The organism is Pseudomonas sp. BE134 (assembly GCF_031456105.1).
Classification (GTDB): Bacteria; Pseudomonadota; Gammaproteobacteria; order Pseudomonadales; family Pseudomonadaceae; genus Aquipseudomonas.
On the sequence record NZ_JAVDUA010000018.1, the window covers coordinates 1 to 114,301 of the forward strand.

The 114,301-nt window shown below is 58.1% G+C and carries 106 protein-coding genes and 1 tRNA gene (1 of these 107 cut by a window edge); 70 read left to right on the forward strand and 37 right to left on the reverse strand.

Annotation, left to right across the window (positions count from 1 at the left end):
- Positions 1 to 325 precede the first annotated feature (325 nt).
- From J2Y56_RS16035 to cyoE, 6 genes are all read left to right on the forward strand, one after another.
- Positions 326 to 835 (forward strand): disulfide bond formation protein B, encoded by a 510-nt coding sequence (locus tag J2Y56_RS16035; protein ID WP_033049633.1) that lies wholly within the window; start codon positions 326 to 328, stop codon positions 833 to 835.
- Between the two features lie 828 nt (positions 836 to 1,663).
- Entirely contained in the window at positions 1,664 to 2,608 is a 945-nt protein-coding gene (gene cyoA / locus J2Y56_RS16040; protein WP_007948220.1) for a ubiquinol oxidase subunit II, read from the forward strand.
- Positions 2,609 to 2,611: 3 nt separating this feature from the next.
- Positions 2,612 to 4,642, forward strand: coding sequence for a cytochrome o ubiquinol oxidase subunit I (cyoB, locus tag J2Y56_RS16045; protein WP_150782418.1), 2,031 nt, complete (start codon positions 2,612 to 2,614; stop codon positions 4,640 to 4,642).
- Between the two features lie 3 nt (positions 4,643 to 4,645).
- Positions 4,646 to 5,272, forward strand: a complete 627-nt coding sequence (locus tag J2Y56_RS16050; RefSeq protein ID WP_310336508.1) for a cytochrome o ubiquinol oxidase subunit III — start codon at positions 4,646 to 4,648, stop codon at positions 5,270 to 5,272.
- Entirely contained in the window at positions 5,273 to 5,608 is a 336-nt protein-coding gene (gene cyoD, locus J2Y56_RS16055; RefSeq protein WP_007948216.1) for a cytochrome o ubiquinol oxidase subunit IV, read from the forward strand.
- A gap of 11 nt (positions 5,609 to 5,619) precedes the next feature.
- A complete protein-coding gene (gene cyoE / locus J2Y56_RS16060; protein ID WP_007948214.1) occupies positions 5,620 to 6,507 on the forward strand; it encodes a heme o synthase in 888 nt (295 codons plus the stop codon).
- A 195-nt stretch (positions 6,508 to 6,702) separates the two neighbouring features.
- Here cyoE and J2Y56_RS16065 read toward each other — a convergent pair whose 3' ends face one another.
- On the reverse strand, positions 6,703 to 8,112 hold the full coding sequence (locus tag J2Y56_RS16065) for a PLP-dependent aminotransferase family protein (RefSeq protein WP_007948213.1): 1,410 nt from the start codon (positions 8,110 to 8,112) through the stop codon (positions 6,703 to 6,705).
- A 122-nt stretch (positions 8,113 to 8,234) separates the two neighbouring features.
- Between J2Y56_RS16065 and J2Y56_RS16070 the strand changes: the two genes are divergently transcribed.
- Positions 8,235 to 8,720 (forward strand): RidA family protein, encoded by a 486-nt coding sequence (locus tag J2Y56_RS16070; protein ID WP_007948211.1) that lies wholly within the window; start codon positions 8,235 to 8,237, stop codon positions 8,718 to 8,720.
- Between the two features lie 65 nt (positions 8,721 to 8,785).
- Here the strand turns inward: J2Y56_RS16070 and J2Y56_RS16075 are convergent, their stop codons facing one another.
- From J2Y56_RS16075 to J2Y56_RS16085, 3 genes are all read right to left on the reverse strand, one after another.
- Positions 8,786 to 9,490, reverse strand: coding sequence for a hypothetical protein (locus J2Y56_RS16075; RefSeq protein ID WP_310336504.1), 705 nt, complete (start codon positions 9,488 to 9,490; stop codon positions 8,786 to 8,788).
- A gap of 165 nt (positions 9,491 to 9,655) precedes the next feature.
- Positions 9,656 to 10,669 carry a diguanylate cyclase gene (locus tag J2Y56_RS16080; RefSeq protein ID WP_310336503.1) on the reverse strand — a complete coding sequence of 338 codons (1,014 nt, stop codon included), beginning with the start codon at positions 10,667 to 10,669 and terminating at the stop codon, positions 9,656 to 9,658.
- Between the two features lie 74 nt (positions 10,670 to 10,743).
- On the reverse strand, positions 10,744 to 11,649 hold the full coding sequence (locus J2Y56_RS16085; RefSeq protein WP_310351321.1) for a LysR family transcriptional regulator: 906 nt from the start codon (positions 11,647 to 11,649) through the stop codon (positions 10,744 to 10,746).
- A 102-nt stretch (positions 11,650 to 11,751) separates the two neighbouring features.
- On the opposite strand from J2Y56_RS16085, the gene J2Y56_RS16090 reads away from it, so the two are divergent.
- The gene (locus J2Y56_RS16090) at positions 11,752 to 12,927 is read left to right on the forward strand and encodes an aspartate aminotransferase family protein (RefSeq protein WP_310351324.1); all 1,176 of its coding nucleotides are present in this window, start codon (positions 11,752 to 11,754) and stop codon (positions 12,925 to 12,927) included.
- A 201-nt stretch (positions 12,928 to 13,128) separates the two neighbouring features.
- Here J2Y56_RS16090 and J2Y56_RS16095 read toward each other — a convergent pair whose 3' ends face one another.
- The 6 genes from J2Y56_RS16095 to J2Y56_RS16120 all read right to left on the reverse strand — a co-directional run bounded on the left by J2Y56_RS16095 (position 13,129) and on the right by J2Y56_RS16120 (position 20,790).
- Positions 13,129 to 13,635 (reverse strand): adenylate kinase, encoded by a 507-nt coding sequence (locus J2Y56_RS16095; RefSeq protein ID WP_310351327.1) that lies wholly within the window; start codon positions 13,633 to 13,635, stop codon positions 13,129 to 13,131.
- A gap of 14 nt (positions 13,636 to 13,649) precedes the next feature.
- Positions 13,650 to 15,572, reverse strand: coding sequence for an alkaline phosphatase D family protein (locus tag J2Y56_RS16100; RefSeq protein ID WP_007948203.1), 1,923 nt, complete (start codon positions 15,570 to 15,572; stop codon positions 13,650 to 13,652).
- Positions 15,573 to 15,687: 115 nt separating this feature from the next.
- Entirely contained in the window at positions 15,688 to 15,909 is a 222-nt protein-coding gene (locus J2Y56_RS16105; protein ID WP_310351329.1) for a formate dehydrogenase subunit delta, read from the reverse strand.
- Positions 15,906 to 18,788, reverse strand: coding sequence for a formate dehydrogenase subunit alpha (gene fdhF, locus J2Y56_RS16110; protein WP_310351332.1), 2,883 nt, complete (start codon positions 18,786 to 18,788; stop codon positions 15,906 to 15,908). The genes J2Y56_RS16105 and fdhF overlap by 4 nt, the downstream gene beginning before the upstream one ends.
- Complete coding sequence (locus tag J2Y56_RS16115) at positions 18,785 to 20,317, reverse strand: NADH-ubiquinone oxidoreductase-F iron-sulfur binding region domain-containing protein (RefSeq protein WP_310351334.1); 1,533 nt, start codon at positions 20,315 to 20,317, stop codon at positions 18,785 to 18,787. Before J2Y56_RS16115 ends, fdhF begins: the two co-directional genes overlap by 4 nt.
- On the reverse strand, positions 20,314 to 20,790 hold the full coding sequence (locus tag J2Y56_RS16120; protein WP_310336494.1) for a formate dehydrogenase subunit gamma: 477 nt from the start codon (positions 20,788 to 20,790) through the stop codon (positions 20,314 to 20,316). Before J2Y56_RS16120 ends, J2Y56_RS16115 begins: the two co-directional genes overlap by 4 nt.
- 330 nt (positions 20,791 to 21,120) lie before the next feature.
- Between J2Y56_RS16120 and J2Y56_RS16125 the strand changes: the two genes are divergently transcribed.
- A complete protein-coding gene (locus J2Y56_RS16125) occupies positions 21,121 to 21,489 on the forward strand; it encodes a PH domain-containing protein (RefSeq protein ID WP_310336493.1) in 369 nt (122 codons plus the stop codon).
- A gap of 204 nt (positions 21,490 to 21,693) precedes the next feature.
- On the opposite strand, the gene J2Y56_RS16130 is transcribed toward J2Y56_RS16125, so the two are convergent.
- The 5 genes from J2Y56_RS16130 to J2Y56_RS16150 form a co-directional block, all read right to left on the reverse strand.
- The gene (locus tag J2Y56_RS16130) at positions 21,694 to 21,924 is read right to left on the reverse strand and encodes a hypothetical protein (RefSeq protein WP_310351336.1); all 231 of its coding nucleotides are present in this window, start codon (positions 21,922 to 21,924) and stop codon (positions 21,694 to 21,696) included.
- 20 nt (positions 21,925 to 21,944) lie between these two features.
- A complete protein-coding gene (locus J2Y56_RS16135; protein WP_310351454.1) occupies positions 21,945 to 22,181 on the reverse strand; it encodes a colicin E3/pyocin S6 family cytotoxin in 237 nt (78 codons plus the stop codon).
- Positions 22,182 to 22,336: 155 nt separating this feature from the next.
- Positions 22,337 to 22,576: a pyocin S6 family toxin immunity protein gene (locus J2Y56_RS16140; protein WP_310351339.1), complete on the reverse strand. Its 240-nt coding sequence runs from the start codon at positions 22,574 to 22,576 to the stop codon at positions 22,337 to 22,339.
- A 15-nt stretch (positions 22,577 to 22,591) separates the two neighbouring features.
- Complete coding sequence (locus tag J2Y56_RS16145; RefSeq protein ID WP_310351342.1) at positions 22,592 to 23,716, reverse strand: S-type pyocin domain-containing protein; 1,125 nt, start codon at positions 23,714 to 23,716, stop codon at positions 22,592 to 22,594.
- 269 nt (positions 23,717 to 23,985) lie between these two features.
- Positions 23,986 to 24,300, reverse strand: coding sequence for a DUF3077 domain-containing protein (locus J2Y56_RS16150; protein ID WP_310351344.1), 315 nt, complete (start codon positions 24,298 to 24,300; stop codon positions 23,986 to 23,988).
- A 728-nt stretch (positions 24,301 to 25,028) separates the two neighbouring features.
- Here J2Y56_RS16150 and J2Y56_RS16155 point away from each other — a divergent pair.
- On the forward strand, positions 25,029 to 26,165 hold the full coding sequence (locus tag J2Y56_RS16155) for an ImmA/IrrE family metallo-endopeptidase (protein ID WP_310351346.1): 1,137 nt from the start codon (positions 25,029 to 25,031) through the stop codon (positions 26,163 to 26,165).
- Positions 26,162 to 26,659, forward strand: coding sequence for a DUF4411 family protein (locus tag J2Y56_RS16160; RefSeq protein ID WP_310351350.1), 498 nt, complete (start codon positions 26,162 to 26,164; stop codon positions 26,657 to 26,659). Before J2Y56_RS16155 ends, J2Y56_RS16160 begins: the two co-directional genes overlap by 4 nt.
- Positions 26,660 to 26,795: 136 nt before the next feature.
- On the opposite strand, the gene J2Y56_RS16165 is transcribed toward J2Y56_RS16160, so the two are convergent.
- The 3 genes from J2Y56_RS16165 to J2Y56_RS16175 form a co-directional block, all read right to left on the reverse strand.
- Positions 26,796 to 27,182 carry a DUF3916 domain-containing protein gene (locus J2Y56_RS16165; protein ID WP_405046862.1) on the reverse strand — a complete coding sequence of 129 codons (387 nt, stop codon included), beginning with the start codon at positions 27,180 to 27,182 and terminating at the stop codon, positions 26,796 to 26,798.
- A 145-nt stretch (positions 27,183 to 27,327) separates the two neighbouring features.
- Entirely contained in the window at positions 27,328 to 27,657 is a 330-nt protein-coding gene (locus J2Y56_RS16170) for a hypothetical protein (protein WP_310351353.1), read from the reverse strand.
- Between the two features lie 149 nt (positions 27,658 to 27,806).
- Positions 27,807 to 27,891, reverse strand: a tRNA-Leu gene (locus J2Y56_RS16175).
- Between the two features lie 107 nt (positions 27,892 to 27,998).
- Between J2Y56_RS16175 and queA the strand changes: the two genes are divergently transcribed.
- The 6 genes from queA to J2Y56_RS16205 all read left to right on the forward strand — a co-directional run bounded on the left by queA (position 27,999) and on the right by J2Y56_RS16205 (position 34,084).
- Positions 27,999 to 29,048, forward strand: coding sequence for a tRNA preQ1(34) S-adenosylmethionine ribosyltransferase-isomerase QueA (queA, locus tag J2Y56_RS16180; protein WP_310351355.1), 1,050 nt, complete (start codon positions 27,999 to 28,001; stop codon positions 29,046 to 29,048).
- 14 nt (positions 29,049 to 29,062) lie between these two features.
- A complete protein-coding gene (gene tgt, locus J2Y56_RS16185; protein ID WP_223512204.1) occupies positions 29,063 to 30,178 on the forward strand; it encodes a tRNA guanosine(34) transglycosylase Tgt in 1,116 nt (371 codons plus the stop codon).
- Positions 30,179 to 30,221: 43 nt separating this feature from the next.
- Complete coding sequence (gene yajC / locus J2Y56_RS16190; RefSeq protein ID WP_007916913.1) at positions 30,222 to 30,560, forward strand: preprotein translocase subunit YajC; 339 nt, start codon at positions 30,222 to 30,224, stop codon at positions 30,558 to 30,560.
- Between the two features lie 64 nt (positions 30,561 to 30,624).
- Positions 30,625 to 32,493: a protein translocase subunit SecD gene (secD, locus tag J2Y56_RS16195; RefSeq protein ID WP_310351360.1), complete on the forward strand. Its 1,869-nt coding sequence runs from the start codon at positions 30,625 to 30,627 to the stop codon at positions 32,491 to 32,493.
- 9 nt (positions 32,494 to 32,502) lie between these two features.
- A complete protein-coding gene (gene secF / locus J2Y56_RS16200) occupies positions 32,503 to 33,417 on the forward strand; it encodes a protein translocase subunit SecF (protein WP_007948184.1) in 915 nt (304 codons plus the stop codon).
- A gap of 118 nt (positions 33,418 to 33,535) precedes the next feature.
- Positions 33,536 to 34,084 (forward strand): glycine zipper 2TM domain-containing protein, encoded by a 549-nt coding sequence (locus tag J2Y56_RS16205; protein ID WP_150782446.1) that lies wholly within the window; start codon positions 33,536 to 33,538, stop codon positions 34,082 to 34,084.
- Between the two features lie 251 nt (positions 34,085 to 34,335).
- Here the strand turns inward: J2Y56_RS16205 and suhB are convergent, their stop codons facing one another.
- Positions 34,336 to 35,154 (reverse strand): inositol-phosphate phosphatase, encoded by an 819-nt coding sequence (gene suhB / locus J2Y56_RS16210; RefSeq protein WP_007948182.1) that lies wholly within the window; start codon positions 35,152 to 35,154, stop codon positions 34,336 to 34,338.
- A 306-nt stretch (positions 35,155 to 35,460) separates the two neighbouring features.
- Between suhB and trmJ the strand changes: the two genes are divergently transcribed.
- From trmJ to J2Y56_RS16315, 21 genes are all read left to right on the forward strand, one after another.
- A complete protein-coding gene (trmJ, locus tag J2Y56_RS16215; protein WP_310336481.1) occupies positions 35,461 to 36,231 on the forward strand; it encodes a tRNA (cytosine(32)/uridine(32)-2'-O)-methyltransferase TrmJ in 771 nt (256 codons plus the stop codon).
- 2 nt (positions 36,232 to 36,233) lie between these two features.
- Positions 36,234 to 37,010, forward strand: a complete 777-nt coding sequence (gene cysE, locus J2Y56_RS16220) for a serine O-acetyltransferase (RefSeq protein ID WP_007948179.1) — start codon at positions 36,234 to 36,236, stop codon at positions 37,008 to 37,010.
- 238 nt (positions 37,011 to 37,248) lie between these two features.
- Positions 37,249 to 37,740: a Fe-S cluster assembly transcriptional regulator IscR gene (gene iscR / locus J2Y56_RS16225; protein WP_007948177.1), complete on the forward strand. Its 492-nt coding sequence runs from the start codon at positions 37,249 to 37,251 to the stop codon at positions 37,738 to 37,740.
- A 50-nt stretch (positions 37,741 to 37,790) separates the two neighbouring features.
- Positions 37,791 to 39,005 (forward strand): IscS subfamily cysteine desulfurase, encoded by a 1,215-nt coding sequence (locus J2Y56_RS16230; protein ID WP_310336478.1) that lies wholly within the window; start codon positions 37,791 to 37,793, stop codon positions 39,003 to 39,005.
- Positions 39,006 to 39,090: 85 nt separating this feature from the next.
- A complete protein-coding gene (iscU, locus tag J2Y56_RS16235) occupies positions 39,091 to 39,477 on the forward strand; it encodes a Fe-S cluster assembly scaffold IscU (protein WP_003443374.1) in 387 nt (128 codons plus the stop codon).
- A gap of 34 nt (positions 39,478 to 39,511) precedes the next feature.
- The gene (iscA, locus tag J2Y56_RS16240) at positions 39,512 to 39,835 is read left to right on the forward strand and encodes an iron-sulfur cluster assembly protein IscA (RefSeq protein WP_003227904.1); all 324 of its coding nucleotides are present in this window, start codon (positions 39,512 to 39,514) and stop codon (positions 39,833 to 39,835) included.
- Positions 39,836 to 39,843: 8 nt separating this feature from the next.
- Positions 39,844 to 40,365, forward strand: coding sequence for a co-chaperone HscB (hscB, locus tag J2Y56_RS16245; protein ID WP_007948175.1), 522 nt, complete (start codon positions 39,844 to 39,846; stop codon positions 40,363 to 40,365).
- A 51-nt stretch (positions 40,366 to 40,416) separates the two neighbouring features.
- Positions 40,417 to 42,279, forward strand: a complete 1,863-nt coding sequence (gene hscA / locus J2Y56_RS16250) for a Fe-S protein assembly chaperone HscA (RefSeq protein WP_007948174.1) — start codon at positions 40,417 to 40,419, stop codon at positions 42,277 to 42,279.
- Positions 42,280 to 42,281: 2 nt separating this feature from the next.
- A complete protein-coding gene (gene fdx, locus J2Y56_RS16255) occupies positions 42,282 to 42,623 on the forward strand; it encodes an ISC system 2Fe-2S type ferredoxin (RefSeq protein WP_150780356.1) in 342 nt (113 codons plus the stop codon).
- 14 nt (positions 42,624 to 42,637) lie between these two features.
- Positions 42,638 to 42,838: a Fe-S cluster assembly protein IscX gene (iscX, locus tag J2Y56_RS16260; protein WP_007903597.1), complete on the forward strand. Its 201-nt coding sequence runs from the start codon at positions 42,638 to 42,640 to the stop codon at positions 42,836 to 42,838.
- 92 nt (positions 42,839 to 42,930) lie between these two features.
- The gene (gene ndk / locus J2Y56_RS16265) at positions 42,931 to 43,356 is read left to right on the forward strand and encodes a nucleoside-diphosphate kinase (RefSeq protein WP_007916882.1); all 426 of its coding nucleotides are present in this window, start codon (positions 42,931 to 42,933) and stop codon (positions 43,354 to 43,356) included.
- 27 nt (positions 43,357 to 43,383) lie between these two features.
- A complete protein-coding gene (gene rlmN / locus J2Y56_RS16270) occupies positions 43,384 to 44,526 on the forward strand; it encodes a 23S rRNA (adenine(2503)-C(2))-methyltransferase RlmN (protein ID WP_007948172.1) in 1,143 nt (380 codons plus the stop codon).
- A gap of 17 nt (positions 44,527 to 44,543) precedes the next feature.
- Positions 44,544 to 45,302 carry a type IV pilus biogenesis/stability protein PilW gene (pilW, locus tag J2Y56_RS16275; protein ID WP_007948171.1) on the forward strand — a complete coding sequence of 253 codons (759 nt, stop codon included), beginning with the start codon at positions 44,544 to 44,546 and terminating at the stop codon, positions 45,300 to 45,302.
- Positions 45,302 to 46,327 (forward strand): helix-turn-helix domain-containing protein, encoded by a 1,026-nt coding sequence (locus tag J2Y56_RS16280; RefSeq protein WP_310351371.1) that lies wholly within the window; start codon positions 45,302 to 45,304, stop codon positions 46,325 to 46,327. The genes pilW and J2Y56_RS16280 overlap by 1 nt, the downstream gene beginning before the upstream one ends.
- 3 nt (positions 46,328 to 46,330) lie before the next feature.
- A complete protein-coding gene (gene ispG, locus J2Y56_RS16285) occupies positions 46,331 to 47,440 on the forward strand; it encodes a flavodoxin-dependent (E)-4-hydroxy-3-methylbut-2-enyl-diphosphate synthase (protein ID WP_007944259.1) in 1,110 nt (369 codons plus the stop codon).
- A 37-nt stretch (positions 47,441 to 47,477) separates the two neighbouring features.
- The gene (gene hisS / locus J2Y56_RS16290; protein ID WP_007944258.1) at positions 47,478 to 48,767 is read left to right on the forward strand and encodes a histidine--tRNA ligase; all 1,290 of its coding nucleotides are present in this window, start codon (positions 47,478 to 47,480) and stop codon (positions 48,765 to 48,767) included.
- 40 nt (positions 48,768 to 48,807) lie between these two features.
- A complete protein-coding gene (locus tag J2Y56_RS16295; protein ID WP_007944257.1) occupies positions 48,808 to 49,449 on the forward strand; it encodes a tetratricopeptide repeat protein in 642 nt (213 codons plus the stop codon).
- Positions 49,442 to 50,593: an outer membrane protein assembly factor BamB gene (bamB, locus tag J2Y56_RS16300; protein ID WP_033048969.1), complete on the forward strand. Its 1,152-nt coding sequence runs from the start codon at positions 49,442 to 49,444 to the stop codon at positions 50,591 to 50,593. Before J2Y56_RS16295 ends, bamB begins: the two co-directional genes overlap by 8 nt.
- Positions 50,594 to 50,733: 140 nt before the next feature.
- The gene (gene der, locus J2Y56_RS16305) at positions 50,734 to 52,203 is read left to right on the forward strand and encodes a ribosome biogenesis GTPase Der (RefSeq protein WP_007944255.1); all 1,470 of its coding nucleotides are present in this window, start codon (positions 50,734 to 50,736) and stop codon (positions 52,201 to 52,203) included.
- Between the two features lie 145 nt (positions 52,204 to 52,348).
- Complete coding sequence (locus tag J2Y56_RS16310; protein ID WP_310351375.1) at positions 52,349 to 53,497, forward strand: pyridoxal phosphate-dependent aminotransferase; 1,149 nt, start codon at positions 52,349 to 52,351, stop codon at positions 53,495 to 53,497.
- Positions 53,485 to 54,276, forward strand: coding sequence for an amidohydrolase (locus J2Y56_RS16315; protein WP_310351378.1), 792 nt, complete (start codon positions 53,485 to 53,487; stop codon positions 54,274 to 54,276). Before J2Y56_RS16310 ends, J2Y56_RS16315 begins: the two co-directional genes overlap by 13 nt.
- 206 nt (positions 54,277 to 54,482) lie before the next feature.
- Here the strand turns inward: J2Y56_RS16315 and leuA are convergent, their stop codons facing one another.
- Entirely contained in the window at positions 54,483 to 56,162 is a 1,680-nt protein-coding gene (gene leuA / locus J2Y56_RS16320; RefSeq protein WP_310351381.1) for a 2-isopropylmalate synthase, read from the reverse strand.
- Between the two features lie 387 nt (positions 56,163 to 56,549).
- Between leuA and J2Y56_RS16325 the strand changes: the two genes are divergently transcribed.
- The gene (locus tag J2Y56_RS16325) at positions 56,550 to 56,906 is read left to right on the forward strand and encodes a hypothetical protein (RefSeq protein ID WP_007944248.1); all 357 of its coding nucleotides are present in this window, start codon (positions 56,550 to 56,552) and stop codon (positions 56,904 to 56,906) included.
- Between the two features lie 108 nt (positions 56,907 to 57,014).
- Here J2Y56_RS16325 and J2Y56_RS16330 read toward each other — a convergent pair whose 3' ends face one another.
- Together J2Y56_RS16330 and xseA are read right to left on the reverse strand one after the other, a co-directional pair.
- Complete coding sequence (locus J2Y56_RS16330) at positions 57,015 to 57,836, reverse strand: peptidoglycan DD-metalloendopeptidase family protein (RefSeq protein WP_310336465.1); 822 nt, start codon at positions 57,834 to 57,836, stop codon at positions 57,015 to 57,017.
- Between the two features lie 3 nt (positions 57,837 to 57,839).
- Complete coding sequence (xseA, locus tag J2Y56_RS16335; protein WP_310351383.1) at positions 57,840 to 59,219, reverse strand: exodeoxyribonuclease VII large subunit; 1,380 nt, start codon at positions 59,217 to 59,219, stop codon at positions 57,840 to 57,842.
- A 185-nt stretch (positions 59,220 to 59,404) separates the two neighbouring features.
- Between xseA and J2Y56_RS16340 the strand changes: the two genes are divergently transcribed.
- The 4 genes from J2Y56_RS16340 to guaA all read left to right on the forward strand — a co-directional run bounded on the left by J2Y56_RS16340 (position 59,405) and on the right by guaA (position 64,110).
- Entirely contained in the window at positions 59,405 to 60,172 is a 768-nt protein-coding gene (locus J2Y56_RS16340; protein WP_007944245.1) for a sulfite exporter TauE/SafE family protein, read from the forward strand.
- A gap of 98 nt (positions 60,173 to 60,270) precedes the next feature.
- Positions 60,271 to 60,819: a hypothetical protein gene (locus J2Y56_RS16345; protein ID WP_007944244.1), complete on the forward strand. Its 549-nt coding sequence runs from the start codon at positions 60,271 to 60,273 to the stop codon at positions 60,817 to 60,819.
- A gap of 117 nt (positions 60,820 to 60,936) precedes the next feature.
- Positions 60,937 to 62,406, forward strand: coding sequence for an IMP dehydrogenase (guaB, locus tag J2Y56_RS16350; protein ID WP_007944243.1), 1,470 nt, complete (start codon positions 60,937 to 60,939; stop codon positions 62,404 to 62,406).
- A gap of 126 nt (positions 62,407 to 62,532) precedes the next feature.
- On the forward strand, positions 62,533 to 64,110 hold the full coding sequence (gene guaA / locus J2Y56_RS16355) for a glutamine-hydrolyzing GMP synthase (RefSeq protein ID WP_007944241.1): 1,578 nt from the start codon (positions 62,533 to 62,535) through the stop codon (positions 64,108 to 64,110).
- A gap of 112 nt (positions 64,111 to 64,222) precedes the next feature.
- Here the strand turns inward: guaA and J2Y56_RS16360 are convergent, their stop codons facing one another.
- Positions 64,223 to 67,654 (reverse strand): membrane-targeted effector domain-containing toxin, encoded by a 3,432-nt coding sequence (locus tag J2Y56_RS16360; RefSeq protein ID WP_310351387.1) that lies wholly within the window; start codon positions 67,652 to 67,654, stop codon positions 64,223 to 64,225.
- Between the two features lie 188 nt (positions 67,655 to 67,842).
- Between J2Y56_RS16360 and J2Y56_RS16365 the strand changes: the two genes are divergently transcribed.
- Both J2Y56_RS16365 and tadA read left to right on the forward strand, forming a co-directional pair.
- On the forward strand, positions 67,843 to 69,219 hold the full coding sequence (locus tag J2Y56_RS16365; RefSeq protein ID WP_310351389.1) for a multicopper oxidase family protein: 1,377 nt from the start codon (positions 67,843 to 67,845) through the stop codon (positions 69,217 to 69,219).
- Positions 69,219 to 69,716, forward strand: a complete 498-nt coding sequence (gene tadA / locus J2Y56_RS16370; protein ID WP_201193754.1) for a tRNA adenosine(34) deaminase TadA — start codon at positions 69,219 to 69,221, stop codon at positions 69,714 to 69,716. The genes J2Y56_RS16365 and tadA overlap by 1 nt, the downstream gene beginning before the upstream one ends.
- Positions 69,717 to 69,849: 133 nt before the next feature.
- Here tadA and cmoB read toward each other — a convergent pair whose 3' ends face one another.
- From cmoB to lon, 6 genes are all read right to left on the reverse strand, one after another.
- The gene (gene cmoB / locus J2Y56_RS16375; RefSeq protein ID WP_310351395.1) at positions 69,850 to 70,806 is read right to left on the reverse strand and encodes a tRNA 5-methoxyuridine(34)/uridine 5-oxyacetic acid(34) synthase CmoB; all 957 of its coding nucleotides are present in this window, start codon (positions 70,804 to 70,806) and stop codon (positions 69,850 to 69,852) included.
- Positions 70,803 to 71,582 (reverse strand): carboxy-S-adenosyl-L-methionine synthase CmoA, encoded by a 780-nt coding sequence (gene cmoA, locus J2Y56_RS16380; RefSeq protein ID WP_310351397.1) that lies wholly within the window; start codon positions 71,580 to 71,582, stop codon positions 70,803 to 70,805. Before cmoA ends, cmoB begins: the two co-directional genes overlap by 4 nt.
- A gap of 161 nt (positions 71,583 to 71,743) precedes the next feature.
- The gene (locus tag J2Y56_RS16385; protein ID WP_310351399.1) at positions 71,744 to 72,235 is read right to left on the reverse strand and encodes a hypothetical protein; all 492 of its coding nucleotides are present in this window, start codon (positions 72,233 to 72,235) and stop codon (positions 71,744 to 71,746) included.
- A gap of 130 nt (positions 72,236 to 72,365) precedes the next feature.
- Positions 72,366 to 73,019, reverse strand: a complete 654-nt coding sequence (locus J2Y56_RS16390) for a lysoplasmalogenase (RefSeq protein WP_310351402.1) — start codon at positions 73,017 to 73,019, stop codon at positions 72,366 to 72,368.
- A gap of 2 nt (positions 73,020 to 73,021) precedes the next feature.
- Positions 73,022 to 73,414, reverse strand: a complete 393-nt coding sequence (locus J2Y56_RS16395; RefSeq protein WP_310351404.1) for a protease inhibitor I42 family protein — start codon at positions 73,412 to 73,414, stop codon at positions 73,022 to 73,024.
- 202 nt (positions 73,415 to 73,616) lie between these two features.
- Entirely contained in the window at positions 73,617 to 76,034 is a 2,418-nt protein-coding gene (lon, locus tag J2Y56_RS16400; protein ID WP_310351406.1) for an endopeptidase La, read from the reverse strand.
- A gap of 495 nt (positions 76,035 to 76,529) precedes the next feature.
- Here lon and J2Y56_RS16405 point away from each other — a divergent pair, with 495 nt between their 5' ends.
- The gene (locus tag J2Y56_RS16405) at positions 76,530 to 77,309 is read left to right on the forward strand and encodes a hypothetical protein (RefSeq protein WP_310351409.1); all 780 of its coding nucleotides are present in this window, start codon (positions 76,530 to 76,532) and stop codon (positions 77,307 to 77,309) included.
- 216 nt (positions 77,310 to 77,525) lie between these two features.
- Here J2Y56_RS16405 and J2Y56_RS16410 read toward each other — a convergent pair whose 3' ends face one another.
- From J2Y56_RS16410 to map, 7 genes are all read right to left on the reverse strand, one after another.
- Positions 77,526 to 77,930: a SufE family protein gene (locus J2Y56_RS16410; protein ID WP_007949317.1), complete on the reverse strand. Its 405-nt coding sequence runs from the start codon at positions 77,928 to 77,930 to the stop codon at positions 77,526 to 77,528.
- Entirely contained in the window at positions 77,927 to 79,132 is a 1,206-nt protein-coding gene (locus tag J2Y56_RS16415) for an aminotransferase class V-fold PLP-dependent enzyme (protein ID WP_007949320.1), read from the reverse strand. The genes J2Y56_RS16410 and J2Y56_RS16415 overlap by 4 nt, the downstream gene beginning before the upstream one ends.
- 80 nt (positions 79,133 to 79,212) lie before the next feature.
- Positions 79,213 to 80,247, reverse strand: a complete 1,035-nt coding sequence (gene dapD, locus J2Y56_RS16420) for a 2,3,4,5-tetrahydropyridine-2,6-dicarboxylate N-succinyltransferase (protein WP_007949321.1) — start codon at positions 80,245 to 80,247, stop codon at positions 79,213 to 79,215.
- Positions 80,248 to 80,280: 33 nt separating this feature from the next.
- Positions 80,281 to 80,643 (reverse strand): ArsC family reductase, encoded by a 363-nt coding sequence (locus tag J2Y56_RS16425; protein ID WP_007949322.1) that lies wholly within the window; start codon positions 80,641 to 80,643, stop codon positions 80,281 to 80,283.
- A gap of 323 nt (positions 80,644 to 80,966) precedes the next feature.
- Positions 80,967 to 82,166, reverse strand: coding sequence for a succinyldiaminopimelate transaminase (gene dapC / locus J2Y56_RS16430; protein WP_007949323.1), 1,200 nt, complete (start codon positions 82,164 to 82,166; stop codon positions 80,967 to 80,969).
- A 149-nt stretch (positions 82,167 to 82,315) separates the two neighbouring features.
- Positions 82,316 to 85,018 carry a [protein-PII] uridylyltransferase gene (locus J2Y56_RS16435; protein WP_310351415.1) on the reverse strand — a complete coding sequence of 901 codons (2,703 nt, stop codon included), beginning with the start codon at positions 85,016 to 85,018 and terminating at the stop codon, positions 82,316 to 82,318.
- Positions 85,019 to 85,067: 49 nt separating this feature from the next.
- A complete protein-coding gene (gene map, locus J2Y56_RS16440) occupies positions 85,068 to 85,850 on the reverse strand; it encodes a type I methionyl aminopeptidase (protein WP_007949326.1) in 783 nt (260 codons plus the stop codon).
- A gap of 372 nt (positions 85,851 to 86,222) precedes the next feature.
- Between map and rpsB the strand changes: the two genes are divergently transcribed.
- The 23 genes from rpsB to ispD all read left to right on the forward strand — a co-directional run bounded on the left by rpsB (position 86,223) and on the right by ispD (position 112,519).
- Positions 86,223 to 86,960, forward strand: coding sequence for a 30S ribosomal protein S2 (rpsB, locus tag J2Y56_RS16445; RefSeq protein ID WP_003189158.1), 738 nt, complete (start codon positions 86,223 to 86,225; stop codon positions 86,958 to 86,960).
- Positions 86,961 to 87,151: 191 nt separating this feature from the next.
- Positions 87,152 to 88,015, forward strand: a complete 864-nt coding sequence (gene tsf / locus J2Y56_RS16450; RefSeq protein WP_007949329.1) for a translation elongation factor Ts — start codon at positions 87,152 to 87,154, stop codon at positions 88,013 to 88,015.
- A 212-nt stretch (positions 88,016 to 88,227) separates the two neighbouring features.
- Complete coding sequence (gene pyrH, locus J2Y56_RS16455; protein ID WP_003172271.1) at positions 88,228 to 88,971, forward strand: UMP kinase; 744 nt, start codon at positions 88,228 to 88,230, stop codon at positions 88,969 to 88,971.
- A complete protein-coding gene (gene frr / locus J2Y56_RS16460) occupies positions 88,968 to 89,525 on the forward strand; it encodes a ribosome recycling factor (protein ID WP_007949335.1) in 558 nt (185 codons plus the stop codon). Before pyrH ends, frr begins: the two co-directional genes overlap by 4 nt.
- 13 nt (positions 89,526 to 89,538) lie before the next feature.
- Positions 89,539 to 90,294, forward strand: a complete 756-nt coding sequence (uppS, locus tag J2Y56_RS16465) for a polyprenyl diphosphate synthase (protein WP_007949336.1) — start codon at positions 89,539 to 89,541, stop codon at positions 90,292 to 90,294.
- Complete coding sequence (locus J2Y56_RS16470) at positions 90,294 to 91,100, forward strand: phosphatidate cytidylyltransferase (protein WP_007949337.1); 807 nt, start codon at positions 90,294 to 90,296, stop codon at positions 91,098 to 91,100. The genes uppS and J2Y56_RS16470 overlap by 1 nt, the downstream gene beginning before the upstream one ends.
- Entirely contained in the window at positions 91,097 to 92,287 is a 1,191-nt protein-coding gene (gene ispC, locus J2Y56_RS16475; RefSeq protein WP_007949338.1) for a 1-deoxy-D-xylulose-5-phosphate reductoisomerase, read from the forward strand. The genes J2Y56_RS16470 and ispC overlap by 4 nt, the downstream gene beginning before the upstream one ends.
- Before the next feature lie 53 nt (positions 92,288 to 92,340).
- A complete protein-coding gene (gene rseP, locus J2Y56_RS16480) occupies positions 92,341 to 93,693 on the forward strand; it encodes a sigma E protease regulator RseP (protein ID WP_310351418.1) in 1,353 nt (450 codons plus the stop codon).
- Positions 93,694 to 93,768: 75 nt separating this feature from the next.
- The gene (gene bamA / locus J2Y56_RS16485) at positions 93,769 to 96,159 is read left to right on the forward strand and encodes an outer membrane protein assembly factor BamA (RefSeq protein WP_007949340.1); all 2,391 of its coding nucleotides are present in this window, start codon (positions 93,769 to 93,771) and stop codon (positions 96,157 to 96,159) included.
- 45 nt (positions 96,160 to 96,204) lie between these two features.
- Complete coding sequence (locus tag J2Y56_RS16490) at positions 96,205 to 96,708, forward strand: OmpH family outer membrane protein (RefSeq protein WP_007949341.1); 504 nt, start codon at positions 96,205 to 96,207, stop codon at positions 96,706 to 96,708.
- Positions 96,709 to 96,710: 2 nt separating this feature from the next.
- Positions 96,711 to 97,766: a UDP-3-O-(3-hydroxymyristoyl)glucosamine N-acyltransferase gene (lpxD, locus tag J2Y56_RS16495; RefSeq protein ID WP_007949342.1), complete on the forward strand. Its 1,056-nt coding sequence runs from the start codon at positions 96,711 to 96,713 to the stop codon at positions 97,764 to 97,766.
- 108 nt (positions 97,767 to 97,874) lie between these two features.
- The gene (gene fabZ, locus J2Y56_RS16500; RefSeq protein ID WP_007907157.1) at positions 97,875 to 98,315 is read left to right on the forward strand and encodes a 3-hydroxyacyl-ACP dehydratase FabZ; all 441 of its coding nucleotides are present in this window, start codon (positions 97,875 to 97,877) and stop codon (positions 98,313 to 98,315) included.
- A complete protein-coding gene (gene lpxA, locus J2Y56_RS16505) occupies positions 98,312 to 99,088 on the forward strand; it encodes an acyl-ACP--UDP-N-acetylglucosamine O-acyltransferase (RefSeq protein WP_007949343.1) in 777 nt (258 codons plus the stop codon). Before fabZ ends, lpxA begins: the two co-directional genes overlap by 4 nt.
- Before the next feature lie 2 nt (positions 99,089 to 99,090).
- Positions 99,091 to 100,221 carry a lipid-A-disaccharide synthase gene (lpxB, locus tag J2Y56_RS16510; protein WP_007949344.1) on the forward strand — a complete coding sequence of 377 codons (1,131 nt, stop codon included), beginning with the start codon at positions 99,091 to 99,093 and terminating at the stop codon, positions 100,219 to 100,221.
- Positions 100,222 to 100,232: 11 nt separating this feature from the next.
- Positions 100,233 to 100,859, forward strand: a complete 627-nt coding sequence (gene rnhB / locus J2Y56_RS16515) for a ribonuclease HII (protein ID WP_027924982.1) — start codon at positions 100,233 to 100,235, stop codon at positions 100,857 to 100,859.
- A gap of 217 nt (positions 100,860 to 101,076) precedes the next feature.
- Positions 101,077 to 104,598, forward strand: a complete 3,522-nt coding sequence (gene dnaE, locus J2Y56_RS16520; protein WP_310351423.1) for a DNA polymerase III subunit alpha — start codon at positions 101,077 to 101,079, stop codon at positions 104,596 to 104,598.
- 152 nt (positions 104,599 to 104,750) lie between these two features.
- The gene (locus J2Y56_RS16525) at positions 104,751 to 105,698 is read left to right on the forward strand and encodes an acetyl-CoA carboxylase carboxyltransferase subunit alpha (RefSeq protein WP_310351424.1); all 948 of its coding nucleotides are present in this window, start codon (positions 104,751 to 104,753) and stop codon (positions 105,696 to 105,698) included.
- A gap of 133 nt (positions 105,699 to 105,831) precedes the next feature.
- Positions 105,832 to 107,160: a tRNA lysidine(34) synthetase TilS gene (gene tilS / locus J2Y56_RS16530; protein ID WP_310351427.1), complete on the forward strand. Its 1,329-nt coding sequence runs from the start codon at positions 105,832 to 105,834 to the stop codon at positions 107,158 to 107,160.
- Between the two features lie 274 nt (positions 107,161 to 107,434).
- Entirely contained in the window at positions 107,435 to 109,066 is a 1,632-nt protein-coding gene (locus tag J2Y56_RS16535) for a CTP synthase (RefSeq protein WP_007949349.1), read from the forward strand.
- A gap of 5 nt (positions 109,067 to 109,071) precedes the next feature.
- The gene (kdsA, locus tag J2Y56_RS16540; protein WP_007949350.1) at positions 109,072 to 109,917 is read left to right on the forward strand and encodes a 3-deoxy-8-phosphooctulonate synthase; all 846 of its coding nucleotides are present in this window, start codon (positions 109,072 to 109,074) and stop codon (positions 109,915 to 109,917) included.
- 156 nt (positions 109,918 to 110,073) lie between these two features.
- On the forward strand, positions 110,074 to 111,363 hold the full coding sequence (eno, locus tag J2Y56_RS16545; protein WP_007949351.1) for a phosphopyruvate hydratase: 1,290 nt from the start codon (positions 110,074 to 110,076) through the stop codon (positions 111,361 to 111,363).
- A gap of 173 nt (positions 111,364 to 111,536) precedes the next feature.
- Positions 111,537 to 111,815, forward strand: a complete 279-nt coding sequence (gene ftsB, locus J2Y56_RS16550) for a cell division protein FtsB (protein WP_007949352.1) — start codon at positions 111,537 to 111,539, stop codon at positions 111,813 to 111,815.
- Positions 111,812 to 112,519 (forward strand): 2-C-methyl-D-erythritol 4-phosphate cytidylyltransferase, encoded by a 708-nt coding sequence (gene ispD, locus J2Y56_RS16555; RefSeq protein WP_310351430.1) that lies wholly within the window; start codon positions 111,812 to 111,814, stop codon positions 112,517 to 112,519. The genes ftsB and ispD overlap by 4 nt, the downstream gene beginning before the upstream one ends.
- A gap of 111 nt (positions 112,520 to 112,630) precedes the next feature.
- Here the strand turns inward: ispD and J2Y56_RS16560 are convergent, their stop codons facing one another.
- Positions 112,631 to 113,527 carry a LysR substrate-binding domain-containing protein gene (locus J2Y56_RS16560; protein WP_310351432.1) on the reverse strand — a complete coding sequence of 299 codons (897 nt, stop codon included), beginning with the start codon at positions 113,525 to 113,527 and terminating at the stop codon, positions 112,631 to 112,633.
- 108 nt (positions 113,528 to 113,635) lie between these two features.
- Between J2Y56_RS16560 and J2Y56_RS16565 the strand changes: the two genes are divergently transcribed.
- A protein-coding gene (locus J2Y56_RS16565; RefSeq protein WP_007949355.1) for an S-(hydroxymethyl)glutathione dehydrogenase/class III alcohol dehydrogenase crosses the window boundary here: on the forward strand, positions 113,636 to 114,301 show its 5' portion. Its footprint extends 447 nt past the window's final position; only the first 666 of its 1,113 coding nucleotides appear in the window; it begins with the start codon at positions 113,636 to 113,638; its stop codon lies off the right edge, out of view.

A 114,301-nucleotide genomic window follows, 5' to 3' on the forward strand; every position in this document is an offset into this window, starting at 1 on the left:
CTGTGTCGGGTGGCATTCGCCCTCATGAAAAACCAGAGCGAATACCAGCCGAATTTACGGCTGCAGGGTTCCCCTGCAACATAGAATCTCCCACATTGGATCCGCATCGGACACATGATTGGTGCTCGACGCGGTCAATTGTGGGAGCGAGCCTGCTCGCGAATGGCCGCACCACGGTCTTCAACCTTGAAAAACACTTACAAAGTTAATCCCTTCTTAACCGGTTTATCGTTTATTCCCCCAAACCCGACAGCACGCGCCAGGCTCTCAAACGTCGGAGCCTGCGTGTAGACTTGCGGCAATTGATACTTAAAAGGGATAGGCGATGAACGAGGAAACAATGCGGTTGGGACGCGAACGACGCTATCTGGTGTTGCTGGGCATCATCTGCCTGGCACTGATTGGTGGTGCGTTGTACCTGCAAGTGTTCAAGGGCGAGGCTCCGTGCCCGCTGTGCATCCTCCAGCGCTACGCATTGTTGCTGATTGCGGTATTTGCCTTCATCGGCGCGGCAACGCGCACCCGGCGCGGCATTACTGTGTTCGAGACGTTGGTGGTCATCTGCGCCATTGCAGGCGCAGCGGTCGCCGGGCATCACGTCTACACCCAGTTCTACCCTGCGGTCAGCTGCGGCATCGATGTGCTGCAACCGATTGTCGATGGTTTGCCGCTGGCGAAGATCTTCCCGCTGGGCTTCCAGGTAGATGGTTTCTGTTCCACGCCGTACCCGCCGATCCTCGGTCTGTCGCTGGCGCAATGGGCGCTGGTGTCGTTCGTACTGATCGTGATTCTGGTGCCGTTGCTGACTTCGCGTAACCGTAAAGCGCCGCGCTGAAGCGGTTCGCTTCGCCGCTGCTTGATCTATAGAAACGCCCCGGCCCTCGTTGAGAGGGCCGGGGCGTTTTGCATTTCAGAGGCCGGATAAAAATCCCGTGATACGCGACAACCAGGGGTGCGACACGTGTGCGACACGTTGTCACAGCGGGAGTGTCGCGATGCATTTCACGAGGATTAATTGACGCAGGACAAGGCAACAAAATCTGACGGGTCCCGTGGCTCATCACATCACCCTGGAAATGATGAAGCAGGCAGTTTTAACAGGGGCTGGCGAATCGCCAGAGCCCTTGTCTGATAGGGGATTGGGCAATGACGAAGACACTGGAGGTGGCCTCGAAGCTGTCTGAACTGCGCAAGGTAGACCCACTAATTTTGGTGTTTTTGTTGAGAATGAATTTCGATAACATGCCGCGCTTTTGCGAATTCCGCTATTGATTGTTGTCTGAATGGATAGAAATTATTTCGAGATAAGACATGGTTTATGAATCGCTACATATCTACAATCGCCCGCACTGAAATCCCGGCACTGCTCACCCTTACTCAGGTGCATGAGCAGAAGTAGGGCGTCGGGGGGCTTGAACGCTTCATGCGACTCCCTGGTGTCGGAGCCTTCCAATTATCCGCACCAAATGGAATTGGTCTGTAACAAGGCCTTTGACCACGAATTCGAATAAGAACTTAACGCTGGCCCAGGATTTGTCGAGCAGCGTCTGACGCGCGACGGGCAGCCCTTATTCAATCCAAGAAAAATGCCAACCCTTGGCAGGGTGAAGTGTTGGCGATCAAAACCCAACTGCATTGCGCAAGCTGCTTTAGAGGTCGTGAGATGAGTAAAAACAGGTACCCCAGATTACTAGGCCTAGTGCCGCTGCTCGGCACGTTGTTGCTGGGAGGCTGCAACATGACCTTGCTCAATCCAACGGGCCAGGTCGGCCTGGAACAGCGAAACCTGATCATCACCGCCACGCTGCTGATGCTGTTGGTCGTGGTGCCGGTTATCGTCATGACCTTCCTGTTTGCCTGGAAGTACCGCGCTTCCAACCAGAACGCCATTTACACCCCGAAATGGTCGCACTCGACCAAAATCGAAGTGGCAGTCTGGACCATCCCGGTTCTGATCATCATTGCCCTGGGTTACATCACCTACGTTTCGACCCACGAATTGGACCCTTACCGTCCGATTGAATCCGACGTCAAGCCTGTGACCATCGAAGTGGTCGCGCTGGACTGGAAGTGGCTGTTCATCTACCCGGAACAAGGCATTGCCACGGTCAACAAGATCGTGTTCCCGGCGCACACGCCAATCAACTTCAAGATCACCTCCGACGCCGTGATGAACTCGTTCTTCATCCCGGGCCTGGGCGGCCAGATCTACGCGATGGCGGGCATGCAGACCAAGCTGCACCTGATCGCCGACCGTAACGCTGAAATGGACGGTATCTCCGCCAACTACAGCGGCGCAGGTTTCACCGGCATGAAATTCAAAGCGATCGCAACTTCCCAGGAAGATTTCGACGCCTGGGTAAGTGAAGTCAAAAAGGCACCTAAGCAGCTTGAACAAGCTGAGTACGCAGCCCTTGCCAAGCAGAGCCAGAACAACCCAGTCGAGCTCTACTCCTCGGTGACGCCGAACCTGTTCCAGACCATCGTCGACAAGTACGAAGGCATGAAACCGGGTCCTAAGGTCAAGCACGAGAAGAAAGAGAAAGAAGTGGCCGCTACGCAAGGAATGGACATGAACTCGCATTCAGCTGCCGGGGCAGAGGAGTAAACGATGTTTGGTAAATTAAGTTGGGAAGCGGTCCCGTTCCACGAACCGATCGTGATGATAACCATCGCCATGATCGCGCTCGGTGGTCTGGCGCTGTTCGCTGCAATCACCTACTTCAAGAAGTGGACTTATTTGTGGACCGAGTGGCTGACGTCGGTCGACCACAAGAAAATCGGCGTGATGTACATCATCGTCGCCATGGTCATGCTGCTGCGCGGTTTTGCCGACGCCATCATGATGCGTACCCAGTTGGCCATGGCCACCGAGGGTTCGCCTGGCTACCTGCCACCTGAACACTATGACCAGATCTTCACCGCCCACGGTGTGATCATGATCATCTTCATGGCGATGCCATTCTTCACCGGCCTGATGAACCTTGCAGTGCCGCTGCAGATCGGCGCGCGTGACGTTGCTTTCCCGTTCCTGAACTCCCTGAGCTTCTGGCTGCTGGTTTCCGGCGTGGTGCTGATCAACCTGTCCCTGGGCGTCGGCGAATTCGCCAAGACCGGTTGGGTTGCCTATCCACCGCTGTCGGGTCTGCAATACAGTCCGGGCGTGGGGATGGATTACTACATCTGGGCGCTACAGCTATCGGGTCTGGGGACGACACTAACGGGGGTCAACTTCCTGGCCACCGTGCTGAAAATGCGTACCCCTGGCATGAAACTGATGGACATGCCGATCTTCACCTGGACCTGCACCTGGGCCAACGTTCTGATCGTGGCTTCGTTCCCGATCCTGACCGCTACCCTGGCACTGCTGACGCTTGACCGTTACATGGATTTCCACATTTTCACCAATGAACTTGGTGGCAATCCAATGATGTACGTCAACCTGTTCTGGGCGTGGGGTCACCCTGAGGTGTACATCCTGATCCTGCCGGCATTCGGCATTTTCTCGGAAGTCATCTCGGCCTTCACCGGCAAGAAACTGTTCGGCCACCACTCGATGATCTACGCTTCGGGCGCGATCTCGGTACTGGGCTTCATGGTTTGGCTGCACCACTTCTTCACCATGGGTTCGGGTGCCAGCGTCAACGCCTTCTTCGGTCTGGCGACGATGCTGATCTCCATCCCGACAGGTGTGAAGCTATTTAACTGGCTGTTCACCATCTACCAGGGCCGTCTGCGTTTCACCAGCCAGGTGCTGTGGACCCTGGGCTTCATGGTGACCTTCGCCATCGGCGGCATGACCGGCGTACTGCTGGCCATCCCGGGTGCTGACTTCGTTCTGCACAACAGCCTGTTCGTGATCGCTCACTTCCATAACGTGATCATCGGCGGCGCGGTATTCGGCTACATCGCAGGTTTCGCCTTCTACTTCCCGAAAGCGTTCGGCTTCAAACTGCACGAAGGTTGGGGCAAGGCAGCGTTCTGGTTCTGGATCACCGGCTTCTTCGTCGCGTTCATGCCGCTTTATGTTCTGGGCTTCATGGGTATGACCCGTCGTCTGAACGCCACCACCAACCCTGAGTGGGTGCCGTACCTGTACGTCGCCATGTTCGGTGCAGTGATGATCGCTGTCGGCATCGCCTGCCAACTGATCCAGCTGTACGTCAGTGTGCGTGACCGCAACAAACCAGAGAACATCTGCGATCACGGTGATCCGTGGAATGCCCACACTCTGGAATGGTCGACCTCGTCGCCACCTCCGTTCTACAACTTCGCCGTGCTGCCGAAAGCCGACTGCATCGACCCGTTCACCGAAGCCAAGGAAAACGGTACTGCGTACAAGGCTCCGGCCAGGTACGAGCCGATTCACATGCCGAACAACACCGCCACTGGTGTGGTGATGGGCGCGCTGTTGACCGTGTTCGGTTTCGCGATGATCTGGCACATCTGGTGGCTGGCAATCGCTAGCCTGGCCGGCACTGTCATCTACTTCGTGATCCATGCTGCACGTGACGATCAAGGCTACATGGTGCCGGTCGATGTAATCGAACGCATCGAAGCCGAGCAGCACAAGCGTCTGGTCGCGGCAGGGAAAATCCCGGCCACTGCCACCCGTGTTGAAACCTCGTTGGAACAGGCTTAAACCATGTCGAACTTAGTGACCAATGCTGGACACACCCATGTCGATGGACATGGGCACGATGACCATCACCACGACTCGGGCGAGATGACCGTATACGGTTTCTGGCTCTACCTGATGACCGACTGCATTCTGTTTGCGTCGATCTTCGCGGTGTACGCGGTACTGGTTAACAACGTAGCGGGTGGCCCGTCGGGCCACGACATCTTCGAGCTGCCATACGTGCTGGGCGAAACCGCTCTGCTGTTGTTCAGTTCGATCACCTACGGCTTCGCCATGCTGGCGTTCTTCCGGGGCAACAAGAAGCAGGTCCTGGGCTGGCTGGCCATGACCTTCATGTTCGGTGCCGGCTTCATCGGCATGGAGATCAACGAGTTCCACGTGTTGATCTCCGAAGGCTACGGCCCTAGCCGCAGCGGCTTCCTGTCCGGGTTCTTCACCCTGGTCGGTACCCACGGTCTGCACGTGACCAGCGGTCTGATCTGGATGGCGATCATGATGTATCAGGTGCAGAAAAATGGCCTGACGGCGACCAACAAGACCCGTCTGAGCTGCCTGAGCCTGTTCTGGCACTTCCTGGACGTTGTGTGGATCTGCGTATTCACCGTTGTTTACCTGATGGGGACTATGTAAATGGCTAACACACACGCTCACGACAGCCACGACGCCGGCCACGGCAGCGTCAAGTCCTACGCGATCGGCTTCATCCTGTCGGTGATCCTGACCATCATCCCGTTTGGTCTGGTGATGTACCCGACGCTGCCGAAGTCGATCACCCTGATGATCGTCCTGGCATTCGCCGTGATCCAGGTGCTGGTGCACCTGGTGTACTTCCTGCACCTGGACCGTTCGGCCGCGCAGCGTAACAACGTGATTGCGTTTGTCTTCGCCGCGATCGTGATCGTCCTGCTGGTTGGCCTGTCGCTGTGGATCATGTTCAGCATCCACACGTTCATGATGGCGAAGTGAGGTAAGTCCGGATGTCCTTTAAGCACTTTATCCAAATCACCAAACCGGGGATCATTTTCGGTAACGTGCTTTCTGTGGCAGGCGGATTTTTCCTGGCCTCGAAAGGGCATGTCGATCTGGCCATATTCCTGGCCGCCATGATCGGCACGTCCCTGGTGGTGGCTTCCGGTTGCGTGTTCAACAACTGCATCGACCGCGACATCGACCTGAAGATGGAACGCACCAAGAACCGGGCGCTGGTTCAGGGCTTGATCTCCCTGAAACTGGCCCTGGCCTTTGCGACCGTCCTGGGTGTTGCCGGCGTTGCGTTGTTGTACATCGTGGCGAATCCGTTGGCCGCGCTGTTCGCGGTTATCGGTTTCATCATCTACGTCGGCTTCTACAGCCTGTACCTCAAGCGCAAGTCGGTTCACGGCACGCTGGTGGGCAGTCTGTCGGGCGCCATGCCGCCGGTGATCGGCTACGTCGCTGTGACCAACAGCTTCGACATGGCCGCACTGACGTTGCTGGTGATGTTCAGCCTGTGGCAGATGCCGCATTCCTACGCCATCGCGATCTTCCGCTTCAACGATTACCTGGCCGCATCGATTCCGGTGCTGCCCGTGAAGCGCGGCATCGAAGTGGCCAAGAAGCACATCCTGCTCTACATCCTGGCGTTCCTCGTGGCGACCTTGATGCTGACCTTCAGCGGTTACGCCGGCATGAGCTACCTCGCCGTCGCCGCGGCCATGGGCATGTACTGGTTGTACATGGCCTGGACCGGTTACAAGGCAGTGGATGACACGGTCTGGGCACGCAAGCTGTTCGTGTTCTCGATCTTCACCATTACCGCGTTGAGCGTGATGATGTCCCTGGACTTCAAAGTGCCGACCGAGCTGTTGCTGACGTACGCGCCTTAAGCGTCGGATGCTGTAAAGAAAAGCCCCGCCTTCGAGAGAAGTGCGGGGCTTTTTGTTGGGGCTTTCTGGTAGACCGTGTCGCGGCCATCGCGAGCAGGCTCGCTCCCACATTCGACCGCGTTCCTCCAATTGGAATGCGATCCCCTGTGGGAGCGAGCCTGCTCGCGATGGCCACACATCGGTGTGCCAGGAATCTTACTTATCGAGCAAACGGAAAAACCGCTCGCGCACCTGTAAATCATCACTGTGCGCAACATTGAAGCGCAGAAAACCATTGGCGTCGGCCGCTTTGCTCAGCATGGTACCGGGCGTCAGCACCAGGTCATTTTTGAGGCCTCTGTCGGCGAGGTTTTCGGCGTGAACACCGTTGGGCAAACGGGTCCAGGTGAACAGCCCTTCACCCGGTACCGACGACACCGAGCATCCAGCCTCCACCAGCCAGTTCGCGACGCGACTGCTCGATTCATACAGGCGATCCACCGTACGGCGGATGTGTTTGGCGTAGCTGCCGTTGCTGAGCATGGTGTGGATAATCTGCTCCGCCAATTCCGAGGTCACACCACCGATGCTCATCTTCAGGGCAATCATTTGGGCGGCCAGTTGCGGTGACAACACGGCGTAACTGACCCGGCTGTTCGCCGTCAGGGTCTTGGAAAAACCGGACACATAGCTGACAGTGTCCAGCCCGCTCGCGGCCAGGCGCGGGGTGCGTCGTTGCTGGAGGTCGCCGTACAGGTCATCTTCAACAATGTGGAAACCATAACGGTGACTCAACTCCAGCAGGCGATACACCTGCGCCGCGGAAAACGAGTGCCCGGTGGGGTTATGCAGGGTGCTGTTGGTCATGTAGAGAACGGGGCGATGGGCGATGAGCAACTGCTCGAAAGCCTCCATATCCAGACCATTACAATCGCGGGGCAGGGTGATGATCCTGGCGCCGTGCAATGCCAGGTTGGTGTGCAAGTTGAAGTAACACGGATCGTCGAGCAGCACCGTATCACCGGGTTTTATCAACAGGCGCATCAACTGGTCGATGGCCTGCATGGTGTTAGCGGTGGTGATGATTTGCTCCACGGGCACTTCGATACCGATGCCCGACAACTTCACCCGCAACGCTTCACGTAGCGGCCGATAACCACCGACCTCACCGTATTCGCCCATGCGCAGCGACGTCGCGCGAAGGGTGCCGCGTACCGCTTTGAGCAGTTCGTCGGCGGGCAACCACGAGCCTGGCAGAAATCCGCAGCCGGGACGCAGCGCGCCATTGTCCACCAGCACTGCACGGCGGACCCTGCTGAGGGTATCTTGTGGTTGCAGATCCGGACCCGCAGCGGCCGGGGTTTGCGGGCTCGCGCGGTGGACGTAATGCCCCGCGCCCTGGCGTGAGACCACCAGTCCCTTGGCACGCAATCGGTCGAGGGCGTCGACCACGGTGGACTTACCGACGCTCATCAATTCCGAGAGTTCGCGAATCGGCGGCAACTTGGCCCCGTGCGGCAGGCCTCCCTGGCTGATCGCCTCGGACAGCTGATCGACAATCTGCTGCACCAGCGGTGCTCCTGGCTGGAACTCGATGGCGGCGATCACGGCGCGCTGAGCCTGCATTTTACTGGTCTCCCTGGCAGTAAAGTTCGCTGGATTCTATACGAACTTGCCCTGATCAGGAGAAGCGTCTGTCTCTACTATCAAGTGCGCAGTTCGCATGATGGATCAGGAGAGCTCAGTAAATGATTACGCACATAACCCGTGACGAACGTTTTCTCGCGATGGCCAAAGAACTCGGCTTCGATATCTACGACGAAAACCCGGCCGGCGGGCATTACGCGCCGCTGCTTCGGCATGACAATGAGCTGTATCTCAGTGGCCTGGTGCCGCGCATGAACGGCAAAATCCAGTACCCCGGCCGAGTGGGGCTGGAACTCAATCTCGCCGACGCTCAAGAAGCCGCAAGCATCAGCGCCATACGCGGTCTGGCGCTGATCCGCGAGGCCGTCGGTTCACTGGAAAACGTCAAGGCAGTGCTTCGCGTCACTGTTTATGTGAAATCCACCTTCGACTTTGTCGATCTGAGTGAGGTGGCCAACGGTGTGTCGGATGTCTTGACCCACGTGTTGGGCGACGCCGGCAAACATACCCGGACGACGGTCGGTGTTTATCAGCTGCCGAAAAACGCGCCGATAGAAGTGGACATGATCGTGGCCCTCCATCCCTAGACGCTCTAAATCCTGCAGGCAATAAAAAGCCCCGCTGCAACGGCGGGGCTTTCAGGTGAGGCGTGTTACTGAGCGGCGATGCTGTAGCCGTCGAACGCAGTTTGCTGCTGCAGTGCGGTGATGATGTTCTTGCGGTTGACCGCTTGTTCGACCCCGGAGTTGTCCAGGAACGTCTCGCTTTCCAGCTCCGCTTCATCGCCTTCGCCGACAAAGGTAAAGCCGAGGAATTCCAGTGCATTGCGATCCACGTTCAGGCTTGAACGCGGGGTGCGCAGTGGCAGGGTGACGCTCATTCCGTCCTTGCTGATGGTGAACACTTCAAGGTCTTTCTTGGCGCGAGCCGCTTTGCTTTTGCCGCTGCTCGGGTTGCTGATCGCTTGATGCGTCTGGTTCAGCACTTTCAGCGCCAGGCCGTAGACGATGTCCTGAAACGCCGGGTCATCCTTGAAGCTGGAGAGAATCCGGCCGATCGAGAATTTGCTGCTCAGGTCTTCCAGAGCCGCAATGTCGGCCGCTTCCGCGTCCTTGAGTTGCTTGAGTTCGCCCATCAGTTCATAGGCTTTGTCATCGTCGAAGCTGTCATGAGCCTGGCGAATCGCGGCGCGCAGCTCGCGGATCTGGTCGCTTTCCCGGGTGGATTGAAAAGCGTCCAGGACCATCTCGCTGATGATCTTGGCCTGAGGCACATGCTGTGAAAGATTGATGGAGTTTTCGTATTCCGCTTTGGACGACAAGGTGACTACGGATTCAGCGGTGTTGGAATCGGACATTGAAATTTCACTACTTCTTTTAACTTGAATTGAGGCGAGAAAGCACAGGGCCTTTTCAGGTCGCCTAATCTATTGGACCGCGACAGCGTTGTCACGGATGAACAGGCGGTTGGTCAGGATTTTTGCGGGAGGGCAACAACCGGTGGCCATTCTTCGGGGCGGGGGTCACCCCGAAATCACATTCTTGCCCGCCACCTTCGATCGATACAGCGCCTGATCGGCCCGGGCCAGCAATCCGGTCTGTTGTTCTTCTTCGAAGCGCTGCACCACGCCGAAACTCATGGTCACTTGAAACTCGCCCACCGGTGGCAAGCTCAACAGGCCATCGCGGATTTCTTGAGCAAGGAGCCTGGCATCAGCCAACGAGGTATCAGGAAGGATCATGATGAATTCGTCACCACCCCACCGCGCCAGCAGATCACCTTCACGCACGTAGTGCTTCACTCTCTCGACCACCTGCACGATTGCCGCATCGCCCAAGGCATGGCCGTAGTGATCGTTGATCGTCTTGAAATCGTCGATGTCCATGGCGATCAAAGACAGTGGGCGTCGAAAGCGCTGGGCTCGTTCGCATTCCTGAGGCAGGGTTTTTTCCATCAGGTAGCGATTGGCGATGGAGGTCAGTGTATCGGTTTGCGCCAGTTTGCGGTTCTCTTCGAGTTGAACCTGAAGCTGTTGATTGACCCGTGACAACTCCCGGGTTCGCTCTTCAACGGTCGCTTCAAGGGAATGAGTGCGTCGTTCCAGCTCCTCGAGCAGACGTCGTTTGTCGTCGATGCTGCGGTGCGCACCGACCATCCGCGCTACTGTGCCGTCGGCGTTGCGTGACAGCACATAGCCCCGGTCTTCGATCCAAAGGTAACTGCCATCCAGCATGCGGCAGCGATACTCGGTTTGATAGGTGGGCGTGCGCTGGTGCAGGTAGTCATCAAACACGGTCATGACCGAGGGGTAGTCTTCAGGGTGGATGACGTTTTCCCAGGTCAACGCGGTGTTTTCCAGGGAGTGAGGCTCGTAGCCGAGCATCGTGTACCAACCGGGATTGCGGTAGACAAAACCTGTGTTGGCGTTCCAGTCCCAGATACCATCGCTGACCAGTTCCAGAATGGTGTGGAGCAGGTCTTCGCTAAAATCCGACACATTGAGTTTCAATGGCTTGATATTTGACGCTTCCCCCATCACCCCTCTCCCTGACGCACTGCTTTCAATTGACTCGCCTGGCGTCGAGATTAGTGCATGGCGCATTGCCACGCCTAGTCTTTGCCCCATAACTGCATGGCAAAGTCGACGAAATGCCTTAATTTCGGCAAGCGGTAGCGATCCTGGGCGTACACCAGATGCATCGGCCGGCTTGGCAGTTGATAGTTCTGCATCAACGCCACCAGTTTTCCGTTGAGCAGATCCTGTTCGACCAACGCATCGGGCAACATCACGATGCCCATTCCGGTTCGCGCAGCCTGATGCAACCCTGCCGAGCTATTGATCAGCATCGGACCACTGACGGCCACCATCACTTCGCCTTCCGGCCCGCTCAGACGCCATTGTTTTGCGACCGATTGCCAGTCATCCCCGACCGGGTAGGCAAAGGACAAGCAATCGTGATGTTGCAGGTCTTCGGGTTTTTCCGGCGTGGTACGGCGCGCCAGGTACGCAGGTGACGCGCACATGGTCAGGGTGTAGTCGATCAGCGGGCGGGCGATCAGGTTGGACGGCTCAATGGCGCCCAAACGAAACGCCACATCGAGGCCATTCTCGAGCAGATCGGGGCGCCCATTCGTGAGCACCACGTCCAGTTTGACCTGAGGGTATTGCAGAGAAAAATCGCTGAGCGCCGGCGCAAGCTTTTCCGTGCCGAAGGTCAGCGGTGCCGTGATGCGCAAGATTCCACTCGGCGCGTCCTGACTCTGTTCGGCCAAGCGTTCGGAGTCGGCTACCAACCCCAGCACTTCAAGACAACGCAGGTAATAAGCGGAGCCGAACTCCGTCAGGCGCTGGCGCCGTGTCGTACGGTTGAGCAAGCGCACACCCAGGCGTTGCTCCAGTGCGCGCAGGTGATTGCCGACCATGGTCGTGGACATTTCACACTGCTGCGCGGCGGCCGTCATGCTGCCGGCCTCCACCACGCGTACGTAAACGGTCATTGCCTGGAACAGGTCCATTATCAAGCTCGGCTTTAAGATGATTGAAGTGTTGCAGTATTTATCCAGCTCAGGTGGCTAACCATACTGCAAAAACACCGACCCTTGATGGAGCTTGATGCCATGACCGCCGCCTGCCTGATGAGCACTTACCAACCGCTGGCCCTGAGTTTCAGCAGAGGCCTGGGGACGCGCCTTTGGGACGAGGACGGTCGTGAGTACCTGGACGCGGTGGCGGGCGTGGCGGTGACCAACGTCGGCCACTCCCATCCTCGAATCGTCTCGGCGATCAGCGAGCAGGCCGGTTTGCTGTTGCACACGTCCAACCTATACAGCATCGACTGGCAACAACAGTTGGCGCAGAAACTGACGAACCTGGCGGGCATGGACCGTGCGTTCTTCAACAACTCCGGTGCCGAAGCCAATGAAACCGCGCTGAAACTGGCACGGCTTTACGGCTGGCACAAAGGCGTCGAGCAACCGCTGGTGGTGGTCATGGAGAACGCGTTTCATGGCCGGACGCTAGGTACGTTATCCGCCAGCGATGGCCCGGCCGTGCGTCTGGGTTTCAATGAGTTGCCAGGGGATTTCCTCAAAGTGCCATTCGGTGACCTCAGTGCACTGGATAAAGTGCAGCAGGCCTACGGCCAACAAATCGTGGCGATCCTGATGGAGCCGATCCAGGGCGAAAGCGGCGTCCAGTTGGCGCCGCCGGGTTATCTCAAAGCGGTGCGCGAACTGTGCAACAAGCGCTCGTGGTTGATGATGCTTGACGAAATCCAGACCGGTATCGGCCGCACCGGTCAATGGTTCGCGTTTCAGCACGAAGGCATCGTCCCGGACGTCATGACCCTGGCCAAAGGCTTGGGCAACGGCATCCCCATCGGCGCCTGTCTGGCCCGAGGCAAAGCCGCCGAACTGTTCACTCCCGGCAGCCATGGCAGCACCTTCGGCGGCAATCCGCTGGCCTGCCGTGTCGGTTGCACCGTATTGGAGATCATTGAAGAACAAGGCTTGCTGGAGAATGCCAGGCTTCAGGGCGAACGGTTGTTGGCCAGATTACGTAGCGAATTGGCGGACAATCCAAACGTATTGGCGATCCGTGGTCAAGGCTTGATGATCGGCATCGAACTCAAGCAACCGATCCGCGACCTGCCCCTCATTGCTGCACGGGATCACGGTTTGTTGATCAACGTGACACGGGGTAAAACCATTCGATTACTGCCGCCGCTGACGATTGATGAGCGGGAGGTGGAGATGATTGTCAGAGGGGTTCGTCGGGCCGTGAATGCGGTTTGATCGTTCCCACGCTCTGCGTGGGAATGCCTCTTGTGACGCTCTGCGTCACGCTTTTGGGGACGCAGAGCGTCCCTGACTGCATTCCCACGCGGAGCGTGGGAACGATCAAATGGGTAATGCCGATCAGTTAAGCCTAATACGCGAACCGAACTCAGGCTTCGCCAGCTGCTACAAAGTGTGGTTCGGTTTAACTGATCGGCATTAGAGGATATGGGATGGTTTATCGGTGTTCGCGAACTCGCTGATTTCGGCTCGATCCATAAGTTTGATTTTTGAGCCGTTGAACCCTTTGAACAATTGCCGGTGTGCGGCAAATCCACTGGAGTCCTCGCGCAGCCGATAACTGGCGGCCCATTCCAGCAACGCCATCAGCAACTTGTCATCGTCCGGTTTTTGTACTCGCTGGCGAATATTGGCAACGCAGCTTTCATCATCCACACACAACCAGATCAGCGCCGTTGCCCGGTGCATAAGCTCGCTGACGATCCAGCCATAAACACCTTCGATCACCCACTGTTCTTCATCGGCCGCAATCCGCGCTATGTCCAGTACTGCGGCATATGGGCGGGCGATGCTGTGTTCGTCCGAGATCCAGTGGATCTTGTCGAGATCAATCCATGGCGCCTTGAGTTGTGCCGCCAATCGTTTCGCCAGCCAACTTTTGCCTGAGCCAGAGTTGCCGATGATCAGCGTGCGGGTGAGGTTCATGGAGAATCGCCGTTTCAGTCGTCATGTTCAGGCGCAACCATCCGGGTCTTGGGCGAGCCGTTTGAGTTGTGCTGATAAATGTCCTGGGGTTGTCCTTTCTCATTGAAGAACACCTGGCCGATGCCTGCCGAATTCCATAGCCGTTCGCCGGCCTCGGCATGTTCGGGGGTGTGCGGGACGATGCGCATGCGGCGGCGTTTGGTCAGCCAGTTCAGTGGCGAACGCGGCGAATAGAGCCAGCGATTGAGGCGGTCGAACCATTCGAGCAGTCTGGGCGGGAATTCGTTTTTGATGCCGCTGCTGGTGATCTGCCAGATTTTCGGGCCGCCCTTGCGGTGTCGGATAAACACTTCGTAGACGAAGGAATAATGCACGTCACCGGACAGCACCACGTAGTTACCCGGTGTGCGCGAGTGTCGGAAAATGTTCAGGATCACTTGGGCCGCGCCGCGATGGGCCATCCAGTTTTCGGCGTCCACCAGCAGGGGATAACCGAACCAGCTGAAGACTTTCTGCACGGTTTCGATCAGTTTGACGCCGAAGATCGGCGCGGGTGAAACGATGATCGCCGACGGGTGATCCAGCAGCTCCTGTTGCAGTTCGCAGAGGGCTTCCCAGTCCAGCAAACCCGACGGTAGCTTGAGGTTCATCTCGCTGCGCCAGCGCCGGGTGCGGGTATCGATCACCACCAGCGCGGGCGTGGTGGGCAGCACGTATTGCCACTGCTGAAATTTCAACAGCGTGTCGATCAAATCATCCTGCACCGGACTGTCGAGGTAACGATCGCCCCCGGTGGCGCTGAGCAAACGGGTTTTTTCCAGAATGTCGCCAAACGCATCCGGGTTGTTGCCCCAGCCCTGGCACAGCATGTAGGCGATCAGGGCGTTGCCGATGATGCGCTTGGAGAACGGATGGCCGTAGGCCGTTTCCTCCCATTGCGCGGACAGATTCCAGTCGTCGGTAATGTCGTGGTCGTCGAAGATCATCAGGCAAGGCAGGTGCGCCATGGCCCGTGCGGCACCGCCCAGGCCCGACTGGAAGTCATCGATACAGGTTTGTTCAACGGCATAGAGTTTTTGTCTTGCGAGCGTCAGCGCGGGAGGTTGCGGATTGATCAGTGTCCAGGGCGTCGGCGACCAGACCAGCAGGTACATGGCCATCACTTCGGCGAAGGTCATCAGGTGATTGTCGGCATTGCTGCTGGTGAAAATCGGTTTACTCGCGCCGCCGAAAAATCGATCCCGCAGGGTTTCGTTGCTCTTGAGCGCCGGTAACAAATCCGCACGGTGGTAGTAACTGGCCGGATGTTCGTAGAGTTTGGCGCTGTCGCTGACCACGGCGCCTTCGAGGCACTCTTCAAACAGCCCCAATCGCTCGATCAAGGCATGGATCGCCCGTAACATCGGGCCCGCCACATCGTCGGCGTAAACCTGGTCGCCGCTCATCATCAACAACGCCGGCCGCTGCGAGGCGTCCTGTTCCTCGGCCAATACACGGTCGACACAGAGCAAACCATCGGTGGCCGGGTAGTGCGGTTTGCGGCAGGAACCATGCAGCAACTGATCAATGCGCGAGCGCAGGACAAAGTTCGGGCGACGCGCATCGCCGTAGAGCAGATGCGGGGCCCACTCGGCGACGCCCGTCATCGCGTCATCGATCAACAGGTCGTACTCGATCAGTGTGTCGCAGGGCAGGGCCGTCGCCAGCGGCACATCGATCAAGTGGATAAACCCGTGAGTGCCGATCGGGATGACCGTGCACTGTCCGGCATCCAGACGGATGTCGTCGCAGTCTTGCAGACGCAACGTCAGCGACAATTCGCGGGATCCGACCAGCCACATGACCAGCCGTGCAGGTTCCAGCCGCCGCAACAGCGGGCCGACCAGCACCGGAGGCAGTGAGTGGCAATCGTCAGGCAATGGCAGAGATACGGACATCCGGTTTCAAGACTCTTGGTGCACAGGATGGCGATGATAGCTCAGGTGGTCGCCTTTTCCTGTTAAGCGGGAGCCGCGATTTCTCACGACCCCACGCCCAAGAGTTTGTGTGAGCTTAAGCCTCCCAGCCCGCCCCACTGACAGCCGCTTGCGCCAGTGGGTGCATGTCCGCCCCCTGATGCTCCATTTGCCAGGCCAGCAATTCCTTGCGCATGCCAGGCGTCCAGTACATTTTCAGGTGATTACGCACACCGAGCACGGCGGTTTGCTCGTCCGGTTCGCTGGCGAAGTACTGGGCGATCTGGTTGGCCATTTTGATCAGGTTTTCAGTGCTCATCGGCGCACCTCCGCTTTGGCGCCACGGGCCGGACGGCGTTCCTTGAGCAAACGGTCCTGTTCATCGCTGAACGCCTGATAGCGTTTCTGCCATTCGGAAGGGTGGTAGACGCGGCTGACCTCCACGGCGGTGACCTTGTACTCCGGACAGTTGGTGGCCCAGTCGGAGTTGTCGGTGGTGATCACGTTGGCCCCCGACTCAGGGAAGTGGAAAGTGGTGTACACCACGCCCGGTGCGACCCGTTCGGTGACCCGCGCACGCAGGACGGTCTGCCCGGCGCGGCTGCCGATGCCGACCCAGTCACCCTCGTTGATGCCACGACTTTCGGCGTCGGTCGGGTGGATTTCCAGGCGGTCTTCGTCGTGCCAGGCGACGTTTTCGGTACGCCGGGTCTGGGCACCGACGTTGTACTGGCTGAGGATGCGCCCGGTGGTCAGCAGCAGCGGATAGCGACTGTTGACCTTTTCCTCGGTGGGCACGTAGCCAGTGAGCATGAACCGCCCCTTGCCCCGCACGAATTGTTCGATGTGCATGGTCGGCGTGCCGTCGGGTGCCGCAGCGTTGCACGGCCATTGCAGGCTGCCGTGGCGATCCAGTTCGGCGTAGCTGACGTTGGTGAAAGTTGGCGTCAGGCTGGCGATTTCATCCATGATTTCTGATGGGTGTTGGTAATTCATCGGGTAGCCCAACGCGCTGGCCAAGGCCACGGTGCCCTCCCAATCGGCCTTGCCGCCCAGCGGATCCATGACCTTGTGTACCCGCGAAATGCGGCGCTCGGCGTTGGTGAAGGTGCCGTCCTTCTCCAGGAACGAAGCGCCCGGCAGGAATACGTGGGCGAACTTGGCGGTTTCGTTGAGGAAAATATCCTGCACCACCACGCATTCCATGGCCGACAGGGCAGCGGTGACGTGCTGGGTATTCGGGTCGCTCTGAGCGATGTCCTCGCCTTGGCAATACAAGCCCTTGAAACTGCCGGCCAGTGCAGATTCGAACATGTTCGGAATACGCAGGCCCGGATCGGGTTGCAGCGTGACGTTCCACGCCTGTTCGAACTGCGCCCGTACCACTTCGTTGGAGATGTGCCGGTAGCCGGGCAGCTCGTGGGGAAAGGAGCCCATGTCGCAGGAGCCCTGAACGTTGTTCTGCCCACGCAGCGGGTTCACGCCCACGCCTTCGCGACCGATGTTGCCGGTGGCCATGGCCAGGTTGGCGATGCCCATGACCGCGGTGCTGCCTTGGCTGTGTTCGGTGACGCCGAGGCCGTAGTAGATCGCCGCGTTGCCGCCGGTGGCATACAGACGAGCGGCGGCGCGGATGTAGGCAGGCTCTACGCCGCAGATGTCGCCAAGGACTTCCGGCGCGTTTTCCGCACGGCTGACAAACTCGCTCCAGCGGGCGAAATCACTGCCCTCGCAACGGGCGTCGATAAAGCTCTGATCGAGCAGGCCTTCGGTGACGATGACGTGGGCCAGGGCGTTGAGCATGGCGACGTTGGTGCCCGGGCGCAGGGCCAAATGATATTCAGCGCGGGCATGCACCGAGTCCACCAGATCAATGCGGCGTGGATCGATGACAATCAGTCGAGCACCTTCACGCAGGCGGCGTTTGAGCTGGGAGGCGAACACCGGGTGCGCATCGCTGGGGTTGGCGCCCATCACCAGGATCACGTCGGCCTGCATCACCGAGTCGAAGCTCTGGGTGCCGGCGGACTCGCCCAAGGTTTGTTTCAAACCATAGCCGGTCGGCGAGTGGCAGACCCGCGCACAGGTGTCGACGTTGTTGTTACCGAACGCGGCGCGCACCAGTTTTTGCACCAGATAGGTTTCTTCGTTGGTGCAGCGACTGGAGGTGATGCCACCAATGGAATCGCGGCCGTATTTTTGCTGCAGTCGGCGGAATTCGCTGGCGGCGTAGGTCACCGCTTCATCCCAGCTGACTTCCTGCCAAGGGTCGTTGATGTGCTGGCGGATCATCGGCTTGGTGATGCGATCCGGGTGAGTGGCGTAACCCCAGGCGAAGCGCCCTTTGACGCAGGAGTGGCCGTGGTTGGCCTGACCATTCTTGTCCGGAACCATGCGCACCAGTTGATCGCCTTTCATCTCGGCGCGGAACGAGCAACCCACGCCGCAATAGGCACAGGTGGTGATCACGCTGCGTTCAGGCTGACCCAGCTTGACCACGCTTTTTTCCATCAGGGTCGCGGTGGGGCAGGCTTGCACACAGGCGCCGCAGGACACGCATTCCGAGTCGAGGAAATTATCGCCACCGGCGGCCGCGACCCGGGATTCGAAACCGCGCCCGGTGATGGTCAGGGCAAAAGTGCCCTGGGTTTCTTCGCAGGCACGCACGCAGCGGTTGCAGACGATGCACTTGCTCGGGTCGTAGTCGAAGTAGGGGTTTGAGGTGTCCTTCACGTCGGCGAGATGGTTGTCACCTTCATAGCCGTAACGTACTTCCCGCAAGCCGACCTGACCGGCGACGGTCTGCAGCTCGCAGTTGCCGTTGGCCGAGCAGGTCAGGCAGTCCAGCGGGTGATCGGAGATGTACAACTCCATGACGTTGCGGCGCAGGGTCGCGAGCTTCGGCGTCTGGGTGTGCACGCTCATGCCTTCGCTGACCGGCGTGGTGCAGGACGCCGGGTAGCCGCGCATGCCATCGATCTCCACCAGACACATGCGGCAAGAGCCGAAGGCTTCGAGGCTGTCGGTGGCGCACAGTTTCGGAATCGTGGTGCCCATCAGCGCAGCGGCGCGCATCACCGAAGTGCCTTCGGGCACGCTGATGCTGCGGCCGTCGATGTTCAGGGTGACTTGCACCTGGCTGTCGCGGGCCGGAGTGCCAAGATCGATGTCGGTATTCGGGTCGAAGAGAGTGATCATTGGTCGGCCTCCGAAGATTGCAGACCGAAGTCGGCGGGGAAGTACTTGAGGGCGCTGGCGACCGGAAAGGAAACCATGCCGCCCAAGGCGCACAGCGAACCGTATTGCAGGGTGTCGCACAGGTCCTTGAGGATGATCACCTGCTCATCGCGACCGCTCTGGTCCGGCGCGGCCAGCAGCCGGTCGATGACCTCCACGCCACGGGTCGAGCCGATGCGGCAGGGCGTGCATTTGCCACAGGATTCCTCGGCGCAAAACTGCATGGCGAAGCGCGCCATGTGGGCCATGTCCAGGCTGTCGTCAGCCACCACCACACCACCGTGACCGAGCATCGCGCCGATACCGGCGAACGCTTCGTAATCCAGCGGCGTGTCGAATTGCGAAGGTGGCACCCAGGCGCCCAGCGGGCCACCGACCTGGGCGGCTTTCAGCGGTCGGCCACTGGCGGTGCCTCCGCCGTAGTCTTCCACCAATTCACGCAGCGTCAGGCCGAAGGCCCGTTCCACCAGGCCGCCGTGACGAATATTGCCCGCCAACTGGAAGGGCATGGTGCCGAGGGAGCGGCCCATGCCGTAATCGCGATAAAACTGCGCGCCCTTGGCCAGAATCAGCGGCACCGAGGCCAGGGTCAGCACGTTGTGCACCAGAGTCGGCAGGCCGAACAGCCCCTGCAACGCGGGAATCGGTGGCTTGGCGCGGACGATCCCACGCTTGCCTTCGAGCGAGTCCAGCAGTGCGGTTTCTTCACCGCAGATGTAAGCACCGGCACCGACACGCACTTCCATATCGAAGGCCAAGCCGCTGCCGCCGACATTGGCGCCGAGGTAGCCGTTAGTGCGGGCAATCTCCAGCGCCTCGTTCAGCGTGGCGATGGCCTGTGGATATTCCGAGCGTACATAGATGTAGCCGTAGCTGGCGCCGACGGTGATACCGGCAATCGCCATGCCTTCGATCAGCAGGAAGGGGTCGCCTTCCATCAACATGCGGTCGGCGAAGGTGCCGGAATCGCCCTCGTCGGCGTTGCACACAATGTACTTCTGCGCCGCCTGGGTGGCGCGTACCGTGCGCCATTTGATCCCGGCGGGGAAGGCTGCGCCGCCACGGCCGCGCAGGCCCGAATCGAACACCGCCGTCGCGGTTTCATCACCGCCAATGGTGACGGCCCTGTTCAAACCCTCGAAACCGCCGTGGGCTCGGTAATCATCCAGCGACAGCGGCCGGGTGATACCGGCGCGGGCGAACAGCAGGCGTTGTTGAGACTTGAGATAGGGCAGCTCTTCTACAAGACCCAAGGCCAGAGGATGGGCGGACGGCTCACCTTGGAGCGCATCGAGCACGGACGGCACATCGGCCGCGGTCAGCGGGCCAAAGCCGATACGACCTTGCGGGGTATCCATTTCCAGCAAGGGTTCCAGCCAGTACAGGCCGCGAGAGCTGGTGCGTTGCAGGTCTTGGCTGGCGAGGGCCGAGGCCACCTCATCGGCACCGACGGCACGGGCCAGGGAATCACAGGACAGATAGAGGCTCATACGTCCTCCCGGCAAGCGTCGAGCAGGGCATCCAGACGCTCGGCACTCAACCGCGCATGCACCTGACCATCCAGCTCCAGCGCTGGCGAACAAGCACAAGCGCCGAGGCAATACACCGGACGCAAACTGATATTGCCGTCGGCGCTGCTGCCGTGATCATCCAGTTGCAGACGTTCACGCAACTGCGCAGCGAGCTGCTCGGCGCCGCGACTCTTGCAGGACTCAGCCCGACACAGACGCAGAATATGCCGAGCTGGCGGCGCAGTGCGAAAATCATGGTAAAAACTGATCACCCCGCGAATCTCCGCCTGACTCTGATTGAGGGCGTGGGCAATCTCGGGGATGGCGGCATCGGGGATGTAACCGATACCGGCCTGAATCTCATGAAGAATGGGCAACAGTGCGCCAGGGGTGCCCTTGTGGCGCTCCAGCAGGCTGTTGACCATCGGCAGGTGCAACATCTCATCAGGCATTCAGCAATCCTCACGGTCACGGACAAACCAGGCGGTCGTCGGTCGTCCGAAAGTGTCGGCTGCGGCACTCACACCACGTCACGGTATCGTGGCATTGTCAGGCCGTTGGCCAGGGCACCCTGAGCGGGCATCTTGTTGTACCCGGCGCGGTCTTCGCCGCACCTCAAAAGGGCATTAAGGGAGCTTGCCACGCGGCTATTGATTCGACTGCACCAAAGCGACGTGTTTGGTTCTTTCTACGACTACCCATTAAGTCTAGACGAGGCCCAGCCCAAGGCGTCGTACGCAGCTCGTACTCGGGATTTACATTCAAAAAACAGGGAATGACAAATGATTGATTTCAACAACAAAGGCTTCTTCAAACTCAAGCAAAACGAAGAATACGCCGAACGCGTCAGCGCGCTGCTGCTGGAAGGGGAGCAGGTCATCGACGCCTACAAATCCATGCGCGACGGCGTAGTGTTCACCAACAAACGCATCATCGCCGTCAACGTACAGGGCATCACCGGCAGCAAAAAAGACTTCACCTCGCTGCCTTATAAAAACATCGTGGCGTACTCGGTGGAAACGTCCGGGACGTTTGATCTGGACTCGGAGCTGGAGATTTACTTTTCGTCGTTGGGCAAAGTGAAGTTTGAATTCACCGGCAAGACGTCGATGGTGGAAATCTCAAAACTGATTTCCCAGCACGTGCTCTGACCCAAACACGAAAAAGCCCCCGCAATCCCAGTGGGAGGGGGCTTGCCCAAATGCCGATCAGTTAAGCCATAACGCGATCTGTAGCAGCTGGCGAAGCCTGCGTTCGGCTGCGCAGCAGTCGTGACATCAGACGATGCGGTGTTTCAGGTAGACCGCAAACTCCGGATCCAGATGGCCGCAGAATGAACGCTCCGACATAATCCATCAGGCACTACAGGACAGTTGAAAGATGTAGTCCGGACTGCTGAAAGCTTTTCCAGTCATGCTTTCAAGGCGCCTTATCTGATCTGGCGTTAAGTCGTATTCATAAATGGCGTCTTCCGGCTCACTCCACGCCATAAGCTCTGCCAACTGACCGAACCGGTCGGCGGGGATTTCAATGCTGAACGCCAGCTCCTCAGTTCCCTTGTCGAATGCAAGAATCTCATGCAGCATTTTTCTGACTCCTATCAAAGTTACTTTGGCGTGGTTCGGCCTGGCTCGGCGTCCTTTGCTCGCTCGCCCGTGTCAGGGTTGAACTCTCCCAAATGCTTGCCTCGTTTGTCGTAGAGCTCAACCCTGCCATTCTCGTAATCCCATTCATAAATTCGTCCCTTGCGGTCTTTCCAGCGTTTTCGCTTATGTCCAACACCTTTGACAGAGCTCTTTGACGGACTGAGTACGGCATCTGGAAAAGCAAAAAGGGAACAGATTTATTTTTCAGATAAATAAATCTGTCCCCTTGTTCCCGGTCCCCTTGTTCCCCAGCTAGCAGCAATGCCTGTGTTACTGGCGATACCTGTCGGGCGCCGTGGTCGTGCCAGTGACGCGCCTGGTCCGGCTTGCTGAGAGATTGCCCGTAGGTTGGCTACGCCCGCACCCCAATGAATAGGTCTAGTTCGGTCGGTAGGGGCTCATTGATTAATACTGCAATCTGCTGCACTTGATTGCTGGTTAGTAACCATTCCCCATCTGGACTCCCCTCGAGGCTGTCCCAGCCAAGAACCTCCAATACCGCTGCCTCATGCTCAGGCTGAACGGTGTGGTCGTATTTCAGCGAGTCATCCTCAACATCGCCTTGTAAAAAACCGCTAATCCATAAAAACATAATCGACCTCATATCCTATTTTGGCGTGGTTCTGCCTGGCTTTGCAGGCTTGGTCTGTTCACCCGTTTCTGGATTGAACTCTCCAAGATGTTTCCCCTGTGAATCGTACATTTCAACCGCGCCGTGTTGGCTATCCCACTCGTATATCCGGCCCTTTCGATCTTTCCAGCGACTACGTTTGCCCCCGCCACCCTGGACACTACTCTTGGATTTAACAGGGACCGTATCCGGGAATGCAGGCAAGCCCAAAGGCGGCTTGTGGTATTGGATATCACCACCGCCGAGAGGCCTCGAAAACACCAAGTACAACGAGCTCAGGCCTGAGTCTGCCGGAAAGACCAGAATGCAGTCATCGGCCTCTATGCCGTCATCTACCGGATAGCCCTCGATCTGGGAATCTGTTCCTTCCGGGATCGGGTGTACGAGAATTGTGCCTTGGCTGTTGCTGGCGTCAGGGTGGACCATTGGCGGTATGCCTGATCGTCCTCTAGGTGTCCACAGGATGGTGGCGCCATTTAGCTCGGCTTCGATCGCGGTCTTGGAGGTGTTCCACTGGGCTTGCACCGTGCGGACCGTGTCATCACCTAACGGGCCGGTATGAATGCCGTAAACCTGTAACACGCCCTCAGCATCGCGGCGAAACTGAAAGCGCACGCGGGTCGGAGCACGGGTCATGCTGCGTAGCTGATCGTCGGTATAGAGCGTGCCGTCGCCCATTTTGGTCGGAAGCATGCCCAACACAAACACCCCGGCAGGATTTCCACGCAATGCCCAGGTGAATCCGTTTTGCATGATGCCGCCACCCGCTATGCGCCCCAGTACAGCGTCGAACCCTAGAGCGAGTCCGGCAGCCTCTGCCGCCGACGGGACAAGCATCGAACCAGTCAGCATGACCTTGCCAAAGTCCGAGGCGGGCATGGTGTTGCTACCGGCGTGAGTGCTCCCCCAGTTTTCAGGTGTGCAGCACTTGGCAAAAACCGGGTCTGTACGATCCTTGGGAATTGGCCATTCATCTTTGGGGATATATTCCGGCTCTGGCTTCGGGGGCGGATTCCAGCCGGCCCACGAGGCGCCACCGTTCGGACGCTTCCGGTTCCAAATGTCGTCGAAAGGATGTTTTTTCCGTGTGTCCATGGTCATGACAATCCCTGTGTGACTTCGTCTCGAGACAGGAGATTGTTGGTCAGCTCGTTTCCCAGTCAATTTGACTCGGTAACCTCAAGTTTCAGACTCTGCGAAGTACGCAAGATCCGCTGCGGGCTTCGTACGTATCAAGCTGTAATCCAATATTCATGGACGCCATCACACGGTCCTTCTGCGGGAGCGAGCCTGCTCGCGAAAGCGCCGGTTCAGTCAATGCTGAACCGACTGCCGTCATCACAAGCAGTCCGCTCCCTATTTTTCAGCCGCTACTCTTCAGTCGTCGCCGTCCGCTCAGGTGTCGCCGCAGAACCCCGACCCCGACCCCGCCCAAGCACCTTCACCGCATCATCAACCACCGCCTTACTCATCGCCGTCAAATAATGCGCGGCCCAAGCGTGGCGGTCGGTGTCTGTGGCGTAGGCGGCATCTTCGTTCAGCTTCTTGGCGAGAAACAGAAAGTCAGAAGCCATGGCTAATGCATCACCGAGTGGAACGCCACGAGTGACATGGAAAAGTGGTTGATCTGCGCAGTAAATGGCAGGTGTTAGGCCGATGGTTTTCAGCTCTGATTGATCGGTCATTGGCCACCTCCGGTGATGGAGAGGCGGTTGGAGAGGGCAGACAGTGGGACGTTACGCAACTGGGAGTCGCGTTGAGGGCAAAGCCAAATTTTGTACGTATCCATACAGCGCATTGTGAAGCTCCTTAATTTTTAAGAGCCGCCACAATTCGTTACCAAGCGAATGGGTGGCAGCTGTGCGCAGGTTGGTAAACCGGGAAATCAAGGAAACCGGCACGTCCGAAGACGTCCCACGCACAGCCGCCATAACGCAGATCGCAGGCGAAAAAAAAGCGCCTGCGAACGCATGGCACTGTTGCGCAGTGATTTACCTCGGGTTACCAAGCCCGGTCGCTGAATTGGCAGCGACGGTGGGAGGGTATCGTGGGGATCTCGTTACTGCAACCCTCCAAATTTCTGCGTAATAATCTGGTCGATCGCGGGGTGAACTCGGGTTATGAAGTCGCGGCGTCGAGCTGCACTTAAGTCATGAAATGTGTTGAAACACGGCGGTGCCATCCGTCTGCGGGTTACATATTTGCGCTTCGAGTCGTTGCGTATTTACCTCATACTCGCGTGCTTCTTCCGACGTAGCTCTGCTACTCGACTAATCTGTAGACGCTGCCCACTAGACCATTAATAGCCAAGGAGAAAGGCAATGCCAGATAACCGGTCCCCGCGTCAGTCGGCTGCATCTGCAAAGGATGCTCTCGAACGTTTGCTGGACCCATCTAATTTGCCTGTGACCCTATGAGCCAAGCCGCCTTAGTCAATCCAGGCCTGCTCACATGGTCTCGTGAGCGCGCAGGTCTCTCTACTGAGCAGGTTGCTAAAAAGCTGCCAGTGAAACCTGATCGAGTAGAGGAATGGGAGGCTGGCGAGACCAAGCCAACATTCCTTCAGGCTCAAAAGTGGGCGAGTCTCGTTCACATCCCTTTTGGCTTCTTGTTTCTTGTGCGCCCGCCATTTGAACAACTGCCTTTACCTGATCTTCGGACCGTCGGCGATATTGCGCCTCAACGTCCCAGCCTGGAGTTGTTGGACACCGTCAGGGACTCCATGCGTAAGCAGGACTGGTATCTGGAATATCTGCAACACCAGGAACATCAGCCGCTGGCATTTGTCGGTCGCTTCAGCAGCCGATCTCAAGTCGCAGAGGTGGTGGACGATATCCGCCGGACGCTCGGTGTGAACCCTGACGCTGCTCGATTGGATTACGACAAATACAGCCGTGCCTTGATCGAAGCTGCAGAAGCGGCTGGCATTTTGGTTATGCGCAGTGGCATTGCGCTAGGAAATACTCATCGCAAACTTGAAGTCAGCGAGTTCCGGGGTTTTGCCATCAGTAATACCTACGCCCCCGTGGTATTCGTCAACAGTTCCGATGCCCCCACTGCCCGGCTGTTCACCTTACTTCACGAGCTGGCCCATATCTGGATTGGTAGCAGTGGAGTGTCTGACGGAAACACCGCCAATGGTCGAGATGAGGAGCGCTTCTGCAATGCAGTTGCAGGTGAGTTTCTGGCTCCCGAAGCCCAATTTCGTGCCCTGTGGAACCCTGATGTTAACTGGGAGGACAATTTAGCTCCGCTAGCCACTCGGTTTCACATTAGTAAATTAGCCATCGGTCGTCGGGCATTAGACCTTGGTTATATAATCCAAGCGCATTACAGCGTTTACTATCGAATGATCCTCAGGGCTTTCCAGGATGAAAAAGGTGGCGCGGGTGACTATTACCGTAACTCCACCGCGAAAAACAGCCCTCGCCTAAGCAAAGCAGTACTGACTGAAGCAATGAGTGGTCGGATGCTGCTACGCGAGGCTGGACACTTGCTCGGCGTGCAACCTGCCAAGTTAAGGACACTCGCAAGTAAGATCACGGAATGAATTATTTACTCGACGCTAACACGCTGATCGAAGCAAAGAACCGTTACTACGGCATGACAATCTGTCCTGGTTTTTGGCAATGGTTATTGCTGAAAAATGAAGCGTTGGCTTTAGCCACCATTGCACCTGTAATGGATGAACTAACAAAAGGGCATGACGATCTAGCGGGTTGGGCGAAGGACAATTCTGATTTCTTTCACTCCACCACCGGTCAGGATACGCAACTGGCATTCATGCAGATTGCGGGGCTTGTTGCTGATCAAGTGCCTAAGATGAAAACTGGCGCTATGGAGGAATTTTTAGCGGGTGCTGACCCTTGGTTGATTGCGAAGGCGATGACTTCAGGGGCTACAGTAGTTACTCACGAAGTATTGAATCTCGAAGCTAAGCGAAAATTCATCATTCCTAATATTTGTAAGGAGCTGAATGTTCCTTTCTTGAATACGTTTGAATTGCTGCATAGGCTTGAAGCGAGGTTTGTGTTGCCTGCTTGAAAAAAGTGCCTTGCTGAAATCGTTTGGACTTGAAATTCTTAACAGAGTGAATGGGAATAAATCTTTCCCGTTTTTTTGGATCATTCTTGCTAGAGTTCTAGTGTGGAGAAAAAGTTTGTCCTCTCTTTTCTCCACATCAGGCCGGTTCCCCGATGCACCACCACTGCACTGCGATTTCATCGTCAGGCTGAGTAACGTCATGCCCGTGCTCAATGAAATTTGCTGGCATGTGCAACGCAAGCGCATGACTGATTCGCTCTGGCATGAGCGCGTTAGTTTCACCAAGAAAACCCAAATAATAGTCCCGGTCATAGAAAACGGTGATCTCGCTCTGATGAACCCATCGCCACACCAGCAGGCAAGCGACGCGGTAGTAACCTTGTGAGTGGTCAGCAGCGTTGGACAGGTGGCTAGCGGCTTCGAGCAGTTGCTGAATGCAGAAGGCCTGAACTTCGATCCTGGCTCGAGGACCTTCGACCAGAGCCTCATGCACCGGGATTTTCCAGTGTGTGTAGCGCTCCATTTGCGCGGATCGCGGGTAAAACTCGTCGCGAAAACTGCAGGCCCAGCGCTCTAGGGCGCAATGGAAAAGTGGACAGGTCCATTCTCATTTCAACCCAGTATCCCTCGGTGTAAAGGGGTTTCAAGCCTGCTCCTGACCCGAGCATTCACTGAATGTCTTTCAGATATTCCTTGAGCGCAATGAGCGGGGCTTCAAGCTGATCCATCGTCTGCGCGGCGCTGAAATCAGCTGACAACCTGTTCAGCTCCCGCCCCATTGGCGTATCAACACCGTCTAAAGCTTCCAATGCCAAACCCACGCAGTGCGACACTCTAAACTGGATCGAGTCAACATCGCCCCTGCGCAAGAGTAAGCCAAACACCTCCCGCTCATACTCACTCATCACCAAATCATCCCGAAGGATCGGACTCGAATCCTCCGTCTCATAAGCAAGCTTGAGGCAGAACAGGGCGACGGTTTCCAGCAGCAGTTCCATGGGATGAATCCTTGAGAGGGGTCGTACAGGCAAGAATACGAAGATCAAAAGCTCGCAGCCTTCGGCAGCTGCTACACGACAGCGGTAAGCAAGCTCACTTTCCGACAGACGAAAAAAAAGGCCTTGCTAAGCAAGACCTTTCTTAATTTTGGTGCCCCGAGGGAGACTCGAACTCCCACTCCTTTCGAAAACGGATTTTGAATCCGCCGCGTCTACCAATTCCGCCATCAGGGCTCAATGGCCGCGGAGTATAGAGATGAGATAACCGTTGGTCAATCAGGTACATGGAGAATTTTTGATATTTCCGCTAGACTTCCCGGCCCTGCTAGACGAACCCCATCATGCGCGTTGCTGACTTTACCTTCGAACTCCCCGATTCGCTGATCGCCCGCCATCCTTTGGCCGAGCGTCGCAACAGTCGCCTGTTGACCCTTGATGGGGTCAGCGGCGCCCTGGCACACCGTCAATTCACTGATTTGCTTGAGCATTTGCGCCCAGGCGATTTGATGGTGTTCAACAATACCCGGGTGATTCCGGCGCGGCTGTTTGGCCAGAAGGCTTCCGGCGGCAAGCTGGAAATCCTGGTCGAGCGCGTGCTCGACAGTCATCGCGTGCTGGCGCATGTGCGCTCCAGCAAGTCGCCGAAACCGGGTTCCAAGATCCTGATTGATGGCGGTGGCGAGGCCGAGATGCTGGCGCGTCACGATGCGTTGTTTGAGTTGGGGTTCGCCGAAGAGGTGTTGCCGCTGCTCGACCGCGTCGGGCACATGCCGTTGCCGCCTTATATAGACCGCCCGGATGAAGGCTCGGACCGTGAGCGTTATCAGACGGTCTACGCCGAGCGCCTGGGCGCTGTGGCGGCGCCGACGGCGGGCCTGCATTTCGATCAGCCGCTGATGGAGGCGATTGCCGCCAAGGGTATCGACACCGCGTTCGTGACCTTGCACGTCGGCGCCGGCACGTTCCAGCCGGTGCGCGTCGAGAAGATCGAAGATCACCACATGCACAGCGAATGGCTGGAAGTCGGCCAGGACGTGGTGGATGCGGTGGCGGCCTGCCGCGCTCGCGGTGGTCGCGTGGTGGCCGTGGGGACCACCAGCGTGCGTTCGCTGGAAAGTGCTGCGCGCGATGGTGTGCTCAAGCCGTTCAGTGGCGACACCGACATTTTCATCTACCCAGGCCGACCGTTTCATGTGGTCGATGCTCTGGTCACGAACTTCCATTTGCCCGAATCCACGCTGTTGATGCTGGTTTCGGCGTTCGCCGGTTATCCCGAAGCCATGGCTGCTTATAAAGCGGCCGTCGAGCATGGATACCGCTTTTTCAGCTACGGTGATGCGATGTTTATCACCCGTAACCCCGCACCACGTGGCCCAGAGGAAACAGAATGAGTCGCCAAAGTCGTATGTCGTTTGAGTTGCTTGCTACTGACGGCAAGGCTCGTCGCGGTCGTTTGACCTTTCCACGCGGCACCGTAGAAACCCCGGCGTTCATGCCGGTGGGCACCTACGGCACCGTCAAGGGCATGTTGCCGCGGGATATCACCGCCACGGGCGCGGAAATCATTCTGGGCAACACCTTCCACTTGTGGCTGCGTCCTGGCACTGAAGTGATCAAGAAGCACGGCGACCTGCACGATTTCATGCAGTGGAAAGGCCCGATTCTGACCGACTCCGGTGGTTTTCAGGTGTTCAGCCTGGGCGCCATGCGCAAGATCAAGGAGGAGGGCGTGACCTTCGCTTCTCCGGTCGACGGCGCCAAAGTGTTCATGGGCCCGGAAGAGTCGATGCAGGTTCAGCGTGACCTGGGCTCGGACATCGTGATGATTTTCGACGAATGCACTCCGTACCCGGCTGACGAAGACGTCGCTCGCGTGTCGATGGAGCTGTCGTTGCGTTGGGCCAAGCGCTCGAAAGAAGCCCATGGCGACAACACGGCGGCGCTGTTTGGCATCGTGCAGGGCGGCATGCACCAGGACCTGCGCATGCGCTCCCTGGAAGGCCTCGACCAGATTGGCTTTGATGGCCTGGCCATTGGCGGTCTGTCGGTGGGCGAGCCCAAGCACGAAATGATCAAGGTGCTGGATTACCTGCCGGGTCAGATGCCGGCTGACAAACCTCGTTACCTTATGGGCGTTGGCAAACCGGAAGATCTGGTTGAGGGTGTGCGCCGCGGTGTGGACATGTTCGATTGCGTGATGCCAACCCGTAATGCCCGCAATGGGCATCTGTTCATTGACACAGGCGTGCTGAAGATCCGTAACGCGTTCCATCGCCATGATGATTCGCCGCTGGATCCGACCTGCGATTGCTACACCTGCCAGAACTTCTCCCGTGCTTATCTGCACCATCTGGACAAGTGCGGCGAAATGTTGGGTAGCATGTTGAATACCATCCACAATTTGCGCCATTACCAGGTGCTTATGGCTGGTTTGCGCGAGTCTATTCAACAAGGTACATTGGCCGCCTTTGTCGATGCCTTCTACGCCAAACGCGGGTTACCTGTTCCGCCTTTGGATTGAGTTTTCTGACCCTAAGATCCAACATTTGCAACTGGAGTGCTAAATGAGCTTTTTTATCTCTAATGCCATGGCTGACGCTGCTGCACCTGCTGCTGCGGGCCCAATGGGTGGCGGCTTTGAGTGGATTTTCCTGGTCGGTTTCCTGGTTATCTTCTACCTGATGATCTGGCGTCCACAGGCCAAGCGCGCCAAAGAGCAGAAGAACCTGCTGAGCAGCCTGCAAAAAGGCGATGAAGTTGTGACCACCGGTGGTATCGCCGGCAAGATCACTAAAGTGGCAGACGATTTCGTCGTTCTGGAAGTTTCCGACACCGTCGAAATGAAATTCCAGAAAGGCGCCATTGCCGCCACGCTGCCAAAAGGCACGCTAAAAGCGATCTAAGTTTCAACTTCTACTCAATCGACGGGGCGCGCAAGGCGCCCCGCGTCATATAGCGGGCGGCGTGATGCTGAACAAATACCCTCTGTGGAAATACATTCTGATCCTGGCGGTGCTGGCGGTCGGTTTGATTTATTCCGCTCCCAATTTATATCCTGATGACCCGGCCATTCAGGTCAGCGGCGCAAGCACTGCGCTGGTCGTCACTCAGGCTGATCTGGATCGCGTGAGCGCTGCGCTCAAGGAATCCGGGATCAGCGTCAAGGCTGCCACGCTGTCGGCGAACGGCAAGGGTGGTCTGATTCGTCTGACCAAGGCTGAAGCTCAGCTGCCTGCCAAAGACGTCGTGCGCAAGGTGTTGGGCGATGACTACGTTGTTGCACTGAACCTGGCACAAACCACGCCACAATGGCTGCGCAACCTGGGCGCGCACCCGATGAAGCTGGGTCTGGACTTGTCCGGTGGTGTGCACTTCCTGCTGGAAGTGGACATGGACAAAGCCATCGACGCACGCTTGAAGGTGTACGAAGGCGACGTAAAGAGCCTGTTGCGTAAAGATAAACTGCGCTATCGCAGCCTGCCGCAATTCAACGGTGCCATTCAGCTGGGCTTCACTGATGAAGCAGCCCGCGAACAAGCCCGTGTGCTGATCCGCAAGAACTTCACTGATTTCGACATTGTTCCGGCCGACCTCAATGGTCAGTTGGTGCTGCGTCTGGCGATGACCCCGGCCAAGCTGGCGGAAATCCGCGAATACTCCATCAAGCAGAACTTGACCACGGTACGTAACCGCGTCAACGAGCTGGGTGTTGCCGAACCGATCGTTCAGCGTCAGGGCGCCAACCGCATCGTGGTTGAGCTGCCGGGCGTTCAGGACACTGCAGAAGCCAAGCGTATCCTCGGCAAGACGGCCAACCTTGAGTTCCGTCTGGCAGCTGAGCCGGGTGCTTCGAAAGCCACTTCCGAAACCTTCGAGTTCCGTGAAGGCAATCGTCCGCCGGCACAGATCGAGCGTGGCCTGATCATCACCGGTGACCAGGTGACTGACGCCAAGGCTGGCTTCGGCGAGCAAGGCACGCCAGAAGTGAACATTCGTCTGGATGGTCATGGTGGCGAGCTGATGAGTCGTGCGACTCGCAGCAACGTCGGTCGCAGCATGGCGGTGATCTTCATCGAGCAGCGCCCTGTTACCACCTACACCAAGCAGATGGTCAACGGCGTCGAGAAAGACGTCGCGGTTCAAACGTTCAAAGAAGAGAAGAAGATCATCAGCCTGGCGACCATCCAGTCGCCGCTGGGTGCTCAGTTCCGCATCACTGGCCTGAACGGCCAGGGCGAGTCTTCCGAGCTGGCACTGTTGCTGCGTGCCGGTGGTCTGGCTGCCCCGATGTACTTCGCTGAAGAGCGAACCATTGGTCCAAGCCTGGGTGCCGACAACATCACCAAGGGTATCGATGCATCGCTGTGGGGCATGCTGTTTGTCTCGCTGTTCATCATCGCCATCTACCGCTTCTTCGGCATTATCGCCACTGTCGCTCTGGCGGTGAACATGGTGCTGCTGCTGGCCTTGATGTCTTTGCTGGGGGCAACGCTGACCCTGCCAGGTATCGCCGGTATCGTATTGACCATGGGTATGGCGGTCGACGCCAACGTTCTGATCTTCTCGCGGATACGTGAAGAAATCGCGGCGGGCATGACCGTTCAACGGGCAATCAACGAAGGCTTCGGCCGGGCATTCACCGCGATTCTCGACGCCAACCTGACCACCTTGTTGGTCGGCGGGATTCTCTTTGCGATGGGCACCGGCCCGGTCAAAGGTTTCGCAGTGACCATGTCCCTCGGGATCTTTACCTCGATGTTCACGGCCATCATGGTGACCCGCGCGATGGTCAACCTGATCTTCGGCGGTCGTGACTTCAAGAAGTTGTGGATTTAAGGGGCTGCCATGTTACGTACAATCAACTTCATGGGCGTTCGCAACTTTGCGTTCGGCGTCACATTGTTCCTTACAGTACTGGCGTTGTTCAGTGTTGCCACCAAGGGCATGAACTGGGGCCTGGACTTCACCGGCGGTACGCTCATCGAGCTGACCTACGAGCGTCCGGCCGACGTCACCAAGGTGCGTGAGCAGCTGGTGACAGCGGGTTATCACGAAGCCATCGTGCAGAACTTCGGTGCAACCACCGACCTGCTGGTGCGTATGCCGGGTGAAGATCCGCAACTGGGTCACCAGGTGGCCGAGGCCTTGCAAAAGGTCGGCGGCGACAACCCTGCGCAGGTCAAGCGCGTAGAGTTCGTCGGCCCGCAGGTGGGTGAAGAGCTGCGCGACCAGGGCGGCCTCGGCATGCTGATGGCGCTGGGCGGTATCCTGATCTACCTGGCGTTCCGCTTTCAGTGGAAGTTTGCGGTCGGCGCCATCGTTTCGTTGATCCACGACGTGATCGTGACCATCGGTATTCTGTCGTTCTTCCAGATCACTTTCGATCTGACGGTTTTGGCGGCGGTACTGGCGATCATTGGTTACTCGCTCAACGACACCATCGTGGTATTTGACCGGGTTCGCGAGAACTTCCGTGTACTGCGCAAGGCGAGCCTGATCGAGAACATCAACATCTCGACCACGCAAACCCTGCTGCGGACCATGGCGACCTCGATCTCGACGTTGCTGGCGATTGCGGCCCTGTTGTTCTTCGGTGGCGATAACCTGTTCGGCTTCTCCATTGCGCTGTTCATCGGTGTTCTGGCGGGTACTTACTCGTCGATCTACATCGCGAACGTGGTGCTGATCTGGCTGAACCTCAGCAGCGAGGATTTGATTCCTCCTGCGGCGACCGAGAAGGAAGTCGACGACCGCCCATAACGGTTATCGTTTTCCAGCTGTTTGCCAAAAAAGGCGCGAGTTGAACTCGCGCCTTTTTTTATGCTCCAAGGCTGGGAGAAGCGCGGGTTTTCCCGCATGTGATGGTCAGGAGGTTCATGTGAACAAGTCGATGCTGGTTGGTGCGGTTTTGGGTGCTGTCGGTGTGACTGCCGGTGGTGCTGTCGCTACCTACAGCCTGGTTAAAAGCGGTCCTGAGTATGCGCAAGTACTCGCCGTTGAGCCGGTCAAGACACAGATCAAGACGCCACGTGAAGTATGCAAGGACGTTACCGTGACTCGGCAGGCGCCGGTCAAAGATCAGCACCAGATCGCAGGTACGGTGGTCGGTGCATTAGCAGGCGGTCTGCTGGGTAATCAGGTTGGCGGCGGCTCCGGCAAGAAAATTGCCACGGTTGCGGGCGCTGTCGGCGGTGGTTATGCGGGCAACAAGGTTCAGGAAGGCATGCAGGAGCGTGACACTTACACCACGACCCAGACTCGCTGCAACACTGTGAACGACATCAGCGACAAGGTCGTTGGCTACGATGTTCGGTATTCGCTGGATGGCAAGGAAGGCAAGGTGCGGATGGATCGCGATCCGGGTAACCAGATTCCGGTCGACAAGGAAGGCAAGCTGATCCTGTCGCAGAACGACGAGAATCGCTGAATAATCAGGTTTAAGATTCAAAAAAAAGCACCTTTCGAGGTGCTTTTTTTGTGTCCACAATTTATGCATCACCCCCAATCCATGTGGGAGCGAGCCTGCTCGCGATAGCGGTCGATCAATCAACATTGATGTTGGATGTGAGGCCGCCATCGCGAGCAGGCTCGCTCCCACAATAGTTCCTTGGTGTTTGTGGGGGCGGATTCCAGACATAAAAAAGCACCCCGAAGGGTGCTTTCTCTGTCGCTGGACGCTTAGCGCTTCAGCGAAGGCGGCAGGTGCGGCTGGATAGCCGTCAGCACTGCCTTGAAGCACTTGGTGTTACCGGCAACGACGTGGCCTTTTTCAAGGAAGTCGTGACCGCCGGTGAAGTCGCTTATCAAGCCACCGGCTTCCTGGATCAGCAGGGCGCCTGCAGCCATGTCCCACTCGGACAGACCCGACTCCCAGAACGCGTCGAAACGACCGGCAGCCACGTAAGCCAGGTCCAGGCTCGCCGAGCCGGCGCGGCGGATGCCGGCAGTCTGGCCAACCAGGGCGCGGAACATGCCCAGGTAGTTTTCGAGGTTGTCCATCTGGTCGTCACGGAACGGGAAGCCGGTGCCCAGCAGGGCGCCGTCCAGGCTGGTGCGGCCGCTGACGCGCAGGCGACGACCGTTCAGTTGAGCGCCGCGACCACGGCTGGCGGTGAATTCTTCCTGGCGAACCGGATCCAGAACAACAGCGTGTTCCAGGCGACCGCGGTATTTGCAGGCGATGCTGACAGCGAAGTGAGGAATGCCGCGCAGGAAGTTGGTGGTGCCGTCCAGCGGATCGATGATCCACAGGTACTCTTCGCCTTCGATGCCGTTGCCGGCGTGCATGCCGGTTTCTTCACCCAGGATCGAGTGATTCGGGTAGGCCTTGCGCAGCGCATCGATGATTTTCTGTTCGGCGGCGCGATCCACCTCGGATACATAATCCTTGGCGTCTTTTTCGTCGACCTTGATGGTATCCAGGCGCTCGATGGAGCGGAAAATCAATTCACTGGCGCTGCGGGCGGCGCGCAGCGCGATATTCAGCATGGGCTGCATGGATGTGTCACCTAAGGTTGTTAAAGAAAGCCGGGCATTCTATCAGAACTTTTCTACAGGTGAAGGTCGGTGTTCGCTTTCATAGCTTAACGGTGTGTCCTGCCTCAGAAAGACGTTCACTTTTTGACGAGTGGTCAATGTTGGCAGGCAAGGCGCCGCGCCGACTCATAGCTCGCTATGGGGAGAAGCGGCAACGCAGCATGCCGACATTGAACGCCGTCAAAAGTGAACAGTTATTTTTGAGGCGGGGCACCCGGAGTAACTGTAAGATTCGGCTCCCTGATTCTGTGTTCGAGAACGCCTCCCGTGCTGCAAAACATTCGTGTCGTCCTGGTCAATACCAGTCATCCCGGCAACATCGGCGGGGCTGCGCGTGCCATGAAGAACATGGGCCTGTCGCGGCTGGTGCTGGTCGAACCGCGGTTATTCCCGCATCACGAAGCCGACGCCCGTGCTTCCGGTGCCGGGGATATCCTTGAAAACGCGCAAGTCGTCGCCACCCTGGAAGATGCCTTGGTCGGCTGCAACCTGGTGCTGGGCACCAGTGCGCGTGACCGTCGCATTCCCTGGCCGTTGCTCGACCCCCGCGAATGCGGTGTGAAAGTAGTGGAAGAAGCCGGGCAGGGCGCCGAGATTGCCTTGGTGTTCGGTCGTGAAGATTCCGGCCTGACCAATGAAGAGCTGCAGCGATGTCATTATCACGTGCACATCCCCTCGGACCCGGAGTTCAGTTCGCTGAACCTTGGGGCGGCGGTGCAGGTGTTGGGTTATGAAGTGCGCATGTCCTGGCTTGCGGCCCAAGGGCAGCCGAGCAAGGTCGAGAAGGACGAAGTGGCGTCCACCAAAAGTGGTGAGCTGGCGACCATGGATGAGCTGGAGCGATTCTATGAACACCTGGAGCAAACCCTGGTGGCCATCGAATTCCTCGATCCGGAAAAACCACGGCACTTGATGGCGCGCCTGCGCCGGTTATACGGACGTAGCTCGGTCAGCCGGGCGGAAATGAATATATTGCGAGGCATCCTCACGGAAACCCAGAAAGCGGCCCGTGGCGAGCTTCTAAAGCGGAAGGATTAAAAATGTTCGAGCGTTTGCGTGAAGATATCCAGAGCGTATTCCACCGAGACCCGGCGGCGCGTAACGCTTTTGAAGTCCTGACTTGCTACCCGGGCATGCATGCCATCTGGATTCACCGTCTGTCGGCGGCGTTGTGGCGCGCAGAGCTGAAATGGCTGGCGCGGCTGGTGTCGAACTTTGGTCGCTGGTTGACCGGGATCGAGATCCATCCGGGCGCCAAAGTTGGTCGTCGTTTCTTTATTGATCATGGCATGGGCATCGTCATCGGTGAAACCGCCGAGATCGGCAATGATGTCACCCTTTATCAAGGCGTGACGCTGGGAGGCACCAGCTGGAACAAGGGCAAGCGTCACCCGACCCTTGAAGATGGTGTGGTGGTCGGTGCAGGCGCCAAGGTGCTTGGCCCGTTTACCGTCGGCGCTGGGGCCAAGGTCGGTTCCAATGCTGTGGTGACCAAGGCGGTTCCGCCGGGGGCTACGGTCGTTGGTATTCCAGGGCGGATCATCGTCAAGTCCGATGATGAGCAAGATGCCAAGCGTAAAGCCATGGCCGAGAAAATCGGCTTCGATGCCTACGGTGTCGGCGAAGACATGCCTGACCCGGTGGCGCGTGCCATTGGTCAGTTGCTGGATCACTTGCAGGCGGTCGATGGTCGTCTGGAGGGGATGTGCGGCGCGCTGAAGGATCTGGGAAGTAATTACTGCGCCAAGGAGCTGCCTGAATTACGCGAAGAAGACTTCGCCTGCGTCAAGGACAAGGATCAAAGTCAGGCCAGCTAGATCGAGTCGACTGCATCGCCAGCAGGCTGGCTCCCACAGGGAAATGCATTTCAAATGTGGGAGCCAGCCTGCTGGCGATGAACGATAACGCGCAATTGCTGGCTGTAACCGTCCAGCCTTTGCTATGATGCGGCCGCTCTTTTGCGGGTAAACCTGACTAAAGTACTAGGTCTTATAGTTGACTTAAATACTCGGGAATTGCATACTCGCCTCATTCTGAACTCCGTGGTAATTGTCCATGCGACTGACTACAAAAGGCCGATACGCCGTGACCGCCATGCTCGATCTGGCGTTGCACGCGCAGCACGGGCCGGTGTCCCTGGCCGATATCTCCGAGCGCCAAGGCATCTCCCTGTCCTACCTCGAACAGCTTTTCGCCAAATTGCGCCGCAGCAATCTGGTGTCCAGCGTCCGTGGTCCGGGTGGTGGCTACCAATTGTCCCGCGACATGCAAGGCATTCAGGTGGCCCAGGTGATCGATGCGGTGAACGAATCGGTCGATGCAACCAAATGCCAGGGTCAAGGCGATTGCCATTCCGGCGATACCTGTCTGACTCACCACTTGTGGTGTGACCTGAGCCTGCAGATTCACGAATTTCTGAGCGGTATCAGCTTGGCTGACCTTGTGACTCGCCGTGAGGTGCAAGATATAGCCCAGCGTCAGGACCAGCGCCGTTGCAACAGCAAGGCGCCACGCCTGGACAAGATTGAAGCGTCCGCCGTCGAATAACAGCCAAAGAGCTAACGGCACGCCAGCCAGCCTGATTTAGGAGATAGTCCATGAAATTGCCGATTTACCTTGATTACTCTGCGACGACCCCGGTTGATCCGCGTGTTGCGCAAAAAATGAGTGAATGCCTGCTGGTCGACGGAAACTTCGGTAACCCGGCGTCCCGTTCCCACGTGTTCGGCTGGAAAGCTGAAGAGTCCGTCGAAAACGCCCGTCGTCAGGTCGCAGACCTGGTCAACGCCGATCCGCGTGAAATCGTCTGGACCTCCGGTGCCACCGAATCCGACAACCTGGCAATCAAGGGTGCGGCGCACTTCTATGCGACCAAGGGCAAACACCTGATCACCACCAAGATTGAGCACAAGGCTGTCCTGGACACCATGCGCCAACTGGAGCGTGAAGGCTTCGAAGTGACCTACCTCGAGCCTCAGACCGATGGTCTGGTAACTCCGGCCATGATTGAAGCTGCACTGCGTGACGACACCATCCTGGTCTCGGTCATGCACGTGAACAACGAAATCGGCACCGTCAACGACATTGCCGCCATCGGCGAACTGACCCGTTCCAAGGGCATCCTGTTCCACGTCGACGCCGCTCAGTCCACCGGCAAGGTCGACATCGACCTGTCGAAGCTGAAAGTCGACCTGATGTCCTTCTCTGCCCACAAAACCTACGGCCCTAAAGGCATTGGCGCGCTGTACGTCAGCCGCAAGCCGCGTGTTCGCATCGAAGCGACCATGCACGGCGGCGGTCACGAGCGTGGCATGCGTTCCGGCACCCTGGCGACCCACCAGATCGTCGGCATGGGTGAAGCTTTCCGCGTAGCCAAAGAAGACATGGCTGCCGAAAACGTGCGCATCAAAGCCCTGAGCGACCGCTTCTTCAAACAGGTCGAAGGCCTGGAAGAGCTGTACATCAACGGCAGCATGACCGCCCGCGTACCGCACAACCTGAACCTGAGCTTCAACTACGTTGAAGGCGAGTCGCTGATCATGGCGCTCAAGGATCTGGCGGTTTCGTCCGGTTCGGCTTGCACCTCGGCTTCCCTGGAGCCTTCGTACGTACTGCGTGCCCTGGGCCGCAACGACGAACTGGCACACAGCTCGATTCGCTTCACCTTCGGCCGTTTCACTACCGAAGAAGAAATCGACTACGCCGCGCAGAAAGTCTGCGAGGCCGTTACCAAGCTGCGCACTTTGTCGCCGCTGTGGGACATGTACAAAGACGGTGTCGACATTTCGAAAATCGAGTGGGCGGCACACTGATTTCAAGTCGCCGCGAACCGGCCCTGTAAAACCAAGGTTTGCAGGGCTTAAAGAGCGACTCTCTGATGAGTGAGGAATAAGCATCATGGCTTACAGCGAAAAGGTCATCGACCACTACGAAAACCCGCGCAACGTCGGCAAGATGGACGCGGAAGATCCTGATGTCGGCACCGGCATGGTCGGCGCTCCGGCATGCGGCGACGTTATGCGCCTGCAAATCAAGGTCAACGAGCAAGGCATCATCGAAGACGCCAAGTTCAAGACCTACGGTTGCGGTTCGGCGATTGCTTCCAGCTCCCTGGCGACCGAGTGGATGAAAGGCAAGACTCTGGATGAAGCAGAGACCATCAAGAACACTCAGCTGGCTGAAGAACTGGCCCTGCCACCAGTGAAAATTCACTGCTCCGTACTCGCTGAAGACGCTATCAAAGCGGCCGTTCGCGACTACAAGCAGAAGAAAGGCTTGATCTGACTTTCAGGTTTTGGCGACGAGTAAGGAGTCACCGATGGCTATCAGCATGACAGAAGCGGCTGCTCGACACGTGCGGCGCTCCCTCGACGGGCGCGGCAAAGGTGAAGGGATTCGTCTGGGTGTTCGCACCACAGGCTGTTCCGGCCTTGCCTACGTGCTGGAGTTTGTCGACGAGGTGGTTGCAGAGGATCAGGTGTTCGAAAGTCACGGTGAAAAAGTGATTATCGACCCGAAAAGCCTGGCCTACCTGGACGGCACCGAGCTCGATTTCGTCAAGGAAGGGTTGAACGAAGGCTTCAAGTTCAACAACCCCAACGTACGCGGTGAATGTGGCTGCGGCGAAAGCTTCAACATCTGAGGCTTGTCGTGGGTACTCCTTGTCATTTCGCTTTATTTGAGCTGCAACCGAGTTTCAATCTGGACCTCGACCAGCTGGCTACGCGCTACCGTGAGTTGGCGCGCAGTGTTCATCCGGACCGCTTTGCTGACGCTTCCGAGCGTGAGCAGCGGTTGGCGCTAGAGCAATCCGCGAGCCTCAACGAGGCCTATCAGACGCTCAAAAGTCCCCCCAAGCGTGCGCGTTACTTGCTCGCTTTGAATGGTGGCGAGCTGCCGCTGGAGGTCACGGTGCATGATCCGGAGTTTCTTCTGCAGCAGATGGAGCTGCGTGAAGAGCTCGAAGACTTGCAAGACAGTGCCGATCTGGCCGGTGTTGCAGCGTTCAAGCGTCGGCTGAAAACCGCCCAGGATGTACTGAACCAAAGCTTCGCGGCTTGTTGGAATGATGCGGAGCACCGTGAACAGGCCGAACGCCTGATGCGGCGCATGCAGTTCCTCGACAAGCTCACCTACGAAGTGCGCCAGTTAGAAGAGCGCCTCGACGATTAACCCAGTGCCGCTCCGGTCGCACGCCTGATATACAGATAAGTCCTGATACCAATGGCCCTACTGCAGATCGCCGAACCCGGCCAAAGTCCTCAACCGCACCAGCGTCGTCTGGCTGTGGGGATCGACTTGGGCACTACCAATTCGCTGGTCGCTGCGTTGCGCAGTGGTCTTTCCGAGCCTCTGGCCGATTCTGACGGGCGGGTTATCCTGCCGTCTGCCGTGCGCTATCACGCCGATCGCGTCGAAGTCGGCGAGTCAGCCAAGCTGGCTGCCGCGACCGATCCGTTGAACACGGTGCTGTCGGTCAAGCGCTTGATGGGTCGTGGTCTGTCCGACGTCAAGCAATTGGGCGATCAACTGCCGTACCGCTTTGTCGGCGGCGAATCGCACATGCCGTTCATTGACACCATTCAGGGGCCGAAAAGCCCGGTCGAAGTCTCCGCCGATATCCTGAAAGTGCTGCGTCAGCGCGCCGAAGCGACGTTGGGTGGTGAGCTGGTCGGCGCGGTTATCACCGTTCCGGCCTATTTCGATGATGCGCAGCGTCAAGCCACCAAGGACGCGGCTAAACTGGCTGGTCTGAACGTCCTGCGTCTGCTCAATGAGCCGACTGCGGCGGCGGTGGCTTATGGTCTGGATCAGCATGCTGAAGGCCTGGTTGCCATTTATGACCTGGGCGGCGGCACCTTCGATATTTCGATTCTGCGCCTGACGGGCGGCGTGTTTGAGGTCCTGGCTACCGGCGGCGACAGCGCGCTGGGCGGCGATGACTTCGATCACGCGATTGCTGGTTGGATCATCGAGAGCGCCGGTTTGTCCGCCAACCTCGATCCGGGCACACAGCGTCAACTGCTGCAAACGGCCTGTGCGGCCAAAGAAGCGCTGACCAATGCCTCGTCGGTCGAAGTGGCTCATGGCGACTGGAAAGCCGAGATGACCCGCGAAGCGTTCGACGCGTTGATCGAGCCGATGGTCGCTCGCAGCCTGAAAGCCTGTCGCCGCGCAGTGCGTGATTCCGGTATCGAGCTAGAAGAAGTGCATGCAGTGGTCATGGTCGGTGGTTCGACTCGCGTACCTCGCGTTCGCGAAGCCGTCGCCGAGGCTTTTGGTCGTCAGCCACTGACCGAAATCGATCCGGATCAAGTGGTGGCCATCGGTGCCGCGATCCAGGCTGATACGCTGGCTGGCAACAAGCGCGATGGCGATGAGCTGCTGTTGCTCGACGTGATTCCGTTGTCCCTGGGGCTGGAAACCATGGGCGGCCTGATGGAGAAGGTGATTCCGCGTAACACCACCATCCCCGTCGCTCGTGCCCAGGACTTTACGACTTACAAAGATGGCCAGTCGGCCATGGCGATCCACGTGTTGCAGGGTGAGCGCGAGCTGATCAGCGACTGCCGATCCCTGGCGCGCTTTGAATTGCGCGGCATTCCGGCGATGGTGGCCGGTGCGGCGAAGATCCGCGTGACCTTTCAGGTCGATGCTGACGGTCTGCTCAGTGTTTCTGCCCGCGAGCTGGGCTCGGGCATTGAGGCCAGTATCCAGGTCAAGCCGTCTTACGGTCTGACGGATGGTGAAATTGCCAAGATGCTCAAAGACTCGTTCCAGCACGCCAACGACGACAAGGTCGCTCGGGTGTTGCGTGAGCAGCAGGTCGATGCCCAGCGCCTGATCGAAGCGGTGCAGGGCGCCCTCGATGTCGATGGCGAGCGCTTGCTCGACGCCGAAGAGCGCATGGTCATCGAATTGCAGATGCAGGAACTGACCGAACTGATGAAAGGTACTGATGGTTACGCCATCGAGCAGCAGACCAAACGTCTGTCGCAAGTGACCGATGCCTTTGCTGCCCGCCGCCTGGACTCGACGGTGAAAGCCGCGCTGGCGGGGCGCAACCTGAATGAGATTGAGGAATAACGATGCCGCAGGTCATTTTTCTGCCACACGAGAAGTTTTGCCCGGAAGGCATGGTTGTTGAGGCTGCGACCGGTACTTCCATCCTCGAACTGGCGCATGAGCACCATATCGAGATGGAAAGTGCCTGTGGCGGCGTCTGCGCTTGCACCACCTGTCACTGCATCATCCGCGAAGGTTTCGATTCGCTGGAAGAGGCTGATGAGCTGGAAGAAGACTTTCTTGATAAGGCCTGGGGGCTGGAAGCGCAATCGCGTCTAGGCTGTCAGGCAATCGTCGGGACTGAAGACCTGACGGTTGAAATTCCGAAATATTCGCTCAACCATGCGGCAGAAGCGCCGCACTGATTCAAGGAAGCGACATGAGTCTGAAATGGGTTGATGTGCTTGAAATCGCGATCCAGCTGGCTGAGTCCAGGCCGGAAGTGGATCCGCGTTATGTGAACTTCGTCGATCTGCACCAATGGGTGCTGGCATTGCCCGAGTTCAGTGATGATCCGACCCGCGGTGGCGAGAAGGTGCTTGAAGCCATTCAGGCCGCCTGGATCGAAGAAGCAGACTGAGTCTGCGCCGTACGCAGTTAGGCAATACCCAATAACCCGCGTATAATTCGCGGGTTTAATTTTTCACAAATTACCGTTTCTGGAGTTACACCATGGCTGTTCAACGTACTTTCTCTATCATCAAGCCTGACGCTGTTGCAAAAAACGTCATCGGCGAGATCACCACTCGTTTCGAAAAAGCAGGCCTGCGCGTTGTAGCTTCGAAACTGAAGCAACTGTCCAAAGCTGAAGCTGAAGGCTTCTACGCTGAGCACAGCGCTCGTGGTTTCTTCGGCGACCTGGTTGCTTTCATGATCTCCGGCCCGGTTGTTGTTCAGGTTCTGGAAGGCGAAAACGCTATCGCTCTGAACCGTGAGCTGATGGGCGCTACCAACCCTAAAGAAGCTGCTGCCGGCACCATCCGCGCTGACTTCGCTGATTCCATCGATGCCAACGCTGTACACGGTTCGGACTCCGAAGCCGCTGCTGCTCGCGAAATCTCGTACTTCTTCGCAGCTACTGAAGTAACCACTCGCTAAGCATTGCTTAAGAGTGAAGGTGAATCCATGACTACATCGACTGTAAAAACCAACCTGCTGGGTCTGACTCAACAGGAAATGGAAAAATTCTTCGACTCAATCGGGGAGAAGCGTTTCCGTGCCGGTCAGGTAATGAAATGGATTCACCACCTTGGCGTCGATGATTTTGACGCCATGACGAACGTCAGCAAGGCCTTGCGCGACAAGCTCAAGGCTATTGCCGAAGTTCGCGGTCCTGAAGTGGTCAGCGAGGACATTTCCACCGACGGCACCCGTAAGTGGGTGGTGCGCGTGGCGTCCGGCAGCTGCGTCGAGACCGTGTACATTCCTCAGGGCAAACGCGGCACGTTGTGCGTTTCGTCCCAGGCAGGCTGTGCCCTGGATTGCAGTTTCTGCTCCACCGGCAAGCAAGGTTTCAACAGTAACCTCACCGCCGCCGAAGTCATCGGTCAGGTGTGGATTGCCAATAAATCGTTCGGCAGCATACCGGCGACCGCCGACCGTGCCATCACCAACGTGGTGATGATGGGCATGGGCGAGCCACTGCTGAACTTTGACAACGTTGTCGCAGCCATGCATCTGATGATGGACGACCTGGGCTACGGCATTTCCAAGCGCCGAGTGACCCTGTCGACCTCCGGCGTGGTGCCGATGATCGATGAGCTGTCCAAGCACATCGACGTCTCGCTGGCGTTGTCCCTGCACGCCCCGAATGACGCATTGCGTAACCAATTGGTGCCGATCAACAAGAAGTATCCGCTTAAGATGCTGCTTGAATCGTGCCAGCGCTACATGTCGTCCCTGGGCGAAAAGCGCGTGCTGACCATTGAGTACACCTTGCTCAAGGACATCAACGACAAGGTTGAACATGCCGTTGAGATGATCGAGTTGCTCAAGAACATCCCGTGCAAGATCAACCTGATTCCGTTCAACCCGTTCCCGCATTCCGGTTACGAGCGCCCGAGCAACAACGCGATTCGCCGGTTTCAGGATCAGCTTCACCATGCAGGCTTCAACGTCACCGTACGCACCACCCGCGGTGAAGACATCGATGCCGCGTGTGGCCAATTGGTAGGGCAGGTGCTGGATCGCACCCGTCGCAGCGAACGTTATATCGCCGTGCGCGAGTTGAGCGCCGAAAACGATATGGCGCAAAACGCCGCGAAATAATTCAAGAGAGGATCTCTATGTCCCTGCGCTTCGCGCTGCTTTTGCTGTGGGCCAGCCTGTGTGCTGGTTGTGTCCTGTCGGGCGATTTCAACCCGATGAAGACCAGCAAGGGCCGCGATGAGGCGCGTGTTGCCTACGTGCAACTGGGCTTGGGTTATTTGCAACAAGGCATGACCGAGCGCGCAAAAGTCCCACTGAAAAAGGCGTTGGAGCTGGATGGCTCGGACCCGGATGCCAATGCGGCATTAGGGCTGGTGTTTCAGGCTGAAATGGAGCCTGGACTGGCAGACCAGCATTTTCGCAAGGCGCTGTCCTCCCGCCCCAACGATGCGCGCATCCTGAACAACTACGGCAGTTTTCTGTTCGAAGAAAAACGTTACAAAGAGGCGTACGAGCGCTTTGAACAGGCCGCCGCCGATACGCTGTATCCTGAGCGTTCGCGAGTATTCGAGAACCTGGGCATGACCGCATCAAAGCTGGGTGAGCGTGATCTCGCGCAGCAGCAACTGGAAAAAGCCCTGCGTTTGAATCGCCAACAGCCACGTGCATTGCTCGAAATGGCTGAGTTGTCCTTCGAAGACAGGCATTATGTGCCCGCGCGTGACTATTACGATCGTTTTAGCCTGCTGGCCGAGCAAAATGCACGTAGTCTATTGCTCGGCGTTCGGCTGGCAACAGTGTTTGATGATCGCGACAAGGCCGCCAGTGCGGGCCTGCAACTAAAACGACTCTATCCCGGTACGCCGGAATATCAGCAATACCTGTCGGAGCAATGATGAAAGCGGCGCATCCCGAAGTTGTAGCAGCGAATCGCGTTAACCCCGGTGAGACTTTGCGCCAGGCCCGTGAAAGCAATGGCTGGTCGCTGGCCGAAGTGGCCCTCAAGCTCAACCTCACTGTCACCTCCTTGAGCAATCTGGAAGCCGGCGCCTTCGACAAGCTGCCAGGGCATACCTTTGCTCGCGGCTATATCCGTGCGTACGCCAAATTGCTGGGCATGGACCAGGCCGTTCTTGTCCAGCAGTTCGATCAATCGACGGGCACCGATTCCCACGGCAGCAGCGTGCACAGCCTGGGTCGTATCGAAGAGCCGGTGCGGGTTTCCCATACTATTTTGCGTATTGTCAGCCTGTTGTTGCTGATCGCCGTGATTGGCGGCGGTTTTGTCTGGTGGCAGGATCAAACTTCGCTGCGCACCAAGGATTTTATCAGTCTGAGCCCGGAACACGTTGAAGTGGAGGGCGCCGACGGGACCACCCAGATCCATCCGCTGGATGAGCCGGAAGATCAGGCCGTCGCGCAAGGTCAGACTGAAGGCGCTACCCCGCTGGCTCTGCCGCAAGCTGAAACCTCCTCCGAAACGCCGGCTGTAGCTGAAGCCACTGCACCAGATGTAACACCGACAACCCCGACGCCGGTTACCCCGACGCACAACGTTGCTCCAGTTGTGGCAGCACCCGCCACACCGGCTCCGGTTGTTCCGGCTACTCCGGCACCGGTGGTGACCGCTCCGGTTGCACCGACTGCTCCTGCTCCAGTAACGGCGGCCCCTGTCGCCGGCCAAGGCCAGGTTCAGCTGAAGTTCACCGCTGACTGCTGGACGCAAGTGACCGATGGCGCCGGAAAGGTGCTGTTGAGTGGTCTCAAACGTAAAGGCGACAGCGTTTCCGTCAGCGGCAAACCACCGTTTTCTGTGCGTCTGGGCTTCGCCCGTGGCGCGCAGGTCAGCTACAACGGTCAGGCGGTTGATGTCGCTCCGTTCACCAGTGGCGAGACTGCTCGCCTGAAGTTGGGTCAATAAGTCATGCACGGCGAATCTCCAATCAAACGTCGCGAATCCCGCAAGATCTGGGTCGGTAACGTGCCTGTTGGCGGCGATGCGCCTATCGCTGTGCAGAGCATGACCAACAGCGACACCAATGACGTGGCCGCCACCGTGGCCCAGATCAATCGTCTGGAAGCCGCAGGCGTCGATATCGTGCGCATTTCCGTGCCGGACATGGATGCCGCCGAAGCCTTTGGCAAGATCAAGCAACTAGTCAAAGTGCCCTTGGTGGCGGACATCCATTTCGACTACCGGATCGCGTTGCGCGTCGCCGAGCTGGGTGTTGACTGCCTGCGGATTAACCCAGGTAATATCGGGCGCGAAGACCGTGTCCGCGCGGTGGTCGATGCCGCCCGTGATCGCGGGATTCCGATCCGCATCGGCGTCAACGCCGGCTCCCTGGAAAAAGACCTGCAAAAGAAGTACGGCGAGCCCACCCCGGCTGCGCTGGTCGAATCTGCACTGCGTCACGTCGAGCACCTCGAACGCCTGAATTTCCAGGACTTCAAGGTCAGCGTGAAGGCCTCCGACGTGTTCATGGCCGTCGAAGCCTATCGCCTGCTGGCCAAGGAAATCGTCCAGCCGCTGCACCTGGGTATCACCGAAGCGGGTGGTTTACGTTCAGGCACAGTGAAATCCGCCGTGGGCCTCGGTATGCTGCTCGCCGAAGGGATTGGCGATACTATTCGCATCTCGTTGGCGGCTGACCCGGTCGAGGAAGTGAAAGTCGGCTACGACATTCTCAAGTCCCTGCATCTGCGTTCCCGTGGCATCAACTTCATCGCCTGCCCGAGCTGCTCGCGGCAGAACTTCGATGTGGTCAAGACCATGAACGAACTGGAAGGGCGCCTCGAAGACCTGCTGGTGCCGCTGGATGTCGCGGTCATCGGGTGCGTGGTCAACGGGCCGGGTGAAGCCAAGGAAGCCCATATCGGCTTGACCGGCGGTACGCCAAACCTGATTTACATCGACGGCAAGCCGTCGCAGAAACTGACGAATGACAATCTGGTGGATGAGCTTGAACGCTTGATCCGCCAGAAAGCGGCCGAAAAGGTCGAAGCCGACGCTGCCGTTATTGCGCGTGGCTGAGCCTGACTAAAGAGCCGAACGAATTTAAGGATTTATTGTGAGCAAGTCTCTGCAAGCCATTCGTGGCATGAACGACATCCTGCCCGAACAGACTCCCCTGTGGCGTCATTTCGAGGGCACTGTTTCGCGTCTGCTGGATAACTACGGTTACAAGCAGATCCGCATGCCGATCGTCGAGTTCACCGAGCTGTTCAAACGCTCCATCGGTGAAGTGACCGACATCGTCGAAAAAGAGATGTACACCTTCGACGACCGCAACGGCGACTCCCTGACCTTGCGTCCTGAGGGCACGGCTGCCTGCGTGCGTGCGGTGCTTGAGCACGGCATCACCGGCGGTGGCCAGGTGCAGAAACTCTGGTACATCGGTCCGATGTTCCGTCACGAGCGTCCACAGAAAGGCCGTTATCGCCAGTTCCACCAGATCGGTGTCGAGGTGTTCAACCTCGACGGTCCGGACATCGACGCCGAGCTGATCGTACTAACCTGGCGCCTGTGGGGCGAGCTGGGCATCCGCGATGCGGTCAAGCTCGAACTCAACAGCCTGGGCACCGCCGAGTCGCGCGGTCGCTATCGTGAAGCGCTGGTCGAGTTCCTGTCCGCGCATCTGGACAAGCTGGATGAAGACAGCCAGCGCCGTCTGAAGACCAATCCGCTGCGGGTTCTGGATACCAAGAACGCCGACACGCAAGCCATCCTCGTGGACGCGCCGAAAATGGCCGACTACCTGGATGATGAATCCCGCGTGCACTTCGAGGGCCTGAAGGCTCGTCTGGACGCCGCCGGCATTCCTTATGTGATCAACCCGAAGCTGGTTCGCGGGCTGGATTACTACAGCAAGACCGTTTTCGAATGGGTCACCGACAAGTTGGGCGCCCAGGGCACCGTATGTGCCGGTGGTCGTTACGACGGTCTGGTCGAGCAGATGGGCGGCAAGCCGACCTGCGGTGTTGGTTTCGCCATGGGTATCGAGCGCTTGGTGCTGTTGCTTGAAACCCTGGAGCAGATCCCGGAAGAAATCTCCCGTCAGGTCGACGTCTACCTCTGCGCCTTCGGTGAAGCGGCGGAGCTGGCGGGCCTGGCCCTGAGTGAACGTGTCCGTGACCAATTACCCAACCTGCGCCTGCAAGTGAATGCCGGCGCCGGCAGCTTCAAAAGCCAGTTCAAGAAGGCCGACAAGAGCGGTGCGCTGTATGCGCTGATCCTCGGTGACGATGAAATGGCCCAGCAAGTGGTAGGTTTCAAACCCCTGCGTGGCCAGGGCGAACAACAAAGTATTGCCTGGGATGCGCTTGCTGCACACCTGGCCACCTGCGTCGTGCAGGGTTGAAGCTGTCAAACAGCCGATTTAGCGATTAAGGAGTATTGGGGTGTCGAGTACCGAAGACGAACATCTGGCGGATTTGAAGGACTGGTGGTCACGCAACGGCAAGCCCTTGGTCACTGGCGGCCTGTTGGCGCTGGTCATCGTGTTCGGCTGGCAAGCCTTTCACAAGTATCAGAGCAATCAGTCGCAAGGCGCCTCGGTGCTCTATCAGCAATTGCTCGAAACCACGCTGACGCCTGACGGCAAGCCTGACGCTGCCCGTGTTGCCGACCTGGCCGGCAAGCTCAACAGCGAGTTCGGCGGCAGCGCCTACGCGCAGTACGGCAGCCTGTTCGTGGCGAAAGTCGCGGTCGACAGCGGCAAGCTGGATGACGCCGCCACCGAGCTGAAAGCCATTGTCGCCAAACCTTCCAACCCGGCGCTGGGCGAAATTGCCCGTCAGCGCCTGGCGCAGGTACTGGCTGCGCAGGACAAGGCCGAAGAAGCCCTGAAACTGCTCGAAGGCGATACCGACAAAGCATTCCTGGCCACTCGCGAAGAACTCAAAGGTGACCTGCTGGTGCAGTTGGGTCGTACCGACGACGCGAACAAGGCGTATCAAAAAGCCAAGGCCGCCCTGTCGGATGAAGCGGCGGTCGGTGGCCTGCAAATCAAGCTGGACGATCTGGCGAAAGGGGATGCGTGACGTGATTCGTTGGAAACATGCAGCATTGCTGGCCCTGGCCATTTTGGCCGCGGGTTGCAGCAGCAACAGCAAAAAGGAATTGCCACCTGCCGAGCTGGTCGACTTCAAAGAAGAAGTGGTTCTGCAAAAGCAGTGGAGTCGTTCGATCGGTGACGGTCAGGGCAAATCCTACAACATGCTGGTACCGGCGATTGATGGCGAAACCATCTATGCTGGCGACGTCACTGGCGTGGTGATTGCGATGGATCGCAGCAATGGCGACGTCAAATGGAAGAAAGATCTCGACCTTCCTGTTTCCGGTGCCGTTGGCGTGGGTTACGGTCTGGTCATGATCGGTACGCTGCAGGGCGAAGTCGTTGCCTTGGACGCGATCAACGGTGAAGAGAAATGGCGCGCTCGCGTGAACAGTGAAGTTCTCGCGCCGCCGGCCACCAACGGTGACGTGGTCGTCGTTCAGACTCAGGACGATCGTCTGATCGGCCTGGATGCTGCGACCGGTAACCAGCGCTGGTTGTATGACAGCACACCTGCGGTCCTGACGCTGCGCGGCACCAGTGCACCGATTGTGACCAACCGTTTGGCGGTAGCAGGCCTGTCGACCGGTAAAGTGGTCGCTCTCAATGTCTCCAACGGCGTGCCGGTGTGGGAACAACGTGTAGCGATCCCTCAGGGTCGTTCGGAGCTGGAACGTGTGGTCGATATCGACGGCGGTTTGCTGCTGTCCGGCGGTACGCTGTACGTCACCAGCTATCAGGGCCGTCTTGCGGCGCTGGACCTGGAAAGCGGTCGTCAGCTCTGGCAGCGTGATGCTTCCAGCTATGCTGGCCTCTCCCAGGGTTTTGGCAACGTTTACGTGAGCCTGGCTTCGGGCACCGTTGAAGGCGTCGACGAGCGTTCCACCACCGCGTTGTGGAGCAACGATTCGCTGGCTCGCCGTCAACTGTCGGCCCCGGAAGTGTTCTCCAGCTACGTTGCAGTCGGCGATATGGAAGGCTACCTGCACCTGCTGAGTCAGGTGGACGGTCGTTTCGTCGGCCGCGAGCGCATCGACAGCGACGGCCTGCGTGCACGTCCGCTGGTGGTGGGTGACACGATTTATGTATATGGCAACAGCGGCAAACTGGAAGCCCTGACCATAAAGTAAAGGTTTGACTATGCTTGGGGTTTAACCCCAGGCAACCCCGTAACCACGGGGTTCGCAGCGCCCTCAAGCGTTGCCCCGAGCACCAGCCGCTGCCTCGCAGCGGCTTTTGTATTTTCTGAAATAACGAAGTGGAGAGCCGCATGGTTCCCGTAATCGCCCTGGTGGGCCGACCGAACGTCGGCAAGTCCACCTTGTTCAACCGCCTGACCAGGACTCGCGACGCCATCGTCGGCGACTTGTCCGGTCTGACCCGTGATCGCCAATACGGTGAGGCCAAGTGGCAAGGGCGTTCCTACATTCTGGTCGACACCGGTGGTATCTCCGGTGACGAGCACGGTATGGACGAAAAAATGGCCGAGCAGTCGCTGCTGGCCATTGAAGAAGCGGATGTCGTTCTGTTCCTGGTAGACGCCAAGGCTGGCTTCACCGCCGCCGACCAGATGATCGCCGAGCATTTGCGCAAACGTAACAAGCGTTCTTACGTGGTTGCCAACAAGGTCGACAACATCGACCCTGAAATGGCCCGCGCGGAATTCGCTCCGTTGGGCATGGGCCACGCGATCCCTATCGCCGGTGCTCATGGTCGTGGCATCACCCAGATGCTGGAAATCGCCCTGAGCGATTTCCCGAAAGATGACGAAGAGCCGGAAGACGGCGAAGAAGAAATCGTTGCCGAAGGTGAGGAAGCCAAGCGCATTCCTGGCCCAAGCGAAAAAGACGGTATCAAGATCGCCATCATCGGTCGCCCGAACGTCGGCAAGTCGACCCTGGTCAACCGCATGCTTGGTGAAGACCGGGTCATTGTGTACGACCAGCCGGGTACGACCCGCGACAGTATCTACATCCCGTTCGAGCGTAACGACGAGAAGTACACGCTGATCGACACCGCCGGTGTGCGCAAGCGCGGCAAGATCCACGAAGAAGTTGAAAAGTTCTCCGTGGTCAAAACCCTGCAAGCGATCAAAGACGCCAACGTGGTGATCTTTGTGATGGACGCCCGTGAAGGTGTGGTGGATCACGACCTCAACCTGCTGGGCTTCGCCATTGAGTCGGGTCGTGCGCTAGTGATCGCGATCAACAAGTGGGACGGCATGACGCCGAGCGAGCGCGACTTCGTGAAGGTCGAGCTGCAACGTCGACTGTTCTTCGTTGACTACGCCGACATCCACTTCATCTCTGCTCTGCATGGTACTGGCGTGGGCAACCTCTACGCCTCGGTACAGAACTCGTTCAAGTCCGCCGTGACCCGTTGGCCAACCAACCGCCTGACCCAGATTCTGGAAGATGCGGTCGGTGAGCACGCGCCACCGATGGTCAACAACCGCCGGATCAAGCTGCGTTATGCCCACTTGGGTGGCGCGAACCCGCCGATCATCGTGATTCACGGTAACCAGATCGAGAAGGTGCCGAAGTCTTACGTTCGTTACCTGGAAAACACTTACCGTCGTGTCTTGAAGCTGGTCGGTACGCCGATTCGCATTGAGTTCAAGGGCGGCGAGAACCCGTACGAAGGCAACAAGACCACGCTGACAGACCGTCAGGTCAACAAGAAGCGCCGCATGATGTCGCACCACAAAAAGGCCGACAAAAAGCGCCGCGATAAAAGATAAACGCAGCTTTAAGTTTCAAGCTGCAAGCGTCAAGTAAAAACGAAAAGGGTCCTCTGCGGGGCCCTTTTTTGTGCCTGAAGGTTTGAGACTTGACCGCTTGCAGCTTGTCGCTTGAAACTTGCTGCTCACCTGCAAGGGGCTACCGATGATCACCAGTAAGCTGCCGAATGTCGGCATCACTATCTTCACTCAGATGTCTCAGCTCGCGGCGCAAACCGGGGCGATCAACCTTTCCCAGGGTTTCCCTGACTTCGATGCCCCGCAGGCTCTGTGCGATGCGGTTGGCCGGCACATCGCCAATGGCCATAACCAGTATTCGCCAATGACTGGCCTGCCTGCGTTGCGCCAGCAAGTGGCGGCGAAAATCGCTCGCAGCTATGGCGTCAATGTCGATGCCGACCACGAAGTGACCATCACTCCCGGTGCCACCCAGGCAATTTTCTGCGCGATTCAGGCGGTTATCCACAGCGGCGACGAAGTCATCGTGTTCGACCCCTGCTACGACAGTTATGAACCGTCGGTGGAACTGGCCGGTGGACGTTGCGTTCATGTGCAGCTCGGGTTGAATGATTTCTCCATCGACTTCGAGAAACTGGCCGAGGCCATCACGCCGCGCACGCGGATGATCGTTCTCAACTCACCGCATAACCCGAGTGGCGCGTTGATCAGCCGTGCAGAGCTGGATCAGTTGGCGGACTTGATTCGTGGTCGCGATATCTATCTGGTCAGCGACGAAGTCTACGAACACCTGGTGTTCGACGGCGTGCCTCACGTCAGTGTGTTGAATCACGAAGAGCTGTATCCGCGCGCTTTCGTGGTCAGTTCCTTCGGCAAGACTTACCACGTCACGGGCTGGAAAACCGGCTACGTGGTCGCACCGCCGGCCCTCACCGCCGAGTTGCGCAAGGTTCACCAATACGTCAGTTTCTGCGGCGTCACACCGCTGCAATATGCGTTGGCCGACTTCATGGCCGAGCATCCGGAACACGTTGAGGAACTGCCCGGTTTCTATCAAGCCAAGCGGGATCTGTTCTGCGATCTGCTGACGCCGTCGCGCTTCAGTTTCACCCGGGTCACCGGCACTTATTTCCAGTTGGTCGATTACTCGCAGATCCGCCCGGACCTCAATGACGTCGAGATGGCGCTGTGGATGACCCGCGAACATGGGGTGGCGAGCATCCCGATCTCGGTGTTCTACCAGACCCCACCCGCAGGCCAGCGCCTGGTGCGCTTGTGCTTCGCCAAACGTGAGGAGACCCTGCGTGAAGCAGCGGCAAAACTATGCGTGATCTGAGTGCACTGCCCAATCTGAATGTTGCGCTGATCCAGACCAGTTTGGCCTGGCACGACCGCAAGGCTAACCTGGAGCATTTCGAACAATTGCTGGAGCAGGCTCGTGGTGCGGACCTGATCATCCTGCCGGAGATGTTCACCACCGGTTTCTCCATGGAATCGCAAACGTTGGCCGAGGCGGAAAACGGTCCGACCAGCAAGTGGTTGCGTGTTCAGGCGGCGAAGCTCGACGCGGTGATCACCGGCAGCATCATCGTCCAGGCCTCCGACGGCAGTCATCGCAATCGCCTGCTGTGGGCGCGTCCGGAAGGGGAGGTGTGGCACTACGACAAGCGGCATTTGTTCCGCATGGCGGGCGAGCATAACCACTTCACGCCGGGCGAGCGTCAGGTGCAGTTCGAGCTCAAGGGCTGGCGAGTGCGTCCGCTGATTTGCTACGACCTGCGCTTCCCGGTCTGGAGCCGCGATGCTCAGGACACCGATTTGCTGCTGTACACTGCCAACTGGCCAGGGGCACGGCGTCAGCACTGGAACCGCTTGCTGCCAGCGCGGGCGATTGAAAACCTTTGCTACGTGGCGGCAGTGAATCGCATTGGTACTGACGGCAAAGGTTTCGCGTATACCGGCGACAGTCAGGTGCTGGATTTTCAAGGCGAGACCTTGCTCAGTGCGGGCGAAGCCGATGGCGTGTTTCAGGTCGTTTTGAACGCTGCAGATCTTCAGGCTTATCGGACACGCTTTCCAGCGAACCTGGATGCCGATACGTTCGAGTTCACCTGAGATCTTCGCTGCCTGAACCGGCCCCTTCGCGAGCAGGCTCGCTCCCACATTGGATTATTGTGAACACAGATTTTGTGAACACCCAAAGCCCACTGTGGGAGCGAGCCTGCTCGCGATGAGGCCATGACAGGCGATACAAAAAATACAGGCAAACAAAAAGGCCCCGAGGTTCGCACCTAGGGGCCTTTTGCATTTCAGCGAAGGGCTTACGCCGCTTTCGCTTCCGGCTGGCTCAGCGAGCGGTTCAGCGCGCTGAACAGGGCCTTGAAGCTGGCGGTGGTGATGTTTTCATCGATACCGACGCCATGCACCGCACGTTCACCGTTCACGCGCAGTTCAATGTAGGCCGCAGCCTTGGCATTGGTGCCCGCGCCGATGGCGTGTTCGTTGTAGTCCATGATCTCCACCGGGATCGGCAGGCCGGCCACCAGGGCCTCCAGTGCACCGTTGCCCTTGCCGCGCCAGTGCAGGTTGTTCTCGCCCTGACCTTTGCCGGAGACTTCAACTTCCACGGCGCTGTGACCGTTTTCTTCCTGCAGGCGATGGCTGACCAGCGCGTACGGGGTGTTGGCTTGCAAGTATTCGCTGTGCAGCAGCGCGTGGATTTGCTGAGCGGTCATTTCCAGGCCCAGGCGATCGGTTTCACGCTGCACGACCTGGCTGAACTCGATCTGCATGCGGCGTGGCAAGTTGATGCCGTATTCCTGTTCCAGCAAGTAAGCGATACCGCCCTTACCCGACTGGCTGTTGACGCGGATGACCGCCTCGTAGCTGCGACCGATATCGGCCGGGTCGATTGGCAAGTACGGCACTTCCCACAGGGCATCCGGTTTCTGCTGGGCGAAGCCCTTGCGGATGGCGTCCTGGTGGGAGCCGGAGAACGCGGTGTGGACCAGGTCGCCGACATACGGGTGACGTGGGTGCACCTGGATCTGGTTGCACTCTTCGACGACCTTGCGCACGCCGTCGATGTCGGAGAAGTCCAGCTCAGGGTGAACGCCCTGGGTGTAGAGGTTCAGCGCGACGGTCACGAGGTCGACGTTACCGGTACGCTCCCCGTTGCCGAACAGGCAGCCTTCGACACGGTCGGCGCCGGCCATCAGGCCCAACTCGGTGGCGGCGACACCGGTGCCACGGTCGTTGTGGGTGTGCAGGCTGATAATCACGCTGTCACGACGGTTGATGTGGCGGCCGAACCATTCGATCTGGTCGGCGTAGATGTTCGGGGTGGCGCATTCGACGGTCGCAGGCAAGTTGAGGATCATCTTGTGCTCAGGCGTCGGGTTCCAGACTTCGATCACGGCATCGCAGACTTCTTTGGCGAATTCCAGCTCAGTGGCGCTGAACGTCTCTGGCGAGTATTCGAAAGTCCACTCTGTGTCCGGTTGCATGGCGGCGTATTTGACGAACAGCTTGGCCGCGCTGACGGCGATTTCCTTGATCCCGTCCTTGTCCTGATTGAAGACAATCCGGCGGAAGGAAGGGGAGGTCGCGTTGTACAGGTGAACGATGGCTTTTTTCGCGCCGCGCAGGGATTCGAAGGTGCGCGCGATCAAGTCTTCACGGCCCTGGGTCAGCACCTGAATGGTGGTGTCGTCCGGGATGTGATTGTCTTCGATCAGGGTACGCACGAAGTCGAAGTCGGTTTGCGAAGCGGCCGGGAACGAGGCTTCGATTTCCTTCACGCCGACAGACACCAGGGTTTTCCAGAAACGCAATTTCTTGACCGCATCCATTGGCTCGATCAGCGACTGGTTGCCATCACGAAGGTCGGAACTGCACCAGATCGGCGCGGCGGTGATGGTCTTCGACGGCCAGGTACGATCCGGGATGTCGATGGTCGGGAACGCGCGGTATTTCGAAGACGGATCTTTGAGCATGCTCATCGGGGGAATCCTTATTGTGTGGGCCGAAAAAAGGCGGCCTGCCGGTGGATCAAATGTTCTTGGGGAAAAGCGTGGAGCGACGCACCGCGATTCAGCCCGGCAGTCGTGCGCTGACGAGGCACAGGCTGCGGTGCTGGCGAAGCTGAATGAGGGTGTGAGAGGTCTTCATGCCTTCAACCCTAACCGCGGGGGTGAAGGATGGCAAGCGGTCGAAAAAAATTGATAGGAATACCCGGAAAGTCGATTTTATCGAGATTTTATTGCTGTGGACTCCTGTGATTGTTTGGATGATTGCGCGAGGTTTGAGCACTGCGCAATTGTAGTGTTGGGAGGGCTTCCCGCTGAGCGCAGCTATGCTTAAAGCCTTGAACAAGGCAGGAGCCGGACATGAACGAGTCGGACTGGAAGCGGTACAGCGCGTTGCGCCCCTTGGCACATGAGCGGATGTGCATCCGGATCATGGAGGAGGTCGAGCGCACCGTGCTGGATAAAAGCCTGCCGCCTTACGAGCGGATTGAAGCCACTGAAGAGCTGCTTCAGTCCAGGCAAAAGGAGTTGTACTGGGCGTTTGGGGTGTTCAGGTTTTCACGGCATGAGGCTCGGTCGCACTTGCTTGGATTGTGCGCGCGGGAGTTGATCACGTCTGAAGAGTTGACCGGCTTCTCAGAGGAAACCCAGACCTGGATCAAGCATTGTCTGGCAGACAGGGAAGCCCATGGGATCGAGGATCTTGAGGCTGAATAGTTGGTGTCTGTGACGCCGCCATCGCGAGCAGGCTCGCTCCCACATTAGACCGCGATTAAATGTGGGAGCGAGCCTGCTCGCGATGAGGCCATCAGCCTCACCGATTAATCAGGGCTGAAACGCACCGATAAAAATCGCCGGATCCACCCGCGCATCATTCAGGCTGATATTCCAGTGCATGTGCGGCCCGGTCGCGCGGCCTGTCGCCCCCACTTTCCCGACCACCCCGCCACGGGCCAGTTGCTGCCCGACCTTCACGTCGATTTTCGACATGTGGCAGAACATGCTGATAAAGCCTTGCCCGTGATCGACAAACACCGTGTTGCCGTTGAAGAAGTAGTTGCCGATCAGAATCACCTTGCCCGCGGCCGGGGTCTTGATCGGTGTGCCGGCGCCCACGGCGAAATCCAGGCCCGAATGCGGATTGCGTTCTTCACCATTAAAGAACCGGCGCACACCGAACTTGCTCGACAGCGGCCCGTTGACCGGTTTGTCCAGCAGAAGGTTGCTCGGGGTATTCGGACTGAACGTGCGGTAGGCGGCGATTTGCACGGCCAGTTCGCGCTCAATGCGCTTGAGATTGTCCGGGTCAGGATTGACCTGCTGCGTATTTTTCAGGGTGATGTGCTGTTCCGGGTACTTCTTGTTGCCGACGGTGAAACTGAGATTACGACCGCCGCTGCTGAGTTGCTGCGTGCCCGGTTTCACGGTCAACGGCACACCGACAATCGCCAGCCAGTTGTTCTGTTCCTTGACCACCAGTACCGGCTTGCCTTGATAGCTGGCTTTCGGCGCCTGGGCTGAAGCACCCAGATCCACCACGGCCACGCCGCCCGGCACCGGTTTGTTCAACAGGCGAGTGATGTAGCTGTCTGCGTGGGCGTTGACGGTCAGGCACAGCAAGAGCAGCGAAGCTAAAAAACGCGGCATGGATCAATCCAGTAAAGAAAGGGTGACAGGCGTCAGGTGATTGTCTTCGACCCGCACTTGCAGTTCGCCGTCGCCGAGTTTGGCTTTGAGGCGTTGACCGTTGTGGGTTTGTCCGGCGCTGCGGATCGCGTTGCCGCGTTCGTCCAGCAGAATGCTGTAGCCACGGGCCAGTGTCGCCAGCGGGCTGACCACCTGTAGCGTCTGCACCTGACTTTGCAGTTGCAGGCGCCGCGACTTGAGGCCTTCGCGGATCGCACGGAGCAGGCGTTCGGCGAGGCTGTCGAGGCGCTGGCGGAGCATCGCCAATTGCCGGCCGGGATGTTGCCCGGCAAGACGGGTTTCCAGACGAATCAAACGTTCGCGACGGGTATTGAGGCTGCCTTCGAACGCGCGACGCAGGCGCATGTCCAGGTCATCCAGACGTTGTGCTTGCTGACGCAGACGCTCGCCCGGATGGCGCAGGCGGCGGGAGACGCCTTCCAGACGCAGCCGGTCGCGCATCAAGCGGTCACGCATGCGCATCACCAGTCGGCGATGCAGGCTTTCGACCCGACGCACCAGATCGCTGGAATCCGGCGCGAGCAGTTCGGCGGCGGCGGACGGCGTGGGAGCGCGGACGTCGGCTACGAAGTCACTGATCGATACGTCGGTTTCGTGGCCGACGGCACTGACAATCGGCGTGACGCAGGCATCGACGGCACGGGCCACCGCTTCTTCGTTGAAGCACCAGAGGTCTTCCAGCGAACCGCCGCCACGGGCCAGGATCAGTGCGTCGAACCCACGGGCATCTGCCAGTTTCAGTGCGCGGACAATCTGCGCGGTGGCTTCGCGACCTTGCACGGCGGTGGGGATCAGCGTCAGCTGGATCTGCGGTGCTCGGCGGCGGAACACGCTGATGATGTCGCGAATCACCGCGCCGGTCGGCGAGCTGATGATGCCGATGCGTTGCGGATGCGCCGGCAGCGGCACTTTGCGCTCGGCGCTGAACAGGCCTTCGGCGCTGAGCTTTTCCTTCAAGGCATCGAAGGCCAGACGGAGCGCGCCATCACCGGCCGGCTCCACGGTGTCGAGAATCAGTTGATAGTCGCCACGTCCCTCGAACAACGAAACCTTGCCCCGGACTTTGACGGCCAGGCCATCCTTCAACGCCTGACGCACCCGCGCCGCATTTTGCCGAAACAGCGCGCAACGCACCTGGGCGCCGCTGTCCTTGAGGGTGAAATACACATGGCCCGACGCCGGGCGGGCGAGGTTGGAGATTTCGCCTTCGACCCAGATATTGCTGAACACGTCTTCGAGCAACACCCGCGCGCGGCCGTTGAGCTGGCTGACAGTCAGGACTTCACGGTCCAGGCCGAGTCTTGCAAAGGGATCTTTAATCATGGGGCGCAGTTTAAAGGCATTCGGCGATCAATCTCCATGCATCAACAAAAATCCCCTGTTGGAGTGAGCCTGCTCGCGATACCGGTGTGTCAGTCGGAAGTAATATTGAATGTTAAACCGCTATCGCGAGCAGGCTCGCTCCCACAGGGGTAAAGTCGTGGCCCCGGGTTCAAGGAAGACATGGAATGAATGCATTTGAGTTGTTGCACCAATGGCCCTTCGGCACAACGGATTGGCTGGTCATCGGGCTGGGCATCGCCCTGGCTTATATCGTGTTCGGCATCGCCGGTTTCGGTACGGCGCTGGTGGCGGGGCCGATTCTGATCCTGTTCATGCCGCTGTCGAAGATCGTCCCATTGCTGGTGCTGCTGGATTTTGTCGCGGCGTTCGGCAATTTGCTGCCCTCGCGACGTGATGTGGCGAAACCCGAGTTGCTGCGGTTACTGCCGTGCATGGCGGTGGGCTGCACGCTGGGGGTGATCTTTCTGCTGAACCTGAAATCCGATGTGTTGCTGCTGTTGATGGGCCTGTTTATCAGCGCCTATGCGGTTTACAGCCTGTGGGTCAAAGCCCGTCCGACGCAGTTATCCGCCGGTTGGGCCGTTCCGACGGGCACGGTGGGCGGGATGTTCGGGGCGTTGTTTGGCAGTGGTGGCTTTTTATATGCGATCTATTTGAACAGTCGCCTGCCCAAAGAGGCGGCCCGCGCGACCCAGAGCGCGCTGATCAGTTGCAGCACGGTGGTGCGCTTGAGCCTGTTTGCCGTCGCGGGTGTGTATGCCGAGCTACCCTTGTTGGTGTTGGCGCTGTGTTTGTTGCCAGCCATGGCCTTGGGACTGTGGATCGGGCGGCGGTTGACCATGAGATTGTCCCGTGAGGCGTTCGTGCGGCTGGTGACCTGGCTGGTGCTGGCCAGCGGGATTGCCTTGATCGGGCGCTATCTGAGCACTTGACCTGAGAGTGTCAGGTACTAAGCTGCCGGCCGAAAATCCTGTGGGAGCGAGCCTGCTCCCACAAGGGTGAACATTCAGTACTTGCAAGGTCTGCATCCATGAATTCACAAAGCATCATCGTCCCGAAAATCTCCACGTTGCCGGTACACGAACCCCGGGCTCGCGCGGTGGTGCGGTGGCTGGTGCGCAAGAACATCGTCCAGGAAGAATTGACCACCTGCGGCCGTACCGGCAACCGCATGGCCCACGCCATCGCCGACGGTGCCCGGGCTGTGGTGCTGTATCCCGAAGCGCTGCCGTTTGGCGAGCCGGTCAATGGCCTGGAGATCGTCACCAAGCGCTGCATCTATACGCCGGCCAAAGGTTTCCTTGAGGAGGCCGGCTGCGCCGAGTGCCGCAAGGAAGTCGGCGAAGCGCTTTTTGAAAGCCTGGAAGACTGGATGCCGGGTCGCACCGATAATTTCACCTGTCCCGAATGCGGGCATGAAGATGACATCAACGGGTTCCTGTTCTTGCAGGAATGCGGTTTTTCCAACCTCGGGTTTATCTTCAACAACTGGGCAGAAGCCGGGTTCAAGCAAAGCTTTATCGACGAATTTGCCGATTGGCTGGATCACCCGGTGAGTTGGGTGAAAGTCGAGTTGTAGGCCGCGACAATTCCCGTATATCAGCAATGCTAATAATAGACAGAGTTTTACATTGAACCCGAGGGGGTGTCTGACTATAATGGCGCGCTTCCATTTTCCCGCTCGGGAGCCCCCGCGATGCTGCGTATCAGCCAAGAAGCTCTGACATTCGACGACATTCTCCTAGTGCCTGGTTATTCCGAGGTGCTTCCTAACGAAGTCAGTCTCAAGACCCGCCTAACCCGTGGCATCGAGCTGAATATTCCTCTGGTTTCTGCCGCCATGGACACCGTCACTGAAGCCCGTCTGGCAATCGCCATGGCTCAGGAAGGTGGCATCGGCATTATCCACAAGAACATGACCATCGAGCAGCAAGCTGCCGAAGTGCGCAAGGTCAAGCGTTACGAAGCCGGCGTGGTCAAGGACCCGATCACGATCGAGGCCGATGCCACGGTTCGTGAACTGTTCGAACTGACCCGCATGCACAACATCTCCGGCGTTCCGGTACTGCACGATGGCGACCTGGTCGGCATCGTCACTTCCCGTGACGTGCGTTTCGAGAACCGTATGGACGTCTCCGTCCGTGAAGTGATGACGCCTAAAGAGCGTCTGGTCACGGTCAAGGAAGGCGCCGACAAAAACGATGTTCGCGAGCTGTTGCACAAACACCGCATCGAACGCGTACTGATCGTCGACGACAAATTCGCCCTCAAAGGCATGATGACCGTCAACGACATCGAAAAAGCCAAGGCTTATCCGTTGGCCAGCAAGGACGATCAAGGTCGTCTGCGTGTGGGCGCTGCCGTCGGTACCGGTAAAGACACCGGTGACCGCGTCGCTGCCCTGGTCAACGCCGGCGTTGACGTGGTGGTGGTCGATACCGCTCACGGTCATTCCAAAGGTGTGATCGACCGCGTTCGCTGGGTCAAAGAGAATTTCCCTGACGTGCAAGTCATCGGCGGCAACATTGCCACCGGCGCCGCCGCCCTGGCCTTGGCCGAAGCGGGCGCTGACGCGGTCAAGGTCGGTATCGGCCCTGGCTCGATCTGCACCACTCGTATCGTCGCCGGTGTCGGCGTCCCGCAAATCAGTGCCATCGCCAACGTCGCCGCTGCCCTTGAAGGCACCGGCGTTCCGTTGATCGCCGACGGCGGCATCCGTTTCTCCGGTGACCTGTCCAAGGCCATCGTAGCCGGTGCTTCCTGCGTGATGATGGGCTCGATGTTCGCCGGTACTGAAGAAGCACCGGGCGAGATCGAACTGTTCCAGGGTCGTTCGTACAAGGCTTACCGTGGCATGGGCTCGCTGGGCGCCATGTCCCAGGCTCAAGGTTCCTCCGACCGTTACTTCCAGGACTCCTCGGCAGGCGCCGAAAAGCTGGTTCCGGAAGGCATCGAAGGGCGTGTTCCTTACAAGGGCACCCTGAGCGCCATCATCCATCAACTGATGGGCGGCCTGCGTTCCTCGATGGGTTACACCGGCAGTGCCGACATCGAAGAAATGCGCACCAAGCCTGAGTTCGTGCGAATCACCGGTGCTGGCATGGCCGAGTCCCACGTACACGACGTACAAATCACCAAAGAAGCGCCAAACTATCGGGTCGGCTGACGCCGACAGCTATAAGCCACAAGCTAAGAGCTGCAAGCGGTACTGCGTTTACGCACCTACCGCGCAGCTTCCGACTACTTGCAGCTTGCAGCTTGAAGCTAGCAACTGCTTTTTGAGTTTTTTCCCATGTCCCTCGACATTCACGCTCACCGCATCCTGATCCTCGACTTCGGTTCCCAGTACACCCAGCTGATCGCTCGCCGCGTGCGTGAAATCGGCGTGTACTGCGAACTGCATCCGTTCGACATGGACGACGAAGCGATTCGCGAATTCGCGCCAAAAGGCGTCATTCTCGCTGGCGGCCCCGAGTCCGTGCACGTCGCCGACAGCCCGCGCTGTCCGCAAGCGGTGTTTGACCTGGGCGTACCGGTCTTCGGTATCTGCTACGGCATGCAGACCATGGCTGAACAGCTGGGTGGCAAGGTCGAAGGTTCCGAGCTGCGTGAGTTTGGTTATGCTCGCGTTGACGTGGTCGGCAAGAGCCGCCTGCTTGACGGCATCGAAGACCACATCGACGCTGACGGCCTGTTCGGCCTCGACGTCTGGATGAGCCACGGTGACAAGGTCACCAGGATGCCGCAGGAATTCCACATCCTGGCCAGCACCCCGAGCTGCCCGATCGCCGGCATGTTCGACGACGCTCGCGGCTACTACGGCGTGCAGTTCCACCCGGAAGTGACCCACACCAAGCAAGGCGGTCGCATCCTGTCGCGCTTCATTCTCGATATCTGCGGCTGCGAAGCGCTGTGGACGCCGTCGAAAATTGCTGAAGACGCCATCGCTCAGGTTCGCGCTCAGGTCGGCACCGACAACGTACTGCTCGGCCTGTCCGGCGGCGTGGACTCCTCGGTGGTTGCCGCGCTGTTGCACAAAGCCATTGGCGACCAGTTGACCTGTGTCTTCGTCGACAACGGCTTGCTGCGTCTGCACGAAGGCGAGCAAGTGATGGCCATGTTCGCCGAGAACATGGGCGTCAAAGTGATTCGCGCCAACGCTGAAGATCAGTTCCTCGACAACCTGGCCGGCGAGTCCGACCCGGAGAAGAAGCGCAAGATCATCGGCCGTACCTTCATCGACGTGTTTGATGCCCAGTCCAACAAGCTGGACAACATCAAGTACCTCGCCCAAGGCACCATCTACCCGGACGTGATCGAGTCGGCTGGCGCCAAAAGCGGCAAGGCTCACGTGATCAAGTCGCACCACAACGTGGGCGGCCTGCCGGAAGAAATGAACCTCAAGCTGGTTGAACCCCTGCGCGAGCTGTTCAAGGACGAAGTCCGTCGTCTGGGCCTGGAACTCGGCCTGCCGTATGACATGGTCTACCGTCACCCGTTCCCGGGCCCGGGCCTGGGCGTGCGGATCCTCGGTGAAGTGAAGAAGGAATACGCCGACCTGCTGCGTCGCGCCGACCACATCTTCATCGAAGAACTGCGCAAGGCCGACTGGTACCACAAGGTCAGCCAGGCATTCGTGGTGTTCCAACCGGTGAAATCGGTTGGCGTGGTTGGCGATGGCCGTCGTTACGCTTGGGTAGTTGCCCTGCGTGCCGTGGAAACCATCGACTTCATGACCGCACGTTGGGCGCACCTGCCTTACGAACTGCTGGAAACCGTCAGCGGCCGCATCATCAACGAAATCGAAGGTATCTCCCGCGTTACTTACGACGTGTCGAGCAAGCCGCCGGCGACGATTGAGTGGGAGTGATCCCGGTCTGACTGAACGTCTGTAACACCTGAAAGGCCCCGTGAACGCGAGTTCACGGGGCCTTTTTGATTTTGCGGTCGGGGAGGTCATTGCTGCCACCCATCAACCGGATTTATAGCAACTCCCACTCACCCTGAGCATTCAAGCGTATCGGTATGGATCCGGTGGGGGCATTAGGATTTTCCGGATCAAAGACAGCCCAATGACCGCCGCCATTAATGTCAGCCTCGTAACGCACGTAATAGGCCGCATCATTCATCATGATGGCAGCCGAGGGATTGCCACTGAGTCGATAGATACCCTGGAATTTCCCTGGACTTGTTTCGGGTGTTGACCCTTCCAGCAATTCGTTGGCTTGCCAGTGCTCGGGTATGGTCGGCGGCTGGACTTCTGGTCTCGCGTGAACAAGGTCCTCAAGTACAGATGCGGCGCCCTCGGCGTTGTCAGCCACTTCTGGCCAGCCCATCGGTTGCATGCCTTTTTCTATCAGAGCTTGTTTGAGCTCACTGTAGCTATCCACCGTCATGGTGTCATAGGCCGGCCGAAGCGGAGTATCCAGATTGATCCTGCCGCCAGGAGTCATTCTGATCACGCTGTCCGCCATTTGACCGTTGGCATTGCGATACACCACCAGCACGCTGCTTCTGTAGCGCTGAAAGGTGAACATCCCTGGCTCCGACAATATGGCTCGCAGTTCTTGCGCGGTTCTGAAGGCCCACGGAGTTGCGACTTGAACCCGCCAGTCGCCTTTGATCAGTGCCTGAATGCTGTCGAAGTCTTCGAGCCCGGCCACTGCTTCATGGACAGGAGATCCCGGATAGTCTGCGTACTCCACCGCTAACCCGGGATCTGAGCCGATGGGTTGTGCCGAACCAGGCGTCACGTCATCCACTCGTACGCTCAAGGCGTCGGCCTGTTCACTGATGCCCCTGTAGCCTCTGAAGCTAGCCATGTGTTCCTGATCGACCAAGGCAATCCATTTAGCCGGGCCCTTCCATTCTTCATTGGCCTGAATGACCTCACTGGCAAAAAAACTTCTCACCATTTGACCATTCAGATCCGCGAAAGCCGGGCCTTCATTGATGTTGAAGGTCGTCGTCATATCGATGGCCTGAACCCGTATACGTTGGGCATTGGCGGCTTTCACCAGTGTCAGCAGATTGAACCTGCCTTCGGGATCGTTACCGGCCTCGATGTCGAGTTTTCTCAGGTAGTTTTCCAACTCCTCGGGCATTTCGCCGGTTCTTGCGAAGGTGTCCAGATCGAGCTGATTGACGTTGGCCAGCAGTTTCTGCAAATACAGTGTCTTCACCCCACGCTGTGCAAATCCGGGCATGTTTTTGATCAGTAACTGTTTACTGCCGATGCTGCCGCGACTCTCGCCAAAGACCAGCCCCGGTTTTTCCGTGAATGCGCTATCGAACAGTTCCGTCAGTGTGTTTATTGAATGTGAGGACGATACCGGCAGACGGGGTACAGGAGGATTGAGTTCGTGGTCGGCGTTTGCATCGCTGATCAGCGTGCTACGGGATTCCTCCTGCGCCATCTCGAACTCGCTCCAGGATTCTATGGTCTCGTCGTCAGGAGACATGAACACACTGCGGGCGCCGACCGTATCTACATCGGTCCCGAGCACGCTGCGCACGTCAATGCCGCCGATGGTCCACAGCCTCCTGAACTGACCGCGCGCGTCGGGCCCACCGAGTGCCCAGGCCCTCATTTCCGGATCTTCAAGGCCGGGAATATGAACGCCCGGCGTTCGCGCCCATTCTTCGACGACGGGCTCGCCGATTGTGCCGGTGGCAGTATCAGGCGGTACGATCATTCCGCCCCTCAGCCCCGGTCGCGGGATGGTTTCCCATTTGCCCGCCGCGTTAAAACGTACGGGAATCGATCCGTGGAATGCATTGGGGTTCGCCGGGTCGATGATTGCCCACGCCCCACGGCCGTTGATACTGAATTCATAACGCACGTAATACGCGCTGCCGTTGAGCTTGATCGCGGACGAAGGGTTGGAGGGAAGTCGATAGATGCCTTGAAATTTGCCGGATTCGTGAACCAATGTGTCTTCGTCGAGCAAGACATCGATCTTGAAGGATTCCGGCACCTTGACCGTAGACGCGGTAGTGTCCGGCATTTTAACGGGGACCTCGCTCGGTGGTGTTTCGGGGCTGCTGGCCGGTTGAGTCGTCTCCTTTAGATCAGCCATTTCATTAGCCTCGGCAACCTCGATTTCGGCGCCGACTTCTGTGAGCGAACCCGGGCCTTTGAGGAAGGGCAGGTTGAACAGCACATCAATCCCGCTGATCACCGCGCCGATGATGCCGGCCTTGCGTTCTTCAGCGGTTTTGCCGTTTACCGCCTGATCAATGTTCAACCCCATGTTGGCAATACTGGCGCCGATCACTGGCAAGGCGACTGGCCAGCCGACGACCGCGAGCGGGCCAAACACTTTCACCCCGGCGCTGAGGTAACCGATCCAGAGTTTTTTCCGCAGATCGCCATTGGAAGTCAGCGTGAGTTCGGCCTCGGCGACCATCGAGTCTTTGGTCGAGTCGCGTAGCCAGGAGAAGACATCACCGGCAATGACCCGATTTTTCTGGTTGATCAGGTGATGGTCATGTTTGCCCCAGGTGCTGACCAGCCGATTCATGATGTCGGTAATGTTGGTGGCGATATCCTGCCGATCGGCCAGGGAAAAATGCGTCATGAATGTCTGACGCGCGTCTTCCTTATTCATCCGCTGCAACATCCAGAAGTGCATGTCCGTTGCGGTTTCAAGCACCTGAAAGCCATTGGCTTCACCGGGCAGGTAAACAATCTGCCGGCCCTTGGGCGCGAGAAAACGAAGAATATGGGTGGAGGCGTAACCGGCGACATCCAGGGTTCGAACACTGTCGGAGCCAGAGTGTCGAGATCGCAGCATCTGCAGGCTGACCGGCCAGGTGAACGGGCCGATGGCCGCGTTTGTGACGAACTGAAAGTCCTCATCGCTCAACTGGCGTTTGTCCCGTGCCTGCACGGCTTTGATAAGGAAGTTGCACTTGGCCAGGGTGCGAAAATCGGCACCGCAATCGTTCCAGAAGGCAGTCAGTCGCTTGGTGTACAACGAGCTGATATCGACGCTCCAGAAGTACTTCAGCACGTCGTTGCCATGCAGGCGCACTTCGTTGGTTTCATTGAAGATGCTGGCGTTTGGGCCTGCGCAGTAAAAACCTGCGTTTATATCCAGCAGGTCGGCATTGTCCTGATCGGTGGCGCGAAACCGGTGGATCACCAGTTGGGTCAAGGTCATGGACGACGTTGGCGCCCAGTGTTCCCAACCGGTGAAGGTTTTCGAGTTACTGGCTGCCCTGTCAAAGCGGTGGAAGTACACCTGATCCGGATCAAGGCCGGTGATGGCGTACTTTTTCAGTAAATTGCCGGCGACCTCATGAGCGGTGTCTTTTACGCTTGGGCAGGTCTGGATAATGCGGGTGGCGATGACCTTAAGGGCCGCCTTGTCGGCGGCGTTGGGTAGCGGATGTATTTCTGTGGAGTTCATTGCACTCTCTTTCCTTGAGAACCGGGCTTGGAGGATGACCCGTTTGCTCAAGGCTTGTGCACTACATAGTTATACCCACAGGTGATGTGCGGCTACAGGTCACCCTTACTGTTTCCCAATCGCAGGTGTATCGTATTCGCCTTTTGCAGGCCCCGCGCCTGACGCTGATTCGTGAGGTAGTTGAGTTCATGTCCTTTACCCGTCGCCAAATCCTCGGTGGCCTGGCCGGTCTTGTTGTCGTTGGTGTCGGAGCAGGGGGGGCATCGCGCTACTGGCTGGGCAAAATGGCCGACGCCGCCGCTGGCCACGACTATGAGCTGATTGCCGCACCGCTGGACGTTGAGCTGGTGGCCGGGCACAAGACCGAAGCCTGGGCGTTCGGCCCGTCGGCGCCGGGGACCGAGTTGCGGGTACGTCAGGGCGAGTGGCTGCGGGTGCGTTTCATCAACCATCTTCCGGTAGCGACTACCATTCACTGGCACGGCATCCGCCTGCCGCTGGAGATGGACGGCGTACCTTACGTCTCACAATTGCCGGTACTGCCGGGTGAATACTTCGACTACAAATTCCGCGTACCCGATGCCGGCAGCTACTGGTATCACCCGCACGTGAACAGCAGTGAAGAGCTCGGTCGCGGGCTGGTGGGCCCGCTGATCGTCGAAGAGCGTGAGCCCACAGGCTTCAAGTACGAGAAAACCTTGAGCCTCAAGAACTGGCACGTCGATGAGGAGGGCGCTTTCCTGCCCTTCAGCATTCCTCGCGAAGCCGCCCGTGGTGGTACGGCCGGGCGCTTGTCGACCATCAATGGCGTCCCGCTAGCGGTGATTGATTTGCCTGCCGGACAGATCACCCGGGTTCGCCTGCTCAACCTCGATAACACGCTGACGTATCGCCTGAACATTCCCGGCGTTGAAGCGCAGATTTACGCACTGGACGGTAACCCCATCGAGCCGCGCCCGCTGGGCAAGGAGTACTGGCTAGGCCCAGGCATGCGTATTTGTCTGGCGATCAAGGCTCCGCCAGCCGGTGAAGAGTTGTCCCTGCGCAACGGTCCGGTACGCTTGGGTACGTTCCGTTCGGTGGCCAATAGCGATGCACCGACCGAATGGCCGTCCGCGCTGCCCGCCAACCCGGTGGCCGAGCCGGACCTGGCCAATGCCGAGAAACTCAACTTCAATTTCGAGTGGGTGGGTTCGGTGTCGGTGAACGTGGACAACGGCAAACCGCCGAGCCTGTGGCAAATCAACGGCAAAGCCTGGGACATCACCGACAAGACCTGCGCCGACCGGCCGATTGCCAAGCTTGAGAAGGGCAAGAGCTACATTTTCGAATTGAAGAACATGACTCAGTATCAGCACCCGATTCATTTGCATGGCATGAGCTTCAAGGTCATTGCCTCGAACCGGCACAAGGTCATTCCGTACTTCACCGACACGTATCTGTTGGGTAAGAACGAGCGTGCGCAAGTGGCGTTGGTTGCCGATAACCCGGGCATCTGGATGTTCCACTGCCATGTGATCGATCACATGGAAACCGGCCTGATGGCCGCCATCGAGGTGGCGTGATGCGTCAGATTCGTCCCGCCGCCATCATCGACCGCAGCCGTGATCGCGACTTCATGCGCGAAGCCCTGGCCCTGGCCGCTCAAGGGGCCGCGCTTGGCGAAGTGCCGGTGGGCGCGGTGCTGGTACAAGACGGGGAAATCATCGGCCGCGGCTTCAATTGCCCGATCAGCGGCAACGACCCGAGTGCGCATGCCGAGATGGTCGCGATCCGCGCTGCTGCTTTGGCCGCGAGCAACTATCGCCTGCCGGGCAGCACGCTGTACGTGACACTTGAACCGTGCAGCATGTGCGCCGGGTTGATCGTGCATTCGCGAATTGCGCGGGTGGTGTACGGCGCGCTGGAGCCCAAGGCCGGGATTGTGCAGAGTCAGGGGCAGTTCTTCACCCAGGGGTTTCTCAATCATCGGGTGTTGTTTGAAGGCGGGGTGTTGGCGGAGGAGTGCGGGGCGGCGCTCAGCGAGTTCTTCAAGGCCCGAAGAGCCAAGCCCGCAGACTGAACAGTGACCCCTGAGGGAGCGAGCCTGCTCGCGATGAGGCCTTAACATCCAGCATCAGAGTTGAATGTCAGTCCGCTATCGCGAGCAGGCTCGCTCCCACATTTGGATCTCCATTAGTGCGCAGATGGAGGGTTTATTTGCGGGCCACGATCACCGCACGCATCGGCGCAGGCAGCCCTTCAATTGTTTTGCTGTGATCGTCCGGGTCCAGGAAATCACTCAAAGACTGATACTTCATCCACTCCGTCCCGCGCTGTTCTTCGACCGTGGTCACGCTCACATCCACGCAACGCACGTCGGTAAACCCGGCACGCCGCAACCACAGCTCCAGCGCCGGTACCGATGGCAGGAACCACACGTTGCGCATCTGCGCGTAACGGTCTTCCGGCACCAGTACCTGTTGCTGATCGCCTTCGATCACGAGTGTCTCCAGCACCAGTTCACCGCCCTTGACCAGGCAATCCTTCAGCGCCAGCAAATGCTCGATTGGTGAGCGGCGATGGTAGAACACGCCCATGGAAAACACCGTATCGAAGCCTTCCAGCTCCGGCGGCAGGTCCTCGAACGGGAACGGCAGGTGCCAGGCATTGGGTTCGGACAGGTAGCGTTGCACCGCCTGGAACTGGCAGAAGAACAGCCAGTTCGGGTCAACGCCGATCACGCTGTCAGCCCCGGCACCGAGCATGCGCCACATGTAGTAACCGTTACCGCAACCGACGTCGAGGATGCGTTTGCCCTTCAGATTCAGGTGCGGGGCGACGCGCGACCATTTCCAGTCAGAACGCCATTCGGTGTCGACATGCACGCCAAACAGATCAAACGGTCCTTTGCGCCACGGCGATAAACCCATCAGCGCAGTACGCATTTGCGCACGGGTTGCGTCGTCGCAATCGGTGTCCAGCATCAGGCCATTGAGCAAGTCGACTTCACTCGGCTGAATCTTTGGCAAAGCATCCAGCGCACTCTGCCAGCGCTCCAGGTCGCCATGACCCTTTTCCATTTTCTTGTCGAGTTGCGCTTGCAGGGTATTGGCCCATTCGGCCAGCGGTGTACCGGCCAGACGGCGGGCGAGGGGGGACAGATCAATCATGGCAAGGCAATCAACGAGGCAAAGTTAAGACACTGGAACCACGGCACGACTTTCGAGAACCCGGCGGCCAGCAGGCGCTCGCGGTGTTCTTCGAGGCTGTCGGGCTTCATGACGTTTTCGATGGCGCTGCGCTTCTGGGCGATTTCCAGTTCGCTGTAGCCGTTGGAGCGTTTGAAGGCGACGTGCAGATCGGTGAGCAGCGCGTGTTCTTCGGGATCGTTGAAACGCAGCTTCTCCGACAGGATCAGCGCGCCACCCGGCAACAGCGACTGGCGGATGCGCGACAGCAATGCCGTGCGCTGCTCCGGGGCGATGAATTGCAGGGTGAAGTTCAGCGCCACCACCGAGGCCGGTTGAAACTCAAGGGCGAGGATATCGCCTTCGATCACGTCCACCGGAAGCAACTCCTGGAACATCGAGTCCTGACCATTGAGGTATTCGCGGCAGCGTTCGACCATCGCCGCCGAGTTATCCACAGCGATCACGCGGCAACCGTCGGTGCGCACGTGACGACGCAAGGCCTGCGTCACGGCACCGAGGGACGAACCGAGGTCGTAGAGCACGCTATTGGGCTGGGCGAATTGCGCGGCGAGCACGCCGAGGTTTTCGACGATGGTCGGATAACCCGGCACCGAGCGCTTGATCATGTCCGGGAACACCCGCACCACGTCCTCGTTAAAGGCGAAGTCAGGTACCTGGGCCAAAGGCTGGGCGAAAAGGCGATCGGGTTCTTTGCTCACGGCGGTTCCAGCGGCGTTGGTGGAAAAGGCCGGCATTTTAGCCAAATTGACGGGGGGATGCGCGGGTTGTCTGATAAACCGTGGGGGATTTGCGGAAGGGGGGCGGACGGGGTCTTGGGTGTAGAGAGCATTTGGAACAGACAAATGAATGACCAGGTCGAGAAGAGAGACTTGGTCATTCATTGTTTAGAGCGAGATCATCTAGGACGCGTGAAAACGTTGAGTATAGCTTTACCAGTGATCTTCAGCTCTTCGGTCCTGTGGTCTTTGCCTTTGAAGTCAAAGTTGATGAGGTAGCGCAATGCCTCGGAGTCGCTCTGGACTACTTCGACGGTAATAGAGCCGCTTTCGGGTTTGTAGGTGTAAGAAGTCGAAAAGTCGTCGTTAGCTCCAGATTCATAATATTGGAATGTGTCAAATGGAAAGTTAGAGTCTTCGGGTGAATAGGTGCCGGATTGAATGTCACTGGTAAATTCAAACATCATCCCTTTGCTGGAATCGGCAAAGCCGTTTTCATAGGAACGACCAATATAGCCAATCCGGTTGCTGTCATTGTCTTTGTAAAACTGGATGTTTTGAGTATGAAACTCCACGCGGTGTGAAACCGTGGCTTTAATATCGCAATTGACGGAGACAAAGGGGTCCATTGCAAGTGCACTCACCGAATTTTTGCTTTTGAAAAATCTCATTATTATCTTCCTTGGTTTACATTCGTGGTGGGATAACGCCACCGGGATAGTAAATAGGCTAGAAAATCTGAGCTACTGTCATATTTAACTGTTTTTTATAATGTTTCGAGATGAAATATCAGTTTTATGGTTATGAAAACTGGCTAAGTTGCAGTTTGTTTTTATGAAACGCCGACGCCGTAATCCCCCATTGCCCCAGCCAATAACTGAGGATGATCACATAGGGCGCTGCGTCGAATGGCATTACAAAACGGCTGATACCAATCACGCTGTCAGAGAACACAAACGCCACCGCACCTGCCGCTGCCAGCAGTGCCGAGCGTTTGGGGACTTCAGTGCCCAGTCGAGCCAGTGCCCGCCAGAGCATCGCGCTGATGGCCAAACCATAAACAATCACCGGGATCAGCAATGGACCGAGTCCATGGGAAATCAAAATCCCCAGCAGCACCGCGCCGACACCCAACGCAATCACCAATGGCAACACCGCCAACCGCCGGCAATCGCTCAAATAGGCTTTGAGATAAGCCAGATGTGCGACCAGAAATGCGCCCAAGCCAAACACAAACAGATCCCCCGGCCACGCCAGCAATACATCGCCGACCAGCGAGAAAATCAGGCCAAGGCTGATCCAGCGGCGATAGTCGCCGGGCGGCGCGTCATGCAGCCAACCGAGCAATGCCAACACGGGCATGGGTTTGACCAGCAGGCAGAGCAACGTTGCCTGCATGCTCACGCCATACAGAAAAGTCACCGCGCCCATCAGCGCCAGAATAAGCCAGCCCACGATCAGTTAACCGAGATCGCGCAATCGAAAGTTTCCACTGGCAATACCTCCGGGGCCCAGGGTTGTTGAGATGTCAGACGCAAGCGCCCGGTGCCGGCGGTGAACGCCTGAAAACGCCAGGTCGAAAGGCCGGCGCTGCCGACGATGCCGGCGTCCTCCGGGTTGCTATACACCTCGGGACTAAGCGCATGCAGCACACCACCGGCCGAATCCTGGATTGCCCAGCGGTAACCCGTGGATGGGTTGCTGGGCAGGGTCAGGATCAGGTTTTGCCCGTTGTTCAGTTTCACCGGGCATTGGCTTTGTTTTACCACTGTCACGTTCTGTTTCGGTTGCGAGGCGCAGGCGGCCAGCAAGGACAGGGCGAGGAGAACCAACAGGCGGATGGGGGACATAGGGTCAGCGGCTCCGGCGTTCACGACGAACGGCGAGCATAACTGAAGATGAGACAAAGTGTGACGAAGCTGCGGGAGATGATCGTTCCCACGCTCTGCGTGGGAATGCCGCCCGGGACGCTCCGCGTCCCATCACAAGCGTGACGCAGAGCGTCACAGGATGCATTCCCACGCAGAGCGTGGGAACGATCAGATTACGAGGTCAGAACAGAATCTTCGCCACATCCGCAAAACGCTTGGCGAAATGCACGGTAATCCCTTCCTTCAGATAGTCCGGCAGTTCCTCAAAGCTGCCACGGTTAGGCTCCGGCAAGATCAATTCAAAGATCTTCTGCCGCCGCGCCGCAATCACCTTCTCGCGCACCCCGCCAATCGGCAGAACATGCCCGGTCAACGTCAGTTCGCCGGTCATGGCCACACCTTTTTTCGGCGGCTGGTTGCGCGCGAGCGAGAGCAGGGCGCTGGCCATGGTCACGCCGGCGCTCGGCCCGTCTTTCGGGGTGGCGCCTTCCGGGACGTGCAGGTGGACGAAGGCCTCGTCGAAGAACTTCGGATCACCACCAAACGACTTCAGGTTGGAGCTCACGTAGCTGTAGGCGATTTCCGCCGACTCTTTCATCACGTCGCCCAATTGTCCGGTGAGTTTGAAGCCACGGTTTAGCGTGTGGATTCGGGTCGCTTCAATCGGCAAGGTCGCGCCGCCCATGCTGGTCCAGGCCAGACCGGTGATCACTCCGGTGCCGGACAGCACTTGCTCGTTGCGGAACACCGGATGACCGAGTGAGGCTTCAAGGTCTTTGGGGCCGAGTTTGATCACCGCTTTTGGTTCGTCGATCAACTTCACCACGGCTTTGCGCACCAGTTTGCCTAGTTGTTTTTCCAACTGGCGCACCCCTGCTTCACGGGCATAACCGTCGATCAACGCTTTGAGGGCGCTGTCGCTGATGCTCAGGCTGCCTTTGGACACGCCGGCCTTTTCCAGTTGCTTGGGCCAGAGGTGGCGCTTGGCGATGGCGATTTTTTCTTCGGTGATGTAACCCGACAGGCGAATCACTTCCATCCGGTCGAGCAACGGGCCGGGGATCGAGTCCAGGGTGTTGGCGGTGCACACGAACAGGACTTTCGACAGATCCAGACGCAGGTCCAGGTAGTGGTCGAGGAATTCGACGTTCTGTTCCGGGTCGAGGGTTTCCAGCAGCGCGGAGGCCGGGTCGCCCTGGTAGCTTTGGCCCATCTTGTCGATCTCGTCGAGCATGATTACCGGGTTCATCACTTCGACGTCTTTCAACGCCTGTACGAGTTTGCCCGGTTGTGCGCCAATGTACGTGCGGCGATGGCCCTTGATCTCGGCTTCGTCGCGCATGCCACCCAGGCTGAAACGGTAGAACGGCCGGCCCAGGGATTCGGCAATGGATTTGCCGACACTGGTTTTACCCACGCCCGGCGGGCCGACCAGCAACACGATGGAGCCGCTGATCTCGCCTTTATAGGCACCCACGGCGAGGAATTCGAGGATGCGGTCCTTGATGTCGTCGAGGCCGGCGTGGTGTTTGTCCAGCACCTTGCGCGCGTGCTTGAGACTGAGTTTGTCCTCGCCGTACACGCCCCACGGCACCGAAGTCGCCCAGTCGAGATAGTTGCGGGTGACCGCGTATTCCGGCGAGCCGGTTTCGAGGATCGACAGTTTGTTCATTTCCTCTTCGATGCGCTTCTGCGCCTGCGGCGAGAGGACTTTGCCGGTCAGGCGTTGCTCGAACTGCTCGATGTCGGCGCTGCGGTCGTCTTTGGTCAGGCCCAGCTCTTGCTGAATGACCTTGAGTTGTTCCTTGAGGAAGAACTCACGTTGATGCTCGCCGATCTTGCGATTTACTTCGGCGGAAATCTCTTTTTGCAGGCGCGCGACTTCGACTTCCTTGCGCAGCATCGGCAGGACTTTTTCCATGCGCTTGAGCATGGGTACACAGTCGAGCACTTCTTGCAGCTCGCTGCCGGTGGCCGAGGTCAGGGCGGCGGCGAAGTCGGTCAGCGGCGACGGATCGTTGGGACTGAAGCGGTTGAGGTAGTTTTTCAGCTCTTCGCTGTACAGCGGGTTGAGCGGCAGCAGTTCCTTGATCGCGTTGATCAGCGCCATGCCGTAGGCCTTGACCTCGTCGGTCGGCTCGGTCGGCTGGTGCGGGTATTCGACTTCCACCAGGTATGGCGGGCGGTGGTGCTTGAGCCAGGTTTTGATGCGCACCCGGGTCAGGCCCTGAGCGACGAATTGCAGTTTGCCGTTTTCACGGCTGGCGTGGTGAACCTTGACCAGCGTGCCGTACTCCGGCAATGCGCCGGTGTTGAAATGACGCGGGTCTTCCTGGGGCGAGTCCATGTAGAACAGGGCCAGGGAGTGGTGATCGGCTTTGCTGACCAGGTCCAGTGTCTCGGCCCACGGTTCTTCGTTGACGATGACCGGCAGCACTTGGGCCGGGAAGAACGGGCGGTTGTGGATCGGGATGATGTAGACCTTGTCCGGCAGGTTCTGGCCGGGCAGGGCGAGGCCTTTGCCGGTGGAGTGGTGTTCGGTGTGCTCTGCTTCGGCGTCGTCGCTCGGGTCTTCGGGGAATTCTTGCTGGTCGCTCATGGGGCACCTGCGTATTGGGTATGGGTGTTAGATGGGGCAGGTGGGGGGTGGTTTCAATGGTTCGGGATGTTTCTGGGTGTGTGTTCAGGGGTTGGACAGGTACGTGTGGGAGTATTCGGGTGTTGGTGAACATGTCTTGTTTTGATCAAAGTAATTTTTACGAATGGGCGGAAGTTGCAAGCCGCCTTTGGATCGATAGATTTATTGTGCAGCGGGGCAATGTCGACAGTCGAACGATGCAGGCATGGCAATCTAAAGCGCCCTGGTTCTGGATTAAAATATTCTGATTTAGGGGTGTTTAATGATGAACATAGCTTTTGCAAATAGAATCAATGTGTCTACTGATACGCTAAATGCGGCACTGCTAAGGAAAGTAGATAATCATAGTTTTTCCGGAAAACCTTCACAAAGCTTGTAAGTATTGCAAATCGGGATAATAAACTTTCTAGCGCTGTTGCGGAAAGCATCTTTAAAGGGCACGCGGCAGCTGACGGGGTGCAAGTTGATGCTGTGTCTGTCAAAGCGGTTAAAGTTGCATTGAGTGATGCTTTGAAACATGTGAAAAACGAGCATGCCAAAGCGCAATTCAGCACGTGGTTGGCTAGTTGTGACAGTCTGCTTTCCATTGGGCGAGATAAGGAGAAAAAAGGAGCAGAGTTTAATACTGGGCCCGATCGGCTTGCGCTGTTACGGCAACATCATGGCGAACCGATATATTTGGCAAGTGGCAGTTATGGGTGCGTACTGAAAATGGGTGACCATGTGATCAAGCAATTCAATAAGGCCGATCCAGCTGCAGTGCTGCATGAATTGAATATATGCAATGACTATATGGCAGTAGCGAAAAATCAACACAATTTGGCTTATTTGTCACAAGGGGAGTTGGTGATGCCATTTGTTGAGGGTGGCGCTCCGACTCAAGACGAAGTCAAAGCGGGCGTTAAAACGCTCTACGAACAAGGCTTCATAATGGGAGACCCTAAACCGGGTAATTTTAAAGTGACCAACGAGGGTGTAGTGCCGATCGATTTTGGGCAGGTCGTCAAAATTGAAGACCCTCACTCGATTCATAAGTCTGTCAAGTTTGCATTTGCTCATGACTATATGAGGGGGGGGTATCGTAGTGTTCCAGACGAACTCAAGGGTGAATATCTGAACATATTTAAGACGATGTCTGATTCGCTAGGCTCGGAAAGCCCGTTTCGTTTCGCAAATATCAAACAGAGAAGGGCTATGGGGTATCAACTCCCCAATAGAAATCCTGTTCCCCAATAATCGCCGAGAAAATGGCGTCCACAAAAAGGTGCCAATTGTGGGAGCGAGCCTGCTCGCGAATGCGGCATGACATTCAGTGTTGATGTCGATTGACACACCGCCATAGCGAGCAGGCTCACTCCTACATGAGGATTGGTTACAGTCAGGTATTAGCTGTGTGGCGTGGGTTTGGGTAGCAGAGGTTATCCAGCATCCGGTTCGCCGCCAGTTCGGCGATTAACCAGCCAACTCATTCATCCGCTGAAGCACGGCATTGAGGCCATTGCTGCGCGACGACGACAGTTGCCGCGAAAGCCCGAGCTGATTGAACCACTCCGGCAAATCCACCTGCCGCAACTCAGTCGCCGACAACCCGTTGACCCGCGCCAGCAGCAACGCCACCAACCCGCGAATCAAACGCGCATCGCTAGTCGCCGCAAACTGCCAATGGCCATCTTGCAGCGAGCCCACCAACCAGACCTGGCTTTCACAGCCATGCACGCGGTTGGCATCAACTTTATCCACATCACTCAACACAGGCAGGCGGTCACCCCATTGCATCAACAACCGCGCCCGCTGTTCCCAGCCAGCCGCGTTTTGAAACGTATCCAGCACCGTCACCGCGTCGACAGGCAGGCTCATCGCAACAACTCCAGCGCATGGTCCAGCGCTTCAAAGAACCGCTCCAGGTCTTCGGAATCGTTATACAGCGCCAACGACACCCGAATCGCCCCGGCCAACTCGAAGCTTTTGAGCAACGGCATGGCGCAGTGATGTCCTGCTCGAACCGCAATCCCCTGCTCGGTCAGCAAATGCGCCAGATCAGAGTTATGCACACCCTCGACGACAAAACTGGCCAGTGCCAGTTGCGGCGTGCCCAACAGCCGAATGCCATTGCGTGCTTCAAGACCTTTCACCAAATAATCATGCAGTGCTGCTTCATGCTCAGACACCGCGTCCTGATCGAGGGCCGCCAGATAATCCAGCGTCGCCCCCAAACCAATCACACTGGCAATCGCCGGCGTTCCGGCTTCAAAACCGAGCGGAGCGGGGCGAAAGCGAGCGCTTTGGTAGTCCGCATCCAGCACCATTTCGCCGCCAAATTGCCAGTGGCGCAGGTGTTTCAGCGCTTCATTGCGCCCGTACAACACACCGAGTCCATCAGGACCGTAGAGCTTGTGACTGGAAAATACATAAAAATCGCAACCCAGCGCCTGCACGTCATGCCGACCATGCACCACGCCTTGCGCGCCATCGACCACCGTCAATGCGCCGTGCGCTTGCGCCATCGTCAGCAGCGCGGGTAACGGTTGCCAGGCGCCAAGCACATTGGACAGCTGACTGATCGCGAGCAAGCGGGTTCGTGGGTTGATCAACTGCGCGGCGGCATCCAGGTCGATCAAACCGTCGGCATTCAGCGGCAGGATCACCAGTTTCAGCTCGCGCCGCTGGGCCAGTTGCTGCCATGGCAGCAGGTTGGCGTGATGCTCCAGGGCGCTGATGACAATCTCATCGCCCGGATTGAAAAGAGGTTCCAGGCCATATGCCAGGAGGTTCAGCGCAGAAGTCGCGCCGTGGGTAAAAATGATCTGCCCGCCATCGCCGGCATTCAGCCATTGGGCGACCTTGCTGCGGCTGGCCTCGAACGCCTGGGTGGCATGGGCGCCGGGCAGGTGTTGCGCTCGATGCACATTGGCTGTGCCGTTGGCGTAGTAATGCGTCAGGGCATCCAGCAGGGCTTGAGGTTTTTGCGTGGTGGCGGCGTTGTCCAGATAGGTCTGGTCTTGCCGTTGCAGAGCGGCGATGGCCGGAAAATCGGCGCGCCAGGGAGAGGGGATCATCATGTTATTCGGCCCTGGTAAACATGGGCGGGTGTACGCCAGACCCTGTGGGAGTGAGCCTCCCACAGGTAAGCATTCGACGCTTAGTTGTGAGCGTGCAGCGCTTCGTTCAGTTCGATGGCCGATTTGTGGGTTTTGCACTCCACGGCACCGGTCTCCGAATTGCGTCGGAACAACAGATCCGGTTGACCGGCCAGTTCACGCGCCTTGACGACCTTGACCAGCTTGTTGTGCTCGTCCAGCAACGCCACTTTGGTGCCAGCGGTCACGTACAGGCCCGACTCAACGGTGTTGCGGTCGCCCAACGGGATACCGATACCGGCGTTCGCGCCGATCAGGCAGCCTTCGCCGACCTTGATCACGATGTTGCCGCCGCCCGACAGGGTACCCATGGTCGAGCAACCGCCGCCCAGGTCCGAACCTTTGCCGACGAACACACCTGCCGATACACGACCTTCGATCATGCCCGGACCTTCGGTGCCGGCGTTGAAGTTAATGAAACCTTCGTGCATCACGGTGGTGCCTTCGCCCACATAAGCGCCCAGACGGATACGCGCCGCGTCAGCGATACGCACGCCGGCCGGAACCACGTAGTCGGTCATTTTCGGGAACTTGTCCACCGAGAACACTTCCAGCAACTCGCCACGCAGGCGGGCTTCCAGTTGATGTTCGGCCAGTTCGGACAGGTCGATGGCGCCCTGGCTGGTCCAGGCCACGTTCGGCAGCAACGGGAACACGCCGGCCAGGTTCAGGCCGTGCGGCTTGACCAGGCGGTGGGACAGCAGGTGCAGCTTGAGGTACGCCTCAGGCGTGGACGTCAGCTGAGCGTCTTCAGCCAGAATGGTCGCGACCAATGGCTTGTGGCTTTCGGCCAGGCGGGTCAGCAGCGCCGCCTGGGCCGCGTCAACGCCTTTCAGGGCTTCAGCCAGTTGCGACGCCTGAGCGGTGCTGAACGCGATGGCCTGATTGCCTTCGGTGTAGCCCAGAGCCGGCGCGATGGCCGCGACCAGTTCGGCCGACGGGTTGAGCAGTGGCTGTGCGTAAAACACTTCCAGCCACGCGCCTTGACGATTTTGAGTACCAACACCAAAGGCCAGACTGAACAGGGTAGTGGACATGTGAATACCTCTAACAAAATTGAACGGGCTGGCTTACTTGAGCGCTGCCGCGTAGATATCTGGCTTGAAGCCAATCAGGGTTCGGTCACCGAGATCGAGCACCGGGCGCTTGATCATCGAGGGTTGTGCGAGCATCAGTTCGATGGCTTTCGGCTGGTCGAGATCGGCTTTGCGTTCGTCGTCGAGCTTGCGAAAGGTCGTGCCTGCACGGTTCAACACCACTTGCCAGCCGTGCTCGTCGCACCATTGGGTCAGGTGTTCACGGTCTATACCGGCCGTTTTGTAATCATGAAAGTCATAGCTGACAGCGTGTTCATCGAGCCAGGTGCGCGCCTTTTTCATGGTGTCGCAGGCTTTGATGCCGAAAAGGTGCAACGTTTTGCTTGAAACGGTCAAGGAATTGCCCCCTTTGCAGGTGCTGGAAAAAAATGGTGACGGATTATGCCATGGAAGCGCAAAACCTGTGGGAGTGAGCCCGCTCGCGATTGCGCAGGATCAATCAACCTCCATGGTGGATGTTACATCGCAATCGCGAACAGGCTCGCTCCCACAGGGTTCTCGGGCAGTTCCAAGGTCCTTCATGCAGTCTAAACGCCTAATATGGCACTTCGAATCTGTCGATTACCTTAGCCCTTGCGGCAGAAGGCGCTGCGGGCACAGCGCCTGGCGTTGTATAGCCGGAATACGCATCACCCGATGAGGGGGATGTTGGCCCGTGGTTACTTGTGACGCTGAATAAAGTCGCGAATCCGCTCGGCAGCCTCGACGCATTCTGCCAGTGGCGCTACCAGTGCCATGCGCACTCGACCGGCGCCTGGATTGGCCCCGTCAACATTGCGCGACAGATACGATCCCGGTACCACCGTCACGTGTTCCTCAACAAACAGATCACGGCAGAACGCTTCATCATCGCCGTCCACATTGGGCCACAAGTAAAAACCGCCGTCCGGACGCTGCACGTCCATCACCGGGCCGAGGATTTCCAGCACGGCATCGTACTTCTCGCGGTACAGCACGCGGTTGGCGCGCACATGCACTTCGTCGTTCCACGCGGCAACGCTGGCCAGTTGGGTCTGAACCGGCATCGCGCAACCGTGGTAGGTGCGGTACAGCAGGAAGCCTTTGAGAATGTCGGCGTCTCCCGCCACGAAACCCGAACGCAGGCCTGGCAGGTTGGAACGTTTGGACAGGCTGTGGAACACCACGCAACGCTTGAAGTCTTTGCGGCCCAATTCCACGCAGGCGCTGAGCAGGCCGCCGGGCGGAGTTTGTTCGTCGAAATACAGTTCGCTGTAGCACTCGTCGGCGGCGATCACGAAGTCGTATTCGTCGGCCAGGGCGATCAGCTTCTTCAGGGTGTCGACCGGAATCAGTGCGCCGGTCGGATTGCCTGGCGAGCACAGGAACAGGATCTGGCAACGCTTCCAGATGTCCGGCGAAACCGTGTCGAAGTCCGGGTTGAAGCCGTTTTCATCCAGGCATGGCAGGTAGTGCGGCTTGGCGCCGGCGAGAAATGCCGCGCCTTCGTAGATCTGATAGAACGGGTTCGGGCTGACCACCAACGCGTCTTCGCCACGGTTGACCACGGTCTGGGTGAAGGCAAACAACGCTTCGCGAGTGCCGTTTACCGGCAGTACGTTGCGCGCCGGGTCGAGCCAGCCGTTCGGGACGCTGAAGCGGCGTTCGCACCAGGCGGCGATGGCTTCACGTAGCGCCGGGATGCCGAGGGTGGTCGGGTACACAGCCATCTGATCCAGGTTGCTGGCCAGGGCTTCGGCCACAAAGCTCGGCGAGCGGTGCTTTGGCTCACCGATGGACAGCGCGATAGGGCGTTTGTCCGGGTTTGGCGTGACGCTGCCGAGCAGGGCGCGGAGCTTCTCGAACGGGTAAGGCTGGAGCTGGGTCAGAGCGTTGTTCATGGGGGCCTCTTTTAATGTGGGAGCTGGCTTGTGTGGGAGCCGGCTTGCCCGCGATGCAGGCGCCTCGGTCTGTCAGATACACCGAGGTGCTGCTATCGCGGACAAGCCCGCTCCCACACAAGCGCTTCCCACAGGGAAAGTTGGTTAATTCAGATACTCAGGCGTGACAATTTGATATCGGGTTCGTGGCTGACGCTCAGCTGATCAACGATTGCATCCTGCAAGCGGCTGCACAGCAGCGGGTCGGACAGCTGATGGTTATTGGCGTCGGTAATGAAGAACACGTCCTCCACCCGCTCGCCCAGCGTGGCAATTTTGGCGTTTTTCAGCGACAGGTCGAACTCCAGGAAAATCGTGCCAATCCGCGCCAACAGTCCCGGACGATCTGGAGCTGTGAGTTCCAGTACGGTCACCGGACGCTGGGCGTCGTTGTGAATCGTCACCTGTGGCGCAAAGGCGAAATGCTTGAGCTGGCGTGGCACTCGACGCTGGATGATGGTCGGGTAGTTGTCCGGGTTGCGCAGGGCCTCGGTCAGCCCTTCGCGAATCTGTTTGACCCGCGCCGGGTTGTCGCCAATCGAGTCGCCGTCAGTGTCGAGCACAATGTAGGTGTCGAGGGTGAACTGGCTGCTGGAGGTGATCACTCGGGCGTCGTGAATGTTCAGGTTGAGCTGGTCCATCGCGGCCACGGTCACGGCGAAGAAATCGTGCTGGTCCGGTGCATAAATGAAGATCTGCGTGCCGCCCTCGAATTCGCGCTGAGTGGTTTCCTTGATCAGCACCAGTGGCCCGCCGTCGGCCGGGTGCTGGAGTATCGCGTCACTGTGCCAGGCCACGTCGCCGGCGGTGTGGCGCAGGAAGTAGTCGTCGCCCAATTGCGCCCACAGTTGCTCGATATCGTCCGGGTCGGTACCGCCACGGACGAGGATGTCCAGCGCCGCGCTCTGGGTCTGGCGGATTTGTTCTTCGCGATCGACCGGATTTTCCAGGCCGCGACGCAGGGCACGCTTGGTCTCGGTGTAGAGCTGGCGCAACAGGCTGGCGCGCCAGGAGTTCCACAGGGTCGGGTTCGTGGCGTTGATGTCGGCGACCGTCAGCACGTACAGATAATCGAGACGGGTTTCGTCGCTGACGGCCTGGGCGAAATCGTGGATCACCTGGGGGTCGGACAAGTCTTTGCGCTGGGCCGTAGTCGACATCACCAGATGGTTTTGCACCAGCCAGACGATCAGGCGAGTGTCCCAAACCGGCAGCTGATGGCGCTGGCAAAAGGCTTCTGCATCTACTGCGCCGATATCCGAATGGTCGCCGTGCCGACCCTTGCCGATGTCGTGATACAGACCGGCCAGGTAAATCAGCTCAGGCTTGGGCAGTTTGCCCATGAGCTTACTGGCCAATGCGAATTTTTCTGACGCCTGGGTGTACTGCAACTTACGCAGGTGTTTGATCAGGTTGAGGGTGTGAGCGTCGACCGTGTAAATGTGGAACAGGTCGTGTTGCATCTGGCCGACAATGAATCCGAACTCCGGCAAGTAGCGCCCGAGGATGCCGTAACGGTTCATCCGGCGCAGGTTGCGGTGGATGCCGATCTTGCACTTGAACAGCTCGATAAACAGGCTGGTGTTACGAATGTCGTTACGGAAGTCGTCATCGATAAGGTGACGGTTTTCACGCAACAGACGGATGGTGTCGGCGCGCACGCCTTTGATTTCCGGTTGCTGGGCCATGAGCACGAAGATTTCGAGCATGGCGAATGGCGTGCGGCGGAATACGTTGTCGTTACGTGCCTCGATATAGCCGTCATGCAACTGGAACCGCGAGTTGATCGGTTGCGGTGGCGCTTCATCGTCCGGGGCGAGGATGACTTCCTCGAAGTGCTGGATGATCAGGTCGCTGAGCTGGGCAATGCTCATGACCACCCGGTAGTACTGCTGCATGAAGTTTTCGATGGCTTGCTTGGCGTCATCGCCGACGAACCCCAGCAGCCCGGCGATCGAGCGCTGGTGATCGAACAGCAAGCGATCCTCGGCGCGACCGGCGAGCATGTGCAGCGCGTAACGGACTTTCCACAGAAACTCCTGGGAGGAGGCCAGCAGGGCGTTTTCGCTTTCGACCAGAAAACCTTCACCCGCCAGTGCGCGCAGGTTCAGGGTGCCGTATTCACGACGGGCCACCCACAGAATCGTCTGGATATCCCGCAGGCCTCCGGGCGAGCCTTTGACGTTGGGTTCCAGGTTGTATTCGGTGTCGTTGTATTTGTGGTGACGGGCCTTCTGCTCGGCGCGCTTGGCGAGGAAGAAGTCTTTGCTCGGCCACATGTGCGCGGTGCTGGTGACGTCCAGCATGCGCTGGCGCAGGCGTTCGGGGCCGCAGATGGTGCGGCTTTCCATCAGGTTGGTGACGACCGTCAGGTCGGCGCGGGCCTCAACGGCGCATTCGTCCACCGAGCGAACGCTCTGGCCGACTTCCAGGCCGATGTCCCACAGCAACGTCAGAAAACGCTCGATGGAATCGCGGAAAATTTCGTGGTCGGCGCTGTCCAGGAGGATCAGCAAATCGATGTCGGAATACGGGTGCAATTCACCGCGACCATAGCCACCAACCGCGACCAGCGCGATGTCGGCGTCTTCGCTCCAGTTAAACTGCTCCCAGGCCTTTTGCAGGATGTTATCGACGAACCAGGCGCGATCCTCGATCAGCCGGCGAATGTCGCGGCCGTTGCGAAAGCGCCCGTCGAGCACCTCGCGGGCCTGGCGGATCGCCTTCTTGAAGGCCGCGATCGGGCTTGCCTTCAGGGCCAGTTCAGCCTGGAACTGGCCGCGGTCGAAGAGTTCTGGATCCACCTGCGGCATCGATTGGCTTTCCTGTCTATCTATAAGGCTGAGAGCTGCGCGGCTCGGATCAGGCCGAAACGCGGGCGATGGTGTCATCGCTGCGCAAGGTGAAGATCTCGTAACCGGTTTCGGTGACCAGCAGGGTGTGCTCCCACTGGGCCGACAGCTTGCGGTCCTTGGTGATCGCGGTCCAGCCATCGCCCAATACCTTGGTGTCGGCCTTGCCCTGGTTGATCATCGGCTCGATGGTGAAGGTCATGCCCGCTTTCAGTTCCATGCCCGTGCCGGCGCGGCCGTAATGCAGGATCTGCGGCTCTTCATGGAAAACCTTGCCGATGCCGTGACCGCAGAACTCGCGAACCACCGAGAAACCGTTCTTTTCCGCGTGTTTCTGGATGATTTCGCCGATGTCGCCGAGGCGGCAGCCGGGTTTGACGATTTCAATCGCCTTGTACATGCATTCCTGGGTCACTTGCGACAGGCGCTCGGCCCAGACCGGTACGGAGCCGACGTGGAACATGCGGCTGGTGTCGCCGTGGTAACCGTCCTTGATGACGGTGACGTCGATGTTCAGGGTGTCGCCATCCTTCAGCGGCTTCTCGTTCGGAATGCCGTGGCAGACCACGTGGTTGATCGAGGTACAGATCGACTTCGGGTAACCCTTGTAGTTGAGCGGGGCAGGGATGGCTTGCTGCTCGTTGACGATATAGTCGTGGCAGATGCGATCCAGCTCTTCGGTGGTGATGCCCGGTTTGACATGTTCGGCAATCATTTCCAGCACATCGGCAGCCAGTTTGCCGGCGATGCGCATTTTTGCGATGTCCTCTGGGGTTTTGAGGGTGACGGTCATACAGGCTCTCTCTGCGCTCGATGGCGCTTGTTGAAACGAAATGGGCGGTGTGCGATCTATCTACGCGGCCCTGAAAAACCTGATTCTATCAGACGATCAGCGCAAATCTGAGCCTCTGTGCGTCGCATCGCCCTATAGATTGGCGCATTCTTGAACGATTCCAAGGGACTAATTAAGACACGTGCCAGGTTTTGAGAATCCGGGTTCCGTTTTTTGCAGTCTTGTGGTATAAAATGCGCCGCTTTCCGGGGATACCCCGAAAGGCTTAAATCCACACACGTGTCGACACGATGACCTGGGTGCCTTCAGCTGATGCTGCTGGTTGGTCATTGGGATACGTGGAGGCCAAACCCGACTTATTAAGGAACTATCATGTCCCAAGTCAACATGCGCGATATGCTGAAGGCCGGTGTGCACTTCGGTCACCAAACCCGTTACTGGAACCCGAAAATGGGTAAATACATTTTCGGCGCGCGTAACAAGATCCACATCATCAACCTTGAAAAAACCCTGCCAATGTTCAACGAAGCTCTGACTTTCGTAGAGCGTCTGGCCCAGGGCAAAAACAAGATTCTGTTCGTCGGCACCAAGCGTTCCGCTGGCAAGATCGTTGCTGAAGAAGCAGCACGTTGCGGTTCGCCGTACGTCGATCACCGCTGGTTGGGTGGCATGCTGACCAACTTCAAAACCATCCGTGCTTCCATCAAGCGTCTGCGTGACCTTGAAGTGCAAGCCGAAGACGGTACGTTCGCCAAGCTGACCAAGAAAGAAGCGCTGATGCGCTCCCGTGACCTGGAAAAGCTGGATCGTTCCCTGGGTGGTATCAAGGACATGGGCGGTCTGCCAGACGCTCTGTTCGTTATCGACGTTGATCACGAGCGCATCGCGATCACCGAAGCCAACAAGCTGGGCATCCCGGTTATCGGCGTAGTCGATACCAACAGCAGCCCGGAAGGCGTTGACTACATCATCCCAGGCAACGATGACGCAATCCGCGCTATCCAGTTGTACATGGGTTCGATGGCTGACGCTGTAATCCGCGGTCGCAACCACGTTGCTGGCGGCACCGAGCAGTTCGTTGAAGAAGCTCCGGTAGCAGCGGCTGAGTAACTGACGCCTTGGCGTTGACTCAGTAAGCAAAAAGGGGGCTTGGCCCCCTTTTTGCCACCTCGAAAACCGTTTGTCGGCCCCGCACTTGCAGAGCTGTAACGTGCAGCGGCTTACAACGGTGGTTCGGGAAGAATTGATCGCCCGTTCGATCGGGTGGAATGGTTGAAAACCTATCCAAGAGGATTTTGAAAATGGCAGCAATTACTGCAGCGTTGGTTAAAGAACTGCGTGAGCGTACCGGCGAAGGCATGATGGATTGCAAGAAGGCCCTGGAAAAGGCTGACGGCGACATCGAAAAAGCCATTGATGATATGCGTGCTTCCGGCGCAATCAAGGCTGCCAAGAAAGCAGGCAACGTGGCTGCTGAAGGCGCTATCGCTCTGAAAGAAGACGGCAAATCTGCTGTTCTGCTGGAAGTAAACTCGCAGACTGACTTCCTGGCCCTGCAGGACGACTTCAAGGCATTTGTTGCTGCTAGCGTTGAAAAAGCGTTCGCCGACAAACTGACTGACGTCGCTCCGCTGATCGCCGCTCAAGAAGCTGATCGCCTGGTATTGGTTGGCAAGGTTGGCGAAAACGTCAACATCCGTCGCCTCGTACGCGTTGAAGGTGATGTTGTTGGTGGTTACCTGCACGGCAACAAGATCGGTGTTGCAGTTGTCCTGAAAGGCGGCAACGTTGAACTGGCCAAAGACATCGCTATGCACGTAGCGGCCAGCAACCCAGAGTTCCTGCTGCCTTCGGAAGTTTCTGCCGAAGCGATCGAGCGTGAAAAAGCTGTGTTCCTGCAGCTGAACGAAGAAAAAATCAAAGGCAAGCCAGAAAACATTGTTGAAAATATGGTCAAAGGCCGTATCAGCAAGTTCCTGGCTGAAGCGAGCCTGGTTGAGCAGGCGTTCGTTAAGAACCCTGAAATCAAGGTTGGCGAACTGGCCAAGAAAGCCGGTGCTGAAATCGTTTCCTTCACCTACTTCAAAGTAGGCGAAGGCATCGAGAAGCCAGTAGACAACTTCGCTGAAGAAGTTGCCGCTCAGCTGGCCGCTGCCAAGTCGTAAGACGGTTTTTTAAACTGTCGCCCTGAAGAGGCTGCCCGCTTACGCGCGCAGCCTCTTTTCAGATGGGCCGCCAGATTTTTATTGGTTTCCCTTTGGAACTGGCTTACAAAGCCATGTTCCGATGGCGCTGAAGCAGCGCCAAGCTAGAGTGAGCGCAGCTGCAAACAGCTCGCAAAGAATTTTTTTAAAATACGCCGCAGGAGAGATTCGCAATGGCTCAGCAGGGCAGTGGTTATCAGGCTCGCTATAAACGCATTCTACTCAAGCTTAGCGGCGAGGCCCTGATGGGCTCGGAAGAGTTCGGGATCGATCCGAAGGTTCTGGATCGCATGGCGCTGGAAGTCGGCCAACTGGTCGGTATCGGTGTTCAGGTCGGTCTGGTGATCGGTGGTGGTAACCTGTTCCGCGGTGCAGCGCTGAGCGCGGCCGGCATGGATCGGGTGACTGGCGATCACATGGGCATGCTGGCCACTGTGATGAACGCCCTGGCCATGCGCGATGCGCTGGAGCGTGCCAATATCTCGGCCATCGTGATGTCGGCGATTTCCATGGTGGGTGTGACCGATCACTATGATCGTCGCAAAGCCATGCGCCACCTGAACGCCAAGGAAGTGGTGATTTTCGCGGCCGGTACCGGTAATCCGTTCTTCACCACGGATTCGGCAGCCTGCTTGCGCGCAATCGAAATCGATGCCGATGTCGTGCTCAAGGCGACCAAGGTCGATGGCGTCTACACCGCTGACCCGTTCAAAGACCCGCATGCCGAGAAGTTCGATCATCTGACTTACGATGAAGTGCTGGATCGCAAGCTGGGTGTGATGGATCTGACAGCCATTTGTCTGTGCCGCGACCACAAGATGCCGTTGCGCGTCTTTAACATGAACAAGCCCGGCGCCCTGCTGAATATCGTGCATGGTGGCGCTGAAGGGACCCTGATCGAGGAAGGCCAACAATGATCAATGAAATCAAGAAAGACGCTCAAGAGCGTATGCAGAAATCCCTGGACTCTCTGAATCATGCATTTGGTCAGATTCGTACCGGCAAGGCCCACCCAAGCATTCTGGGTAGCGTGATGGTGCCGTACTACGGCACAGACACCTCCATTACCCAAGTGGCGAACATCACGGTAAAAGACTCCCGGACCCTGCAAGTCGTCGCGTTTGAGCGCAACATGCTCGCGGCTGTCGACAAGGCGATCCAGAGTGCTGGCCTGAACCTCAACCCGACCAACCTGGGTGAGTTGCTGCTGATCTCCATGCCGGCCCTGACTGAAGAAACCCGCAAGGGCTTCACCAAGCAGGCACGTAGCGCCGCTGAAGATGCTCGTGTTGCCGTGCGCAACATTCGTCGCGATGCCCTGGGTGACCTTAAGAAACTGGTCAAAGACAAGGAAATCAGCGAAGACGAAGAGCGTCGTGCTGCTGCTGATATCCAGAAGCTGACCGACAAGGCTGAGGCTGACATCGATGCGGCCACCAAGCAGAAAGAAGCCGACCTGATGGCCGTATAAGGGTCGCGTTTTCATGGATAAGACCAAGCAGACTGTGCCGTCCGCGGTGCCGCGCCATGTCGCGATCATCATGGATGGTAATAATCGCTGGGCGAAGAAGCGCTTTATGCCGGGTGTCGCCGGGCATAAAGCGGGCGTGGATGCGGTTCGTGCCGTCATCGAGGTGTGTGCCGAGGCCAAGGTCGAGGTGTTGACCCTGTTTGCCTTCTCCAGTGAGAACTGGCAACGCCCGGCGGATGAAGTCAGTGCCTTGATGGATTTGTTCTTCAAGGCGTTGCGTCGCGAGGCCAAGCGCCTCAATGACAACAACATCAGTCTGCGCATCATCGGTGATCGTTCGCGCTTTCATCCCGAGCTTCAGGCTGCCATGCGTGAAGCTGAGGCGATGACTGCCGGTGCCAACCGCTTTGTCTTGCAGATCGCCGCCAATTACGGCGGTCAGTGGGACATCGCGCAGGCCGCTCAGCGTCTGGCGCGGGAGGTTCAGGCCGGGCATCTGCGTCCGGAAGACATCACGCCTGAATTGCTGCAAACCTGTCTGGCCACCGGCGATCTGCCGTTGCCGGACTTGTGCATCCGTACCGGTGGCGAGCACCGCATCAGCAACTTCCTGCTGTGGCAGCTGGCTTACGCCGAGTTGTACTTCTCCGACCTGTTCTGGCCGGACTTCAAACACGACGCCATGCGAAGCGCACTGGCCGATTTCGCTTCTCGCCAGCGCCGCTTCGGTAAAACGAGCGAGCAGGTCGAGAATGGAGCCCGGGTTTAATGCTTAAACAACGAATCATCACCGCGCTGATCCTGCTGCCGATCGCTTTGTGCGGGTTTTTCCTGCTTAAAGGTTCCAGCTTTGCGCTGTTCATCGGGTTTGTAGTGACGCTTGGTGCTTGGGAATGGGCGCGGCTGGCCGGCTTCACTGCTCAGCCTGTTCGCGTTGCCTATGCCGTTGTGGTCGCACTGATTCTGTTCATCATGTATATCCTGCCAGGGCTCGCGCCTTGGGTATTGGGCGCTTCGGTGCTCTGGTGGGGCGTGGCGACGTATCTGGTGCTGACGTACCCGCGCTCCAGCGAGCACTGGGCCAGCGCCGCCAGTAAGCTGGTGATCGGTCTGCTGATTCTGTTGCCGGCCTGGCAAGGCTTGGTCCAGATCAAGCAGGAGCCCTTGGGTAACTGGCTGATCATGGCGGTGATGGTGCTGGTCTGGGGGGCTGATATCGGCGCGTACTTTTCCGGGCGGGCCTTTGGCAAGCGCAAGCTGGCGCCGCAGGTCAGCCCTGGCAAAAGCTGGGAAGGCGTGTACGGCGGTTTGCTGCTGAGTCTGGTGATCACCGCGATCGTCGGCCTGGTGCGCGACTGGAGTTTCGCCCAGATGCTGATGGGGTTGATCGGTGCGGCCGTGATCGTCTTCATCTCGGTGGTAGGTGACCTCACAGAGAGCATGTTCAAGCGTCAATCGGGCATCAAGGACAGCAGTAATCTGCTGCCGGGTCATGGCGGTGTCCTGGATCGAATCGACAGCCTGACGGCTGCAATTCCGGTGTTCGCCGTGCTGTTGTGGATGGCTGCACCGTGAGCCGCCCACAGCAGATTACTGTCTTGGGGGCCACCGGTTCGATTGGTCTGAGCACCCTGGACGTGATTGCTCGTCACCCGGCGCGTTACCAGGTTTTCGCCTTGAGCGGGTTTACTCGACTGAGTGAGTTGTTGGCCTTGTGCGTGCGTCATACGCCGCGGTTTGCTGTTGTACCGCAAGCAAGCACGGCTCGAACCCTGCAGGACGATTTGCGCGCAGCTGGCCTGTCGACTCGTGTGCTGGTAGGGGAGGAGGGGTTGTGTCAGGTTGCTTCCGATCCTGAGGTCGATGCGGTCATGGCGGCCATCGTTGGCGCGGCGGGATTGCGTCCGACCCTGGCGGCGGTCGAGGCAGGCAAGAAAATTCTGCTGGCTAACAAAGAAGCGCTGGTGATGTCCGGGGCGCTGTTCATGCAGGCTGTGCGCAAAAGCGGTTCGGTCCTGCTGCCGATCGACAGTGAGCACAACGCGATTTTCCAGTGCATGCCACAGGATTTCGCTCGTGGGCTTGGTGCGGTCGGCGTGCGTCGGATTCTTCTGACCGCCTCTGGTGGCCCGTTCCGACAGACACCAATGGCCGAACTGGCGCATGTTACGCCTGACCAGGCGTGTGCTCATCCGAACTGGTCTATGGGGCGCAAAATTTCGGTCGATTCGGCCAGCATGATGAACAAGGGGCTCGAGTTGATCGAGGCCTGCTGGCTGTTCGACGCCAAACCGTCCCAGGTTGAAGTCGTGATTCACCCTCAGAGCGTGATTCATTCTCTGGTCGACTACATCGATGGTTCGGTGCTGGCCCAATTGGGCAATCCGGATATGCGCACGCCGATCGCAAACGCCCTGGCCTGGCCGGAGCGTATTGACTCGGGGGTGGCGCCGCTGGATCTGTTTGCCATTGCGCGTCTGGATTTCCAGGCCCCCGATGAAGAGCGTTTTCCTTGCCTGCGCCTTGCGCGTCAGGCTGCCGAGGCTGGCAATAGCGCACCGGCGATGCTCAATGCCGCGAATGAAGTGGCTGTTGCGGCGTTTCTCGACGGGCGGGTTCGCTACCCGGAAATCGCGAGTATCATCGAGGAAGTGTTGAGCCTCGAACCTGTCGTAGTGGTGGAGGATCTCGAGGCGGTGTTCACGGCTGACGCGAAGGCGCGAGTCCTGGCCGGACAATGGCTGAGTCGTCACGGGCGATAAGTGCTGCGATACGTTGGCCCATGCGGCACTGAATAGGATTGCGGAGAAAGTAGATGAGCGCGCTCTATATGATTGTCGGCACCCTGGTGGCATTGGGTGTGCTGGTTACCTTTCACGAATTCGGCCATTTCTGGGTCGCACGTCGCTGTGGGGTCAAAGTGCTGCGTTTCTCCGTAGGCTTCGGCATGCCGCTGCTGCGCTGGCACGACAAGCAAGGTACCGAGTTCGTGGTGGCTGCCATTCCATTGGGCGGCTACGTGAAGATGCTCGATGAGCGCGAAGGCGAAGTGCCGGCCGATCAGCTCGAGCATTCCTTCAATCGCAAATCAGTCCGTCAGCGAATCGCCATTGTGGCGGCAGGCCCCATCGCCAATTTCCTGTTGGCATTGGTGTTTTTCTGGGCGTTGGCGATGCTCGGCACGGAGCAGGTGCGACCAGTCATCGGCGCAGTCGAGTCCGGCAGTATTGCCGCCAGGGCCGGTTTGAGCGCGGGTCAGGAAATCATTGCCATTGATGGCGAGCCGACTTCCGGCTGGGCGGCGGTGAATCTGCAACTGGTTCGACGTCTTGGCGAGAGTGGTTCACTTCAATTGTTGGTGCGTGAGCAGGGCTCCACGACGGACGCTCCTCGCGAGCTGGCGCTGGATAAATGGCTTAAGGGGGCTGACGAGCCGGATCCGATTCGTTCGTTGGGTATCCGTCCTTGGCGCCCGGCGTTGCCTCCTGTATTGGCCGAGATTGATCCGAAAGGGCCGGCGCAGGCCGCAGGACTGAAGACCGGTGACCGGCTGCTGGCACTCGATGGCAAGGCGCTGGATGACTGGCAGCAAGTGGTCGATACCGTCCGTATGCACCCGAATGCCAAAATCATGCTGCGCGTCGAGCGCGATGGTGCTCAAATCGACGCCCCTGTTACGTTGGCCGCTCGCGGCGAGAGCAAGGCACCTACCGGTTATATGGGGGCCGGGGTGAAAGCGGTCGATTGGCCGCCAGAGATGATTCGCGAAGTCAGTTACGGCCCTGTGGCCGCGATTGGAGAGGGTGCGCGACGCACCTGGACCATGAGCGTACTGACCCTCGATTCGCTCAAGAAAATGTTGTTCGGTGAGCTCTCGGTAAAAAACTTGAGTGGACCGATAACCATTGCTAAAGTGGCGGGCGCTTCTGCCCAGTCGGGCGTTGCTGACTTCCTGAATTTCCTTGCATATCTGAGTATTAGCCTGGGGGTTCTGAATTTGTTGCCCATTCCTGTACTGGATGGGGGGCATTTGTTGTTTTATCTGATCGAGTGGGCGCGTGGTCGTCCCTTGTCGGATCGGGTGCAGGGTTGGGGGATACAGATCGGTATCAGTTTGGTGATCGGGGTGATGTTGCTCGCTCTGGTTAATGATCTGGGCCGTCTGTAACAACTTCGCTGAATTGCGAATCTGCCGCATTTTGCGGCAGTTTGTTTATTGCCAGTTGGAATAAGAAAGGACTTCATGAAACGTCTGCTGCTAACTGCGGTTCTCACCGTATTGATGATCGCCGAAGTTCACGCCGAGTCCTTCACTATCTCTGATATTCGCGTCAATGGCCTCCAGCGGGTCTCCGCGGGTAGCGTCTTTGGTGCTTTGCCGTTGAACGTCGGTGAACAGGCGGATGATCGTCGCCTGGTGGAATCCACTCGTGCTTTGTTCAAAACCGGGTTCTTTCAAGATATCCAGCTGGGCCGCGATGGCAACGTCCTGGTCATCACGGTAGTCGAGCGCCCGTCCGTTGCCAGTATCGAGATCGAGGGTAACAAGGCGATCTCCACTGAAGACCTGATGAAAGGCCTCAAACAATCCGGTCTGGCTGAAGGTGAGATCTTTCAGCGTGCCACGCTCGAAGGTGTGCGTAACGAACTGCAGCGCCAATACGTCGCCCAGGGTCGCTACTCCGCCACCGTCGACACCGAAGTGGTGCCGCAGCCGCGTAACCGCGTCGGCTTGAAGGTCAACATCAACGAAGGCACCGTCGCGGCTATCCAGCACATCAACGTGGTGGGTAACACCGTCTTCCCTGAAGAAGACCTGATCGACCTGTTCGAATTGAAGACCACCAACTGGCTGTCTTTCTTCAAGAACGACGACAAGTATGCGCGTGAAAAACTTTCCGGTGACCTGGAGCGTCTGCGCTCCTACTACCTGGACCGTGGCTATATCAACATGGATATCGCTTCGACCCAGGTGTCCATCACCCCGGACAAGAAACACGTCTACATCACTGTCAACGTCAACGAAGGCGACAAGTACACCGTTCGTGACGTCAAGCTGAGCGGTGACCTGAAAGTCCCTGAAGATCAGATCTCGTCCCTGCTTCTGGTTCAGAAAGGCCAGGTGTTCTCGCGCAAGCTGATGACCACCACATCGGAATTGATCACCCGCCGTCTGGGTAACGAGGGTTACACCTTCGCCAACGTCAACGGCGTGCCTCAGCCCCATAATGAAGACCACACCGTCGACATCACCTTCGCTGTGGACCCGGGCAAACGTGCTTACGTCAACCGTATCAATTTCCGTGGCAACACCAAGTCCGAAGACGAAGTGCTGCGCCGCGAAATGCGCCAGATGGAAGGCGGCTGGGCTTCGACCTACCTGATCGATCAGTCCAAGACGCGTCTTGAGCGCCTGGGCTTCTTCAAGGAAGTGAACGTCGAAACCCCGGCTGTGCCAGGTGTCGATGACCAGGTTGACGTGAACTACGGCGTCGAAGAGCAGGCTTCCGGTTCGATCACTGCCAGCATCGGCTTCGCACAAAGTGCCGGTCTGATCCTCGGTGGTTCGATCACTCAGAACAACTTCCTGGGTACTGGTAACAAGGTCAGCATCGGTTTGACCAAAAGCGAATACCAGAGCCGCTATAACTTCGGTTATGTCGACCCGTACTGGACGGCTGACGGTGTGAGCCTGGGCTACAACGCTTTCTATCGCACCACCGACTACGATGATCTCGATGTCGACGTAGCAAGCTATGCCGTAGACAGCCTGGGTGCTGGTGTAAGCGTCGGTTACCCGATCAGCGAAACATCGCGTCTGACCTTTGGTCTGTCTGCACAGCAAGACAAGATCAAGACCGGTCAATACACCGTCGACGAGATTTTCGACTTTGTTAACCGTGAAGGCGACGAATACCTGAACTTCAAGGCGTCGACGGGCTGGTCCGAGTCCACCCTGAACAAGGGCGTATTGGCGACCCGTGGTCATTCTCAAAGCTTGACGGCAGAAGTCACCGTGCCGGGCAGCGACCTGTCGTTCTTCAAGCTCGATTACCGTGGTCAGTTGTTCCAGCCATTGTCTGAAAACTACACCATGCGCCTGCACACTGAATTGGGGTATGGCGATGGGTACGGCTCGACCGATGGCTTGCCGTTCTATGAAAACTACTTTGCTGGTGGCTTCAATTCGGTTCGTGGCTTCAAGGACAGTACATTGGGGCCGCGCAGTACGCCGAGCCGCGGACAGCAAACCACCGGTAACGCGGGCACTCTTAATGACCCGGATCAGGATCCACTGCCGTTCGGCGGCAACGTCCTGATTCAAGGTGGTGCAGAGCTTCTGTTTCCGCTGCCGTTCGTCAAGGACCAGCGTTCCCTGCGTACCTCCGTATTCTGGGATGTGGGTAATGTGTTTGACTCCAAGTGCGAGCAGACCACCAATACCAACCCACAGTCGAAGTCCAATACGCAATGTAACGATGTCAGCTTGAGCAACATGGCCAGTTCCGTGGGTGTAGGGGTTACATGGGTCACTGCGCTGGGGCCGCTGAGTTTCGCGCTGGCCTTCCCGGTAAAAGAACCGGATAACTCTGAAACTCAAGTATTCCAATTCTCTCTTGGCCAGACGTTCTAAGCATCTGACCCAAAATAACGACAATGAATTTTGTAGGAGTGCATCGTGCGTAAGTTGACTCAATTGGTTCTCCTCGCAACCTTACTGGTAGCAGGTCCGGCTTTTGCCGACATGAAAATCGCCGTTCTGAACTATCAGATGGCACTGCTGGAATCCGACGCGGCCAAGAAATACGCGGTGGATGCCGAGAAAAAATTTGGCCCGCAACTGACCAAGCTCAAGACGCTGGAAAGCAGCGCCAAAGGCATTCAGGATCGTTTGATGGCCGGCGGCGACAAGATGCAGCAAGGCGAGCGTGAGCGCCTTGAACTCGAGTTCAAGCAAAAGGCCCGTGACTTCCAGTTCCAATCCAAGGAGCTGAATGAAGCCAAAGCAGTTGCCGACCGTGAAATGCTGAAGCAGCTCAAGCCGAAACTGGACAGCGCTGTGGAAGAAGTCATCAAGAAAGGTGCTTTTGACCTGGTCTTCGAGCGTGGCGCAGTGATTGATGTCAAACCTCAGTACGACATCACTCGCCAGGTTATCGAGCGCATGAATCAGCTGAAGTAATCATGACAGCGACTATAAAACTCGGTCAGTTGGCCGAGTTCCTTGGCGCCACGCTACGTGGCGACCCGGAGAAAGAAATTACTGGGCTGGCCACTTTGCAAGAGGCTGGCCCAGCTCAGTTGAGCTTTCTCGCAAATCCTCAGTACCGTAAATACCTGGCAGACAGCCGGGCCGCAGCACTGTTGCTGAAGGCCACTGATGCCGAAGGTTTTTCCGGTGATGCACTGCTGGTGCCTGATCCGTATCTGGCCTACGCGCGAATTTCCCATTTGTTCGATCCCAAGCCCAAGGCGCCCGCCGGCATTCACGCAACAGCGGTAGTGGCAGCGGACGCAGTGGTTGATCCTGCGGCGAGTATCGGTGCCTTTGCCGTGATCGAAAGCTGTGCGCGTATCGCCGCGGGTGTGACCATTGGGGCTCATTGCTTCATCGGTGCCCGTTGCGAGATTGGTGAGGGTGGCTGGCTGGCCCCGCGGGTCACGCTGTACCACGACGTACGCATCGGCAAACGAGTGGTCATTCAGTCAGGTGCCGTGCTCGGTGGCGAAGGTTTCGGTTTTGCCAACGAGAAAGGTGTCTGGCAGAAAATCGCCCAGATCGGTGGTGTGCTGGTCGGTGACGATGTGGAAATTGGCGTGAATACCGCTATTGATCGCGGTGCATTGGCCGATACCGTTCTTGGCAATGGTGTGAAGCTCGACAACCAGATCCAGATCGCCCACAACGTTCAGGTCGGTGATCACACCGCCATGGCCGCCTGTGTAGGGATCTCCGGCAGTACCAAAATCGGCAAGCATTGCATGCTCGCTGGCGGTGTAGGGCTGGTGGGACATATCGAAATTTGCGACAACGTTTTCATCACCGGGATGACCATGGTGACCCACTCGATTACCGAAAAGGGTTCCTATTCTTCCGGTACGGCAATGCAGCCAGCAGCCGAATGGCGCAAAAGCGCGGCTCGCATCCGTCAGCTCGATGACATCGCGCGGCGTCTGCGACAGCTGGAAAAGCGTGTAGGGGAAGTGACCCCTGACGGTAATGCTTCATCAGATGGCTGATACCATTTCCATATCAAGTGCGCACAGCCGTTAGACTGCTTGCTTGATTTGCTAGAGGGGCGTGTGTCAGTCGCGCGCTCCCAATCTTTACATAGGCTTCCCCCCGAAATGATGGACATCAACGAGATTCGCGAATACCTGCCTCACCGTTACCCGTTCCTGCTGGTGGACCGGGTCGTGGATCTGGATGTGGAAGGCAAGCGCATTCGCGCCTACAAGAATGTCAGCATCAACGAACCGTTCTTCAATGGTCACTTCCCTGCGCATCCAATCATGCCGGGTGTACTGATCATCGAGGCGATGGCTCAGGCTGCCGGGATCCTTGGTTTCAAAATGCTCGACGTGAAACCGGCGGACGGCACCCTTTACTACTTTGTAGGCTCTGACAAGCTGCGCTTCCGTCAGCCAGTGCTGCCGGGCGATCAGTTGATCCTCGAAGCCAAGTTTCTGAGCTGCAAGCGTCAGATCTGGAAGTTCGAATGCCAGGCTTCGGTCGACGGCAAACCAGTCTGCTCCGCCGAAATCATCTGTGCGGAACGCAAGCTATGAGTTTGATTGACCCTCGCGCAATCATCGATCCGACGGCCGTTCTGGCCGACGACGTCGAGGTCGGCCCATGGTCGATCGTCGGCGCAGGTGTGGAAATCGGCGAGGGAACAGTGATCGGGCCGCATGTGATTCTAAAAGGCCCGACCCGAATCGGTAAGCACAACCGTATCTACCAGTTTTCGTCGGTAGGTGAGGACACGCCCGATCTTAAATACAAAGGCGAAGAAACCCGTCTGGTCATCGGTGACCACAACGTCATCCGTGAAGGCGTGACGATTCATCGCGGGACGGTTCAGGACCGTTCGGAAACGACCCTGGGTGATCACAACCTGATCATGGCCTATGCCCATATCGGCCACGACAGCGTTATCGGCAATCACTGCATTCTGGTTAACAACACCGCGCTGGCCGGCCATGTGCACGTTGAAGACTGGGCGATCCTGTCCGGCTTCACCCTGGTCCACCAGTATTGCCACATTGGTGCCCACAGCTTTTCCGGCATGGGGACGGCCATCGGCAAGGACGTTCCAGCGTACGTCACGGTGTTCGGCAACCCTGCCGAAGCCCGCAGCATGAACTTCGAGGGCATGCGTCGCCGTGGTTTCAGCGAAGACGCGATCCACGCACTGCGTCGTGCCTATAAGGTGGTTTATCGCCAGGGGCTGACGATCGAGCAAGCGCTCATTGAACTCGCCGAACCCTCGGACCAGTTCCCGGAAGTCGCGGTTTTCCGTGACTCCATCCAGTCTTCGACTCGCGGCATCACCCGTTAATCATGGCTAATCTGCGTATTGCGCTGGTAGCGGGTGAGGCTTCCGGCGACATTCTGGGCGCGGGCCTCATGCGCGCACTCAAGGCTCAGCATCCGGCGGTGGAATTCATCGGTGTCGGTGGCCCGTTGATGCAAGCCGAAGGGTTGACCTCGTACTTCCCCATGGAACGGCTATCGGTCATGGGCCTGGTGGAAGTGTTGGGGCGCCTGCGTGAACTGCTGGCGCGTCGCAAAAAGTTGATCGCCGACCTGATCGCCGAAAAACCGGACGTGTTCATCGGTATCGATGCCCCGGACTTCAATCTCAATATCGAGCTCAAGTTGCGTCAGGCCGGGATCAAGACCGTGCATTACGTCAGCCCGTCGGTATGGGCGTGGCGCCAGAAGCGTGTGCTGAAGATTCGCGAAGGCTGCGACCTGATGCTGACGCTGTTCCCGTTCGAAGCGAAATTCTACGAAGAGAAGGGCGTGCCGGTGCGGTTTGTCGGGCATTCCCTGGCCGATGCTATTCCGCTGGAGGCTGATCGAGCTGCCGCGCGGGCTGAGCTTGATTTGCCGGACGGTCCGCTGGTTGCACTGATGCCCGGCAGTCGTGGGGGCGAAGTGGGCCGGCTCGGCGCGTTGTTCCTCGACACCGCCCAGCGCCTGCGCGCCCTGCGCCCGGGCGTGCGATTTGTCATGCCGTGCGCCAGCCCTGAACGCCGTGCACAGCTTGAAGCGCTGCTGGCCGGTCGCGATCTGCCGCTGACCTTGCTCGATGGTAAATCCCATCTGGCATTGGCAGCCTGCGACGCGGTGCTGATCGCTTCGGGTACGGCTACCCTTGAAGCGTTGCTGTACAAGCGGCCCATGGTGGTTGCGTATCGACTGGCGCCACTGACGTTCTGGATTCTCAAACGGATGGTGAAAAGTCCTTACGTTTCCTTGCCTAACCTGCTGGCCCAGCGTTTGTTGGTGCCCGAGTTGCTCCAGGACGACGCGACGGTAGAAGCCCTTGCACAAACACTTTCACCCTTGATTGAAGATGGCGAGGAACAGACTCGCGGCTTCGACGAAATTCACCGTACCTTGCGTCTGGACGCCTCCAATCAGGCGGCAGATGCAGTTCTGAAGCTGATCGGCCAAGTACAATGAGTAAAACAAGCATGCAAATGGGGCTGGATTTCACCTTGGTTGCTGAAGTTGAAGAGTTGGTTGCCGGTGTTGATGAAGTCGGTCGCGGTCCACTCTGCGGCGCCGTGGTGACGGCTGCGGTGATCCTTGATCCGAGTCGCCCGATCCTCGGTCTCAACGATTCGAAGAAACTCACCGAAGCCCGCCGCGAAAAGCTCTACGACGAAATCTGTGAAAAAGCCCTGAGCTGGTGCATCGCTCGGGCCGAAGTCGAAGAAATCGATGAGCTGAACATCCTGCACGCCACCATGCTGGCAATGCAGCGCGCGGTCGAGGGCCTGCACATCCAGCCGAAACTGGCGATGATCGACGGCAATCGTTGCCCGAAACTGTCCATGCGTGCTGAAGCGGTAGTACAGGGCGACGGCAAGGTCCCGGCCATTGCGGCGGCATCGATTCTGGCCAAGGTCAGCCGTGATCGCGAAATGGCGGCATTTGAACTGATTTACCCGGGTTACGGCATCGGCGGGCACAAAGGCTACCCGACGCCCGTTCATCTGGAAGCGTTGGCCCGCCTGGGGCCCACGCCGATTCATCGTCGCTCGTTCGCCCCGGTGCGCCTGGCGTACGAGGCGCGTGAAAGTCTGATCGAGAGTTAGTCGCAAGGCTGATGTTTTTGCCAAGGCCCGGTACAATCCGGCACTTTAAAGCGTCACGAGCGCAGGTAAGACAAGGCGAACGGCAGCGAGAAAGCGGAGTTGACTTTAGTCAATGAGCATTTCGAGCTGCCGTTCAACGCAGGATTACCAAGCGCAGTAGCTTTAAAGTGCCGGATTTCCGGGCTTTGTTGTTTTCATGAATATACGCAGGATCACTATGCCGGCTTCATTCGTTCATCTACGCCTGCACACTGAATATTCCCTGGTCGACGGTCTGGTGCGGATCAAACCGCTGGTCAAGACCCTGGTCGGCATGAACATGCCTGCCGTAGCGGTCACTGATCAGAACAACATGTGTTCCCTGGTCAAATTCTATAAAGCCTCCATGGGTGCCGGGATCAAGCCGATCTGCGGTGCCGATTTGTGGCTGTCGAACAAGGATCCGGACAACGCCCTGAGCCGGATCAGCCTGCTGGCCATGAACGCTGTCGGCTATCGCAACCTGACCGAACTGATCTCCCGTGGTTTCATTGACGGCCAGCGCAATGGCTCGGTGATCATTGAGCGCGAATGGGTGGCCGAGGCCAGCGAAGGCTTGATCATGCTGTCGGCGGCGAAAGAGGGTGAAATCGGCCTGGCCATGCTCAGTGGCAACCCGGTCGAGGCGGAAAACCTCGCACGCGAATGGATGGCGGTGTTCCCGGATCGCTTCTACCTGGAAATCCAGCGCACCAATCGCCCCAACGATGAAGAGCAATTGCACGGTGCCGTGGCCCTGGCCGAGAAAATCGGCGCGCCATTGGTCGCGACCAACGACGTGCGCTTCATCAAGCAGGAAGACTTCGCCGCTCATGAAACCCGCGTTTGCATCGGTGAGGGCCGCGCCCTCGACGATCCGCGGCGTTCGAAGAATTACAGCGACCAGCAATACCTCAAAAGCGCCGAGGAAATGGCCGAGCTGTTCAGCGACCTGCCCGAGGCGTTGGAAAACACCGTCGAGATCGCCAAGCGATGCAACATCGAAGTGAAGCTGGGCAAGCACTTCCTGCCCAACTTCCCGATTCCCGATGGCATGACCATCGACGAGTATTTCCGCAAGGTGTCCTTCGATGGCCTTGAGGATCGACTGACCGTTCTGTTGCCCAAGGACACTACGGAAGACTATGAGGCCAAGCGTCAGGTCTACGTCGACCGGCTGAATTTCGAACTGGATATCATTATCCAGATGGGCTTCCCCGGTTACTTCCTGATCGTGATGGACTTTATCCAGTGGGCCAAGAGCAATGGCGTGCCGGTAGGTCCGGGCCGGGGGTCGGGTGCCGGGTCGCTGGTGGCCTATGTTCAGAAGATCACCGACCTCGATCCGCTGGAATATGACCTGCTGTTCGAACGTTTCCTTAACCCGGAACGGGTATCGATGCCCGACTTCGACGTCGACTTCTGCATGGACGGTCGTGATCGGGTAATCGAATACGTGGCCGAGAAGTACGGTCGCAACGCGGTAAGCCAGATCATCACCTTCGGTTCCATGGCGGCCAAGGCTGTGGTCCGGGACGTGGCGCGGGTGCAGGGCAAGTCCTACGGTTTGGCGGATCGTCTGTCGAAGATGATTCCGTTCGAAGTCGGCATGACCCTGGAAAAGGCGTACGAGCAGGAAGAGATCCTGCGTGACTTCATCAAGGTCGATGAAGAAGCCGCCGAAATCTGGGAGATGGCGCGCAAGCTCGAGGGCGTTGTGCGTAACGTCGGCAAACACGCCGGTGGTGTGGTCATTGCGCCGACCAAACTGACAGACTTCTCGCCGATCTACTGCGATGAGGCCGGTGACGGTCTGGTGACCCAGTTCGACAAGGATGACGTTGAAGCGGCCGGTCTGGTGAAGTTCGACTTCCTCGGCCTGCGGACTCTGACGGTCATCGACTGGGCGCTGAAAACCATCAACCGAGACCGCGCCAAGGTCGACGAGCCGCCGCTCGACATCGCGTTCATTCCGCTGGACGACAAGCCGACCTACACGCTGCTGCAAAAGGCCGAAACCACGGCGGTGTTCCAGCTTGAATCCCGTGGCATGAAGGAGCTGATCAAAAAGCTCAAGCCCGACTGCCTTGAAGACTTGATCGCACTGGTGGCGCTGTTCCGTCCGGGCCCGCTGCAATCGGGCATGGTGGACGACTTCATCAACCGTAAGCACGGTCGCGCCGAACTTGCGTACCCGCACTCGGATTACCAGTACGAAGGCCTCAAACCGGTACTGGCACCTACTTACGGCATCATCCTGTATCAGGAACAGGTGATGCAGATTGCCCAGGTCATGGCCGGTTACACCCTCGGTGGTGCGGACATGCTGCGTCGTGCCATGGGTAAGAAAAAGCCCGAAGAAATGGCCAAGCAGCGCGGCGGCTTCATTGAAGGTTGCGCGACCAACAATATCGATGCCGACCTGGCCGGTAACATCTTCGACCTGGTGGAGAAATTCGCCGGTTACGGTTTCAACAAGTCTCACTCCGCTGCGTACGGCCTGGTTTCGTACCAGACGGCCTGGCTGAAAACGCATTACCCGGCGCCATTCATGGCGGCGGTGCTGTCGGCGGACATGCACAACACCGACAAGGTCGTGACCTTGATCGAAGAAATTCGCACAATGAAGCTGCGTCTCGACGCGCCGGATGTGAATGCCTCCGAGTTCAAGTTCACGGTGAATGACGAAGGCCGGATTATTTACGGCCTCGGTGCAATCAAGGGTGTGGGCGAAGGCCCGGTGGAAGCGATCACCGAGGCGCGCCAGGACGGGCCGTTCAAGGACCTGTTCGATTTCTGCGCGCGGGTCGATCTCAAACGTATCAACAAGCGCACCCTGGACGGTTTGATCCGCAGTGGTGCGCTGGATCGCCTGGGGCCTTATTTCCATGATGAGCCGAAGGCTTATCAGGCGAACATTGACCAGAATCGCGCGGTGCTGCTGGCCGCGATGGAAGGGGCGATCAAGGCGGCTGAACAAACCGCGCGCACCCAGGACAGTGGTCATGCCGACCTGTTTGGCGGACTGTTTGTCGAGGAAGACGCAGACGTCTACGCCAGTCATCGCAAAGCCAAGGAACTGACGCTCAAGGAACGGTTGAAAGGGGAGAAAGACACCCTGGGCCTGTACCTGACCGGTCACCCGATAGACGAGTATGAAGGTGAAATCCGTCGCTTTGCCCGTCAGCGCATCATCGATCTGAAGCCGGCACGCGATACCCAGACCGTGGCCGGCATGATCATCGCCCTGCGGGTGATGAAAAACAAAAAGGGCGACAAGATGGGGTTCATCACCCTTGATGACCGCTCCGGGCGGATCGAGGCGTCGCTGTTTGCCGAGGCATTCCATTCTGCGCAGTCGCTGTTGCAGACTGACGCGATGGTGGTGGTCGAAGGCGAGGTCAGCAATGACGACTTCTCCGGCGGCCTGAAGTTGCGGGTCAAGCGCGTGATGAGCATGGAAGATGCACGCACCAACCTGGCCGAAAGCCTGCGCCTGAAGCTGCAGACCAAGGATTTGAAGAACGATCAGCTACGCTGGCTGGGTGAATTGTTCAAGCGTCACCGCGGCGCGTGCCCGATTACCATGGAATACACGAGCCCCGATGCAAAGGCCTTGCTGCAGTTCGGCGAGACTTGGCGAATCGATCCGGCGGATGCGTTGATTCAAGCCTTGCGTGACCAGTTCGGGCGAGACAACGTCTTCCTCCAATACCGTTGACGGTCAGGTGCCATTCTTCACCTTGAGAACGTGCCCTGATCTCGACCTGAATTTTTAATCTCGACCTGAACGCGCCTCTCCCTTAAGGTAGGGCGCGAATAGACAACCGGCCGGCCCAAGCTCTCTTGGACGTCGACCCAAGACGGACGCCTATGAACCCGAATTTTCTAGATTTCGAACAGCCGATCGCCGACCTGCAAGCCAAGATCGAAGAGTTGCGCTTGGTCGGTAACGACAATTCGCTGAATATCGGCGATGAGATCTCCCGCCTGCAGGACAAAAGCAGCACGCTGACCGAAGACATCTTCGGCAAGCTGACCAGCTGGCAGATCGCCCGTCTGGCGCGTCACCCGAAACGTCCATATACCCTGGACTACATCGAACACATCTTCACCGAGTTCGACGAATTGCACGGCGACCGTCACTTCTCCGATGACGCTGCAATCGTTGGCGGTATCGCCCGTCTGGACGACCAGCCGGTGATGATCATCGGTCACCAGAAAGGCCGTGAAGTGCGCGAGAAGGTTCGCCGCAACTTTGGCATGCCGCGTCCGGAAGGCTACCGCAAGGCGTGCCGCCTGATGGAAATGGCCGAACGCTTCAAGATGCCGATCCTGACTTTCATCGACACCCCGGGCGCCTACCCTGGGATCGACGCGGAAGAGCGTAACCAGAGCGAAGCGATTGCCTGGAACCTGCGCGTCATGGCACGTCTGAGAACCCCAATCATCGCCACCGTGATCGGTGAAGGTGGTTCCGGCGGTGCTCTGGCCATCGGTGTTTGCGATCAGCTGAACATGCTGCAGTACTCGACCTACGCGGTGATCTCGCCGGAAGGTTGCGCATCGATCCTGTGGAAAACCGCCGATAAGGCGCCGGATGCCGCTGAAGCCATGGGCATCACCGCCGAGCGCCTGAAAGGCCTGGGTATTGTGGACAAGGTGATCGGCGAGCCATTGGGCGGCGCACACCGCAATCCAGCGGCCGCGGCGGCATCGATCCGTGCGGAACTGACCTCGCAATTGGCGATGTTGAAGAAGTTCGACAATGACGCGCTGCTGGCCCGTCGTTACGCGCGATTGATGAGCTACGGTCTCTGATCCGACCTCGCTTTTCCCATGTGGGAGCGAGCCTGCTAGCGATGGCGGCTTAACATTCAACTGATCTGTTGGCTGTTATACCGCTATCGCGAGCAGGCTCGCTCCCACAGTTGTTTTGTGCAAAGGGTGCGCTATGAGTCGGCCAATGACTGATCTGCCTGCCAGGCTTTTGTTGAACTTGAAACCGTGGCGCAACGCTACGGCCTGGCGCATCGCGTTCAGCGGTGGTCTCGACTCCACAGTCCTGTTGCACCTGCTCGCCCATCTCGCAAAAACCCAATCCCTGCCAGCGCTCAGCGCCCTCCATGTCCACCACGGCCTTCAGGCGGCGGCGGATGCGTGGCCGGAACATTGCCAGGCCGTCTGTGATGCCTTGGGTGTGCCCCTACAGATAGTTCACGTTCAGGTTCAAGCCGGTGCCAGCCTTGAGCGTGCGGCACGGGATGCGCGTTACGGTGCATTCGTTGCTGACACTCAGGCCAATGAGTTGTTGCTGACCGGCCAGCACCGTGACGATCAGGCGGAAACCCTGTTGTTTCGTCTGTTGCGCGGGGCAGGGGTGAGGGGCTTGTCGGGGATGCCGGGCCAGCGTCCGTTGGGCCGGGGTCACCTGCTGCGGCCTCTGCTGGACGTTAGTCGTGCCGAACTTGAGATCTATGCCGCAGAGCATCGATTGAGCTGGATCGAAGACCCTTCGAATCAGGATCGACAGTTCTCGCGCAACTACCTGCGACATCAGGTGTTCCCGGTATTGACCGAGCGCTGGCCCCAGGCAGTAGCGACCATGGCTCGTAGTGCCGCGCACTTGAGCGAAGCACAGGCATTGCTTGATGAGTTGGCGCAAATCGATCTGGCCGAAGCGACTACGGTCAGTGATTTCGACTGGCTGGGCGTGCCCTCTCTGGAGTTGGCTTACCTGGCAAAACTTTCCGCTGCGCGTCAACGCAATGCGTTAAGCCACTGGCTCACATCGCTGACCAGGTTGCCGGACAGTGACCATTGGTCGGGTTGGGAGGATTTGCGCGATGCCACCGTTGATGCCCGTCCGGTCTGGCGCCTGGCGGAAGGCGAACTGCATCGTTCTGGGGGGCGGATTTGGTGGCTGTCGGGCTGTTGGCTAAGCAATCCGCCGCCTGCCGTCCATTGGGTTGATCCTTCGAAGTCGCTGGCGTTGCCTGAGAACGGCGTGCTCACGTTCACCGGGCAAATCCCCGATGGTCTGCTGCAAATCCGCTATCGTGAGGGCGGTGAAGTCATGCATTTTCCTGATCGCGGCCACCGCGACCTGAAGCGTTTGCTCAATGAACGCGGTGTTCCGGCCTTTGCCCGTGGCAGATTGCCGCTGGTCTATCGCGATGGGCAATTACTGGCAGTGGCCAACATACCGGGCTTGAATGGCAGTGGGCAGGACGGCTGGCATTTGCATTGGCTGCCACGTGGCGAAGATCAAGGTTTGAGCTGAAAGGGGCTTTCCGGTAGACTACGCTCCCTTCTTGATACAACTTCTGTGGATTCGCCTGAATTGCAGGAGTTGCCGATTACCAAGCAGTCTTTGCTGGGCGATTCCAAAAAATGTGTAGCGAGCAACGTACCGGTGTTTCATCTGCCGGTCTGTCCCAACGCGGCGGTTTTTTTGAAAGGTGCACTGTGATTAATGCAGGTGATCGGGGGCTTCGGCCTTCCTTCGCTTTCCCCGGCGGCTCGGACCGCTTTAACGCAGACTTCTAGGGTTTTTCATGACGCGCTACATATTCGTCACGGGCGGTGTTGTTTCTTCATTGGGGAAAGGCATCGCATCGGCTTCATTGGCGGCCATCCTGGAGGCGCGGGGACTTAAGGTCACCATGCTGAAGCTGGACCCGTACATCAACGTTGACCCGGGCACCATGAGCCCGTTCCAGCACGGTGAAGTGTTCGTCACCCACGACGGCGCCGAGACCGACCTGGACCTGGGCCACTACGAGCGGTTCATCCGCACGACCATGACCCAGAACAACAACTTCACCACCGGCCGTGTCTACGAGCACGTACTGCGCAAAGAGCGCCGTGGTGATTACCTGGGCGCCACCATCCAGGTGATCCCGCACATCACCGATGAAATCAAGCGCCGGATCATCAAGGGCGCCGGCGATGCCGACGTGGCGATGGTCGAGATCGGTGGCACCGTGGGTGACATCGAATCGCAACCGTTCCTGGAAGCGATCCGCCAATTGCGTTTCGAAGTCGGCGCCAAGCGCGCGATGCTGATGCACCTGACACTGGTGCCATACATCGCCACGGCCGGCGAAACCAAAACCAAGCCGACTCAGCATTCGGTCAAGGAACTGCGTTCCATTGGCCTGCAGCCAGACGTGCTGGTCTGCCGCTCCGATCACCCAATCGACATCTCGTCGCGTCGCAAGATCGCACAGTTCACCAACGTTGAAGAACGTGCGGTGATCGCGCTGGAAGACGCCGACACCATCTACAAGATCCCGGGCATTCTGCACTCCCAGGGCCTGGATGATTTCGTTGTCGAGCGTTTCGGCCTGCAATGCGGCAGCGCCGACCTGTCCGAGTGGGAAGCCGTGGTTGATGCCAAGCTGAACCCGGAGCACGAAGTCACCATCGCGATGGTCGGCAAGTACATGGAACTGCTTGACGCCTACAAGTCGCTGATCGAAGCGATGAGTCACGCCGGCATCAGCAACCGCACCAAGGTCAACCTGCGCTACATCGATTCCGAAGACATCGAAAACCAGGGCACCGCGCTGCTGGAAGGTGTGGACGCGATCCTCGTACCGGGCGGCTTCGGTCTGCGTGGCGTGGAAGGCAAGATCACCGCCGTTCAATACGCTCGCGAAAACAAGGTTCCATACCTGGGTATCTGCCTGGGCATGCAAGTGGCCGTGATCGAGTTCGCTCGTAACGTGCTGGGCTGGAAAGACGCCAACTCCACCGAGTTCGATCGTGCCAGCGGCCATCCGGTCGTGGGTCTGATCACCGAGTGGGAAGACGCTACCGGCGCGGTCGAAACCCGTACCGAATCGTCCGACCTGGGCGGCACCATGCGCCTCGGCGCTCAGGATTGCCTGCTGGAGCCGGGTTCGCTGGTGCATGACTGCTACGCCAAGGACGTCATCGTCGAGCGTCACCGTCATCGCTATGAAGTGAACAACAACCTGCTGCCGCAAATCATGGCAGCCGGCCTGAAAATCTCCGGTCGTTCCGGTGATGGCGCGCTGGTTGAGGTGGTTGAAGCACCGGATCATCCATGGTTCGTCGCGTGCCAGTTCCACCCTGAGTTCACCTCGACACCTCGCGACGGTCACCCGTTGTTCAGCGGTTTCGTTAAAGCAGCTTTGGTTCAACACCAGAAGAAGGCGTAAATCCGATGGCGCAGAAGATCATCCGCGTAGGCGATATCGAGATTGCCAACGACAAGCCAATGGTGCTTTTCGGTGGCATGAACGTGCTGGAAAGCCGCGACATGGCGATGCAGGTCTGCGAAGAGTATGTAAAGGTCACCGAGAAACTCGGTATCCCTTATGTGTTCAAGGCCAGCTTCGACAAGGCCAACCGGTCTTCCGTGACCTCCTACCGTGGCCCCGGCCTGGAAGAGGGCATGCGGATTTTCCAGGACATCAAGCAAGCCTTCGGCGTGCCGATCATCACCGACGTCCACGAGCCTGATCAGGCTGCGGTCGTCGCGGAAGTCTGCGACATCATTCAGTTGCCGGCCTTTCTGTCGCGCCAGACCGACCTCGTGGTCGCGATGGCCAAGACCGGCGCGGTGATCAACATCAAGAAAGCCCAGTTCCTCGCACCGCACGAGATGAAACACATCCTGAGCAAGTGCGTGGAAGCGGGCAACGATCAGTTGATCCTCTGCGAGCGCGGTTCGAGCTTCGGCTACAACAACCTGGTGGTCGACATGCTCGGCTTCGGCATCATGAAGCAGTTCGAATACCCGGTGTTCTTCGACGTGACCCACGCGCTGCAAATGCCCGGTGGCCGCTCCGATTCCGCCGGTGGTCGTCGTGCCCAGGTGACTGACCTGGCCAAGGCTGGCATGAGCCAGTCGCTGGCCGGCCTGTTCCTCGAAGCCCACCCGGACCCGGACAACGCCAAATGCGACGGCCCTTGCGCCTTGCGTCTGGACAAACTGGAGCCATTTCTGGCCCAGCTCAAAGCCTTGGACGAACTGGTGAAGAGTTTTCCGACGGTAGAAACCGCGTAAACCTCAATTCTCCGGTAAAGTACCGCACGATTTAATGCTCAGGCCTTCGGGCCTGAGCTTTATCGTCCGCAAGTCTGCCTGCTGCACATCACTTGCCGACGGTAAAAGATTTCCTCTAGCTGCGTCGTTTTCGTCAACTTTGGAGTGTTTACAACAATGGCAAAAATCGTCGACATCAAAGGTCGTGAAGTTCTCGACTCCCGTGGCAATCCCACCGTCGAAGCGGACGTGCTTCTCGATAACGGCATCATCGGCAGCGCCTGCGCGCCGTCCGGTGCTTCCACTGGCTCGCGTGAAGCGCTCGAGCTGCGTGATGGCGACAAGAGCCGTTACCTGGGCAAAGGCGTGCTCAAGGCCGTCGCCAACATCAACGGTCCGATCCGCGACCTGTTGAAAGGTACCGACCCAAGCGACCAGAAAGCGCTGGATCACGCGATGATCAAGCTCGACGGTACCGAAAACAAAGGCTCCCTGGGCGCCAATGCGATCCTCGCCGTTTCCCTGGCCGCGGCCAAGGCAGCAGCACAGGACCAGGACCTGCCGCTGTACGCTCACATTGCCAACCTGAACGGCACCCCGGGTGTTTACTCGATGCCGGTTCCGATGATGAACATCATCAACGGTGGCGAGCACGCCGATAACAACGTCGACATCCAGGAATTCATGGTTCAGCCGGTTGGCGCCAAGTCTTTCTCGGAAGGCCTGCGCATGGGCACCGAAATTTTCCATCACCTCAAAGCCGTTCTGAAGGCCCGTGGCCTGAGCACTGCCGTCGGTGACGAAGGTGGTTTCGCGCCGAACCTGGCTTCCAACGAAGACGCTTTGAAAGTGATCTCCGAGGCTGTGGCCAACGCCGGTTACAAGCTGGGCACCGACGTGACCCTGGCGCTGGACTGTGCTGCGAGCGAATTCTACGAAGACGGTCAATACAATCTGTCCGGCGAAGGTCAGGTGTTCACCGCTGAAGGTTTCGCTGACTACCTGAAAGGTCTGACCGAGCGTTATCCGATCATCTCGATCGAAGACGGCCTGGACGAGTCCGATTGGGCTGGCTGGAAAATCCTCACCGACAAAATCGGCGAGAAAACCCAGCTGGTGGGCGACGATCTGTTCGTGACCAACACCAAGATCCTGAAAGAAGGCATCGATAAAAAGATCGCCAACTCGATCCTGATCAAGTTCAACCAGATCGGCACCCTGACCGAAACCCTGGAAGCCATCCAGATGGCCAAGGCTGCTGGTTACACGGCTGTGATCTCGCACCGCTCGGGCGAAACCGAAGACTCGACCATCGCCGACCTGGCTGTGGGCACTTCGGCTGGTCAGATCAAAACCGGTTCCCTGTGCCGTTCTGACCGCGTTTCCAAGTACAACCAACTGCTGCGTATCGAAGAGCAGTTGAACGGTAAAGCCAAGTACAACGGCCGCAGCGAGTTCCGCGGTTGATTGCTAAATGATAAAAAAGACAACGGATTGTGTCGAAAAAATCGCAACAGCGGTCAATTTGCCACTAATCTGATGCCTTATCAGTACGAAGCCTGGTTCTTCCAGGCTTCGTGCTATCAGAAGCTTCAAAGTTTTTGCATGGCTGTCTTTTTTCACTGGAAACCTGATATTCGATGCGCAGTCCCAATTGGTTGTTCCTCGTCTTGCTCTTGTTGCTGGCTGGCCTGCAATACCGCCTGTGGGTGGGTAATGGCAGTCTGGCGCAAGTGGCTGAGCTGACTCAGCAGATCAAGGATCAGCAGGCTGAGAACGAAGGGTTGCTGGAGCGCAATCGCGTGATGGACGCCGAAGTCAGCGAGTTGAAAAAAGGTATGGAGACCGTTGAAGAGCGGGCTCGCCATGAGTTGGGCATGGTCAAGGACGGCGAAACCCTTTTCCAGTTGGCTCAATGAATTCCTCGTTACCGGCCTTCTGGGCCGTGATTCCTGCCGCGGGCGTCGGTGCCCGTATGGCCGCGGACCGTCCCAAGCAATACCTGCAACTGGGCGGCCGCACTATTCTCGAACACAGCCTCGGCTGTTTCCTTGATCATCCTTGCCTGAAAGGGGTGGTGGTCAGTCTTGCTGTTGACGATCCTTATTGGCCAAACCTGCTCTGTGCTGCTGATTCACGAATTCAGCGGGTCGAGGGTGGCTCTGAACGATCTGGCTCGGTGCTCAATGCGTTGCTGCATTTGCATGCGCTGGGTGCCGACGATGAAGATTGGGTGCTGGTTCACGACGCCGCGCGGCCGAATCTGAGCCGTGATGATCTGGACAAGTTGCTCCGCGAACTGGCTGATGATCCTGTCGGCGGTTTGCTGGCGGTTCCGGCGCGCGACACCCTCAAGCGGGTCGACAAGTATGGGCGGGTGATTGAAACCGTGGACCGAAGCGTGATCTGGCAAGCCTATACGCCGCAGATGTTTCGCCTTGGGGCGCTGCATCGGGCATTGGCCGACAGTCTGGTGGCGGATGCGGTCATCACTGATGAAGCATCGGCCATGGAGTGGGCTGGCATGGCGCCACGTCTGATCGAAGGTCGGTCCGACAACCTCAAGGTTACGCGCCCGGAAGATCTCGAATGGTTGCGTCAGCGTTGGGCTAATCGCCGGTAAAAGATCGCAGCCTCGTTTCACTCGACAGCTCCTACATTGTCCGCGTTCACCGCAATATCCTGTAGGAGCTGTCGAGTGAAACGAGGCTGCGATTTTTTGATCTTCAACCCCTCACATCCTGTACTCCGGCCTTAACGCCAACCCCTCCTTCAAATAATCCACCAACTTACGCACCTTGGGCGACAGGTGCCGTTGCTGTGGATAAAGCGCCCAAACAGCGGTATTCGGCGGTTGATGCGCCTCAAGCAACGAAATCAATGCGCTGCTTTTCAAATGCTCCAGCACGTAATAGTCCGGCAACTGACACAACCCCACGCCCTGTAGCGCGGCATCCAGCACCGCTTGCCCACTGTTGCAGCGCCAGTTTCCCTGGATCCTCTGCGAAAATTCCCGCCCGTTCTGTTCCAGTTGCCACAGGTCCGAACTGCCAATGAGGCAATTGTGGCGGCTTAGTTCCGACAAGCTGTGTGGCCGACCATAACGTTCCAGGTAGGACGGTGATGCGCACAGGTACATGCGTCGAGGTGCCAGGCGAGTGGCAACCAGTCGCGAGTCTTGCAGGCGACCCAGACGGATCGCCAGGTCCAGGCCTTCATGCACCAGGTCTAGGGGGCGGTTGCTCAATTCGATGTCGACACGCAACTGCGGGTAGAGCCCCATGAAACGCGTTACCAAAGGCACGATAAATCGCTCGCCATACGCCACGGCGCAGGTCATGCGCAGCATGCCTTTCGGTTCGCTGGTCAGGTCGCCGACCGCACGCAAGGCTTCTTCTCGGCCGTCTTGCAGGCGCTGGCAATGTTGCAGGAAGGTTTGCCCGGCTTCGGTCAGCGTCACCCGGCGGGTGCTGCGGTAAAGAAGGCGGGTCTGAAGGCGCTCTTCAAGGCGTACGATTTGTCGACTGATATGAGAAGAAGAAACCCCAAGGCGTTCGGCAGCCGCCGTAAATTGGCTGCATTCGGCCACGGCGACGAACTCGTCGATCCCTTCCCAGCGGCTCTCGGACATCGGTGATTATCCCTGCATGGCAATAATGTTTTGCTTTTGTCCGGATTATTCACCGTGAGGCGCTGTATTACACTCCCTGTCTCGTTTTTAATTCATTGGAGAATCCACATGATCAAGTCACGCGCTGCCGTTGCCTTCGAGGCCAAGAAACCTCTAGAGATCGTCGAAGTCGATGTCGCCATGCCCAAGGCCGGTGAAGTTTTGCTGCGTGTGGTGGCGTCCGGCGTTTGTCATACGGACGCGTACACGCTGTCCGGTGCTGACCCGGAAGGCATCTTTCCATCGATTCTCGGTCATGAAGGCGGCGCAGTGGTTGAGGCGATTGGCGAGGGCGTGACGTCGGTGGCTGTAGGTGATCATGTCATCCCGCTGTACACCCCGGAATGCCGTCAGTGCAAATTCTGTCTGTCGGGCAAAACCAACTTGTGTCAGGCGATTCGCGCGACTCAGGGCAAAGGCTTGATGCCGGACGGCACTTCGCGCTTTTCCTACAAGGGGCAGCCGATTTTCCACTATATGGGCACGTCGACGTTTTCCGAATACACCGTATTGCCGGAAATTTCCGTGGCCAAAATTGCTAAAGAAGCACCACTGGAAAAAGTCTGCCTGCTGGGCTGCGGTGTCACCACCGGCATCGGTGCGGTGCTCAATACCGCCAAGGTGAAACCCGGTGATACCGTGGCCATTTTCGGCCTCGGCGGCATTGGTCTGTCGGCGGTCATCGGCGCGGTAAAAGCCAAGGCTGCACGCATCATCGCCATCGACATCAACCCG

Excerpts from the sequence above, each read along its gene's own strand:
- J2Y56_RS16280 (WP_310351371.1), top strand. The coding sequence starts at position 45,302 with ATGAAAGCGGCGCATCCCGAAGTTGTAGCAGCGAATCGCGTTAACCCC.
- J2Y56_RS16085 (WP_310351321.1), bottom strand. The coding sequence starts at position 11,649 with ATGGACCTGTTCCAGGCAATGACCGTTTACGTACGCGTGGTGGAGGCC.
- leuA (WP_310351381.1), bottom strand. The coding sequence starts at position 56,162 with ATGAGCATGCTCAAAGATCCGTCTTCGAAATACCGCGCGTTCCCGACC.
- tsf (WP_007949329.1), top strand. The coding sequence starts at position 87,152 with ATGGCAGCAATTACTGCAGCGTTGGTTAAAGAACTGCGTGAGCGTACC.
- iscU (WP_003443374.1), top strand. The coding sequence starts at position 39,091 with ATGGCTTACAGCGAAAAGGTCATCGACCACTACGAAAACCCGCGCAAC.
- J2Y56_RS16435 (WP_310351415.1), bottom strand. The coding sequence starts at position 85,018 with ATGCCGCAGGTGGATCCAGAACTCTTCGACCGCGGCCAGTTCCAGGCT.
- J2Y56_RS16100 (WP_007948203.1), bottom strand. The coding sequence starts at position 15,572 with ATGTCCGTATCTCTGCCATTGCCTGACGATTGCCACTCACTGCCTCCG.
- fabZ (WP_007907157.1), top strand. The coding sequence starts at position 97,875 with ATGATGGACATCAACGAGATTCGCGAATACCTGCCTCACCGTTACCCG.
- pyrH (WP_003172271.1), top strand. The coding sequence starts at position 88,228 with ATGGCTCAGCAGGGCAGTGGTTATCAGGCTCGCTATAAACGCATTCTA.
- J2Y56_RS16120 (WP_310336494.1), bottom strand. The coding sequence starts at position 20,790 with ATGCCTGATGAGATGTTGCACCTGCCGATGGTCAACAGCCTGCTGGAG.
- J2Y56_RS16080 (WP_310336503.1), bottom strand. The coding sequence starts at position 10,669 with ATGGGGGAAGCGTCAAATATCAAGCCATTGAAACTCAATGTGTCGGAT.
- lpxB (WP_007949344.1), top strand. The coding sequence starts at position 99,091 with ATGGCTAATCTGCGTATTGCGCTGGTAGCGGGTGAGGCTTCCGGCGAC.
- J2Y56_RS16145 (WP_310351342.1), bottom strand. The coding sequence starts at position 23,716 with ATGACCATGGACACACGGAAAAAACATCCTTTCGACGACATTTGGAAC.
- guaA (WP_007944241.1), top strand. The coding sequence starts at position 62,533 with ATGTCCCTCGACATTCACGCTCACCGCATCCTGATCCTCGACTTCGGT.
- frr (WP_007949335.1), top strand. The coding sequence starts at position 88,968 with ATGATCAATGAAATCAAGAAAGACGCTCAAGAGCGTATGCAGAAATCC.
- iscR (WP_007948177.1), top strand. The coding sequence starts at position 37,249 with ATGCGACTGACTACAAAAGGCCGATACGCCGTGACCGCCATGCTCGAT.
- dapC (WP_007949323.1), bottom strand. The coding sequence starts at position 82,166 with ATGAACAACGCTCTGACCCAGCTCCAGCCTTACCCGTTCGAGAAGCTC.
- dapD (WP_007949321.1), bottom strand. The coding sequence starts at position 80,247 with ATGTCCACTACCCTGTTCAGTCTGGCCTTTGGTGTTGGTACTCAAAAT.
- lpxD (WP_007949342.1), top strand. The coding sequence starts at position 96,711 with ATGACAGCGACTATAAAACTCGGTCAGTTGGCCGAGTTCCTTGGCGCC.
- J2Y56_RS16160 (WP_310351350.1), top strand. The coding sequence starts at position 26,162 with ATGAATTATTTACTCGACGCTAACACGCTGATCGAAGCAAAGAACCGT.
- J2Y56_RS16525 (WP_310351424.1), top strand. The coding sequence starts at position 104,751 with ATGAACCCGAATTTTCTAGATTTCGAACAGCCGATCGCCGACCTGCAA.
- J2Y56_RS16330 (WP_310336465.1), bottom strand. The coding sequence starts at position 57,836 with ATGCCGCGTTTTTTAGCTTCGCTGCTCTTGCTGTGCCTGACCGTCAAC.
- bamA (WP_007949340.1), top strand. The coding sequence starts at position 93,769 with ATGAAACGTCTGCTGCTAACTGCGGTTCTCACCGTATTGATGATCGCC.
- xseA (WP_310351383.1), bottom strand. The coding sequence starts at position 59,219 with ATGATTAAAGATCCCTTTGCAAGACTCGGCCTGGACCGTGAAGTCCTG.
- map (WP_007949326.1), bottom strand. The coding sequence starts at position 85,850 with ATGACCGTCACCCTCAAAACCCCAGAGGACATCGCAAAAATGCGCATC.
- J2Y56_RS16090 (WP_310351324.1), top strand. The coding sequence starts at position 11,752 with ATGACCGCCGCCTGCCTGATGAGCACTTACCAACCGCTGGCCCTGAGT.
- ftsB (WP_007949352.1), top strand. The coding sequence starts at position 111,537 with ATGCGCAGTCCCAATTGGTTGTTCCTCGTCTTGCTCTTGTTGCTGGCT.
- lon (WP_310351406.1), bottom strand. The coding sequence starts at position 76,034 with ATGAGCGACCAGCAAGAATTCCCCGAAGACCCGAGCGACGACGCCGAA.
- J2Y56_RS16115 (WP_310351334.1), bottom strand. The coding sequence starts at position 20,317 with ATGAGCCTCTATCTGTCCTGTGATTCCCTGGCCCGTGCCGTCGGTGCC.
- iscX (WP_007903597.1), top strand. The coding sequence starts at position 42,638 with ATGAGTCTGAAATGGGTTGATGTGCTTGAAATCGCGATCCAGCTGGCT.
- J2Y56_RS16325 (WP_007944248.1), top strand. The coding sequence starts at position 56,550 with ATGAACGAGTCGGACTGGAAGCGGTACAGCGCGTTGCGCCCCTTGGCA.
- eno (WP_007949351.1), top strand. The coding sequence starts at position 110,074 with ATGGCAAAAATCGTCGACATCAAAGGTCGTGAAGTTCTCGACTCCCGT.
- cyoB (WP_150782418.1), top strand. The coding sequence starts at position 2,612 with ATGTTTGGTAAATTAAGTTGGGAAGCGGTCCCGTTCCACGAACCGATC.
- J2Y56_RS16360 (WP_310351387.1), bottom strand. The coding sequence starts at position 67,654 with ATGAACTCCACAGAAATACATCCGCTACCCAACGCCGCCGACAAGGCG.
- J2Y56_RS16230 (WP_310336478.1), top strand. The coding sequence starts at position 37,791 with ATGAAATTGCCGATTTACCTTGATTACTCTGCGACGACCCCGGTTGAT.
- ispD (WP_310351430.1), top strand. The coding sequence starts at position 111,812 with ATGAATTCCTCGTTACCGGCCTTCTGGGCCGTGATTCCTGCCGCGGGC.
- tilS (WP_310351427.1), top strand. The coding sequence starts at position 105,832 with ATGAGTCGGCCAATGACTGATCTGCCTGCCAGGCTTTTGTTGAACTTG.
- rlmN (WP_007948172.1), top strand. The coding sequence starts at position 43,384 with ATGACTACATCGACTGTAAAAACCAACCTGCTGGGTCTGACTCAACAG.
- J2Y56_RS16130 (WP_310351336.1), bottom strand. The coding sequence starts at position 21,924 with ATGCTGCATGAGATTCTTGCATTCGACAAGGGAACTGAGGAGCTGGCG.
- J2Y56_RS16150 (WP_310351344.1), bottom strand. The coding sequence starts at position 24,300 with ATGACCGATCAATCAGAGCTGAAAACCATCGGCCTAACACCTGCCATT.
- J2Y56_RS16345 (WP_007944244.1), top strand. The coding sequence starts at position 60,271 with ATGAATTCACAAAGCATCATCGTCCCGAAAATCTCCACGTTGCCGGTA.
- tadA (WP_201193754.1), top strand. The coding sequence starts at position 69,219 with ATGCGTCAGATTCGTCCCGCCGCCATCATCGACCGCAGCCGTGATCGC.
- cmoB (WP_310351395.1), bottom strand. The coding sequence starts at position 70,806 with ATGATTGATCTGTCCCCCCTCGCCCGCCGTCTGGCCGGTACACCGCTG.
- J2Y56_RS16140 (WP_310351339.1), bottom strand. The coding sequence starts at position 22,576 with ATGTTTTTATGGATTAGCGGTTTTTTACAAGGCGATGTTGAGGATGAC.
- J2Y56_RS16125 (WP_310336493.1), top strand. The coding sequence starts at position 21,121 with ATGATTGATTTCAACAACAAAGGCTTCTTCAAACTCAAGCAAAACGAA.
- pilW (WP_007948171.1), top strand. The coding sequence starts at position 44,544 with ATGTCCCTGCGCTTCGCGCTGCTTTTGCTGTGGGCCAGCCTGTGTGCT.
- cysE (WP_007948179.1), top strand. The coding sequence starts at position 36,234 with ATGTTCGAGCGTTTGCGTGAAGATATCCAGAGCGTATTCCACCGAGAC.
- J2Y56_RS16410 (WP_007949317.1), bottom strand. The coding sequence starts at position 77,930 with ATGAGCCTGCCTGTCGACGCGGTGACGGTGCTGGATACGTTTCAAAAC.
- der (WP_007944255.1), top strand. The coding sequence starts at position 50,734 with ATGGTTCCCGTAATCGCCCTGGTGGGCCGACCGAACGTCGGCAAGTCC.
- J2Y56_RS16385 (WP_310351399.1), bottom strand. The coding sequence starts at position 72,235 with ATGAGATTTTTCAAAAGCAAAAATTCGGTGAGTGCACTTGCAATGGAC.
- cyoE (WP_007948214.1), top strand. The coding sequence starts at position 5,620 with ATGTCCTTTAAGCACTTTATCCAAATCACCAAACCGGGGATCATTTTC.
- J2Y56_RS16535 (WP_007949349.1), top strand. The coding sequence starts at position 107,435 with ATGACGCGCTACATATTCGTCACGGGCGGTGTTGTTTCTTCATTGGGG.
- J2Y56_RS16315 (WP_310351378.1), top strand. The coding sequence starts at position 53,485 with ATGCGTGATCTGAGTGCACTGCCCAATCTGAATGTTGCGCTGATCCAG.
- bamB (WP_033048969.1), top strand. The coding sequence starts at position 49,442 with ATGCGTGACGTGATTCGTTGGAAACATGCAGCATTGCTGGCCCTGGCC.
- tgt (WP_223512204.1), top strand. The coding sequence starts at position 29,063 with ATGTCGTTTGAGTTGCTTGCTACTGACGGCAAGGCTCGTCGCGGTCGT.
- guaB (WP_007944243.1), top strand. The coding sequence starts at position 60,937 with ATGCTGCGTATCAGCCAAGAAGCTCTGACATTCGACGACATTCTCCTA.
- J2Y56_RS16340 (WP_007944245.1), top strand. The coding sequence starts at position 59,405 with ATGAATGCATTTGAGTTGTTGCACCAATGGCCCTTCGGCACAACGGAT.
- J2Y56_RS16035 (WP_033049633.1), top strand. The coding sequence starts at position 326 with ATGAACGAGGAAACAATGCGGTTGGGACGCGAACGACGCTATCTGGTG.
- J2Y56_RS16050 (WP_310336508.1), top strand. The coding sequence starts at position 4,646 with ATGTCGAACTTAGTGACCAATGCTGGACACACCCATGTCGATGGACAT.
- queA (WP_310351355.1), top strand. The coding sequence starts at position 27,999 with ATGCGCGTTGCTGACTTTACCTTCGAACTCCCCGATTCGCTGATCGCC.
- lpxA (WP_007949343.1), top strand. The coding sequence starts at position 98,312 with ATGAGTTTGATTGACCCTCGCGCAATCATCGATCCGACGGCCGTTCTG.
- rseP (WP_310351418.1), top strand. The coding sequence starts at position 92,341 with ATGAGCGCGCTCTATATGATTGTCGGCACCCTGGTGGCATTGGGTGTG.
- J2Y56_RS16075 (WP_310336504.1), bottom strand. The coding sequence starts at position 9,490 with ATGTCCGATTCCAACACCGCTGAATCCGTAGTCACCTTGTCGTCCAAA.
- J2Y56_RS16095 (WP_310351327.1), bottom strand. The coding sequence starts at position 13,635 with ATGAACCTCACCCGCACGCTGATCATCGGCAACTCTGGCTCAGGCAAA.
- cyoD (WP_007948216.1), top strand. The coding sequence starts at position 5,273 with ATGGCTAACACACACGCTCACGACAGCCACGACGCCGGCCACGGCAGC.
- yajC (WP_007916913.1), top strand. The coding sequence starts at position 30,222 with ATGAGCTTTTTTATCTCTAATGCCATGGCTGACGCTGCTGCACCTGCT.
- J2Y56_RS16070 (WP_007948211.1), top strand. The coding sequence starts at position 8,235 with ATGATTACGCACATAACCCGTGACGAACGTTTTCTCGCGATGGCCAAA.
- ispG (WP_007944259.1), top strand. The coding sequence starts at position 46,331 with ATGCACGGCGAATCTCCAATCAAACGTCGCGAATCCCGCAAGATCTGG.
- cyoA (WP_007948220.1), top strand. The coding sequence starts at position 1,664 with ATGAGTAAAAACAGGTACCCCAGATTACTAGGCCTAGTGCCGCTGCTC.
- iscA (WP_003227904.1), top strand. The coding sequence starts at position 39,512 with ATGGCTATCAGCATGACAGAAGCGGCTGCTCGACACGTGCGGCGCTCC.
- J2Y56_RS16105 (WP_310351329.1), bottom strand. The coding sequence starts at position 15,909 with ATGAGCACTGAAAACCTGATCAAAATGGCCAACCAGATCGCCCAGTAC.
- fdx (WP_150780356.1), top strand. The coding sequence starts at position 42,282 with ATGCCGCAGGTCATTTTTCTGCCACACGAGAAGTTTTGCCCGGAAGGC.
- J2Y56_RS16155 (WP_310351346.1), top strand. The coding sequence starts at position 25,029 with ATGAGCCAAGCCGCCTTAGTCAATCCAGGCCTGCTCACATGGTCTCGT.
- J2Y56_RS16065 (WP_007948213.1), bottom strand. The coding sequence starts at position 8,112 with ATGCAGGCTCAGCGCGCCGTGATCGCCGCCATCGAGTTCCAGCCAGGA.
- J2Y56_RS16310 (WP_310351375.1), top strand. The coding sequence starts at position 52,349 with ATGATCACCAGTAAGCTGCCGAATGTCGGCATCACTATCTTCACTCAG.
- rpsB (WP_003189158.1), top strand. The coding sequence starts at position 86,223 with ATGTCCCAAGTCAACATGCGCGATATGCTGAAGGCCGGTGTGCACTTC.
- suhB (WP_007948182.1), bottom strand. The coding sequence starts at position 35,154 with ATGCAGCCCATGCTGAATATCGCGCTGCGCGCCGCCCGCAGCGCCAGT.
- cmoA (WP_310351397.1), bottom strand. The coding sequence starts at position 71,582 with ATGCCGGCCTTTTCCACCAACGCCGCTGGAACCGCCGTGAGCAAAGAA.
- J2Y56_RS16395 (WP_310351404.1), bottom strand. The coding sequence starts at position 73,414 with ATGTCCCCCATCCGCCTGTTGGTTCTCCTCGCCCTGTCCTTGCTGGCC.
- J2Y56_RS16560 (WP_310351432.1), bottom strand. The coding sequence starts at position 113,527 with ATGTCCGAGAGCCGCTGGGAAGGGATCGACGAGTTCGTCGCCGTGGCC.
- secD (WP_310351360.1), top strand. The coding sequence starts at position 30,625 with ATGCTGAACAAATACCCTCTGTGGAAATACATTCTGATCCTGGCGGTG.
- J2Y56_RS16415 (WP_007949320.1), bottom strand. The coding sequence starts at position 79,132 with ATGATGATCCCCTCTCCCTGGCGCGCCGATTTTCCGGCCATCGCCGCT.
- secF (WP_007948184.1), top strand. The coding sequence starts at position 32,503 with ATGTTACGTACAATCAACTTCATGGGCGTTCGCAACTTTGCGTTCGGC.
- fdhF (WP_310351332.1), bottom strand. The coding sequence starts at position 18,788 with ATGATCACTCTCTTCGACCCGAATACCGACATCGATCTTGGCACTCCG.
- J2Y56_RS16470 (WP_007949337.1), top strand. The coding sequence starts at position 90,294 with ATGCTTAAACAACGAATCATCACCGCGCTGATCCTGCTGCCGATCGCT.
- dnaE (WP_310351423.1), top strand. The coding sequence starts at position 101,077 with ATGCCGGCTTCATTCGTTCATCTACGCCTGCACACTGAATATTCCCTG.
- J2Y56_RS16365 (WP_310351389.1), top strand. The coding sequence starts at position 67,843 with ATGTCCTTTACCCGTCGCCAAATCCTCGGTGGCCTGGCCGGTCTTGTT.
- J2Y56_RS16165 (WP_405046862.1), bottom strand. The coding sequence starts at position 27,182 with ATGGAGCGCTACACACACTGGAAAATCCCGGTGCATGAGGCTCTGGTC.
- ndk (WP_007916882.1), top strand. The coding sequence starts at position 42,931 with ATGGCTGTTCAACGTACTTTCTCTATCATCAAGCCTGACGCTGTTGCA.
- hscA (WP_007948174.1), top strand. The coding sequence starts at position 40,417 with ATGGCCCTACTGCAGATCGCCGAACCCGGCCAAAGTCCTCAACCGCAC.
- rnhB (WP_027924982.1), top strand. The coding sequence starts at position 100,233 with ATGCAAATGGGGCTGGATTTCACCTTGGTTGCTGAAGTTGAAGAGTTG.
- J2Y56_RS16170 (WP_310351353.1), bottom strand. The coding sequence starts at position 27,657 with ATGGAACTGCTGCTGGAAACCGTCGCCCTGTTCTGCCTCAAGCTTGCT.
- uppS (WP_007949336.1), top strand. The coding sequence starts at position 89,539 with ATGGATAAGACCAAGCAGACTGTGCCGTCCGCGGTGCCGCGCCATGTC.
- kdsA (WP_007949350.1), top strand. The coding sequence starts at position 109,072 with ATGGCGCAGAAGATCATCCGCGTAGGCGATATCGAGATTGCCAACGAC.